A 115,343-nucleotide genomic window follows, 5' to 3' on the forward strand; every position below is an offset into this window, starting at 1 on the left:
CAAATCCGGCGGTGACGGTCAAACCGGTGCGGGTGGTGGTACCGGCGATGAGGTTGACGATGACTTCGTGGCTGGTCAGCGGCTGGCCACGCCAGTTCATCGAGATCTGACTGAACAGCCAGTGTTCAATCTCGTTCCACTTGGCGGTACCCGGGCCACCCCGCAACCCCGCCATGACCCAGCACCCGAGCCTCAGCCCCATCAGCAACCGTCGCTGACGCTCATCAAGATGCGGGAACAACGCGGCCCACTTCGCCGCCAACGACTCTTCGACCTCCACGACAACCGACGTCGCACAACCATGACACCCAAAACGGCATTCGCCGAGGTTATTTACTTACGAGCCTTAGTGTCGGGCTACCAGTGCGGCGGACGATCCTGCCGCAACTGTGCCTCGTTCGCGCTCGGCGCGCTGCCGGTGTGCGCGACGCCGCCCTCTTCCCGCAGTACCGGCGGGTGCGGGTTCGGGTCGGTGTCCGGTGCCGGCAGCAGTTGGGCGCGCCGGACCTTGCCCGCGGCCTTCACGATCGGTTGACGCTCGGTGCCTAGACGTGGCACCTCATCACGAGTGCTCACGCGCCCGGCCGCTTTGGCGCGATGGTGGGAGCGTCACCGGTCGAAAAGGGCCGGGCATCCGCTTGAGGAACACCGGCAATCGCGGCAACGCGCGCGGCGACGGCGTCTGGGTTGCTGAATAGTTCGAAGCTGTGCACGCGCAGGTAGTGCCAGCCGAGGCGCCGCAGCACTTCGGGGCGGAGGCGCAGCGACTCGCGCAGGCTTGCGCGGCCCACGACGGCATCCGTTTCGACAACGATCGCGCGGGTGCCGTAGGACGCGGCGAGGGCAAGTTTGCCGCGATGGCCGAGACGCACGGTAAGGCCGAGTTTTTCGAGGCGGCCGCCGAGGTCGACGAGCATGGCCTCACTCGCGTCGGGAACCTGCACCTCGTCGCGACGCGCCTCGGTCTCGCTCAGCACCTGCGACAGCGCAAGGATGCCGTGACGCTGGCGGTCCTCGTCGATATCGGCTGGTCGAAAGCAGGAGACGATGTCGAGCGCGCGGCGGGCGCGGGTCATGCCGATCGCGAGCAGCCGTTCGCCGCCGGGCTCGCCGAGCGAACCGAAGTTGGACAGCATCCGCCCGTGCGGGGTACGGCCGTAGCCGATCGAAAAAATCACTCGGTCGCGGCTCTGCGCCACGGCCTGCTCGAGGGTGAGCACGGTGAACGGTTCGCTGCGGTCTTTCAGAATGAAATCGGAGAGGTCTGTGCGCTTGGCGAACGCGGCGAGCACGGCCTGCTGCACGCGCACGGCGTGCCGCGTGCTTGCGGTGATCACCATGAGCGATTCGCGGGGGCGCTTGGATGCATGGTCGAGTACGAGATCGACGACCTTGATCACCTCAGCGTCAACGCTTTCGATGGCGCCGCTGTCGGCGTCTGGCATGCCGCGGCCACCGGCCACATAGTTAATAGTTAGGCTGCCGTGGCCGAGAAAACTCCCGGCCCAGGGCAGCGAGTCGATGCGGCCGCCGTAGAACCGGTGGTTGACTAGCTCGGCGAGGTCTTCACCGCCGGCCCGGTAGCTGCGGGTGAGCGTGAGCGTCGGCAGCAGCTCGCCGAGCCGGCCCAGCGCCGAGTCGGCGTGCAGGGCATCGACGGACACGTCAGGGGCGGCCGATACCTCACCGGAGGCGGCGATTCCGGTCTCGAACGACGACGGCGTCTGGGTGACCGGGTCGCCGAACGCCACAATCTGGCGTCCGCGTCGAATCGCGCCGACGTTTTCGGCGAGGGTCGTCGCGCCAGCATCGACGAGCAGCACGGTGTCAAAGGTGATCTGGTCGCTGATGCCGGCAATCTCATACGGCGAGGCGAGCCAGACCGGCGCGAGCACCCGGCCGAGGTGCGGGGCCACCTCGTTCAGCCGGGCCGGGGTGGCCCGGTCGGCGCGCAGCAGGCGGCGCAGCTGGTCGGCTTCCTCGGGAAAGTCGACGACACCGATCTTCCAGGTTTCGGCGAGCAGCCAGGCCAGCAGCTTGCCGGTAGTGGATGCGTGCGCCTCGTCGACGAGTTTGAAATCGGCCTCGAGGCGGTCCAGTACCGGCGTGTTCGCGTTGAGCAGGGCCCGGTCGCTCGCGAGCATAATCTCGAGCACGGATTGCCACCAGGCCAGTTCGAGCTCGACCGCCACGTTCTCTTCTGAGACGTGGCGCTGCGAGAGGTCGGTCATCAGCGGGTCGAGGTTGTGCTCGCGCAGCGTCGCCAGCAGGGCGGTGCGCTCGTGCAGATTGGCGAGCACCTCACTCTCGGCGGCGAGCCCGGAAATCATCGACACGAGCTCGCCGATTTGGCGCCCGGCGAGCACGCGCGGCGTGCCCACTGTGTTCAGCGGCACGTCGAGCAGGCCGAGGTCCTCCGAGACCCGCTGAAAAGCGACGTGCACATCGTTGATGCCAACGGGCACCTCGGGGGTGACGCCGGCTGCCGCGTAGCGTTGCCAAAGGGTGCGCTGGTTTTGAATTCGGCGCAGGCTCTCGTTCATGTCGCTGACCCGCACGCCGGGTCGCTGATATTCCTCAGCGAGCTTGCGCAACCGGCGCCGGCTGGCCGAGCTCATTTCGGAGGATTCTCGGCGCGACGACGTAGCCGCAATCAGCTCGGTCAGCGACCGGTCGTAGACACCCGGCTGAAACTTGTCGAGGGTTTCGCGAATATCGAGCAGCAGGCGCAGGTAGATGCCGAGCTCGTTGATCGTTTCGAAGGGGCGCAGTCGCGTCTGGCCGATCAGGCCGTTGGCGCGTTCCAGTAGCCGGGGCAGTTCGATCTGGTTGATGCGTTTGGCGAGCTGGTGCGAGGCGGAGGCATCCGCTGTGGAGGTGAACGAGGCGCCGTACCAGGGCGAGTCGCCGGGGCCGTAGCGAAATTCGCCCAGCACGGCGGCCTTGATCAGGGTGGTCGCCGCGGCCCCGCGAGAGTGCGCGAGCAGTTCGAGGGCGTGCCGGTCGAGGCGCGCGGTTGTCGAGGGCGGCTCGGGCAGCTGGGCGAGTCGGGCGAGTTCGCCGAGCGCGTCGAGTACGGAGACGCCGAGGGCCGAGTCGCGGCGGGTGAGCGCCGACCGGTAGTCGAGCAGCACCTTGCGCAGGCGCACCAGGGCATCATCGACGTCGCCGACCCGCGGCTGAGCGGCCTTCTCGTTGCGGGTGATCGACTGGATCAGGTCGCGGCGCAGGGTGCGCGGGGTCACGGCGATTCCGGGCAGGCCCACCTGCACCAGGCGGCCGGCGATGCCGTCAAGGCTGGAGCGCCGGGCGCTGACAACCAGCACGCGCTTGTGCTGGGCAACGAGCGAGCCGATGGTGTTCACGATGGTCTGGGTACCGCCGGTGCCCGGCAGGGTCTTTACGACGATGGAGTTGCCGGCCGCGATCTGCGCGACGACGTTCTCCTGCTCCGGGTCTGCGTCGCCCAGCAGGGTATCGGTGGCCGGTGGCCGGGCATCCTGACCGATCGGAACAACGGGGTTGTATGCGGTTTCAATGTTGCGCTTGGCCGTCAGGTTGCCGGCCACGGCGTCGAGCAGCGGATGATCGAGCTTGGATGCATCCGCTGCCAGCGCCCGGCCAACATCGGCGAACGACGAGACCACGAGGCGGGGTACGACGTTGAACCAGGGCAGGTGCGAGGTTAATCCGCGCAGGCGGTCAATGACCGGTTGTGGCTTGAATGCACCGTTGGTAACGGCGAGCGCCACAAACGCGTCGGCGTCGAGCACGATCTGAAACTGGTCATTTAGGGCGCGGGCCAGTTCGGGGTTGAGAAAGGGCGCTCCCTTGAGTTTGAGCTCGTAGTCGCGGCCATAGCGACGAATGGCGAGGGGGCGTAGCAGCACCGGGGCGCTGTAATCGACGTCTTGAAAGCGCCACTCGGCCAGGCCGATGGCGAGGTTGACCGACTCGATGCCGCGCATGGAGCGCAGCTCGATGCCCTTCTGGGTGATCTCGTTCGCGGCCAGGCGGGCGTTACGGAGCGCTAGTTCGTCGCGAATGAGGTTGGACAGCAGGGTGGTCTTACCGATGATGAACTGCGGGAGACCGCCGGGATGCGTGGCACTGAGCTCGATCCGGGTGCGAGCTTCGTCGGTGAAGTGCAGCAACGGCGAGCGACCGCCGAGTGCGGCGAGTTCGTCGCGCCAGCGCTGCCAGACCGGCTCGGCGATATTGCCAGCGACGAAGGCCGGATCGCCGAGGCTGAGGTTGTGCGGACTGGTTACGTTTTGAGGGTCGACGGGGACGACGCCCAGGTACTTGGAAAGCACGTCGTCGTCGTCTTGTTTTCTATCGAGGTGCCACACAGGAATACCCTAATTGCGAAACCATTGTTTTTGCCTGAGGCGCCCGGGGTTTCGCGTGTTTTGGCCGGGTTTACAGCCAGTTGCGGCGTTTGAACACGGCATACAGCGTGAACCCCATGCCAACCATGAGTGCGAGGGCGAAGGGATAGCCGAGGGTCCAGTGCAACTCCGGCATGTGGTCGAAGTTCATACCGTAGATGGTTCCCACCAGGGTCGGCGCGAACAGAATCGCCGCCCAGCTGGAGATTTTCTTGACCTCCTCACTCTGTGCCAGGCTGGTCTCCGACAGGTGGCGCATCTCGTCGTTCTGGGCCTGTCCCACGAGGGTGCTGTGCACGGTGAGCGCGTTTTGCAGCAGTTGCCGAAACGCATCGCCACGTTCGACGATGCGCAGGGTGTGATCGAGCACGTCGCGCAGGTGCCGATGCAGTTCCAAGTCGATGTTGTATTTGTCAAAGCCTCGTTGCATGGCCTCGAACATGCCAACGAGCGGCTGGGTGGCCCGCTGAAACTCAATCACTTCCCGCGACAGGGCGTAGATGCGCCGACTGACCTCTGGATCACCGTCAAAGAGCTGGTCCTCAATCTCATCGATATCGTTCTCCAACCCGGCAACGACCGGGGAATACTCATCGACGACCTGGTCGAGAATGGCGTACAACACGGCCTCCGGGCCGAGGCCCAGCAGGTGCGGGGTACTTTCCATGCGCTCGCGCACCTGCGCCAGGTCGGGAGACTCGGCGTGCCGAATGGTGACGACAAAGTCCGGCCCGACGAAGACGTGCAGCTCACCGAATTCGACCCGCTCCTCGTCGTCCACGTAGCGGGCGGGGCGCAGCACGATGAACAAAATATCGCCGTACCGTTCAATCTTTGCCCGTTGGTGTCCCTTGAGAGCGTCCTCAACGGCAAGATGATGCAGGCTGAACTCGGTGGCGACGGCGCGAACTTCTTCTTCGCTGGGCCGGTACAGTCCGATCCAGGCGAAGCCGTTGTTCTGCTTCAGCACCTCGAAGGTCTCGTCCAGGCTCGGCGGCGTCGCGACGCGGTGGCCGTCCACGTAGATTGCGTTGTCCACCAGCGCCATGGCATCTCCTTGTTCGATCTACCAGTGTGTCACCCGGGTACGGTTGCAGAGTGCCGCAAACGGATGTTTACCTCTTTCTGGCCCCGCGCGCGCCGCTCCCCCAGACCGACCGCGCACTGCTCACCGCCGCGCTCGCCCGGGTCTGCCCGGCCCCGGTTATTATCGAGCAGCGCTGTACGCGCTGCGGCGGTTCTTCTCACGGACGCCCCCGCGTGCTAATGCCGCCAGGTGCGTTCGTGAGTTTGAGCCGTGCCGGCGATACCGTCGCTGTCGCCGTCTCACTCTTCGGGCCGATCGGTGTCGACATCGAGAGTGTCAGCGCGGTCGGGCGCGCCGGGTTCGACGACGTCGCCTTCAATGCGGTCGAGCGCTCAGCGCTTCAGGCGGTGCATGTGGGCGAGCGCGACCGTGTCCGCGCCATGCTCTGGACCAGCAAGGAGGCGGTGCTCAAGCTTTCGGGCGAGGGGCTGACGGTGGACCCGCGGGAGCTGAGTGTCGGGTGGGACGAGGGCGGGGCATCCGTTGTGCTGACCTGGCCGAGCGCTTCCATCGATGTCAGCCAGGTGCACTTGGCTAGCTTCGACGCTGCCCCGGGCCTGGTCGGAACGGTGGCCGTTCTCGGGCCGACAGCCCCGCGGATCGAGCTGCTACCACGGGCGTAAAGCGCGGAGCTGCGGGTGCGGGGCGGTGTCGCGGATCGGGGCGGGTCCGGGGCGGTGTCACGAAGTGGCGCGGAGCGGGCGGCGCAGAGCGGGCGGCGCAGAGCGGGTGGCGCGGCGCGGAGCGGGTGGCGCGGGCCATTTTGCGACGGATGCCTGAGTTTGGCTTCTCGCCGGCATCCGTTTCACGCTGCGCGGGTCCCGCGAAACGCGTGGCGCACGAGTGTCGACCAGCCCGGAACTCCCGCGCACCGGCGCACCTCCCGCGCAGGGCATCTCAGCAACGCCCAGTGGGCCGCGTCGAACTCCCGCGCATTGGCGCAGGTCCCGCGTACTGGCACAAGTCCCGCGTTTCGCGAGCCCCCTGCGTCAAGCTAGTTGTGAGTCAGTTCATAATTAGTAGGACGCAGGGAAATGTTCATTAGTTCAGGGCTCACGACGGCGGAGATCCGCGAGTTCGTTCATGACTATCAGCTGGTGCTATTGGGGCAGAAGGGCCGTGGTCGGCCGAGCGGGCCACCGAGCTATGTAAGCTGTGCGGGCACGCTGCTACGATTTCGGGCGTTCGAGGCCGCGCAGGACGCGCTGTGGGCCCGGCTTCAATCCGAGCTCGAGCAGCCGTCGGCGCAACGGATACTGGCTCATCCCGACCGAGGCCGGCCATCGCGTGAATGCATGAACCTGGCGCCGAATGCCATCTTCTCGCAGCTTCTCGTCGTACTGCACCTGCTCGGGAGAGCGCCCGGCCAGAAATTCCGGGTTGAAATATTTATCCCGCCCGTCACACTCACCGACGCCGTCGATCTGGAGCCAGTAGAAGTCGGTCTCGCACTCCTTTCCGTCGACGGTGAACGGATGCTGCAACTCCGGCTCGGGAAATCCGCTCAGAGCTATATTCACGCGACTAGCCGACTCCGCCGGCGACCCGGAGAGGTGTGTCGCGAACTGGATGATTGCGCGGGCGCGGCGCGAACCGCGGAAGGGCAGCATCCGCTCGAGGGTCGCCAGAAGTGCATCCTTGGTGGTCAGAGTACGGGTGCGGCCGAACCGATCCTGATAGAGCGCGCGGTCTACCAATGCCACGGCGGATTTCAGATCGAGGGTCGCGGCCAGATCGACCACCGTACGCTCGATGGTCGTCACGAGTAGCCCGTCGATGGTCGTGATGTCGCGGGCATCCACGCCGAGGGCATGGCGGCGGATACCCGGATCCGAGCGTCCGCCCGTGGCTCTTTCGGTGAGTAGGTGCACGTCGCTCGGCCAGCCGATGAGCATCGGCAACCCCCAGATCACGGCGGCCGAATGGTGACAGAGCACCGCCTGACCGCGGCGGGCGAGGGCGGCACCGCGCACCCGAATCAGGTAGCGCTGATCCTCGCGCAACTGGTTCCAACGCACACTGGGGTAATACAGGCCTCGGCTCACCCGCTCCAGTAGGCCCCGAGCAATATCCCGCCGCAAGCGAAAATCGGCGCCGAAGGCGCTGGCGAGATCGGACGCCAGAATGAGGCCGTCACCGGGTTCGCCACCGGTGCTCGTGCGCGAGATGAGGCTGGAGCTGGGGTCGAGACTGGGCTGGGACATAGAGCCAGAGTGCCCGGACGACGCCTGCTGCGGGGCCGGGCACGCCCTTTTGGTGCACAACTTGGACTCACTCCTACCTGTGGAGGAGAACAGCGCGGTGCGCCACGCCGCGGCTGGAAGTCCGCCGCTCACCGTGTCGGTAGCGGGGGGGACGGATGCCCGCCGCTGGCTGACCAAAGCGGCCAGCCAGCATGGCGTCGCACGGCCCGCCCGGAACGACGCAGCCGGGCACGGCGGGCATCCGTTTCACGCTGCGCGGGCGTTGCGCCACTACGCGGGAGGCCCAACTCGCGCGCACTGGCGCAGCACCCGCGCGATGAGTTACGCGGGAGTTCGGGCCCGGCTAGAACTCCCGCTCACTGGCGCAACCCGCGCGTACGCAGCGCGTGGCGCAGCAGCGCCCCTAGAGGCTCGGCAGGGCACTCTCCTGCACCCAGCGGACCACGAAACTGCCGATGACGCGGCTGCCGGTGTGCTCGGAGAAGAACTCCACAAAGTCAGAGGTAGTGACGTGGCCGTGCCGCCGCGCCGCGGTGTAGGCGCGCAGGGCCGAGAAGAACGCCTCGTCGCCGATGGAGCGGCGAATGGCATGCAGCGCGAGGGCCCCGCGTTTGTAGACGCGGTCGTCGAACATGGCGTGCGGGCCAGGGTCGCCGACGATGATGTCGCGCGGCAAAGCCGCAACCTTGCCGCGATGCAGCGTCGCCAACACGTCGGCGGTGCGTCCGCCGCGTTGCTCCTCCCACAGCCATTCGGCGTAGCAGGCGAAGCCCTCCTGCAGCCAGATATCCTGCCAGCGGGCCACGGTCAGGCTGTTGCCGTACCACTGGTGTGCCAGCTCGTGGGCGATCAGTCGGTCGCTACCGTGCTGGCCATCAACGTGGTTGCTGCCAAACACCGCCAGGCCGTGCGCCTCGAGCGGAATCTCCAACTCATCGTCGGTCACAACAACCGAATACGACTCGAACGGGTAGGGTCCGAACCGATCGGCGAAGAAGGCGATCATCTCGGTTAGTCGGGCAAAATCGGTACCAACTCGCGCGGCGAGGTGCGCCGGAAAATACAGGCTGTGAGCGACTGGCCGGGCGGCGAGGTCGCGGCGTCGGTAGCGGCCAATCAGCACGGTCGCGAGGTAGGTCGCCATCGGCTCTCGCACATCGTAGGTCCAGCTGGTGCGTCCGGAACGGCTGGATTGAGCCGACAACACACCGTTGGACACCACGGTATAGCCGGATTCGCAACCCACGGTAATGCGAAAGGTGGCCTTGTCGCTCGGGTGGTCGTTGCACGGAAACCAGGATGCGGCCCCGCAGGGCTGGCCAGAGACGAGCACGCCGTCGTCGAGTTCTTCCCAGCCAACATCGCCCCAATGGCTGCGCACCGGATGCGGCGCCCCGCGATAACGCACCACGATCTCGAACACTGCCCCGGCTTCCACCGGAGTGGCGAGAGTGATCACGAGCTTGCGGGCACTGTGGGCGGCCTTCACGGCACGCACACCGTTCACGGTGACCTTTTCCAGACTCAACCCTGCAAAGTCGAGGCTGAAGCGGTCGAGCCGCATGAGTGCACGTGCGGTGATCATGGCCGTCGCGTTCAGCCGATTAGTGGCCACCCGATAGTCGAGCGTGAGGTCGTAGTGCTCGGCAGTGTAGCCACCATTGCCTCCGGTGGGAATGTACGGGTCACCGGCGCTAGCCGCACCAAACGTGGTCTGCAGAGTCTGTCCCATCGCTTAACTATTCCACGGCGCCTGGCGCCACGGCGCGATCGGGTTGCCGGACCAGAGCGAACCGGTCGGTACCCGCTCGCCCCGCATCACGAGCGAGCCGGGGCCAACCGTGGCACCCGCGTCAATCGCGGCCGCCGGCAAGATGACGCCGTTCGGTCCGAGCGTCGCCCCTTCGGCGAGCACGACCGAGTCGAGTTGCATGATGCGGTCGTGAAACAGGTGGGTCTGCACGACGCTGCCACGATTGACGGTGCTTCCGGCGCCGAGCCGCACGAGATCCGCTTCCGGTAGCCAGTACGTTTCGCACCAGACGCCGCGTCCCACCGTTGCACCGAGGGTACGCAACCACACGGCGAGCGCCGGAGTGCCCGATGCCTTCTCGGCGAACCACGGGCGGGCGACCATCTCCACGAAACTGTCCGAGACCTCGTTGCGCCAAATGAACGACGACCAAAGCGGATGCTCCGACGCCCGAATGCGCCCGACCAGCGTCCACTTGACCACCGTCGTGACCCCGGCGGCCACTGCCCCGGCCACCAGCATGACCACGCCAGACAGGGCGATTGCAGTGCCGAGGCCCAGCTCGAGCCAGACCAGTTCGAGCAGGGCGAGTACGAGCAGGGCGATCCACGCCGCCGTGAAGCCGGCCACGATGCGCAGCAGTTCCCACAGCGACCTGGCTATTTTCAGGCGAACGGGAGGGTGGAACGTTCGCGAGTCGTCGGCATCCGTTTGCTTGCGGCGCAGCCGAGTCGGCGGGTTGCCCAGCCAGCTCGATCCGCGCTTGGCCTTGCGTGGAATCGACGAGAGCACAGCGACAAGCCCGTTCCGCGGCACGGTGCGGCCGGGGCCTGCCATGCCGCTGTTGCCGAGAAATGCCTTGCGGCCGATCTTGGCCGGGCCGATGTGCATCCAGCCGCCGCCGAGTTCGTAGCAGGCGACCATGGTGTCGTCGGCGAGAAACGCTGCGGGAGCGATGGTCGTCAGCGAGGGCAGCAGCAGCACCGTCGACGCCTCGACGTCGGCGCCCACCTTGGCGCCGAGCAGCCGCAACCAGGTCGGTGTGAGCAGGCTCGCGTAGATCGGGAACAGCACGTTGCGCGCGCCGTCGAGGATGCGTTCGGTCATCCAGACCTGCCAGCCGATGCGGCTGCGAACCGGATAGTAGCCCTCCCGCAGGCCGATGCCGAGCGCGCGCACGAAGGCGATCACAAGCAGCGCGTAGCTGAGGCCACCGGCGATAACGGCGACCGGCATGATCAGCGCGGCCCGCAGCACGGCCATCCCGAGGCTGTCGGCGTGACCGACGGCTCCGCCGACAATCAGGGCGCCGAGCGCGAGGGCGATCGTGGGGATGGCGGTCATCGCGACGGAACCAGCCGCGAACGCGCCGAGCCAGCGGCTGGCTTTCGGCGGGCGTTCGGCTGGCCACGGGCGCCGGGCCGACCCTGCGCGATGGGCCGGGGAACCAGCCCAACGCTCCCCCGCCGGCACTCGTCCCGAAACGGCGGCGCCGGGTTCAATCTCGGCGCCGTTGCCAACGTGGGCACCGCCGAGCAGCGTGCTGCGGGAACCAATGGTCGCGTCGGCGCCAACGTGGATATGCCCGATGCGCAGCATGTCACCGTCGATCCAATGCCCGGCCAGGTCAACCTCGGGCTCAATCGACGCCTGCGCGCCGATCGACAGCAGCCCGGTCACCGGCGGTAGCGAGTGCAGGTCGACGTCTGGACCGATCTGGGCGCCGAGGGCCCTGGCATAGTAGCTGATCCAGGGTGCTCCGGCCAGACTCGTGGCATCGACCAGCAGGGCGGCCTGTTCCGCCAGCCACAGTCGCAGGTGCACCGACCCGCCGCGCGGGTAATTGCCGGGCGAAACGTTGCGCAGCAGCAGGCGGGCCAGGCCAACGGCGATGAGCATTTTTCCAGGCGGGGTGACGAACAATACAAAACCAAACGCGACCCACCACCACGACAGCGTCGGGGCGAACGACGCCCCGGCCAGGCTCAGCAGGTTGTTGGCGATGGCGAGGTAGACCAGCCAGCGGGCGCCGCCGAGCACGTGCAGCGGAATACCGAGCAGAGTTTGGGCGAGTTGGCTGCGCGCGGGAGTGGGCAGCACCTGACGCACCACGGGCGGGGTCGTCGGGGTGCGGGCGTCGAGCTCCGCGGCGAGCGCGCCGATGCGCGGGTGGTCGTAGAGGTCTGCAATAGTGGTCTCCGGGTGGCGCATGCGCACGGCCGATACGAATTGCGCAGCCGAGAGCGATCCACCGCCGTGGGCGAAGAAATCATCATCGGGCCCCGTCACCGGCACCCCTAAAATGGATGCCCACGCCTCGGCCAGCCACGCGGCCGTCGGTGACAGCGTCCCGGCCTCGTCGCTCGACAGGGCAAGTGGCCACGGTAGCGCTGCCCGGTCGACCTTGCCAGAGGTGCGAGTCGGCAGCGCGTCGACAACGGCGAGCAGTGGCACGAGCGCGGCTGGTAGTTCCTCACGCAGTCTTTTAATCGCGGCGTTCCGGTCAAACGGCGCGGTCGGGTTGGTCAGGGCGATGTAGCCGACGAGAACGTGGTTGCCGGCCGGGGTGGTCTGCACCACGGCGGCACCGGCGGCCACTGTCTCAAGAGCGGCTAGGGCGGCATCCACTTCACCGAGCTCGATGCGACGGCCGCCAAGTTTTACCTGGTCGTCGGCGCGGCCGGCAAACACCAGGCCGGCCGTTTCGAAGCGCACGAGGTCGCCGCTGCGGTAGGCGCGGTGCCAGCCAAGTTGCGGGTGTGGGGCGTATTTCTCGGCGTCTTTGGCGGCATCGAGGTAGCGGGCCAGGCCGACGCCGCCAATGATGAGCTCGCCGGTTTCCCCCTCAGCGACGCGTCGGCCGGCGGAGTCGACGACGGCGAGGTCCCAGCCGTCGAGGGGCAGGCCGATGCGCATTTCGCCGATGCCGTCGACGAGCGCGCCGCAGGCAACGACGGTCGCTTCGGTCGGGCCGTAGGTGTTCCACACTTCGCGGCTGGGCGTGGCGATGCGGGCGACCAGTTCGGGCGGGCAGGCCTCACCGCCGAAGATAAGCAGGCGCACGGCTTCGAGCGATTCCTCCGGCCAGAGCGCTGCGAGGGTCGGCACGGTCGAGACGATGGTGATGCCGTGGGTGATCAGCCACGGGCCGAGGTCGGCGCCGCTGCGCACGAGAGCGCGCGGGGCCGGCACCAGGCAGGCGCCATTGCGCCAGGCCAGCCACATCTCTTCGCAGCTCGCGTCGAAAGCTACGGAGAGGCCAGCGAGCACCCGGTCACTGGTTCCGATCGGGTCGCCCTGCAGAAACAGTACGGCCTCGGCGTCGACGAATGCCGCAGCCGAGCGGTGCGTCACGGCGACGCCCTTGGGCACGCCGGTCGAGCCGGAGGTGAAGATGATCCAGGCGTCGTCGTCGGGGGTGGCGATACTATTGGGCGGAAAGACCAGGGCCGGGTCCTCGTGCGAGGGCACGGGTCGAGCCTGCAGTGTTTGCACGTCAAGCCCGTCGCGCGGCGCAAACACGCTGTTCTCGCCGATGACCCCGACCACGTGGGCCTCGGTGAAAACCAGCCGGGCACGCTCCTCCGGGTCGTCTGCATCGACCGGTACGTAGGCGGCACCCACCAGCAGGGTGGCCAGAATCGACACGTACAGGTCGCGGGTGCCAGATGGAATGCGAATTCCCACGTTGTCGCCGCGTCGCACGCCGGCCCCGCTCAGGGCGTTCGCTTGGGCGTGCACCCGCTCCAGGAGGCCGTGGTAACTGATCGCGCCGGCCGCATCCTCCAGTGCCACAGCATCCGGATGCTGCGCCGCCGTTTCCGCAAGAATGTCGGCGAGGGTCCGGGCCGGCTTGGCCCGGTGGCCCGCCGCCAGCACACCTTGTTCGTGCCTGCTTTTTCCGGATGGACTGTGCTGGTGCTCGCTCACACGACTCCTCGATCAGGTCGTGACCATGTACGCCGCGAAATAACCAGTCTAGAACTCCCGGGCGACACGAAGGTGAACACGCGCCGCCGCGCAGAGCTTCACAGACTTCCGCGAGACGGGTAAATGGTTGCCTCACGTAGTGCCAAAGCAACCATTCACCCGCTCGCGCGGAAGTGGCACGGGTGGTGCCCCTGGAGGAATTCGAACCCCATCCGTTTCCTTAGCAGGAATACCCCGGTGAGCTCTCGTTCGAGAAATGAACGCTCCTGCACCTCGAGGCCCACATCGCGACCAAGATCGCGGCGCTCCTCGACCGACATAGTGAACATTCTCTCTTGTAAGGTGTCCACACAACGGGGTCAGGGCTACACCAGTACAGCCCTGTCTGCGTGTCACCTGCACGATCAAGCCCGTCTTGCGTCGTAAATCATGCTCGAATAAGCGCCTTCGGCCCGACCCCTTCTGATTGGGAACGCCAGTTGTCGCCGGTTACGGTGCCAGGCCGAGTTGTTCGAGCATGCCCTGTTGGTCGCTGCTGCCCCACCGCTCGACAAGTTTCCCGTTTTCGAACCGGCTAATTTGCATGCCGCGAACAGACATCGTTTTCCCGGTGGCGGAGTGGCCCATGAGGGGGCCTTGGTGGGTGCCCGTGAGGGTATATGCGAATGCGACGTCAGTGTCATTTGCGACGAGACGCTCGACTGCGATGTGCAGGTCGGGGAAAGCGGCAATCATCTCGCCGAAGAACGCTTTGTAGCCTGCGGGGCCCGGGCCTTGCCCAGGGGCAGGATCGTTGTCAACTGCATCTTCGGCCACGAGGTCGTCGAGAAGGTCGAGTTCTCCGCTGTTCACGGCGTCACCGAACTTCTGCTGTGCGGAAATATTCGCTTCTTGACTCATGTGCGTACTCTCTTCTCAGGATTTACCGTGGATGATTTAGGGGGGAGCCTACGCCACCATTGGCCGACAGGCTCCCCTCGACGACGTTGTTATTTGTGGAATAATTTTTGCAGCCAGTCGTTGAGGGGCTTGAGCGCCGAAGGCGCATAAGCGTGACCGTATGCCCAAAGGTGGGCAACATAACCTAATCGACACTCGCAGCGCCGGTGGAAAGAGACGCTTGAGCAGGACCAGCCGGCACAGGGAACAAAGCGTCGCTTCCTCCGGCGATAATCAGAACAGGAACGTCGATCGATGGAACATTCACCAGGTCGACGGCCACAGCCGCCGCGAACGACGCGGTGTCGCCACACGGATCAATGGTCAGTAACTGCACTGCAGCACTCTGCACGGCTGGCTCGACGCTATCGAATAGGGCCGCCGCAGCTCCTTCTGGTGGCCCGAAAGGCGCATATCCAGCTAGGCCGGCGCCGCCGATGACACGCAGGCCGCCGCTCGCGCACACCTGTGCGGCATAGGCGGCATTATCTTTGCGAAGCTGCGATTGCACACGATCGGCATAGCCGATGACAATCAATCCGTCGATGTCGCCAAACGAGTTCGCCGCGACCTGAGCGATCTGGTGGGCAATATCAGCGCGAGATCCCACACAAATGCTGTTTTCCTCGGGTTTATCACTGCTGCCGCATCCGAGTCGGTCACTGACAACCGATACCTGACCGGCCTTCGCCTGATTGGCGGCGAAGTCGTAATTTTGTGCTTGGGCGAAGTTCCAAAAAAACTCCCCCAAGCTCAGGCCGTGCAAATAAAAAGTCGCGCCGTTTACCGTTTCTCGCTGTACCTCCGGTGTGGGGCCGACGGTGTGACCGCGGACGGTTTAAGTTTTCCCATCACTAGCGCAGGCCACCAGTGAACGATTGACGTTCTCAACCTCGAAAGAGACCGGCAGGCTGGTGACAGAATCAGCGTTCATGCTGGAGCCAGTTTAATTGGCAGCCGCAGCCGCAGCGGACGTCGGTCACGCTGCCGCGTTGAATACGCTCGTTGTTCCAAGAAGAAGCGCCACCACTGCGACGACTGCCAGCCCCGATCTGCTCGGACGAACTCGTTTTTAAACGGATGAATCGAATCGTGACACGCTGTGCTCCAAACGAAAGTGACATAGTCCCAGGCACCGTGACGTAGCGCGTGGGGTGGGGCCATCTTGAGGGAAAGGCACGCCCGGCAACGAGATCGTGTGCAGGGCACGGGGCCGATATTTGTGTAAATCGGCGAACGGGAAGGCACTGATCGCCAGCGTGACCCTGATGGGGGCACCGGCAAGAGATGCTCGAGGAATCACCAATGTGGCATGACGCGCAGCGGGGACTTCACGCTGCGCCTAGAAGTCGATCGCAAAACGATTCTTGAAATCCGCACCGGATCATCGCCGACCACTCAGATAGGGCCGACTTGATCGATCACGTTCGAAGTCAAGCCACGATATGTCTGCGACATCGCCGGTCAACTCAGTGGCCACGCTTCCTTGGTACCGATCCCGGAGATCCCGCTCTCTAACGACGCGCTCGTGCCAGATCAACCGGGATCGGTCGGAATTTAGTCAAATTTTTCCGGCCGGTCCCCTTTGTTTTACGTGCCCCTGGAGGGATTCGAACCCCCAACCGTTTCCTTAGGACGGAACTGCTCTTCCGTTGAGCTACAGAGGCTGGCTCGGCAAGTTTAGCCGGTTGCGTCAACCCGTTCGATCAACCCGGGCGCTCCGATCATCGTCGACGGCGAATTGGGTGAACGGGATACCGTCGGCGACCAGGGTATCCTTGAACGGCTTCGCGGCGGGGTGACCACTGGGTTTTAGCAAAAGCTCGGTGCCCTCAGGATTTTCTGGGGACACAACGGTCAACCATCAGTCCTCGCCGCCCATTGGCACGTCGTGCTTTTTCACGAAACCCAGAACGTCGGTGTAGAACCGCAGGGCCTTCTCCTGGTCGTCGACGAGCACGCTCGTAATGTTGAGTCGCATGACCAAAAGCTTAGGCGGCGGGTGCCAGATAGGCGTCCCACTCCTCCAGGGGCCGTTCGACGCCGCGCACGACCCAGGTCGTGCCCTGCGGCATCCGTGGGGTGAAGCGCAGTTCCCAGCCCATCTCGGCCGGGGTGTGGTCACTCTTGAGGTTGTTGCAGCGCAGGCAGCACGCTGCGAGGTTGTCCCAGGTATCACGACCGCCCCGCGAGCGTGGCAGCACGTGGTCGATCGTGGACGCCGACTTGCCGCAGTAGCAGCAGCGATGGTCGTCGCGCCGCAAGACCCCGCGGCGACTCACCGGCACGAGGCGTGACATGGGAATACGCACGTACCGCGTGAGCAAAATGACGCTCGGACGATCCCAAGAGCCCGATGACGCGAAAACGGGGTGGCCCTGATCGGACTGCACGATCGTGGCCTTCTGGTTCATCACCAGAATGAGCGCTCGTTTAAACGAGACAACGGCGAGGGGCTCATAGCCCGCATTGAGTACCAGTGTGCGCATGCGCTCCCTTTCGAAGGAGGCTGGACGGCTTCCAGCCATTCGAACTACGTCTAATGCGCGAAGGAAACGAGCGTGCCAAAGCGAAAAAGTGTACAAAAAAAGGCGCCGTCACAATGACAACGCCTTCTCGCTCAGACAACTATGCCGAAAGCACTCGCGACCGCGCACATCCATGGTGTGGATTGTGCGTCGCTCATGCATGGCTCTCCTGTAGGACCTTTAACTACATCAGGGCACCAGGTTAACGCACAAATGGCGCATCAGGTGAACCTGTATGCGCCATTAGAGCGAGCTGTTACCTACTGTTCACCACGGGAACGATTAGATGCCGATCCGCACGATGTAGTAATCGCTGGTCCAGATGGGCTGGATCCGCACGGACTGGCCGGTGTACGGCGCGTGCAGAATGTTTCCGTTGCCCGCGTAGAAGCCGTCGTGGCCGTCCATGATCACGAGGTCGCCTGGCACGGCGTCTTCAATCGAGATCTTTGTTCCGGCAGCGCCTTGGCCGACCGAGGAGTGCGGCAGACTGATGCCGAACTGCGCGTAGACATACATGATGAAGCCGGAGCAGTCAAAACCGGCCGGGGTAGCGCCGCCATAGACGTACGGCACGCCCTGATATTGCGAGGCCACACTGAAAACTGATGCGAGATCAAAATCCGGGTAGGTCGGGTTCGCCAGGAAGTCGGCAACGCTCGGTCCGGAGTAGCTCGCGGCATACGACGTCATCTGGGCGGCAACTTCAACGCGGCGGGTTTCCGCAGCGGCAGCCGCAACGGCGGCGGCAAGTTCTTCGGGGGTGGTGGCGGTGAATCCTTCGCGAGCTACGCTCACTGTGGCGGCCTGGGGGTCAACCTCAACAGCCTGCGCCTCGGCCTTGGACAGCTCTGTGCTTTCACTGGCCGTAAACGATGCGGCATCCGATCCGGGGGCGAATGCATAGGCGGGGAGGGCCATCGTGGCGACCATGCCGGTAGCCAGGGTCATGACCACGATGTTACCGACACGGCCACGGCGTTTCTTCGGTGCCGTGCGCGGCAGGGCCCGGTGGGAGTGTGCCGACGATTCCACTTTTTCCAGGGAATCAGATGTTCGGCTCAGCCCGCGTTTGGACCTTCTCATGCCTAATGCAGCCAAAGTTTCAACCTCCGGCGCCTCGACAACACTAGGTTGTTGTCCCGTCCACTTCGCTAATCGCGGGTGTGTGCCTGATTAAGAGACGGGGCATGCAGGCGTCTTAACCAGAGTCCTTCGACCTTTTATGGTCTGTGGGACATCCCCGAGGCTACAAGAATCAAACCCATTTGTCACCCCGAGCGAGTACTTTTCTAACGAATTGGTAACGGACGAGCGCTCGGGTCGTGACGACTGGCTCGAAGTCGCGGAAACGCGCATCCGCTTATTGTCAGTGAACGACCGGCGCGTAGCCGATGGGCGTTGTCACGAAAAGATGGCTCGCAACCTCATTGGGCAGCTCCAGGCCGGCTCCGAAACCTTCGACCTGCACTAGAACGTATGACCCGGCTGCCGAGAAGACTCCGGTCGCACCGGGCATCACGCCGCTCTGTTTGAGCTGCAGCAGCAGCTCAGGGTCGAACTGCACCGGCTCACCCAGACGACGGATGACTGCGGTCACCGGTGCAGGCGAGCTCGCCACCACCGACACCACGTTGGTCACCCCCGCCATGAACGCGACGGCCGGGGATTCGCCGAACTCGTCGAGTCCCGGAATCGGGTTGCCGTATGGCGATTCGGTGGGATGCCCGAGCATTTCCAAAATTTTGCGTTCGACCTGCTCGCTCATGACGTGTTCCCAACGGCAGGCTTCGTCGTGCACGAACTCCCACTCGAGGCCGATCACGTCGCTGAGTAGGCGCTCGGCCAGGCGGTGCTTGCGCATCACGTGTACGGCCTTGATCCGCCCGATGGGGGTCAGTTCGAGGTGCCGGTCACCGGACACGATGACGAGCCCGTCACGTTCCATGCGGGCGACGGTCTGCGAGACCGTTGGACCGGAGTGACCGAGCCGCTCGGAGATGCGCGCCCGCAACGGCACAATCTGCTCCTCCTCGAGATCGAGGATGGTGCGGAGATACATTTCGGTGGTGTCGATCAGATCACTCATCCGCAGCCCTTCGTTCGGCTCGTGCGCGCAGCTTTCATGGGTACCTGAAAGTTGCCTCGTTGGCGGCCTCGGCAGTGGCCCGCACAGCGTTACAAGCCTACCCGCCGCATGGCAGGCAACTAGAATCGCCACATGGCCGACCTACTAATACCCACCGATCTGCTTCCCCTCGACGGACGATTCGGCTGCGGCCCCTCGAAAATTCGGCGGGAACAGCTCGACCACCTACTCGGATTCGGAACGGGGGTGCTCGGCACCTCACACCGCCAGGCTCCCGTCAAAGACCTGGTCGGCCGCGTGCGCGCTGGCCTCGGCGAACTGTTTCGCATCCCCGACGGCTATGAGGTCGTACTCGGAAACGGCGGCTCAACCGCATTCTGGGACGCCGCAGCTTTCTCCCTCATCGACAAGCGCGCGCAGAACCTCGTCTTCGGCGAATTCGGCGGCAAGTTCGCCAAGGCTGCTGCTGCCCCGTGGCTCGAGGCCCCCGACGTGATCACGGCCGACACCGGCTCTCGCAGCGACTTCGTCGTGCGCGCCGGCATCGATGTCTACGCCTGGCCCCAGAACGAGACATCGACCGGCGTCATGGCCCCGGTCACCCGCGTCGCCGGCGATGACGGCGCCCTCACCGTCATCGACGCCACGAGCGCAGCGGCCGGAATCGACTTTGATGCCAGCCAAGCGGATGTCTATTACTTCGCCCCGCAGAAAAACCTCGCCTCCGACGGCGGTCTGTGGATCGCGCTGTTCTCCCCCGCAGCGATTGAACGCGTCGAACGCATCGCGGCGAGCGGCCGGTACATTCCCGAGTTTCTCAGCCTCAAGAACGCCGTGGACAACTCGCGCCTGAACCAGACGCTGAACACCCCGGCCCTCAGCACGCTGCTGCTGATGGAAAACCAGATCGATTGGATCAACCAGAGCGGCGGACTGGCCTGGGCGTCCGCGCGAACCCAGGCGTCGTCATCCGTTCTCTATGACTGGGCTGCCAGCGTCGACTACGCGACCCCGTTCGTGGCCGACCCGGCCCACCGCTCCCAGGTCGTCGTGACGATCGATTTCACTGACGCCATCGATGCATCTGCCATCAGCAAGACGCTGCGCGCCAACGGCATTCTCGACACCGAGCCCTACCGCAAACTCGGCCGCAACCAGCTGCGCATCGCGACCTTCACCGCGATCGACCCGGAAGACGTCAAGAAGCTCGTCTCCTCGATCGAGCACGTCGTCGGGCACCTCGGAAACTAGCTCGTTCGCGTCAAAAACGGCAACGGGAAGGATCGGGCCATGCGTCTCTGGTTGAAAGACAGCGAGCGCCGGCCCGATCCGCTGCCGGCCCGAACGGATGCCCGCACGGCCCTGCTCGTTGGCACCCTGCTCTGGCTGATCGCGCTCGCCGTCGCACTCTACATTGAGGTAACGGCACCGGGCGCGGCCGACTCAGGGGCGGCGGGCGCGCCGGGAGCGGGTTGGTGGCTGTGGTGCGCTGTAATCGGCGTCGGCCTCGGCCTCATCGGCCTCGCCTGGGTTCAACTCCGCCGCCGCTAGCGCCTCATCAAAGTCGATGCCGTCCAGGGCATCGAGCGAGTCATCGACGTCGTCATCGGCATCGTCATCCGAAGTCTCGTCGGCGTCATCCTCCGAGTCATCGTCATCCGAGTCGTCGTCCTCCGCGTCATCATCATCGTCATCGTCGGACTCCTCGTCGGCCGATGCATCGGCATCCGCTGCCACGTCCTCGTCGGTCAGACGATCCGACCAGGGCACCCACTCGGGTGCGAGCAGGGAGTCATCGCCGGGGGTGAGCTCGGTTTCGAGCACGGTCGGCTCGGTTTCCCGGTCAACCCGCGCGAGACTGACCGTCCAACGCCAGCCCGGATACCCGGTCATCAGGCAGTCGAACAACAGAGACACCACGAGTTCGCCTTCATCGATGTGTCCGATGACGTCCCCGATGGTATCCGCGGTGGTGATTTCGAGGAGCGCAGCGCGTGCCAGATCAACGGCCGCGAGCAGGGTAGCGTCGGTCTGCTGCTGCTGCTGGTCGGTCGCCGCAAGATCAGTCACCGGAAGATCGGTCGCTTCAGCGTAGGTCGGCTCAGCGTCGGTAGGCTCAGGCATCCAGCTCCTCGGCAACCTTGCGCAGCATGGCCGCGATCTTCTTGCTGTGGCTCGATTCGGGATACCGACCGCGTTTGAGGTTCGTGCCAATGCCGTCGAGCAACTTCACCAGGTCTTCGACGATGATCGCCATGTCGTCGGCCGGCTTGCGGTTGAACTTGGCCAGGCTCGGCGGCGCTTCGATCACGCGCACCGAGAGCGCCTGGGCGCCGCGCTTGCCGTCGGCGATACCGAATTCCAGTTTCGCGCCGGCCTTGACCGTAACGCCGGATGGCAGGGCGGAAGCGTGAAGAAAGACCTCGTGACCGTCATCGGACGTGATGAAGCCAAAGCCTTTTTCCTCGTCGTAAAACTTGACCTTGCCGGTGGGCATCTGAACCTCACTGAGTTTTGGGCGCACACAAGTGCGCAGGGTGTGATCCCAGCATATTCGGTTGCAGCCACCGCGTGCCCGTATCCTTAGCCTGTGACCAATCAAACTCCACAACCTGTTAGCCGGTTAGCTGCTAGTCGGCTGGAACGTGTTCTCGCTTACATGGTTGCGAGCGTGGTCGGCCTCTCGATCCTCTCGTTCATCGCGGTGATCGCAGCCACGGCGATGGGCGTTGGCGACAACGACGGATTCAGCCGCGGCATCTGGCCGCCGATCTTCATCCTGCCGCTGTACGGCCTGCCGGTCGGGTTTGCGCTCATCATCGCCCTCATGGTCACGGTGGGAGTTCGCCGCAGTCGCCAAGCCAGACGAGACCGCGAGTAATGCTGGGTCTCGCGTCACGACTCCGCGCCCTGTCCGACGCCGATCTGCGGCACGTCATCGGGGTACGCGGCGTCAGCGCGAGCGGCATCCGCGACTTCTTTGATCTGGCCGAGGCGCTACTGACCCCGAGCAATATTCAGATCGCTCTGAGCCACCTCGACCGTTCTACCCTCGCCGTACTGGCAGTGGCCGGCGAACTGACCGGCACCGATTCCATCCCCACCCTTGACGCCGTTGCCGCCCGGCTTTCCGTCCTCGGTTCAACTCAGGTCGTGGCCGCAGACGTCGCCACCCGGGCTCACGCACTCGACGCCCTTCTCCTCGCCGTCGTCATAGACGGATGCTGCGTTCCCTACGACGCCGTGTCCGCCCACCTCAGGACATGGCCGACACAGGACCTGCCGGGAGCAGTCGACCTGGCCGCAACCATCTCACCGGCAGCCCTGACCACCGTCGCCGATGCGGAGATTCCCTTCATCGACCAACTCGCAGCTGAGCGCGCGTTTTCGGTCGTCTCGTCCATCGCGGAACTGGTCAACGAACTCAGCCGCGAGCCGGCCCGCGAGCTCAGCCGCGGCGGACTCGGTCTGCCGGACACGAAACGCCTGGCCGCCATCATGACGGTTGAGCTTGAGCTCGTCGCCTCCATCATGTCCGTGGCCAAACAGGCCGACCTCGTCGCCCGTGACGGAGGCCACTGGATGGAAACCGAGGCCGGTGAAGCCTGGCTGCTCGAGGGCACCACCACCCGGTGGGCCGCCCTGGCCGCAGCGTGGCAGGCCGCCCTGCCACCCATTGTGGCCGATATGTTGCCGCAGCAATCCGGTGGGTCGTGGGGAGATGGCCTGTCCGGCTTCATCGCCTGGCACTACCCGGCTGGCGGCGAATGGATGCAGGACCAGCTGACCAACTTCGCGCGCGACGCCGAGCTGCTGGGCATCACCGCCCGCAACACCACCAGTAGTGCCGGTGCGCGCGTGCTGCGCGGCGACCTCGAGGCCGCCGCGGACACCATGGGCACCATGCTCCCGGCCGAGGTGGGCGCGGTCTATCTCCAACACGATCTCTCCATGGTGTCCCCCGGCCCGCTCGCGCCGTCGATCGACGCCCGCCTGCGCGGGATGGCCGACGTGGAGAGCCGGGAACTGGCGTCGAGTTATCGCATCACGGCGGCATCCGTTAACCGTGCCCTAGCTGCCGGCGAAAACGCTGCCTCCCTGCTCGCTTTTCTCGCCTCGATCTCGCTGACCGGCATTCCGCAGCCGGTCGATTATCTGATCAATGAATCGGCCTCCCGCTACGGTCGGGTGCGGGTCGGCAGTCTCGCCGGGGGCCCCCGCCCGGTCGGCGAGGGCTCCGAATTTCAGAGCTACGTGTCGTCCGCCGATGCCGCGTTGCTCGGCACGATCGCCGTCGATCAGACGCTCGCCGCGCTCGCACTCGTGCGCGCAGACACCGGAGATCACCTACTCAGCCGATTCGGCGGTGACGCCGTGTTTTGGGCGCTCAGCGACGCGCGCTATCCCGTCGCCGCTGAAAACGAAATCGGCGAGATCGTCCACCTGCGTCGGCACCAGATCGCTAGCCACACGGTGGTTGTGCCGGCTGACCCGGCCGGCGCGCTCGTCGACAAGCTCCGGGCCGGCGCCGACAGCGGCGTTTCCGTAGCGGATGCCTGGCTCGCCCGCCAGCTCGACACCGCGATCAAGGCCAAACAGGCGATCTTGGTGAGCATCGCAATGCCCGGCGGTTCCGTCGTGGATTATCTACTTGAACCGGCCAGCGTCAGTAACGGCCGGTTCCGCGCCCGCGACCGCCGGGCCGACATTGAACGCACGCTGCCCCTGAAAAGCATCCGCAGCATCACCCCGGTCCCCTGACCCGCCCAGTTCCTCTCCTAGGTCAAGGAGCGACGAAGGAACGATCGAGACCGCGCGAGCGGATCCCGAGGCGTGGTTGGCCTGGTCGCGACGGGCGTAGCATTAGGGGCTATGTCTGATGGTCCCCTGATTGTCCAAAGTGACCGAACCGTGTTGCTCGAAGTTGCGCATCCTCTCGCTGAGGATGCCCGCCACGACCTCGCTGTCTTCGCGGAACTCGAACGAGCCCCCGAGCACATTCACACCTACCGCATCACGCGGCTCGGTTTGTGGAATGCCCGCGCCGCCGGCCACGACGCCTCCGACATGCTCACCACGCTCGAGAAATATTCTAAATTCGCCATACCCCAGACCGTCAGCGTTGACATCACCGAAACGGTCGGCCGCTACGGACGCCTCATCATCGAGCGCGACTCCGACGGCCAATTGGTGCTGCATAGCAGCGACCAGGCTGTGCTCACCGAGATCGCCGGAGCCAAGCGCATCGCGCCACTCTTGGTGGGGCATCCGTCGCCGGAGTCTTATTTGGTCGCGCCTTGGGCTCGTGGGCAGCTCAAGCAGGAGCTCGTCAAGCTCGGCTGGCCCGCCGAGGACCTCGCCGGGTACACGCCGGGAACCCCGCACGACATCGCCCTGAGGGAAGACGGCTGGGCGCTCCGCGACTACCAAAACAAGGCCGTCGCGAGCTTCTTCGATGGTGGCAGCGGCGTCGTCGTACTGCCCTGTGGCGCCGGAAAAACCCTTGTCGGCGCCGGTGCAATGGCCACGGCGAAGACCAACACGCTCATCCTCGTCACCAACACGGTGTCGGCCAGGCAGTGGCGCGACGAGCTGCTCAAGCGCACCACGCTCACGCCCGACGAGATCGGCGAGTACTCCGGGCAGGTGAAGGAGGTCAAGCCGGTCACGATCGCGACGTATCAAATTCTCACCGCGAAGCGCAAGGGCGAGTACGCCCACCTCGAGCTGCTCGACGCCATGGACTGGGGCCTCGTGATCTACGACGAGGTGCACCTGCTTCCCGCGCCCGTGTTCAAGCTCACCGCTGAACTGCAAGCTCGCCGCCGCCTTGGCCTCACCGCTACTCTGGTGCGCGAGGATGGCCGCGAGGGCGACGTGTTCAGCCTCATCGGTCCGAAGCGTTTCGACGCCCCCTGGAAGGAGATCGAAGCCCAGGGCTTCATCTCACCCGCCAACTGCTACGAGGTGCGCATCGACCTGCCGCAGTCGGAACGGCTCAGCTACGCCGCCGCGGCCGATGACGAACGCTACCGCATGGCTTCGACCGCACCGGCCAAACTCGGCGTGGTGCAGGCGCTGATTAAGAAGCACGAAGGTGAACGCATTCTGGTTATCGGTCAGTATCTCGACCAGATCGACGAACTCGCCAACGTGTTGAACGCACCGCAGCTCACCGGTGCCACGCCGATCGACGAACGTGAGCGGCTATATCAGGCGTTCCGGGTAGGTGAGGTGAAGGTGCTCGTGGTCTCCAAGGTGGCCAACTTCTCGGTCGATCTGCCCGAGGCGACCGTGGCCATCCAGGTGTCTGGCTCGTTCGGCTCCCGCCAGGAGGAGGCCCAGCGCCTCGGCCGGCTGCTGCGCCCGAAGGAATCTGGCCTGTCGGCAAACTTCTACACGCTCGTCGCCCGCGACACCGTCGACCAGGACTTTGCGCAGAACCGCCAGCGCTTTCTGGCCGAGCAGGGCTACAGCTACACGATTCTCGACGCCCAAAGCCTCGAAGCCGCCTAACCGCCTTCCTCGGTCTCGATCGCTTCTTCGTCGCGCCTCGACTAGCGGATCAGCGGGACCGGGCGTAGCGTAGAAAGAGCATGTCTCCGGCGCGCAAAACGTGGAGAAGCTCCATGGCGCGGGTCGCCGTCGTGGCGCCGACGCTGATGCGCCGGCCGAGTCCGCCCTCGAGCACCGGGGCGAGGCTCAAACACAGCTCGTCGGCGCAGTCGGTCTCGATGAGCGAGCCGAACAGGTGCGGCCCGCCCTCGCAGAGAATCTGGGGCAATCCGCGCCGGGCGAGCGCCGCGACCATCAGCCGCGGGTCGATGGCCTCCTCGCCGCAAACCAGCACGTCAGCGACCTGGTCGAGCGCCGCTCGCCGATCGGCCGGCGCGGCAGCATGGGTCACCACGATCGGTCGGGTGGCAGCGGCGGTAAAAACCGGATGCCCCGGGTCGAGATCAAGCCGTCCAGACACGATCGCCAGCGGAGGCTGGGCGGCGAGGCCAGCGTGCACGCGCCAGGCGGCGTCATCCGCTGAAAATCGGATTCCACCGTAACCCTCGGCCCGAACGGTGCCAGCGCCGACGAGGATCACGTCGGTCAACAGCCGCAGGGTATCGAAGACCGTCTTATCGTCGGTATTACCCAGCCCGCCGCTGAGTCCGTCGTGCGTCGCCGCCCCGTCGAGGCTCGCGATGAAGTTCATCCGCACTCGCGGATGGGACCGATCGGCCACGCGGTAGCGTTCGATCAGTTCGGCCCGTGGCGGCAATTCGGCGCGCATCAGGCGAGGTTGTGACGCTCGTAGGCTGGCTCGCGAAACCCGAGAATGGCCTCGGTCATTCGCGCCGCATCCACCGCGGCTCGCACGTTGTGCATGCGCACAATGCGCGCTCCCTGCAGAATGCAGACCACCGCGGCCGCGAGCGATCCCTCGACACGTTCGCCGCGCGGTCGGTCGAGGCTTTCACCCACGAAGTCCTTGTTCGAGACCGCGACGAGGGTGGGCAAGCCCAGCCCGGTGATCTCCCCGAGCCGGCGGGTGAGTTCGAGCGACTGCCTTGTCGTCTTGTTGAGGTCGTGACCGGGGTCGATCACGATGCGATCGGGTTGCACCCCGCGCCGAACAGCACGGTCAACGCGGGCGAGCAGAAACGCACTCACCTCCGCGGCGATGTCATCGTAGTGCGGCGCCGGGTAGGGCATGCGCGGCGCCGCGAGACTGTGCGTGATCACCAGGGTCGCATCGCTGTCGGCGATGACGTCAGCCATGGCCGGATCGTGCACACCTGTCGTGTCATTGATGACGTGCGCGCCGGCAGCGATGCTCGCGGCGGCCACTGCCGGATGAAAGGTATCGACCGAGATGACAACGCCGGAGCCGCGCAACGCCTCGACCACCGGAACGACCCGGTCGATCTCCTGATCGATCGGCACGGCGGCTCCGGGAGCGAACTTGGCGCCGCCAATATCGATCCAGTCGGCTCCGTCAGCAATAGCCTGATGAGCTGCCAGAACGGATGCGTCGAGCGCGAACGTTGCGCCCTGGTCGTAGAACGAATCGGGAGTGCGATTGATGATGGCCATCACAGCCACCTCTTGGCTAAAGTCGAACAGTCGACCACCGATCAGCCGGAGAGGCGCGTCGATCACTGGCAACAGCACTCCGGGGCCGGGGCTGGTTCTGGTTCGGTTCATGGTGGTCCTCATCGTCGAAGCAACTGGATTGTTCCGTTCCATCATGTCGGTAATTCGGGCCGCACAACGGATCGTCGGCCACTGATTACAGCGCACACCGCCCACTTTCAGCAAAGGTCCAGCTAACGCGCAGATACTGGGGAGATGACTGACGGCCCCCGCATCCTTATCGTCGATGACGAACCCAATATCCGCGACCTCCTCACCACCAGCCTCCGTTTCGCCGGCTTCGCCGTGCGCGCAGTGGGAAACGGTGCGCAGGCCATTTCCGCAGTGCTCGAAGAGGAACCCGACCTCATCATCCTCGACGTCATGCTGCCAGATATGAACGGCTTCGGCGTCACCAAGCGCCTCCGTTCCGCCGGCTACACGGCGCCGATCCTCTTTCTCACCGCGAAGGACGACACCGAAGACAAGATCACCGGCCTCACCGTCGGCGGCGACGACTACGTCACTAAACCGTTCAGCCTCGACGAGATCGTCGCGCGCATTAAGGCCATCCTCCGTCGCACCATGCACGCTGACGAAGACGCCGTAATCCGCGCTGGCGAACTGACCATGGACCAAGACACCCACGAGGTACTCGTGGGCACCGAGGCCATCGAGCTGAGCCCGACGGAGTTCAAGCTGCTGCGCTACCTCATGCTCAACCCGAATCGGGTCCTGTCCAAGGCGCAGATCCTCGATCACGTCTGGGAGTACGACTTCAACGGTGACGCCGGAATTGTGGAGAGTTACATCTCGTATCTGCGCCGCAAGGTCGACGTGCACTCGAGTGAACCGTTGATCCAGACTAAGCGCGGCTTCGGTTATATGCTCAAGGCCGCCAAAGCTTAGTCACGGCGTTCGTTAAACACCGTTCATTAAACACAGAGAGCCTTTGTAGACTCAAGCCCCATGCACGAAACCCTGTCCAGACGGTGGAGCAGCATCTCCCTCCGATCCAAGATCACCGGTGTCACGGTGCTGATGCTCACGCTCGGCCTGCTCGTTTCCGGCGTCGGAACCATGGCCATGCTGAAGCAGTATGTCGTGACCCAGGTGGACACGCAGCTGCAGGTCGAAACACAAACAGCGCTCAGCGGTTACTCGTCGAGCGTGTTTTCGCAAGGAGACACGGCGGTCGTCGCGTCAGACTACTTTGCAGCGCTATACGACCAGGATGGCGCGCTCATCACCCGCACGTGGCAGGACCGCGACCACGCCGAACTGCCCGTGGTGGGCATGCCGCTTGACCTGAAACGGGTATCGCAGCTCGACGGACAGATTCAATCGTTGTGGGATGCCGCCCACGACACCGAGTTTCACGCCATCATGGTGCCGGTCGTGATCAGCCCGACCGGTACATACGGCACCCTCGTCATGGCCGTGTCGCTGCGTCCAACCGAGAACACCATGGCCACCTACCTCACGATCTTTCTGGGCTTCGGCGCCGGGGTCGTGCTGATCGGCGCCATGCTCACCCGCGTGCTGGTCACGACGACGTTCGTGCCGTTGCGCGAGGCCGAGCAGACCGCGGCAGCCATCGCCGACGGTGACTTCAGCCAGCGGCTCGGCGGCGCAACGCCGAACACCGAGGTCGGCCGCCTCAACCGCTCCCTCAACATCATGCTCAGCCGCATCGACCGTGCCTTCAAAGACCGAGCTCGCACCATCGACCAGATGCGTCGTTTCGTCGGCGACGCCAGCCACGAGCTGCGCACCCCCCTCGTCTCCGTGCGCGGCTACGCCGAGCTATACCGCATGGGAGCGCTGCAGACCCCGGAAGACGTAGCCCAGGCCATGGAACGCATCGAGAAAGAAGCGATCCGCATGGGCGGGCTGGTCGAAGACCTGCTCGAGCTGGCCCGACTTGACGAGACGAAGCCGCTCGCGCTCACCCCGGTGGATTTGGTTCCCCTCGCCCGCGACGCGGCCCTTGACACCATGGCGAGCTCCCCCAGCCGCCAGGTGACGGTGGTCGTCCCCCCGCCGGCCGGCCGCCTCCGGGCAGAGTCGGATGCGGACAGCGGGGCGGGCGATGGTGACTCCGCCGAGCTCGCTACCTCCGCAGGCGTCAGCACCGGTGCGTTCACGCGGCCGTCCGGAACGGGCACCCCGACCGGGGCCATTGCTTTCGCCGGCGCCACCCTGGCCCGGCTCCGCACCCGCAAGCCACGTCGCGGCGGCGTTGTGGCCCCCGAAACCGACCTCTCCACGCCGCCGATCCAGCCGCAACTGCCGCCCGTGGTCATGGCTGAGGAAAACAAGATCCGTCAGGTCATCACCAACCTGATGGGCAATGCGCTGCGCTTCACCGCCCCCGACGGCCCGATCGAACTCGAAATCACGGTTGATCCCAACACCCAACGGGCGTCGATCGCCGTCATCGATCACGGCGAGGGCATCCCCCCGCAGATTCGCGAAAAGATATTTGAGCGATTCTGGCGCGCCGATTCCAGTCGCGCCCGCGAGACTGGCGGCAGCGGCCTCGGTCTCGCCATCGTCGCGGCGATCGTCGCGAGCCACAACGGCACCGTTGACGTCGTCGAGACTCCTGGTGGGGGTGCAACCTTCCGTGTCTCGCTCCCGCTCGCCGGCACGCCGAGCGCGCCACAGCACGCCCAGCCCGTCATCCCCTAAAGCTCTCCGGCGGTTCCTCCACAGGCCACGGCAGGCAGCATGCGCTCACAGATCGGCGCGCTGGCAGCGGATGCCGGGCGCTTACCTTCTATGCTCACACCTATCAACCAACATGTTTGAGCAACAGGAAGGCACACCATGACGAGCTTCCAGGTCGATAGCGAAGCGGTGCAGAGCACCGCGAACGCCGCCCGCGGCACCATCGGGCGGGTGCAAGCGGATGTCGGCGACCTCAACGCCCAGCTCACCAGCCTCGAGGGCTTTTGGACCGGGCAGGCATCGAGCGCGTTTCAGGGTGCATTTGCCGAGTGGCGGGGCATGCACCTGCAGCTGGAAGAGAGCCTCACCCTGCTGAACCAGGCTCTGAGCGTGGCCGGGCAGCAATACGCCGAAACCGAACAAGCCAACACCCGGCTGTTCGCACGGTAGCTGCTACAGGCCCTCCCGCCGGTCGAGGCGCGAGGAACGAGACCCACCACGGATCTCGATCGCTCGCAAGGTCGCGCCTCGATCAACGGGCCGGATTGACTGTGCTATCCCGCGCGCGCCTAACACCCAGGCAGCCGGGGAAGCCTGGAAGGGCGCGGATCTTCGGTTGCTACAGTCACAGACGTGCATCATGCCGCCACTGCGGCCACTCGGATAGCCAGACGTCGCCCCGCGTCGCTAGCGTTATCGAGACATCACACCAAGTATCAAGGATGAGATGACTCTCTCTGCCCACACTCCCGCTGTTCCGCCGGAGACTCCCCCCGCCACTTCAGTGACCGAGCCGCCGGGACTTCCCCCGGAGAACAAGACCCGGGTCAATAAGACGGTCTTCTTCGGTTCAGCCACCGGAATCATTGCGATAGCCCTCTGGGCGATCCTCGCCCCCACCAATGCCAGCGACGTCATCGCCGCTGTCGTCAGCTGGGTGTCGGTCAACCTCGGCTGGTACTACTTTCTCATCGTCACCGTCGTGCTGGTCTTCGTCATCGTCGTCGCGCTGTCCCGCGTCGGCAAAACCCGCCTGGGGCCAGACCACTCGCGGCCGCAATTCAGCCTGTTCACCTGGACAGCCATGCTCTTCGCCGCCGGAATCGGCATCGACCTGATGTTTTTCTCGGTCTCCGAACCGGTCACCCAATACCTCGCCCCGCCCACCGGCGACGGCAGCACCGTCGAAGCCGCCCGCCAGGCCATGGTCTGGACACTCTTCCACTACGGCATCACCGGCTGGGCGCTCTACGCGCTCATGGGCCTCGCGCTCGGCTACTTCGCCTATAGGCAAAACCTGCCCCTGAGCATCCGTTCGGCGTTATACCCGATCTTCGGCAAGAAGATTCACGGCCCGATCGGTGACATCGTCGACATCGCCGCGATTCTGGGCACGATCTTCGGCATCGCGACGAGCCTCGGCATCGGCGTCGCCCAGCTCAACTACGGCCTCACCTTCATGTTCGGAACGCCGGAAACCCTGCTGGTGCAAGGCTCGCTCATCGCCCTCAGCGTGGTCATGGCCACGATTTCCGTGGTCTCCGGGGTAGAAAAGGGCATCCGCCGCCTCTCCGAACTCAACGTTCTCCTGAGCGTTGGTCTTATGCTCTTCATTCTGATCGCCGGCAACACGAGCTTTCTGCTCGACGCCATCATCCTCAATATCGGCGACACCCTCAGCCGGTTCCCGGCACTGACTCTCAACACCTTCGCCTATAACCGCCCCGACGATTGGCTCAACGGATGGACCCTGTTCTTCTGGGCCTGGTGGATCGCCTGGGCACCGTTCGTCGGCCTGTTCCTGGCTCGCATCTCCCGCGGCCGTACCATCCGCGAATTCGTCGCCGGCACCATGATCGTGCCGTTCGCGTTCATCCTGATCTGGATTGCGGTGTTCGGTAACAGCGCCCTTGCCATCGTGATCGGCGGGGATGCCGGCTTCGGCGACGTGGCTATGAATTCGCCGGAGCGGGCGTTCTACTCGCTGCTCGCTGAGTTCCCATTCGCCCCCGCGACCGCCGCGATCGCGACGTTTACCGGGCTGCTGTTCTATGTCACGAGCGCCGACTCCGGCGCCCTCGTAATGGCGAATTTCACGTCGCATCTGAAGGATTCCGAGTCCGACGGCCCCAAGTGGCTGCGCATCTTCTGGGCAGTGACCACCGGCGTGCTGACTATGGCAATGCTGCTGGTCGGAGGCATCTCGACGCTGCAAAATGCCACGATCATCATGGGGCTGCCCTTCTCGGCGGTTCTGCTACTCGTCATGCTGGGTCTGTATAAGGCGTTGCGGGTCGAACAATCACTCACCGACAGCTACCGGGCGAGTTTGCCCGGCCTCCTGTCCGGCCGCAGCACCGATCCGGCCCGCGCACGCAATTGGCGTCAGCGCCTGACCCGCGCCATGAGCTATCCCGGTCCCCGCCAGGCCGAACGCTTTGTGTCCAGCGTTGCCCTACCTGCCCTGCAGGAAGTGCATGATGAGCTGTGCGAGCAGGGAGCCGAGGTGACCCTGTCGCAGGGCATCGTCGATGGCCTGCAGATACCGCACCTCGACCTCAACGTGTCGATGGGCGACGAACGCGGTTTCAAGTACCAGATCTACCCGGTGCAATTCGACACTCCGACCTATGCGGTGCGATCGGCGAGCGCGAGCGGCAAGTATTACCGCATGGAGGTTTTCTCCCTTGAGGGCAGTCACGGCTATGACCTCATGGGCTACAGCAAGGAGCAGGTCATCACCGACGTGCTCGACCACTATGAAACCCACCTCGACTTTCTGCACCTCAACCGTGCAGAGCCGGGAAACACCGCCCTCGCCGAGGACCAGGTGGCCAAAGACAATTGGGAAGCCGATTTCGAATCGGACGAGGTTAAGCAATGAACACACTCACCGACACCACGGCACCAGCCACGCTGTTCATCAGTGGCGCCTGGGTGCCCGCGAGCGACGCCGGCACCCGCCAAATCCGCTGCCCGGCTGACCAGAGTGTGGTCGGCACGGTCAGCGAGGCAACCACAACGGATGTTCACGCCGCGATCCGCGCCGCCCGTATCGCCTTCGACAGCGGCGTCTGGAGCACCGTTCCGGCGCCCGAACGCGGCGACTTTCTGCTGCGCGTCGCCGCCGAACTGCACGTACGTCGCGCCGAATTCGCCAGGGCTGAAACCCTCGACACCGGCAAACGCCTGGTCGAGAGTGAAATCGACATGGACGACATCGCCAATTGCTTCGCCTACTTTGGCAAGATTGCCGGTCAGGACAGCGGGCGCGTCGTCGATGCCGGCAATGAGAGTGTCATCAGCCGCATCGTGCACGAACCCGTCGGAGTCTGCGGCCTGATCGCGCCGTGGAATTATCCGCTGCTGCAGGCCGCGTGGAAGATCGCGCCGGCCCTCGCCGCCGGCAACACTTTTGTGCTCAAGCCAAGCGAGCTGACTCCGCACACCAGCATGCTCATGATGGGACTACTTGACGATCTCGGCCTGCCGGCCGGCGTCGCCAATCTCGTGCTCGGCGCAGGCGCAGTAGTGGGAGCGCCGCTTTCCAGCCACCCCGATGTCGACCTCGTTTCGTTCACCGGCGGGCTGGAAACCGGCAAGAAGATCGCCGCCGCCGCAGCAGGAACGGTCAAGAAGGTAGCCCTCGAACTCGGCGGTAAGAATCCCAACGTGATCTTCGCCGACTCCGACTTTGATGCCGCGGTCGACAACGCTCTCAACGGTGCCTTCGTGCACTCGGGGCAGGTTTGCTCGGCCGGCGCGCGGATCGTGGTGGAAGCATCCATTGCCGAGAAATTCGTCGACGAACTGGTGCGCCGCGCCAATCAAATTCGCCTCGGCGGCCCGTTCGACGCTGACGCGGAAACCGGCCCGCTGATCAGCGCAGCGCACCGCGACAAGGTCACCGCCTACGTCGCCAAGGGCCTCGCTGAGGGTGCACGCCTGCGCGCAGGCGGCACCTGGGGCGAGGGCGAACTCGCCCAGGGCTTCTACTACACGCCGACCATTCTCGACCAGGTGTCAAGCGGCATGTCCGTCGTCATTGACGAAGCGTTCGGCCCGGTCGTGACGATTGAAACCTTTGAAACCGAAGCCGAGGCCGTGCGCATCGCCAACGACACGGTGTACGGCCTGGCCGGAGCGGTCTGGACCCAGGATGCCGGCAAAGCCCAGCGCGTGGCCAAGGCCTTGCGTCACGGAACCGTCTGGATCAACGACTTTCACCCCTACCTGCCGCAGGCGGAATGGGGCGGCTACGGACAGTCGGGGGTTGGCCGCGAGCTCGGCCCGATGGGCCTCGGCGAGTACCAGGAGACCAAGCACATCTACCAGAACACCGAACCGGCCGTCACAGGCTGGTTCGCCGCACGTTAGGACTGCCATGACCACTACTGTTCTCACTCACACCGAGTTCGACTACATCGTGATCGGCGGCGGCTCAGCCGGAGCCGCCGTCGCCGCTCGTCTCAGCGAGGACCCCCAGCTCGAGGTCGCTCTCGTGGAGGCCGGCCCCGACGACCGGGGCATCGACGTCATCCTCAAGCTCGACCGCTGGATGGAGCTACTGGAAAGCGGCTACGACTGGGACTACCCGATCGAACCGCAGGAACACGGCAACTCGTTCATGCGCCACGCCCGCGCCAAGGTGCTCGGCGGCTGCTCCAGTCACAACTCCTGCATCGCCTTCTGGGCACCGGCCGAAGACCTCGACGACTGGTCCTTCGTGCACGGGGCCACCGGATGGGAAGCCGCCAACACCTTCCCCCTCTACCAGCGCCTCGAAGCCAATGAAGACCAGGCCCCACACCATGGCCAGGACGGCCCCGTTCAGCTCATGAATGTGCCCGCCACCGATGTCTGCGGCGTCGCCCTGCTCGATGCCTGCGAGCAGACCGGTATCCCGCGCACGACATTCAACTCCGGCACGACCGTTGTGAACGGCGCGAACTTCTTTCAGATCAATCGACAGGCGGACGGCACGCGCGCGTCGTCATCCGTTTCGTATATTCATCCGATCATGGGGCGGGCCAACTTTACGCTGCTCACCGGCATGCGTGCCCGCAAACTCACCTTCGACCAGAACAAGCGCTGTACCGGGGTGCAAGTCGTCGATGCCAGCTTCGGCAAGACGCACCAGCTCACGGTGCGCGCCGAGGTCATTCTCTCGGCCGGCGCCATCGACTCGCCCAAGCTGCTCATGCTCTCCGGGGTCGGGCCGGCTGAGCAGCTCGCCTCATTCGGCATCGAGGTGCTCGCGGACTCTCCCGGCGTCGGCGAGAACCTGCAGGACCACCCAGAGGGTGTCATCCAGTGGGAGGCGAAGCAGCCGATGCCAGAGACGTCCACGCAGTGGTGGGAGGCCGGCATCTTCACCACCACAGAGGAGGGCCTCGATCGCCCCGACCTCATGTTCCACTACGGCTCGGTGCCGTTTGACATGCACACGGCCCGCCAGGGGTACCCGACCACGGAAAACGGCTTCTGCCTGACCCCGAACGTAACTCGGGCGCGCTCGCGTGGCACCGTGAAACTGCGGAGCAGTGATTACCGTGACAAGCCCATGGTCGATCCGCGCTACTTCACCGACCCGCACGACATGCGCGTCATGGTCGCCGGAATTCGCAAGGCCCGCGAGATCGTGGCGCAGCCGGCTATGGCCGACTGGGCCGGCGTCGAGCTGTACCCGGGCATCGACGTGCAAACGGATGCCCAGATCACCGACTACATCGAGAAGACCCACAACACGGTGTACCACCCCGCCGGAACCGTCCGGATGGGCGCGGTAGATGACGCGTTCTCCCCCCTCGACCCCGAGCTGCGCGTGAAGGGTGTCACCGGCCTGCGCGTGGCAGACGCCTCGGTCATGCCCGTGCTCGTCACCGTGAACCCGAACATCACCACCATGATGATCGGCGAACGATGTGCCGACCTGGTGAAGGCGGCCCGCACCGCCAGGTAGTCTCCGCACACCGGTCGATGCGCGAGGAACGAGCGATCGAGACCTCCCAAGGGTCTCGATCGTTCGCAAGCTCGCGCCGCGATCAACGAAACTCGCCAGTCGATACACAAAAGTGGGCGCCTCCCGAAGGAGACGCCCACTTTTATGGTGTAGCTAGGGGCGGGACTTAGAAGTCCATGCCACCCGAGGGGTCGCCGGCCGGAGCCGAGTTCTTCTCGGGCTTGTCGGCAACGACGGCCTCGGTGGTGAGGAACAGTCCGGCAATCGACGCGGCGTTGAGCAGCGCGGAGCGGGTGACCTTCACCGGGTCATTGATGCCGGCAGCGATCATATCGACGTACTCGCCGGTGGCGGCGTTAAGGCCCCATCCGACGGGGAGGTTGCGCACCTTGTCGGCGACAACGCCAGGCTCCATGCCGGCGTTGAGCGCGATCTGCTTGAGCGGAGCGTCGATGGCGACGCGCACGATGTTCGCGCCCGTTGCCTCGTCGCCGACGAGGTCAAGGACTGCCTTGCTTTCGAATGCGGTCTTGCCAGCCTGAATCAGTGCAACGCCACCACCGGCGACGATGCCCTCTTCGACGGCAGCCTTGGCGTTACGCACTGCATCTTCAATGCGGTGCTTGCGCTCCTTGAGCTCAACCTCCGTTGCGGCTCCGGCCTTGATGACAGCGACGCCGCCAGCAAGCTTGGCGAGGCGCTCCTGGAGCTTTTCGCGGTCGTAGTCGCTGTCGGTGTTCTCGATCTCGGCGCGGATCTGCGAAACGCGACCGGCGATGGCCTCGACGTCTCCGGCACCCTCGACGATTGTGGTCTCGTCCTTGGTGATGACGACCTTGCGGGCGCTACCAAGAAGGTCGAGGGTTACGTTCTCAAGCTTGAGACCGACCTCTTCCGAGATGACCTGTCCACCGGTAAGGATGGCGATGTCCTGCAGCTGAGCCTTGCGACGGTCTCCGAAGCCAGGAGCCTTGACGGCGACGGACTTGAAGATGCCACGGATCTTGTTCACAACGAGCGTGGCCAGGGCCTCGCCGTCGACGTCTTCCGCGATGATGAGGAGCTGCTTGCCGGTCTGGATGACCTTGTCCACGATGGGAAGCAGGTCCTTGATGTTGGAGACCTTGGAGTTGACGATCAGGATGTAGGGGTCTTCGAAGACCGCTTCCTGACGGTCGGGGTCGGTCACGAAGTATGCCGACAAGAAGCCCTTGTCGAAGCGCATGCCCTCGGTGAGCTCAAGCTCGGTACCGAAGGTGTTCGACTCCTCAACAGTGACGACACCTTCCTTGCCGACCTTGTCGATGGCCTCGGCGATGATCGCGCCGATTTCGGTGTCTCCGGCGGAGATGGACGCGGTAGCGGCGATCTCTTCCTTGGTTTCGATCTCCTTGGCGCTGGCGATGAGCTCGGCGATGACTGCTGCCGTGGCCTTCTCGATGCCGCGCTTCAGGCTGATCGGGTCGGCGCCGGCTGCGACGTTACGCAGGCCTTCGCGAACCAGAGCCTGGGCGAGAACGGTTGCGGTGGTGGTTCCGTCGCCAGCGACGTCGTCAGTCTTCTTGGCGACCTCCTTGACGAGCTCGGCACCGATCTTCTCGTACGGGTCGTCGAGCTCGATCTCCTTGGCGATGGACACACCGTCGTTGGTGATCGTGGGGGCGCCCCACTTCTTCTCCAGAACGACGTTGCGACCGCGCGGGCCGAGGGTGACCTTGACGGTGTCGGCGAGGATGTTCAGGCCGCGCTCAAGCCCACGACGGGCCTCTTCATTGAATGCAATGATTTTTGCCATATGTGTAACTCGTCCCTCCCGGACGTTCCAAACGATGATGGGGTTAGCACTCAGATGATGAGAGTGCTAGAACGATTCTGGCACTCTAGGGTCGAGAGTGCAAGCGAGGATCCGGGGTGGTGCCTGGCTCGTGGCGCACGGTCAGGGAACGAGTTCGACGGAGCCGGTGTCGTTCGGCACGAGCTGAAACCAGGTATTGCCTGGTGCCAGCCGAATTGTCACTCCGTTGCCGTCGACGAGACGGATCGGGGCCGTCTGCGAGCCTTTGCTCCAGGTGGCCGTCACACTCTTGCCTCCGGTCGACACCGACGCCTCCCCCGAAGCGATCAGCTCGGTCTTGGGGATGCTTTGGTCGACGGTCACGTTAACTCGCAGAACGACCAGGTTGGTCGCCTTGAGCTGCACGCCAGCTGCGGAGAGGTCTGGTGTGCCGTCCTGCGCCCGCAGGTAGGCTGAGGCCTCGGCATTCCAGGTCCAGCTCCGCCCACTGGCCGTGGAGAAACGAGTGTTGATCACCGAGATCGGCGTGCCGTCTACCGAAGCGGATGCGTCGGCGAGCGTGGCAGCATAGGCATACTGCTGGGCGGGCGGTGCGACCTCCGCATTGCGGTTGACGAATTCCGACGCCGCGAGGATCACGTTGTGCGGGGCCGCCGTTGCGGACGAGCGCGAGAACAGTCCGGTCGTGTCATAGTCGAAAATGGCGCTCACCTGCCCGGTCGCGTTCATCGCGTCGACGAAGCGCTGCTGCCCTCCCGAGTAGGCGACGAGGCCACCGAACGGAGCGATGATGTCGGGGTCCATCGGTCTAATCGACCGCACCGGCCCGAGCGCGTCGGGAATGTTCGACTGCCACACCGCTACGTAGCGGGTGATGCCACCCTCGACCAATTCTTCAAAGACCAGGTCGGTTTGATCGATGGCTACCTGTGGGCGAGCAGCACTGTGGTTGTCTATCTTGGCCGCGAGCGACGGGTGCGCCAATGATCCCTCGGCCAGAGCAAGCCCCGTCAGCGGCGCCATCTCGGTCGCCTCAGAAGCCGTGTAGGTCGACGTCCAGGTCTCCGCAGGTGCGCTGGAGGGTGCTGGCGTGCTGGCGGCGCATCCGCTTGACAGCAGTGCCGGCACCACAAGAAGGAGCAGCCCGAGCGGTCGGTGCGATCGAGAGCTTCGGGACGATTTTTTCGTAGTCACCGGTAAACACTAACGCCGCCCGTTGCAGCGGGCGGCGTTAGTGCGGGGACAGACCCGAAACAGGGATGGATTAAGCCGGTCGAACCGATTCGGCCTGCGGGCCTTTCGCTCCGGCGCCGACCTCGAAGACGACCTGCTGGCCCTCTTCGAGAACCTTGTAGCCGCTCATGTCAATGGCGGAGTAGTGAACGAAAACGTCCTGGCCTCCCCCATCGACGGTGATGAAGCCGAAACCCTTTTCAGCGTTGAACCACTTTACGGTCCCGTTCGCCATGTGTTACTCCTTGGTGCTCAATTTCGACGGCAACTGCCCATTGGCCGTACCGGGCCTGCCGCAAAAACTGCGTCATTCTGCGCGAGCAGCAAATCCCCGAGAGCAAGATTTCTGTTGCAAGTTACTTGTGTAAGTGACCTTGGAAGAGGTTTCTTGATCCGGGCGGGTTTTGCCCGAACAAAATGTGTGACCAAGACCAGACATTACTGAAGTGACGCCAGAAGAAAAGGGGGTTGACGAAGTAATCGTTCACCACTAGGTCGGCGGTTCGGCTGATCAGCCGACCGGGGCGACGTAGTCATTTCCGACGACGACGGTTAGCGCAGCACCCGACTCCGCGAAGCTGGTCGAGATGATGATGGTGGCGCCGGGCAGCGAGGCGGCGATTCCGCGAGCTGCGCCTTCCTGGCTCGCGTCTGAGTAGTAGATCACGGTGCTTACTTCGGTGTCCGTGCTGGCATTTCCGGTGGCACTGACCACCCAACCGGCTGCGGTGAGGGTGTCACTGACAGATGCAGCAACGCCGTCGTTCGCCGATCCGTTGAGCACATTCACGGTCAGCGCCGGATCGACGGTCGCAACGGCTGTGGGAACGGTGGTTTCCGACGGGGCCGGTGTCGATGAGGCGCCAGACAGTCCCGGGATAGTGGAAAAGTCCAAGCGGTTATTAATGGTGAAGATGCCCACGACGCCGACGACGATCAACAGCACGGTCGCGCCGAGTGCCCACCAGAACGCGATCCAGCCGCGGCCGGTCTTGGCGGGAGCACGGTGCGCGCCGACCCGGTCGAGGGAATGCGTGTGGGTGTCGAAACGGTCTTTCTCGAATTTTCGCGCCATGTTGATGAAATCCTTGGTTGGCCGGCCAGGCTGGGCTTGTGGTGACACCCAGCAGGTGTGCCGGCTGAAAGCGGTGGAGTGCCTAGTCGTGGGTGGGCAGGGAACGACCGGCTCTGGCCTCTGACCGCGCTGAACGCATCCGCTGCAGCCGATTTATCAGCATCGGGTCAAAGGCCAATGCCAACGGCGAATCGACTAGGGCGCCCAAGAGTTGATAGTACCGGGCTGCGGACACACCAAAGGTGGCGCGGATGGCCTCTTCTTTTGCGCCAACGTGCCGCCACCATTGACGCTCAAACGCCAGAACAGCCTCGTCACGCTCACTCAGATGGTGGTCGCTCACCTGATTCTCGCCAACGATCGGTGCGGGTTCGGCGGGGTTGGATGTTCGCGTATGCACTGGCGTATCCTCCCCGAGACAGGTTTCGTCGACCTCTCCGCTGGTTCATCTTATTTGCGGGCGGCTGAACATTGACTCCGGCACGCCCGTCGCCGCCCAATCAACGCCGTGGCAGACCGCCGGGTAATCGCTTCGAAATGGACGTCGGCGGAATGCGCGCGCGGCGCCGCGAGTTTAGGCTGGGTAGACGTTGTCGGTGTTTGATGGGCCGACCGTAACGAAGGGATATCCACCATGGACTACGCAATCAACAAGTCGAACAGCGAGTGGCGCGCCGAACTGGGCGACGAAAAGTTTGCGGTGCTGCGTGAGGCTGGCACCGAACGGCCGGGCACCGGCAAGCTCCTCGACGAGGAACGCGCTGGCATCTACGCCTGCGGAGCCTGCAACGCAGAACTGTTTCAGAGCGGCACCAAGTTTGAGTCGGATTGTGGCTGGCCGAGCTTCTACGAGTCGGTACGGCCCGAAGCGGTTGAGCTACTCGAGGACCGTTCCATGGGAAGCGTGCGCACCGAGGTGCGCTGCGCCAACTGCGGTTCGCATCTCGGGCACGTTTTTCCCGACGGTTTCGGCACTCCGACCGGTGACCGTTACTGCATGAACTCGATCTCGCTCAACTTCACCCCCAGCAAGTAAGCCGGTATGACAACGGATGCCGCTGCCTCGGCGGTTTTGTTGGCCGTCACTGGCCGACGCAGTTACTCAAAAGTGACCGGCGAGGCGCCGACCCGCACCGAGCTGCTGACCCTGGTGACAGCGGCGGCCCGCGGCGCGGATCACGGCGCGCTTCGTCCGTGGCGACTCCTCGAGCTGCGGGGCGATGCCCGCGAGCGGCTCGGAGCGGCGTTTGTGGCGGCATCCGCTTGTGAGGGCGTTGAAGCGATCAAGCTGGCCGGTAAGCCGCTGCGGGCACCGCTGTTGATCGCGCTTATCACCTCTCGTCATGCGAGCTTCAAGGTGGCCGATTGGGAGCAGGATGCTGCGGCGGCAGGCGTCGCGCACCTGCTCACGCTGCTGCTCGCGGACGCCGGTTGGGGCGCGATGTGGCGCACGGGTCCCCTCGTGCGCACGGCGCCGGTGCGCGAGCTGCACGCCCTCGCCGACGGCGAAGAGCTGCTGGGATGGCTTTACGTCGGTGGTGTTCCAGACGATTGCAAACCGGGCGTGCGGCTGTCAATTGACGCCGAGGAGTTTCTCGGCGTTTTATAGCACCAGGTTTGGGCCCGCGCTTTTCGTCCCGGGCCCACCGTGAAGCGCCGGGCCCATGATCTATCCTGGGCCCGCTTTCCGGGCCCAGGCCCGGTCGGGATGGACACGCACTGCGGTCAGGCGCGGGCGTGGCCGGGGCGACGCCAGCGGACCGCGGCGATGACGACGGCAGCGAGGGCGATGACCGTTCCGAGCACGGTCGAAAGTCCGAGCGGATGCCCAGCCGTCGGCGCGAGCAGATCGAGCGCAAGGGCACAGACCAACTGGCCAGCCACGATACACAGGCCCAGCATGAGCACCCCCGTGGTGCGCACAACAACGGCGGCGCCGGCGATGAAGATGCAGCCGATCAGTCCGCCGGTGTAGAGCCACGGGTTGCTCGGCAGGTCGAGCGCGAAGCCGACCAGTACGCCGTGCACGAGCGCGGCGAGCACGAGGGCGATGCTGCCACTGAGAAAATTCAGGAAGGTCGCCGTCAACGCGCTCTGCGCTGTGACGCGCACCTGACCGTTGACGGCCTGCTGCCAGCCCTGGCCGATTCCCGCGATCAGCGGCAACGCGAATAGCCAGAGGGCATCGCTGCCGCGCACTTCACCGCTCACCGTAAACGCGACAGCCAGCAAGGCCAGCAAGGCGCCCACGATTTTGGACGCGTGCAGTTTTCTTCGTCCACCCGGGCCGATGCCGAACCGATCCATCAACACTCCGCTCACCGTCTGGCCGGCCACGACGGCCACGGTGAACAAGGCGATGCCCAGCGGCGCGGCAACGAGTCCCTGCGATAGCACGAAGAGGGCGCCGGCCAGGCCGCCGAGCAGGTGCCACCAAAACAGCCTTTTCGCCGCGACGGCGCGCGCCACCAGCTGCAGGCCGCGGCGTCCACTGCGAAACACGATCACCCCGAGGCTGAGAACGATCAGGCCGGAGCCAAACGAGATCACGGCGGCCGTGAATCCGTCGCCGATCTGGTGTCCCAGTTCACCATTAATGCGCGATTGAACAGCGTACAGAGCGCCGATCAGCACCGAGAAGATCAGGGCCAGCCAGACCGGCACAGCGGATGCTGGTGGCACGGTCGACGCATCCGTTCGGGTATGGGCGCGGGGCTGGGACACGTGGTAATACTACGAGACGGGGCATGGGCCACACTGAGGCGTGCGCGGGCGCGCCGGGGTTTCGGCAGCGACGCGCCGTCCGCCCCGGCCCACCTGAGGTCGCTGGGCCCATGATCCATCACGGGGCCAGTGTCCGGAGCCCGGGCCTGGTCGTACGAGGTGCGGCGCCGAGCGGCGAGGCACGACGGGCGAGTCAGGCGACACGTACCTCGATTTCGCCGGGGGCTGCGCCTTCGCTGCCGAAGACGAGGCGTCGGTTGGCGATCTTGTCGGTGAAAAACCGGTCGTGGCTGACAACCACGACGGCGCCAGGAAAGTGCACGAGGGCGCGTTCCATCACTTGGGTGCTCGACATGTCGAGGTGGTTGGTCGGTTCGTCGAGCAGCAGTACCGAGGCGCCGGAGAGCAGGCACTGGGCCATCGCAACGCGGGCGCGTTGCCCGCCCGAGAGGTTGCCGATCTTTTGTTTCAGGTCGGCCTCGCTGAACTGGAACATGGTCAGAAAGCGGTTGACCGATTTCTTGGTCGCGGTAAGGGCGAGACTGCCAGGCATGGCGTTGACGGCGTGGCTGACCGTGTCGCTCTCGTCGAGTTCGGCGAGGATCTGGTTATAGGAGACGACGCCGGCGCCGCTTGCCCAGGCGACCGAGCCGTGGTCGGCCGTCTCTTCCCCGGTGAGTACGCGCAGCAGAGTGGTTTTGCCGCTACCGTTACTGCCGAGTACGACGATGCGGTTGCCGCGATGTACCTCGAGGCTGAGGTTTTCGAACAGTAGCTTGTCGCCGTAGCTTTTGGCGAGGCCGTCGACCCGACAAAGTACATCCTTGACGTGCAGGTTGCCGTAGATCTCGGTGATGATCTGGTCGACCGGACGCGGTGTGCGCGACTTTTTGATGTGCGCGAGCTGGTTGCCAAGCTGGCGACTCTCGGCCTTGGCGGCCTCGCGGCGGTCGGCGATGCCCTCGGCTTCGAAAGCGAGCAGCTCGGATTCGTGCACGAACTGGGCCTCGAGGGTTTTAAGTCGAAACTGCTTCTGCACGATGTACGCGTCGAAGTTGCCTGGGTATTCGTGCAGATGAAAGTTTTCGACCTCGATGATGCGGGTGACGACGGCGTCAAGAAACTTGCGATCGTGCGAGACGACGATGGCGGCGCCCTTGAAACTTTTGAACCAGGCTTCGAGCCATTCGACGCCGGCCACGTCGAGGTAGTTGGTGGGCTCGTCGAGCAGCAGCACGTCGGGGGCTTCGAGCACGATTTTCGCCAGGGCCGCGCGGTTGCGCCAGCCGCCGGAGAGCTCGTCGATGGCGCAGACGCGATGTGCCTCATTGAACCCGAGGGTGGTCAGCGCAGTGTCGATGTGCCGCTTGTAGTCCCAGCCGTCCAACCGGTCCATCTCTTCGAACAGTTCGCCCTGACGGGTGATCAGCCGGTCGAGTTCGGCGCTGGCCGAGGAATCGAGCGCGATCGCCGCGTCGATAGCGGCAAGTTCTGCCTCGACGGCCTTCACGGCCACGAACAGTTCGTCGAGCACTTCGGTGATGGTTTGCTGGCCGTTGAGTTCGGAGAACTGGGAGAAGTAGCCGATCCCGATGCCGTCTTCAAGGGTGACCTCGCCGGTGTCTGGCGAGACCTGGTCCAGAATCAGTTTGAGAATCGTGGACTTGCCGGAGCCGTTCTTGCCGATCAGGCCGACTCGGTCGCCGGGTTCGAGGCGAAAGAACGCTTCGCGCAGAATCTGGGTGTTCTCCAAGCGGATGCTGACATCGTTCAGCCGAATCAGGCTCATGTGTGTTTCCTCCCGGGGTTTCTCCGACGCGGCGCAAGCCCTGCGCGTGAGCGGGCATCCGCTCGTAAAACCCCAGCCATCAGTGTACGTGGCGGCCCTCTGAGCTGGACCACTAGGGTGGGCCCATGACTCTGCTCTCCGCTGACCTGCTTGCCGCACCGCGCGAGCGACGGCTGTGCCTCGAATTTGCGTTCGCAGCCCGGACGGGCAGGCGCAGAAGCTTCGCGTGGCCATCATGGATGGCCGGCTACGACCGTGGCTGACGGATGCCGCTGCCTCCTCGCGGGCCGCGCCAAAATCGTGGGTAAACGCGGAGTTGGCGCGAAAAGGGGTCGACGGGCGACACAGAAAAACCCCTACTTCCCAGTCGGGAGTAGGGGCCTGCGGGGCCGGCCACGGGACTTGAACCCGTAACCCCCACTTTACAAGAGTGGTGCGCTACCAATTGCGCCAGGCCGGCATGAGGCGCTGAGCCTCAGTTCTCCATCCTAAATGATTCCCCGCTACCTCGGGCAACACGCAAGCGCATGCGCGCGGCGCGAGCAGGCACATCCGCTTGCGTGAACTAACCGACGGGTGCCGATGTGGGGGTCGGCGTCGGGGTCGAGGTGGAGTAGGTCTCGCCGAGGGCCTGCTGCACGAAGGAGGCGAACTCCTTCGGATCGTCGATTGAGCCAGCGTATGGCTTGCCGTTGACTAGAACGGTGGGGGTGCCCGTGATGGATTTGAGCGACGAGTTGGCGATCGGGCCTTCCAAGGACCGGGCGGTGGCGGCCTTCACCCACGACTCGTAGGTGCCGTCGTCAATGCAGGAATTGATCTGCGAGAGTGAGTCGCTCACGCCGGAATCCTTGACAACGGCCTTGATCTCGTCGTTGCTCCGACCGGGAGAGCTTTCCTCCGGCTGGTCAACGAACAGGGCAGAGCTAAAGGCGAAGAAATCGTTGGGCGAGTAATTGGCGACGCAGGCCGCAGCGTTAGCCGACCGCAGAGAATACTTGGTGCCGGCCGACCTGCTCGTGAGCATTGACACCGGGTGAATCTCGATCGTGGCGGCACCGGTGTCGACCCATTGCGCGATCTGCTCGGTGTTGGCCGCTTCGAAGTCTCCGCAGAACGGGCAGAGATAGTCGATATAAACGCGAATGTTGGCGACCGCGCCAGTCGGATCTGGCTCGGACGGCCGCGGGGTTGCGTCGGGCTGCAGGGCCGGAGTGAGAGCTGCGATCATACCCTCGCCAATGAGTACGCCATCGCTGGCCATGTTTTTGGGGCCAGGGCCGACCGGTTTAATCGAGTTGACTATGATAACGACGACCAGGACGACGATGGCGATGGCGGCCAGGCCTATCCCGCCCTGTAGGAAGACCTTGTTTCGACGATCTTTCTTCTTCTGGCTGACCCGAAGCTGCTTAGCCTTCACTCGAGCCGCGTCACGCCGCCGGTTCTTTGAGGGACTGCTGTCGCTTGGTCCGCCAATAGTCATAAATAGTCGCTTCCAAAAAAAGAGTGGGCGCGCGTGATCGCACGGTGTACTTCTTTTCGAATAGTAGATCCCCTGACTGGGAAACGACCAAACGGGTTGGGCCCGCGGAGCCGGGTACATCCGGTGTGTCATAATGAAAATGTTGTGTGCTGGCTTTGATCGGCTCACAACATGAAAATAATCCTATTCACAACGGATCGTCCGGCACGTTCCTGCCGGTGAAGGAGTAATAATTATGGCTTCAGTGACCTTTGACAAGGCAACTCGGCTCTACCCCGGCTCCACGAGGCCGGCTGTCGACCAGCTTGACCTGCAGGTCGCCGATGGCGAATTCCTAGTCTTGGTCGGACCGTCCGGCTGTGGAAAGTCCACCTCGCTGCGTATGCTCGCCGGCCTCGAAGAGGTCAATGACGGCAACATTTTCATCGGTGAGCGCAACGTAACGGATGTCCCGCCGAAAGACCGCGACATCGCCATGGTCTTTCAGAACTACGCGCTGTACCCGCACATGACCGTCGCCGAGAACATGGGCTTCGCACTCAAGATTGCCGGCATCAACAAAGACGAGCGCGCCGCCCGCGTGCTTGAAGCCGCCAAGCTGCTCGACCTCGAGCCCTACCTCAGCCGCAAGCCGAAGGCGCTCTCCGGTGGCCAACGTCAGCGCGTCGCCATGGGCCGCGCAATCGTGCGTCAGCCGCAGGTGTTCCTGATGGATGAGCCGCTGTCGAACCTTGACGCCAAGCTGCGCGTGCAGACGCGTACCCAGATCGCATCGTTGCAGCGTCGGCTCGGCGTCACCACCGTCTACGTAACCCACGACCAGACCGAGGCGCTCACCATGGGTGACCGGATTGCGGTGCTGAAGGACGGCATCCTGCAGCAGGTCGGTTCGCCTCGCGACCTGTACGCAAAGCCGCAGAACGTGTTTGTGGCCGGCTTCATCGGCAGCCCCGCGATGAACCTGTTCCTCGCGGACACCGTCGACGGCGGCATCAAATTCGGTACAGCGACCGTTCCCGTGCAGCGCGACACTCTGGCCGGCTCGACCGGCAAGAGGGTCACCGTTGGCATTCGTCCGGAAGACATCCAGATGTCGTCCAGTGCCGGAGAGGGCCTGCAGATAGAGGTCGACCTGGTCGAGGAACTCGGTGCCGATGGTTACCTCTACGGTCACTCCACGATCGAGGGCAAGCGCACCGATATCGTCGCTCGCGTCGACGGCCGCTCGCACCCGAACGCCGGCGAAACCGTGTATCTCACGGCCACGCCGAACCACCTGCACGTTTTCGATGCTGAAAGCGGATTGCGCCTCGGCGGCGCCGTCACCGACTAGTCCGCTTTTTTAGCTGGAGGGAGTTTGCTTCCTCCAGCCCCTGGTTAGGGTCACATTTATGAGCGGTTCCCTCAATATCACTTCGGCCATTGTCGACCCTGCCCTGCTTGACCTGCCGTGGCATCTTCCCCTCGACGCCTGGCCGAACGAGAACATCGCATCGCTGCCCAAGGGCATCTCGCGCCACCTCGTGCGGTTCGCACACCTGAGCGGTCGGGTGGTCGCCATCAAGGAGACCACGAGCGAGATGGCCAAGCGTGAATACGACATGCTGCGCACCCTGGCTAACCTCGAGATTCCCTGCGTTGAGCCGGTAGCCGTCATCACCAATAGAACGGATGCTGACCAGAGCCCCCTGAATTCGGTTCTGGTCACCCGCCACCTTAAGTTCTCCCTCCCCTACCGGGCCCTGTACTCGCATGCCCTGCGCCCGGATACTGCCACCCGGTTGGTCGACGCCCTCGCCGTGTTGCTGGTACGACTGCACATGATCGGGTTTTTCTGGGGCGACGTCTCCCTCTCAAACACCCTGTTTCGCCGCGACGCCGGCGCCTTCGCTGCCTACCTCGTCGACGCCGAGACCGGCCAGTTGTACTCGGGTGGACTGTCGAATGGCCAGCGCGAGAACGATCTCGAAATTGCCAGGGTCAATATCGCCGGCGAACTCATGGATCTGGAAGCGGGCGGCCGCGTCGCCGATGAACTCGACCCGATCCGGATCAGCAACGGCATCGTCGCAGCGTACCGACTGCTCTGGAAGGAGCTAACCGGCTCCGAATCATTCTCCAATTCGGAACGCTGGCGCATCGCCGAACGCGTTGGACGCCTCAACGACCTCGGCTTTGATATTGAAGAACTCACCATTAAAACTGATGGTACGGGTTCGCGCGTGCGGATTCAGCCCAAGGTGGTCGACGCCGGACACCACCAGCGTCGCCTGCTGCGTCTGACCGGCCTCGACGCCGAAGAGAACCAAGCTCGCCGGCTGCTCAACGACCTCGATTCCTACCGCGCCGCGTATGGCAAACCGTCCGCCGACGAGGAAATGGTCGCACACGAATGGCTCGTGCGTGTCTTCGAGCCGGTGGTTCGGGCCATTCCCGTGGAGCTGCAGGGCAAGCTGGAGCGGGCGCAGGTGTTCCACCAACTGCTCGATCACCGCTGGTACATGGCGCAGAACCAGTCCCGCGATATTCCGCTAGCCGAGGCCGTGACCTCCTACGTGCAGGATGTGTTGCGGCATCGTCGCGACGAAGCAACCGTGATTGACCCGCTCACCGGCGCAATCACGCTGCCGATTCGGGTGCAGCTCGGCGATGACATGTCTGTCGACCCCGACGATGCCAACGACTGGAAACTCAAGGTTTAGGTCCCTGTGGTGTTTTTCGTCCCCGTACGTATGTCCGTTTCGGACGGGGCCCGGGCCCCGTCCGCGGGCCCAGTTTATAAACTGAGCCCCGGGTCACAAGGTGGGCCGCGGGACACTATGACGACGGAAATTCGCGCCGCTCAGGGTAGGCACGGGGCGCATCCGCTGCAGGTTTAGGCGCGCGGAACGTCGTGCTGAATCATGAATTCATAAAACAGGCGGGGAGAGTAGGCCGTGTCCCAGTCCCAGCGGTCGAAACTGCTGGCTTCTGGACGCAGGAGATTTTCTCGATTCTTCTCGACGACAACCACATCGCCGGGGTGCCGGTCACCCAATATGGCACCCCGGGTGTACTTGATTTTGCCGTCGAATTCGCCGATCTTACGCACTCCGCGCCAGAAGAAGTCGACCCAATACTCTCGGCCCTGCACGACAAAGCACACCTGAAGTTCGGGTATCGCGAAGCCCAACTCATCCATGCGCACCCGGCTCAATGACTCGCCAGGGTTGGCAGACAGCGGATTGGCGAAGTCTATGACCCGGCGCACCCTCGGGCTTCCGCGTCTCGGATGCACCACCGCCAGTTCCGCATACAGGTCGTCCTTGGAGAGTACCGGTGCACTGAGACTGCCGTGCCGACGTTCCCGCTGTCCGCGCTCCTGCTCCATGCGCAAGGCATGGTCCATCATCGTGACGCCGATGAGAAAGCTTGAGGTTGCCGCCACATCGATGAGGGTGCGCGCAAGAGTAGTGGCGGCGCATCCGTTTATCGTGACCGGCTCCGGTTCAACCACGCTCCGATGACTCGTGGTGAAACGAGCGCTGCTGCCCCCAGCCGTGTCGTTGTTGATCGCATGCACGACCTTGGGCCAGGGACCGATGATGGGCAGGTTGTAAAGTGCCGCCGCAGAATGATGGGAAAGAAGAAGGGGTTGCTCGGCCGTGACCACGGTAGCGCGAACGAATAGTCGATACTGGTCGTCGCACTCGGCCCTGCGCCAGGTGTCCCCCAATGCATAGACTCCGCGACGGATGCGTACAAGCTCACCATTCGCAAGCAGTGCGCGAACTGCGCGGGTGTTCAGACCCGCTGCCCACAGGGACTCGGCGAGAATCAGTGCGTCGTTGTGGGCACTGGGAACATCCAGAATCTCAAACATGACCAATTGTCACCATGCCTGGGGCGTGGATGATGTGACGTGAACTGATCTGTGGAAAGTGGGCCGAACCATGCGCTGTGGAGGACGCGCACTGGTCGTTCTCACAATCGCGATGGTCGCCGAGCGCACCTCATGAACAGGGGCCCAGTCTATACAAGGGGCCCATAAACGGGGCCCGGGCCCCGTCCAGCGACTGGACCAACACGATACTCGAACCGCGCGTGCCGAACGCGAGACAGGTCGCCACTTGATTTGGGGAGATTGTACGCATCGGGCCCACCCTATGGCCACGGGCCCAGTTTATAAGCTGGGCCCGTGGACGGGGCCCGGGCCCCGTGCAGAGTGCGAACTAGGACTTGGCGGCTTGCTTTGCTTGCTTGATTTGGGCGCGGAGGCGGGAGACCTCGTAGAGAGTCACACCGGCAGCGATTCCGGCGTTCAGCGACTCGGTCGAGGCACTGATCGGAATCGAAACGATCGCGTCGCAGGTCTCGGTGACGAGGCGAGACAGGCCCTTGCCCTCGCTGCCGACGACGATCACAATCGGGCGTTCGGCGAAGCCGGTACCGAGGTCGGGCAGCGACACGTCGCCATCGCCGGCCAGGCCGAGCACGAACACGCCCTGTGCCTTGAGCGCCTTCAGCGTCTGCGTCAGGTTGCTCGCCATAGCCACCGGTGTGCGGGCCGCCGCGCCAGCGCTGGTCTTCCACGCCGAGGCGGTGACGCCGACCGAGCGACGCTGCGGCACGATGATGCCGTGCCCGCCGAACGCAGCGGTCGAACGGATGATCGCACCCAGGTTGCGCGGGTCGGTGATGCCGTCGAGAGCCACGAACAAGGGCTTATGGCCGCGGCTGATGGTCAGTTCGAGCAGCTCCATCGGGTGCGCATATTCGTAGGCCGGAACCTTGAGCGCGAGGCCCTGGTGTACGGCATCGCGACCGGCAAGACGGTCAAGTTCTGGACGCATAACCTCGAGAATGGGGATATTGCGGCTCGTTGCCATGAGCAACACCTCTTTGACCCGCTCATCCATTTCGATGCGCGCCGCGATGTACAGGGTCAGCGCGGGAATCTTCGCGCGCAAGGCCTCAAGAACCGAGTTACGGCCGGTAACGATCTCATGCTCGTCGATCTGCTGGGCGCGACGGGTCGAAGACCCGCCGCCGCCGGTGTTACCCGTGCCGCGCTGCGGGCCACCCTGCGACGCGCCGCGGGCACCGCCGCGAGCAGCCGGACCGCCACGGGCGCCGCCCCGGTTGGCAGAAGCATCCGCTGCTGGGCGCGAGTTGAAGCCGCCGGCCGCGGTGAAGCGCTCGGCGGCTGCCTTGCGCTTACCAGCGGGGTGGTACGGACGGTCTTCGGCCTTGGGCGTTGGCTTCTTGCCCTCGAGTGCCTGGCGGCCCTGGCCGCCGGAGCCGACCTGGGCTCCACGGCTGCCCTTGCGCACCGATCCGGTGCGCGATTTGCGGTCTAGATTCTTCATCAGTCAAAGCTCCAATGGGCACCCGACGGGGTGTCTTCGATGGTGATTCCGGCGGCGACGAGTTCGTCCCGGATTCGGTCTGCGGCCGCATAGTCGCGGTTTTCGCGGGCGTCGTTGCGGTCGCCGAGCAGTCGCTCGACCAACGCGCTCAGGGCCACCATGGCCGGTTCGTCTGTTGCCACGGCCCAGCCGGGCGACAAAGGGTTGATTCCCAGTACTTCGCTCATCGCGAGTACTTCACTACGAGCGGATGCCGCAGCGTGTAGGTCTTCGGCATCCAGCGCGGCGTTGCCGGCGCGCACGGTGTCGTGCAGAACGCCGAGCGCTTGCGGAACGGCGAGGTCGTCGTCCATCGCGGCGGCGAAATCATCGGGCACGACCTCGACGCCGGTGCCGGCGAACCGGGTTCCGGCCAGTCTGCGGTCGGCGCGGTCGAGAAAACTCTCGACGCGTTCGAGGGCGGCTTCAGCCTCGGCCAGCGAGCCGTCGTTGTAGTCGATAGTGGATCGGTAGTGGGCTGCGCCGAGAAAATAGCGCACAACGATGGCGCGAGCCTGATCGAGCAGTTCGGCCGCGAACACCGAGTTGCCGAGCGACTTGGACATTTTCTGCCCGTTCACGTTGACCAGGCCGTTGTGCACCCAGTAGTTCGCGAAGTCACTGCCGGCCGCGTTGGACTGGGCGAGCTCGTTCTCGTGGTGCGGAAACCGCAGGTCGAGTCCCCCGCCGTGAATGTCGAACGCCTGCCCGAGATACCGGGCGGCCATGGCCGAGCACTCGATGTGCCAGCCCGGTCGACCCAGACCCCACGGCGAGGCCCAGGCGGCCGAGGCGGGTTCGCCGGCCTTGAAACCCTTCCAGAGGGCGAAGTCACGCGGGTCGCGCTTGGCGCGCGGGGAGGCATCCGTCGCCGCTTCCATGTTGCCGGGCGACTGGTGGGTGAGGGCGCCGTAAGCAGCCCAGCTGGCACTGTCGAAGTAGACATCGCCCGAAGAGTCGGGGGCGGCATAGGCATGGCCGCGCTCGATCAGGGTGGAAATAATGGTCTGCATCTCGGAGATGCTTGCCGTCGCGCGCGGCTCGTAGCTGGGGGCGAGAATGCCGAGGCGCTGGTATCCGGCGGTGAACTCGAGCTCAAAGCGGTAGGCGAGGGCCCACCACTGTTCGTTCGATCCCTGCGCGTTGATCAGAATTTTGTCGTCGATGTCGGTGACATTGCGCACGAAGGTGACGTTCATACCGCGGTAGCTGAGCCAGCGACGCAACTGGTCGTAGACCAGGGCGCTCCGCAGGTGACCAATGTGCGGGCTGGACTGCACGGTGGGTCCACACACGTACATCGAGACTTGGCCCGCTTCGAGGGGGATAAAGTCGCGCAAGGACTGAGCCTTGGAATCGTACAGTTGCATGGTCACGCCTCCCAGTTTAGGTCAGGGGTCTGACCCGGCTCGGGTAGGCGCGGGACCCGGGCATGGACTCATGCTGATACACTCCAACTCTACGTCACGCCAGCGGGCGATCTGACCCAGGGAGCCCTAAATGCCCAGCCCACGCGAGCAAGAAATGTTTGTTCGTGCGGCGACGCTGTATTACATCGATGGCAAGTCCCAAGCCGAAGTTGCCACCGAACTGGGCATTTCTCGCTCCAATGTGTCGAGGGTGCTCACGAGCGCCCGCGCCAATGGGATCGTCGATATTAGAATCAACGCTCCGTTTCGGCGAGATTCGAAGCTGGAACGCGACCTGATCCAAAAATACGGGCTCAAGGAAGCTCGCGTCGCACCGAGCGGGGCACCAGAAATGCAGCTCGCACGCGTGGGCGAATTGGGCGCGCAGTGGCTCATGGACCATCTCCCCTTGGAAGGTTCGATCGCGGTGTCCTGGGGGTCGGCCGTTCAGGCCGTCGTGGAGGAAACAGCGCGGGATCCCACACACTCCACCCTCGAAATTCTTCCGCTGGTTGGCGGCCTGTCGATCGTGGATGCGGCTAGAGACGGAAACGTTCTCGTTCGAGCGCTCGCGATCAAACTGGGCGCCCGCCACCGGCGCTTGTACGCGCCGGCCGTCGTTGAATCGACGACAGCACGCACGGCATTCCTCACCGAAACTTCAATCCGAACGGTTCTGGAAGCCGCCAGCCAAGCTCAGGTCGCCATTGTCGGCATCGGCAGCGTTGGTGAAGGCGCATCCTCGGCAATCATCGATTCCATGTCGCTGTCAGCTACCGAACTTGCTCAGTTTCGTGACTCCGGTGCCGTCGGCGACTGCTGCACCCGATATTTCGACGACTACGGCACGGCCGTCGATTCGTCCGTCAACGACCACGTCATTGCAATCGATCTGGCCAGTCTGCGCAAGATTCCCAAGGTGGTCGGGGTCGCTGCCGGAATCCACAAAGCAGCGGGAACCCACGGGGCGCTCAAGGGCAAGCTGCTGCACTCGCTGGTGGTCGACTCCGCGTTGGCCACCGCACTTCTCGCTCTGGACTAAACACTCACCTGCTCGGCGAGCAGGTTCCCAAAGACGGTGACCAGGTCGTTGAGGTCTGCGGCATGCTCGAGCCGGTCGAACCAGTCTGGCCGCTGGAACAATCCGATGAGCCGGGTCAGCAGAACAATCTGCTCGTCGGGATTCTGCACTAAAATCAGCACAACGGCCCGGGCACTGACCGACGCTCCCACGCCGCCCATCTCGCCGAATTGCACCGGATGAGCCAGCACGGCTAGTCCGAGTCCCGGTCTCAGCACGTGCACCGGATCAGCGTGTGGAATGGCAACGGGGATGACCGTGGGCAGTCCCGTTGGGTACCCCCGTTCCCGCTCCAGTAGCGCCGCCCGAAAACTGGGGGCGACCCATCCGTTCTGTTCAGCCTGTTCGGCCAGCGCCGCGAGTACGTCGACATCGGTATCGGCGTCCAGTCGGAAAATGCTGATATCACGGTGCACCGATGCCTCGGGTGCAGTCCCGGTCGAACTCATGTCCATGTCATTCCTCACGTCGTTGAGAGCGGGCATACTCACATATGCCATGTATTAGTGCATAATTGTGACACACGGGTCAAGGATGACCCGGTCGGAGGGATAAAAATGGCACACAAGAAGATACTGGTCGTCTGTGGAACAGGGGCGGCCACGTCGACGGTCGTCGCGGTTAAATTGAAGGAGTTCTGCCGCACCAACGGATATGACGTGTCCATTTCTCAGGGCAAGGTCGCCGACATCCTTCGTGGGCAGGTGTCGGCAGATTTCATCGTTGCAACAACCCAAATACCCGCATCCGTCACCGTTCCGGTCATTGCCGGCCTGCCCTTTCTCACCGGTATGGGCCTCGACCAGACATTCGCACAGATTGAAGCCGCGCTAAAAGCGTGATTCATCTTCCACCCACTTCACATCCCTGGCCTCACCCAACGAGCTCAATCGGGCACCTATTTGCTACTGGAGTCCCACAGAAATGAACATCGTTCAAGAAATTCTTGAAAACGTGACGAGTTACCTGACCTCGCTCGGCGCGGCAGTAACACTTCCCATTCTGATCACCATATTCGGCATGATCCTCGGGCAGAAATTTGCGCAGGCGCTGCGAGCAGGTGTGCTCATCGGCGTCGGATTCATTGGAATCAATCTGGTCATCGGGCTGATGGCATCCACCGTCGGGCCCGCAGCGCAGAATTTCGCCAAGAACCTCGGCGTCGATCTCACCACCCTCGACGTCGGCTGGCCGGCCAGTGCTGCCATCGCATTCGGATCAACGGTCGGTGCACTCATCATTCCGGTCTGCCTCGCGGTCAACATGCTCCTGCTCTGGTCCGGCCTGACGCGCACGTTCAACATCGACCTGTGGAACTATTGGCATTTCGCTCTCGTCGGCGCCCTGGTCGGCGGCGTGACCGGCAGCTTCTGGCTCGGCCTGGCCGCGTCTGCCGTGCACATGACAATCGTGCTCGCACTCGCCGATCTATCCGCACCGTGGATTCAGAAATACTTCAAGTTTCCTGATATTTCCTTCCCCCACGGCACGAGTGCCCCGTACATTTTGCTCGCGGTGCCGCTCAACTGGGTCTTTGATCGCATCCCCGGCTTTCGCAAGCTCAAGGCAGATCCCGAGACTATCGAGCGCCGATTCGGAGTCTTCGGGGAGTCGATGATTCTTGGTCTCATTCTGGGCATATTCATTGGCCTGGCCGGGTACGGCTTCGATGACCCCCGTAAAGATTCAATTTCGATCCTCGTTCTGGCCATCAGCCTCGCGGCAGTTCTCCTCTTACTGCCGAGAATGGTGTCCATTCTGATGGAGGGGCTGATCCCGGTCTCGGACTCGGCGCGCACGTTCGTGCAGAAACGTTTTCCAGGCCGTAAGTTCTACATCGGCCTCGACCCGGCCATCGCGGTCGGCCAGCCGGCTGTTCTCGCGACCTCGCTAGTTCTGGTACCGATTACGGTTCTCGTGGCGATCGCACTCGCGCCGGCAGGAAATCAAGTGCTCCCGCTCGTCGACCTCGCAACGATTCCCTTCATCGTCGCCATGATGGTTCCGATCTTTCGCGGAAACATCATCCGCTCGGTCATCGGCGGGGCGATCGTTATCGGTGCCGGACTGTTCATCGCCACCGCGACGGCTCCTCAGTTCACGAAAATCGCCGCCGATTCGGGATTCACCGACACCCAGGGAGCGCAGCAGATCTCGTCACTGGTCGACGGAGCCAACCCGCTGACGGGTCTGTTCTTTGCGGCGGCGAATTTGGGCGGGTGGACGGTAGCCGCGCTCGCTGTTATCGCGGTCGGTTTCGCCTTCTGGGTGAGTCGTATCGAGAAGCGACGCGATGCCGCTCGCCAATTGCTGGCCTTCGAAGAAGAAGCGGATGCGCCGGCAGTAGCTTCCGTGGACGGCGTCTAACACGACACGTTCACGGCACGAAGAAGCGGCTCTGAGAACTCCTTTTCTCAGAGCTGCTTCTGGGTGCGAGGTTCAGTTCGTCACGAAGTCCCGAGCCAGGGTGCGTGCCTCGGCCGCGCTGGAAGCTCCGAGCACACGGGACGCGAGTTGCGCCGCTTCGAGGCGGGTGTAGCGCAGAAGTTCGGCCCGAACATCCGCCAGGGCTGCCGCGGTCATCGACAGCGACGTCGCACCGAGGCCGACCAGCACAACGGCCAGGAGGGGGTCACTGGCAGCTTCACCACAGACACCGACCGGCGTACCGGCGCCAGTACCAGCGTCACCAATAAGCTTGACCAACCGTAGAACGGCCGGATGCCACGGGTCCTGGTACGACGCGACGGAACCCAGCAGCCGGTCGGCGGCCATCGTGTATTGGGTGAGATCGTTCGTTCCGATGCTCACGAAATCACAGGCGCGTACTACCTGATCGGCCATCAGCGCGAGGGAAGGAATCTCGGCCATCACTCCGGCTACACGAATTCCCAGCTCCCGGGCGAGGTCGACAAAATACCTGGTCTCCGCCAGGTCCGAAACCATCGGCGCCATCACCCAGAGTTCGGCGCTGGTGGCGCGCTCGGCACCCGCGAGGGCGGTGAGTTGGTCGCGCAGCACCTCTTCGTTGGCCCGCAGCGCCCGGAGCCCGCGAAGACCGAGTGCCGGATTCTCCTCCGGCCCACCGTGCAGAAACTTCAAGGGTTTATCGGCACCGGCGTCGAGGCATCGCACGACCACTTTCTGCCCGGGAAAGGCTTCCAGGACGGACGTGTAGTGTGCTTGCTGCTCGGCAACCGTGGGCGCGGCCTGGGAGTCCAGGAAGAGAAACTCCGTACGAAACAGCCCCACTCCCTCCGCCCCTAACCGCACGGCCTGGGCGCAGTCCGCGCTGGATCCCAGATTGGCCAGCAACGGCAGCGCCTCCCCGTCACGCAACGCACCCGGGGCAAGTTCGATGTATTGTTCTGCCGCCAGGGCCCTCAATCGGTCCTCCGCCGCCGCAAGTTCGTCGGGCCCGGGCGCAACCGTGATCCGGCCGGTTGCGGCATCGACGATGATCGTGGTGCCGTCCAGCAGCTCATCCGCTCCCTCGACGCCCACGACGGCCGGCAGAAGGAGCGAGCGAGCGAGGATCGCTGTGTGCGAGGTCGGTCCACCGTCACTCGTGACGAGCGCAAGAACCAGGAGCGGGTCCAGGAGGACCGTGTCGGCCGGAGCGAGATCGCGCGCCACGAGAATATAGGGCGACCGAGATTCCGGCAGACCCGGTGCGGGTACGCCACGCAGCACAGCGATGATCCGCTGCGCGACATCATGCAGGTCGGCGGCGCGCTCAGCCAGGTATCCGCCCAGATCGCCAAGGCGAGCGGCAAAGTCAGCGAAAGCTTCGAAGACCGCGCGTTCTCCGGTACTTCCCGCATCAATTCGCGTGTTCACATCATCGACGAGTGTTGGGTCCAGCGCCATCATCGACTGTGCTTCCAACACGTCCTGCGCTTCACCGCCGGCTGCTTCACCGCGCTGAAGCAAATCGGCCGAGACCGTGGCAAGCGCGATGCCGACCAGCCGCTGCTCGTCACGGGCATCCGTCGTGCGATGAGCCCGCTCCGGTTCCGAAAGTGCGGCTGGCATCCGTAACACGGGGCCGACAGCGATTGTGCGCCCCACTCCGATACCGCACAGTTCCTTCATGAGTTGCTCCTCAGTCTCTCAACGGTCAATCTGCTCGTTAACCCGCAAAACCGGACATCGCCGCTCATTGGGGAGCGGTGATGTCCGGCGAAATCGGCCGAGTGCTAGTTGACCAGGGACAGCAGCTGGGTGTCTTCCGACACGCTGTCGGTCAGCAGCTGGGTCTCTTCCAACAGGCCATCGGTCAGCAGGGCATCCTGCAGCTTGCGCAGGATGACGATGGTCTTGGTCTCGTCCAGGGTGACATCGTCGTAGGTGATCGGTGTGCCCTTCGCGACGTTGCGACGCAGCGTTGCAGCGGATGCGAGACCAATCGGCAGCTCGCGCCCGGCGCGGGCTTCGACGGCAGAAACGGCATCACCGTAGACGTGCTCGCCACCAATGCCGTCGATTTTCTCGCCAACGACGAGGTCGCGCTTGGCCATCGCGGACACGTCGGCATTCCACGCTGCCGGGGCGAGCGATGCCTGCCGATCGATGATGACCTCACCGATGGACAGTACGGCCTCAACGCTGGCCAGGTGGTACGGGCGGTAGAAGGAGAAGTACGGGCCATCGCCGAGCTTGAGGTAGCGCAGCTCTTCCCGAACCACGTCATCGTCGGCTTTGGCCACGACGAACACGCCGGGGGCCACGGGGCCGGTCGCGTAGTCGACGACCCCACTAGCGGGAAGGATGCCGCCGTCGCTCACCGGCTTGAAAATGTCGTGCAGGGTGGGCACCGTGGCCGGCGGTCCGTTCATCGACCGCCGGCTCAACTGGAGGTCGGCGGCGTTCGCGAGGGCTGCCATCTCGATCATGGTCTTGGTGCCGTCCACGAAGCTGCACAGCATGCGCGGGTTCATGCCCTTCGCTGATGCTTCTTCGACCAGCATTGCCGGGGTGGCCGCGCTGTTCAGGGGGTTGTTCTTTCCCTTACCGGCACAGACAACTTCGAGTCCGATGTCCTGCACGTACTCCACGAGCTTGAGGCATTCCACCGGCTCGTCGCCGCGGCAGACCGTGTAGATGTTGCCGGTCTGCGCGGCGATGCGCGCCAGCAGCAATCCAACGGTCACGTCGGCCTCAACGGTCATCAGCGCAACATCCTTGCCGCCCAGTAATGACGCCAAGGCAACCTTTGCTGCGATCTCGGGAACACCCGAGCATTCGATGACGAGGTCAATCGGCAGTTTCGTCAGCGTGAGCGCGTCGTTCACGACGACGTGTCGACCCGCCTCGATTGCCTGGCTCAACACCGACGTGTCGCTGTCTTGCACCACATCTTCAATGCCGGCGTTGTGCAGGGCGGAGATCGCACGCTCCACCGCAACGTCGGCGACGGCGGTGATGTCCACACCCTTCTGGCGCGCGATCTGGGCGATGAAACCCGATCCCATCTGGCCCGCACCGACCAGGCCGACCCGTACCGGGCGGCCGATCTTACTCTGACGTTCGAGAAGCTTGCGTGTGTAGCCCATGAGTTCCTCCAGTGATAATTGAAATTGTCTGCACTTATGTGCTTAGCGTACTCACTTATGTGAATTCCACGACGCGTGAGTGTGCTCCCGACGACGCTGGCGCGCGGTCGGCGGCGGAACGAACAGCCTGTCGTTCCTACGCGGGCTCGGGACGCGCCGGGTCAGGACGACTCGGAGAACGAGTACCCGTCCCCTTGCGGCGCACGATCTCCGCCTGTTCCAGGCATCCCTGAACGGCCTTCTTCATGCTCTTTCCCGTGGCCCGCTCCACGACTGAGCGCGCGGACCCCAGAAGTTCCGCGCGCACTCGGAACTTGGCCAGCACGCTGCGGCCGACCATGGCCTCCGCAGCGAGCACCTCCTGGTCGATTGAATCAATCACCAACACCACGACGGCTCCACGAAGGATGCCCTTGCTGCGACCGGAGACCAGAACGTGGGCGCTGTTTCCGCCGAACTGCTGCGCCAGACGCCGAGTGACGCCGGTGTATGCACGCTGCTGAAAGTAACTGAACAATCCGCTCAGGAGCAGGGCCCCCAACAGGAAAAGAGCAAATCTGCCGGTGTCCATTTAGGCACCCATAATCAGTTCAATCATGGCGCCAGGTTGCGGCAGCCCCAGCTCTCCCTCAGCGTGAAGGGCACCGGGCAGCAGGTTCGTACCGGCCTCCGGGTTGCAGTAGACCACGATGTGGCCGAGCTGCCGCAGGTTTTCCCCCGCCCGTTCACCGACGGCGGTGACGGTGACTCTGGCCTCGCCGACCCGCAACACGTCCCCCGGCTGGGGATCGCGCTCTGGATCGTGCTTGATGGACTTGTGTACGATACTCACCTCGGCCAATTCAGCCGGACACGGTTCTCCGAAGAAGATGACCACACCACCCTCAACCATTTCAAGGGCGTCTTCGCCGATTGAAATGACTTCGCTGTGAAAGTACTGGCTCATGATAATGCTCACTATCTATCCGGTTGTCGCGTCAGGCTGGCGTACTGGGGGGCGTGGATAGGTTTACAGCAGGAAGCTGACCAACCACGCGATGACGACTGCGATGGGTGAGGTGATCAGGCGGGAGAACAGTACGGCGGGAACACCCACAGCAATTGTCTCTGGCTTGGCCTCGCCGAGCGCCAGACCGACCGGCACGAAGTCACACCCGACCTGTCCGTTGATGGCAAACAGCGTCGGCAGGGCGTAGGCAATCGGGAGTGCGCCGGTGGCGATCTGGGTTCCCATGAGCACGCCAACCACCTGCGCGATTGCAGCTCCCGGCCCGAGGATGGGCGAGAGAAAGGGCAGCGCCGTAATCACACCGAGCAAGATCAGTCCCCAAGGACTGGACGTGAGCGGAGTCACCGCATTGGCGATCCAGGTTGAGATGCCGGTGAAGGTGACAAATCCAATGAGCAGACTCACGTACGCCATGAACGGCAGGATCGTCTGCAGGGTCAGCTGAATGGCTTGGCGGCCCGACGATAACAGGGTGTTGATGATGTTGCCGACAATGGCCCCGAATCCTGCCGCCGCGGTGGAAAACCCCCCGACGATGCCCCTCTTGCCGGAGCTGCTTCGCGGCTGTACGCGGATTCGTTCCTGGGGAACTACCGTTGGTCGCGAGCTGCTGACATGCGCACTGGCCGGTGCTTCTGCCGCGGGAGCGTTGGTAAGAGCACCATCGAAGATGGCAACGTTGCTCGGTCCCACGGCCGAAACGAAGAGGTCTTCGGTGATGTACTTCGCCAGCGGCCCCGAAGGCTCGCCGGGGAACACGTCAACCGTGAGGAGCTTCTTCTTGGGGTAGACCCCGATTCGGGCCGTGCCGCCGCAGTTGATGACGACGACCGCAACGCGAGCGTCATCCATTCCCGTCGTGAATCCATCAACTGCTTCGGCGCCCGAAAGTTCGGCGATCCTGGCAGCGACGGGGTGAATGCCACCACCGGTGACCGAGAGCACAACGTTGCGCTCGCTGTTTGGACTGACCAGAAGGCCGGGTCCCCATCCGCCGTTGCCGGCGCTGACAAATACATCGTTATATTGACTGTTCGACATGGTTTAAGCCATCCCATCGATGGGCGCAGCAGCGGAGATCTTTTTAGAGGAACGTGATGCGGCAGAGGCCTCAGCGAAGGCTCGGTCGTAATCGTCGAAAACCGCGGTGAGGCCCTCGCGGCGAATGAGCATCCTGGTAATCCATTCCGTGACCACGCCGCGGATGAAGATCACCACGATGCCGGTGGCGAAGTAGAGCAGCGCCAGTTGGGCGTACGAACCGGGGCTGACCTTGAGCACTCCAGCGGCAACGCCCGTCCAGACGAAAATTTCACCGGCATTGGCATGTGGAAAGAAGGCCGTGACCGGGTGCACGAACGAAACGGCTGCGTCATAGAACGCCGGCTTCTGGCGTTCTGGAAGATACATTCCGAAGGAATAGCACATGGGGTTGGTCAAGACGATGACGGCGATCACGGGCATGACCGTGTATCGCGTGATCGCATAGCGAGCCGACCACTGGACAGCCCGAGTCATTCGCGCCTCGCCGATCCAGGTCGTAATCGCGTACATGAGCGTCAGCAGCACGATCAGGGTGGGAAGAATGCCCGTGACAAGCCCCATGAAGGCAGCGCCCGAAGCGTTGAACAACCCGATGAACTGCTCGGCGCCCCACGTGAACGCCATCAGAACGGGGTTGTCGCCTGATGGGACGGGAGGTGCCGGATCGACCACGCTGGCGACCAGGTCCAAGATACCGATCATTGTTCTACCTTTCTCAGCCGCAACAGGGTTGTCGGCGTTGGATGAAGTGCCGACTCCTGAGACCAGGAAGTGTCATCATCGACGGCGTTCATTTAGATCATAATCACATACGTGATTTTTTACTACACTTTTGTGAAACGACTTCAGGCTATGTTACGTCATATGACGTCTGCGGCGGAAGCCAGCGCAAGCGTGCCCACGAGCATCGCCGACCGACCAATCACAGACACCCCCGTGGGCCTAGTCCGTACGACCGAGCAACTCCACGAGCTCGTCGAGGATCACATCGGAACCGTCGCCACTCGCTTCGATCACCACGTCTTCGCCGCACATCACGCCCAGGGATATCACTCCCAGGATGCTTGCGGCGTTGGCGGTCTTATCGCCCCTGCTGACGGTGACCGCAACGCCACTGCGCGTGACAGCCTTGGTGAACAGGGAAGCGGGACGCGCATGCAGACCGTGTTCGGAGGCCACGCGTACAGTTCTTTGACTCAAAATTTCCATCCATTCGCTTGTTCTCCCCTGGGAGAAAGAATACGTTTTCTCCGATCGGAGAAATTACCGGGCTACTCAGGAAACGGTGCCACCCAGCAGTCGCTGTGGATTGGAAACGATCTCTTTGAGGGTAGCGAGAAAACGAGCAGCGTCTCCACCATCGGCTACTCGATGATCGACGGTGATACCCACAATGCAGGTAAGCCTCGCTCCAAACGAGCCATCCGCCACGACGATCCGGTCTTTCACCGCTCCAGCAGACAGCGCCGTCGCCTGCGGCGGCGTCAACAGCGCGTTGAAGGAATCCACCCCGAATCCACCCAGATTGGAGAAGACACTGGTACCGCCGGTGAGCTGTGACGCGTCAGTTTTACCCCCCCGCGCGCTCACGATGGCCTCCTTGATCTGCGCTACCAGGTCGGCGAGCGGGAGGGCATCAGGATTTCGCAACACGGGCGCCAGAAGTCCATTCGGCGCATCGATGGCGAGCGCGATGCCGATGTCGACATTGGGCACCGCACCATCAGCCGTCCAAAAGGCATTCAGCTGCGAATGCTCGCGGAGGGCGAGCGCCTGCGCCCGAACCAGAAGGGCCGTCCAACTGGCCCCGCCAAGATCCGTCTTGCGCACTCGCGCCAGACTCGACAGCTCGAGCTCCAGAAATGCGGTGAACTGCGGTACCAACGCCGAGGCCGTCATGACGCGGGCGACCTGCTGCCGCGTGCGTCGACGGCGGCCAGCGGCCGCATCGAGCGGCACCACGGATGCAGATGCAGGTGCAGGTGCAGGTGCAGCCTCCGCGGTTGCCGCGACCTCCGCCGCAACCGGCGAATGGCCAGCGGCGCGAACGACAGCACCGTCAACATCCGCTACCCGAATCGTGCCCCAGGGGCCGGTGGGAGTGATCGTCGCCAAGTTGAGGCCGTGTTCCTGCGCCACGACTCGCGCCAGAGGCACGGCGGGAAGCCAGCCATCGACGACGGGAACGACGGCGGCCGGGACCGGGATAGGCGCCACGCTGACGGCCACCAGCGGCTCGGGCTCCGCTGGAGCGACGGTCGCCGGTTTGACCGGTCGGGCCGGCTCGACGTAGGCGTCGGGAACCGGCTCGTCGAAAACGCCCCCGAGCAGGTCATCGGCGTCAGTCGTGATCATGCCGATGGCCACTCCCACCTTGATCACATCGTTTTCAAAAGCCATGATCCTGGCAAGGGTTCCGTCGAAGGGTGACTCGACCTCCATGTCGACCTTGTCGGTCGCCACTTCACAAATTGCCTCGCCGGCCTTGACGAAGTCTCCCTCGTTTTTGAGCCAGGCGACCATGGTTCCCTCCTCCATGGTCATGGACATTTTGGGCATGGTCAGTGGCAGGTCGGCCATCTCACCACTCCCGAACGAGGTCGGTGGCAGCCCGCACGATATCTTCGACCTGCGGCACCGCAGCACGTTCGAGCTTCGGAGCGTAAGGAATGGGAACGTCCAGGCCGGCCAGGCGCTTGATCGGAGCACGCAGGTGCGTAAAGGCGTCGGACTCGGCGATGATCGCCGAGATTTCCGACATGAACCCGAGCGTGCGCACGGCTTCCTGCACGAGAAGCACGCGACCGGTGGCCTTGACCGTGCGCAAAATAGTGTCGGTGTCGAGCGGCTTCAATGTGCGCGGGTCGACGACCATCGCACTGATGCCGATTTTGGCCAACTCTTCAGCTGCTTCCATGGATCGACTGACCTCGACACCGGTAGCAATGATGGTGAGGTCAGTGCCTTCACGGCGCACAGCGGCAACACCGAGGGGAATGCGGGCGCTCCCGACGCTGACGTTACCGGTGGTCTTGTAGAGGAGCTTGTGCTCCAGAAACATCACCGGGTTCGGATCGTCGATGGCAGCCAGCAACAGTCCCTTGGCGTCATCCGCCGTGGCAGGCATGACAACCTTGAGGCCCGGAACATGCACGAACCAGGCCTCTAAACTCTGCGAGTGTTGGGCAGCCGCACCCGTTCCGGATCCGCCCGGTGCACGAATAACCATGGGCACGTTGACTGCACCACCGAGCATGAAGTGGATCTTTGCCGCTTGGTTGGCAATCTGGTCCATGGCCTGAGCCGTGAAGTCTGAGAATTGAATCTCGACGATCGGGCGCATACCCGTCATGGCAGCGCCGACACCGAGCCCGACGATTCCCAGTTCGCTGATCGTCGTGTCCCGGACTCGGTCAGTGCCGACCGTGTGCATAAGATCCCCGGTCACGCCGAAGGCGCCACCATAAGTTCCGACGTCTTCACCCATAAGGAAAACTGCTGGATCTGCGGCCATAGCCAGGGCCAGCGCTTCGCGAATTGCTTCAGCGTAGGTCATAACCGTGGTTTCAACTGCGGCAAATGTTGATTGTGTGAGAGTCATGGCCATTACCTCGCGTATACGGCGGAGAGCAGGTCATCCGCGGTGGCATCGGGAGCAGCATTGGCACGCTGAACGGCCGTGCGCAGCTCGGTTCGAACGTTGTTGCGGATTGCTTCGAGGTCGTCCTCGGTTAGCGTGCCGGCCGCCAGAACGACGTCCTCGAATTTGGGAATGGGATCGCGCAGGCGCCATTCTTCAATCTCCTCGCGCGTACGGTAGAGGTTCTTGTCAGACTTCGAGTGCCCCCTCCAGCGGTACGTCTTGGCCTCGATAAACGTGGGGCCGCCACCGGCCCGCGCCCGGTCGACTGCCTCCTGGGTTGCTTCGTAGACGGCCTGAATGTCATTGCCGTCGACAGTCACTCCGGGTATGCCGTAACCCTTGGCGCGATCCGACAGTTTCTCCAGGTTAAACGCCTTGTCAGCGGGCATCGACATACCGTACATGTTGTTCTCGCACAGGAAGACCACCGGAAGCTGCCACATGGCCGCCAGAACGACGCCTTCGTGCCAGGCTCCCTCGCCCATCGCGCCATCACCGTGGAACGATACGGCGACCTGCTTGGTTCCACGCATTTTCGCGGACAGCGCCGCACCGGCAGCGATCGGAATGCCGCCAGCGACGATGCCATTGGCGCCGAGGTTTCCCGTGGCGGTATCAGCGATGTGCATTGAACCACCACGCCCGCGGCAATAGCCGGTTTCCTTCGCGAGGAGTTCGGCCATCATGCGCTCCATATCGGCGCCCTTGGCAATGCAGTGTCCGTGTCCCCGGTGAGTCGAGGTGATGTAGTCATCGATATTGAGCGCAAGGCAGGCAGCGGTCGGAACTGCTTCCTGTCCGATTGAGAGGTGCATTGTGCCATGCATGAGTCCACGACCGTAGAGGTCTTCCACCGCTTCTTCGAAGCGACGAATCTTCCACATTGTGCGAAGTACGGACACAGACAGTTCAGGATCAACGGCGATCTGTTTCATGGAGCGCGCCCTTCCAGAGCGATTGGTAGGAACCTTGGTACACCAAGAGCACCCACAACTGTGGCTCCGTAAATGAAGGACGCGCACCTTTGTGAGTAGCATATTCACGTTTGTGCCAAGTATGCACGTATGTTCACGGACGCGCAAGTCGTGAAAAGCTACCCAGGTGGGTCGTTAAGTGTTACAGGGCGACGGCCGGGTCCGCCGCGGTGCGGGCGTGCAGGAGCACCGTCGCGATAGCCGCCATCCCCTCGCCACGCCCCGTGAAACCCAGCGAGTCTGTTGTCGTGGCAGCAATACTGACGGTGGCGTTGAGAATGTGACTCAGCAGCGATTCCGATTCGAGCCGGCGAGGCGCGAACTTTGGTGCATTCCCCACCAACTGAACGGAGACGTTGCCGACGACAAATCCCGCATCCTTGACTAGCGCCAGCGTCTCTCTCAAGAACACTTCACCACGTGCACCTGCCAACCGTGGTTCCGCTGTCCCGAACACGCTGCCCAAATCACCTAGTCGCACCGCGGAAAGCATCGCGTCACAGATCGCGTGGCAGACGACATCGCCGTCACTGTGACCGTTCAACCCCGCCACACCGGGCCAAAACAGCCCGCCCAACCACATAGGAGTTTCATCGTCGTAGGCGTGGGCATCCGTTCCTGTGCCCACGCGGATACCCGCCGCGGCGGATCCACTGAATAACTGTTCGGCGCGGCGCAACTCCCAAGCGGTAGTGATCTTGAAGGCCAAGGAATCGCCGGCTATAACCGAAACAGCGTAGCCAGCCGCAGCGACGAGAGCTGAATCGTCAGTGAACTCACACTCTGCCAATGCGTGGGCACGCACCAACTCGTCACGTGGAAACCCCTGCGGGGTCTGGACGGCAGTGAGAATTGAACGATCCACAGTCTCAACGACGAGGCCAAATTCATCGATGCGCTTGATCGTGTCCGCGACCGGGAGTCCCGGGACGACCGCCGCCTTAGTACGCGCCACCTCTGCGGCTATGGAATCGAAAACCAAGCTCGGGGTGAGTGGCCGTGCGGCGTCATGAACGAGAACGATCTTAACAGATGGCGCCAATTCCGACAGTGCAGCAGCAACCGACTGTTGGCGCGTCGAACCGCCGACGACGACGGTGACCGAGTTTCCGACATTTCCCGGAACAGACCGTGCGAGCTCGATGGCCAGGGGCACAAACGATTGGGGAACGGTCACAATTATTTGCGGCGATTCACGCATTCCAAAAACAGCCTCGAGAGCGTGCGCCAGAGTGGGGCGGCCCGCCAAGTGCACGAACGCCTTGGGCTCAGCACGCCCGAGGCGCGTGCCATTTCCAGCACCCAGAACGATAACCGCAATCTGGGGTAGGTCAGGTTTACTCATAAGTTATTAGAATCTCCGAGAAACCAAAGCATCGGGTGGTTGCTGTGCAGTTTCATACCTTGGAGAGGCTACTTCATCCAAACCTCGAACGCACAGCCACAGGCAAGTTGACAGGTCGATGAGCCAACGACCGACAAGAGAGACGGGGGGAGGCTAGGAAGCCAGGACCTCGTCAAGAACGGTGGACGCCTTCTCCTCGTCGGTTTTTTCGGCCAGGGCGAGCTCGCTGATCAGAATCTGCCGAGCCTTCGCCAACATGCGTTTCTCACCGGCCGAAAGGCCGCGGTCCTGATCGCGACGCCACAGGTCACGCACGACCTCGGACACCTTGATGACATCGCCGGAAGCGAGCTTCTCGAGGTTGGCCTTGTACCGGCGGGACCAATTGGTGGGCTCTTCGGTGAATGGCGCCCGTAAGACCTCAAAAACGCGGTCAAGACCCTCTTGGCCAATCACGTCGCGCACACCGACGAGGTCGACGTTTTCAGCCGGAACCTCGATGGTGAGATCACCCTGAGTGACGTTGAGCTTGAGGTACAGCTTCTCTTCACCTTTGATGATGCGAGTTTTCACCTCGGTGATCGTTGCAGCTCCGTGGTGGGGATACACGACGGTTTCGCCAACCTCAAACAGCATGGATGTGATCCCTTCAGCGATTCCTAGGGTACCACAGAGGCAAGGTGCTATCCTTGCGCGCCCCCGCGAGGCGGGCTGTGCGACATTTATATCCCCGAGCACGCCGCTAAGCTAGTGACAAAGCGAATTCTGCAGTGCCGGCCATCCGTCGTGCGCTGCTTCGGTATGGAGGTCTTGTGAGAGCGCGCATCGCTGCATCCGTTGTATTGGCGGCCGGCATATTGTTGGGCACGAGCGCGTGCGGATTCTTCGCACCGCAGGCCACCCTCATTCAGTACAACGCGAGCGACGGCGTCAGCGGCGATGTCGGCGATCTCGACATTCGGAACGGCTTGCTGCTGTCGACCGATGGCGAATTGGGCAACCTGGTCGTGTCGGTCGTGAACCACTCAGACTCCGCGCAGAGCCTGTTGGTGCAATACCAGTCGAGCACCGGCGCGGTGTCGCACGACGTCACCGTTGAACCATCGTCGACCATCACGATCGGTACCGAAGGCGCCCCGTCCGTGATTTTCGAGGATATGGACAGCCAGCCGGGCGCGTTGTTCCCGGTGTTCTTCCAATACGGTGAAGAGACGGGCATAGAACTGCTGCTCCCGATACTCACCGGCAGCCAGGACGCGTACTCGAGCCTGTTGCCGACTCTCGCACCCACCGAGACACCGACTGCGACTCCAACTCCAACCGCGACACCAACGCCGTCGACAACGCCCTCCGCGTAGTCTAGAGACACAGTCCAGAGACACAGTTCAGGCCGCCGTTCCCCCGGGACGGCGGCCTGAACTGTGTCTCTGGAGGCTGACCGAGGTGACCGGAACGATGCCGCTGGCGGCAACATCCGTTTCTCTGCGCAATCAGCGACCGAGCAGAGCCTCAGCCGGCGTTACGCCTCGAACCGGTAGCCAAGGCCGCGCACGGTGACGAGCATGGCCGGGTCGGATGGCGCAGCTTCAATGCGCGAGCGGATGCGCTTGATGTGCACGTCGAGCGTTTTGGTGTCACCGAAGTAGTCTGTACCCCAGACTCGGTCGATCAGCTGGCCGCGGGTGAGCACTCGGCCGGCATTGCGCAGGAGAAACTCAAGAAGTTCAAATTCCTTCAGCGGCATATTCACGAGCTCGCCGGAGACCGTGACGGCGTGCCGTTCGACATCCATGCGCACGGTGCCGGCGGCGAGCATCGTGTCATCGTCGGCGGCACCCTGATCGTCGTGGCGGCGCAGCACCGCCCGAATGCGGGCCACCAACTCGCGGGTCGAATACGGCTTGGTGACGTAGTCGTCGGCGCCGAGTTCTAACCCAACCACGATGTCAATCTCGGAGTCTTTGGCCGTGAGCATGATGATCGGCACCGTAGACCTGGTGCGAATCTCTCGGCACACCTCGGTGCCGGGGATGCCGGGCAGCATGAGGTCAAGCAAAATCAGGTCGGTACCGTTCTGGTCGAATTCGCTGATCGCGGTCGGCCCATCTTCGGCCACGACGACCTCATACCCCTCTCGTTCGAGCAGGAAGCTCAACGGCTCGCTCAGCGCGCTTTCGTCTTCAACCAGAAGGATGCGTGTCATGGTGTATCTCCTGCGGTCGCGTGAGCGACCGATCGCGATTCGGTCGAGCGTGATTTGGTCTGGCGGGGTTCGGTGATCGGTTGTGCTGCCTCGGGAAGGCGAATGGTGAACGTCGATCCGCTACCGGGTTGAGACCAGACGCGGATGTCGCCGCCGTGATTTTGCACGACGTGTTTCACAATCGACAAACCGAGGCCGGTGCCGCCGGTGTGTCTCGAGCGCGCCTGATCGACCCGGAAGAAGCGTTCGAAGACGCGGTCGAGGTCGGCTTCCTGAATGCCAACGCCCTGATCGGTCACGGTGATCTCGACGATGCCCTTCTGCAGACGAACCCCCACGCCGACCCGCGACCCCTCCGCGGAGTAGTTCACCGCGTTGGCCACGAGGTTGTGCACGGCGACGATGAGCAGAGCTTCGTCACCGAAAACTCTGGCGCCGGATTTCTTACCGCCAACGATGGTGATGTGCTCGGCCTCAGCAACGACGCGGCTCTGATCGATAGCCGCGGCGACGATGTCGTCAACGCTGAGGTTCTCGGGTTCGGCGAGAGCGTCCTGCGCCTGCAGCCGGGACAGTTCGATAATCTCCTGGGTTAGGCGACCGAGTCGAGCCGACTCCGTCGTTAACCGGTTGGCGAAGCGGCGAACCTGCGCCGGTTCATCCGCTGCCTGATCGAGAGCCTCGGCGAGCAGACCCACCGACGCGATGGGGGTTTTCAGTTCGTGACTGATATTGGCGACGAAGTCGCGGCGCACTTCGTCGAGACGGAAGGCCTCGGTGCGGTCCTCGGCCAGAAGCAGCACGTAGCGGGTACCGAGCCGAGCCAGCCGTACCCGAAAACGCATGCTCGCGTCGCCGAACGGGCCACGGGACAGCACGAGGTCTTCACTGATTGGCTCCCCGCTGCTGCGCACCCTGCGGGCGAGTTCGAGCAGTTCCGGGTGTACCAACTGCTGATTCCAGACCAGGCCGAGGGTGAGTGCGCCCGGGCTGGTCTTGATCACGTTGTTTGACGGGTCAAGCACGACGCCGGCGGTTTCGAGGGCATCGAGCACCTGGTCAATGCCATCGGGCACGGCCGGGTTGACTACCTCGGAGGCGCGACGCCCGTGCCGCTCGGCAACGTGCAGCAGCGTGACGAAACCAGCGCCGACGCCGAGGCCGAGTGCCAGTGACAACAACACCAGCCACGTCGATTCCATAACCTACAGATTACTGACACTCTGGGCCTATTGTTCACAGCGGATGCCGCCCGCGACCTGTACTTTAGAAAGTGTTCAAGACCGCGGCACCTGCCGTTAACCTTAATCCGGCATTCTTGATCGGAGGCCAAGGTGCGTCTCACAGGTCCGTGCGTGCCCGCGCGGCAGGAAAGGACCACACAGCATGCGCGATGTTTTCCAGCAGGAGCTGGCAGAAGTTCAACAAAGACTCGTCGAGATCTCTCGGCTCGTCGCTATCTCGATGGACAAGGCCACTCACGCCTTCAACGAGAGTGACGTGAGTCTGGCCGAAGAGGCCATCACCGAAGACGAAAAGATCGACGAGCTCACCGTAGAGCTTGACGAGCTGGCCATCACCATCCTCGCCCGCCAGCAGCCGGTCGCCCGTGACCTGCGCATCGTGGTGAGCGCGCTGCGCATCAGCGCATCGCTAGAGCGGATGGGCGATCTCGCGACACACATCGCGCAGCTGGCCCGCTACCGTTTTCCCGACAAGGTCATTCCCAAGGGGCTGCGCGGCACCTTTGCCGAGATGGGTGCCCTCGACGTGGTCATCGCCAACATGCTCACCGAGTTGCTCACGCACCAGGACATGGCCCTCGCCGAGACGATTCGCAACGAAGACGACAAGGTCGATGCCTTGCACATGAGCGTGTTCGACGCCGTGCTCGGCGAGACGTGGAAGGGGCTCGCCGCCGATACCGTCGACGCGACCCTAGCCAGCCGGTATCACGAACGGTTCGCCGACCACGCGGTCTCCATCGCGAAGAAGGTGCAGTACCTCGGCACTGGGGCCTGGCACCAGGACGACAACGCCTGACTCATCGCGTGCCAGCGGCCCCGGAGCATCCGCTCGCGGGGCCTTCTGCATGAGCGAGCTACTTCTTGTTGCCCTGCGCTGCGACGGCAGCAGCGCCGGCAGCAGCAGCTTCGGGGTCGAGGTACTCACCCGGAGCCAGCGGCATGAGGTCGTCGCCGAGCTGGTAGACCAGCGGGATTCCGGTGGGGATGTTTAGTTCGGCAATGTCGGCGTCGCTGATTCCGTCGAGGTGCTTGACCAGGGCGCGCAGCGAGTTGCCGTGCGCGGTAACCAGGACGGTCTTGTTCGCGCGCAGGTCTGGCGCGATGTCGGACTGCCAGTAGGGCAGCATCCGTTCGACGACGTCTTTGAGGCACTCGGTGCGGGGCAGATCATCGCCGAGGCCGGCGTAGCGCGGGTCGTGCGCCTGCGAAAACTCGGAATCGTCGCCGAGCACGGGCGGCGGGGTGTCGTAGGAGCGGCGCCAGAGCATGAACTGTTCCTGACCGAACTTGGCCTGGGTGGCGGCCTTGTCGAGGCCTTGCAGACCGCCGTAGTGGCGTTCGTTAAGGCGCCAGGAACGCTTCACCGGGATCCACAGGCGGTCGGCTTCTTCGAGCGCGAGATTCGCAGTCTGAATAGCGCGGGACAGCAGGCTGGTGTGCAGCACGTCGGGCAGCAGGCCGGCATCCTTGAGCAGCACGCCGGCGCGCGCGGCTTCCGTGGCGCCCTGCTCGCTCAGGCGAACATCCACCCAGCCGGTGAACAGGTTTTGCTGGTTCCACGTGCTTTGGCCGTGACGGAGAAGGATGAGTGTGTAGGGGGCAGACATATGCCCACTCTATCGAGCGCGATCTGCAAACTGCGCGGCAGCACGGCCCCGGCGGGGGCGCATTCAGAAAAACTGACCGCAACGGATGCTGCCACCCACGTGATTTCGCGGGTTGCGGCATCCGTCTCGGCAAATTTTCTGAATTGGCCACAGACAACGGGGCGGTCAGTGTCCGGGGGTGCGGATTCCAAGGCGCGGTAGGCGCGGAATATCGGCGACGGAACCGGCCGACTGCGGCACGATGATCTCCTGGTTGGCCGAGATGGAGATTCCCTCGGATTCGACATAGAGCGTCGATCCGGCCGGAATGGTGCGCTTGATCACGGCGAGGGCGATAGGCCCGAGCTCGTAGTGGATGGCGCTTGAGGTGATGGTGCCGACACCGACTCGCTCGGGCTCCGACTGTGCCTCTGAGCTGCCAGGCCGCACGCGATCGGCCTGCACCGGGTCGCCGGGGGCGGGCAGCACGCCCTCCGACCCGTCGAGGTGCAGCATGACGAGGCGACGCGGCGGGTGTCCGAGGTTGTGCACCTTCGCCACGGTTTCCTGGCCGCGATAGCAGCCCTTGCTGAGGTGCACGGCGGTTCGCAGCCAGTCCAACTCGTGCGGAATGCTCTTCTCGTCGACCTCGCGGGCCCGGCGCGGCCGCCAGGCGGCGATGCGCAGCGCCTCGAGGGCAAGTAGCCCGGCGGGGGTGACTCGTACGGCCACAGCGGATGCGGCGTCGCCAGCAGCCGAGATGGCATCGGGGTCGACGGCGACGGATGCTGCGTCGTTGGCCGATAGAGACACGGCCGACTCAGACGCGGCCGGCTCAGACACGGCCGACTCAGACACGGCGGGTACGGGGCTCGCCAGCCCGGGTGCCACGGTGGGAGTGACTAAAGCCGGCCGGGCCGTCAGCGCGCCGGCGGCGAGGGCGTCGCGCAGGGCCGGGAGGCTGTCGCGCGGCACGAGGGTTTCGCTGTAGGTCCAATGGACTCCCGGGTGTTCGGGCGCTTCGGCGTACTGGTAGCCGCCGCGGGCAACCGCGACCCAGGGGTCGAGCCAGGTGAGCGGCACCGCGTTCGGAGCGGCGGCGGTGATACCAACGGATGCCGGGGCATCCGTCATCGCACCGATCGTGGCATAGGCCAGGGTGTGGTCGACGACCTGCACGCGCAGCATGAACTTCATGCGGTCGAGGAATTTCTGCAGTCCCGGAAGCTCGGCGGCCTCAACGAGTAGCCAGGTTTCAACGCCATCGTCGAGCACTCGGATGGCGTATTCGAGGCGCCCCGTGGGGTCGAGCAGCAACATCTCGGTGGATTCGCCGGCAGCGAGGCTGTTCAGCTCCTGGCTCGCGATCGAGTTGAGCCAGCTCAGCCGGTCGGGGCCGGAGACTCCGAGCACTCCGCGGTGCGCGAGGTCAACGATGGCGCGACCGGCAACGAGGGAGCGCTGCTCGATCATGGGGTTGCCGTAGTGGGCGGCCACGCCGGCGTCGATACCGTCAGCCTGAACCGCGCCCGGGAGGGCCAGCAGTGGGGAGGCGGGGGCACGGGGCGCTGTCGCTTCGATGGTGGCTACTGGGTCAGTCATGTCGCTCAATTCTGCCGACCCGGGTTGAGGATCGGCGACCGTGCAGAAAATCGGGGGCGTGCTCGTGGACACGACTCACTCCTGTCAACACTACGACTCGCGGGTTTATTCGGGGGCGGACGCTACTCGACGTGGCGAGCACGCGGGTCGAGAACGCCTACTCGGGTCACGTTGCCCGGCAGGGCCCACCTTAGGGAACGGGGCCCATCATCCATCATGGGCCTGGCTTTTGGGCCCGGGGCCGGTGCATAAGTTGGACGACCTCAGCACCGCCTGGGGCGAGCGGGGTAGAAGCGGGCATAACGGATGCCGGAGACGGAGGTTGGGGCGCTGGATGACTCGTTGAAGATGAGGGCACTCCTACGGACGAGTGCCCTCATCTCTTACGAGTGCCACGACCGACGGGTTGTTCTTTCGGGCCCACCCTATGACCGCCGGCCCAGTTTATAAACTGGGCCCAGGGACGGGGCCCGGGCCCCGTCCAAAAAAGGGCGAGGCGGGCGGGACCGCTACTCGACGCGAGCGAGGCGGCCGGAAGCGTGGGTGCGCAGGTCCTGGCCGAGGGCGGCGATATCCCAGGCCCAGAGCAAGTGGTTGTCGACGAGGCCGTAGAGGCGCGTTGCGGCCGCGTAGGGTTTGGCTCCCATGGTGCGCAGCACGGCATCCGTGGCGAGGTCGATGCGCGGGCCCTTGACTTGGCCGAGGTAAAGCTCGGCGACGCCGCCGGGGTGCACCAGGGTGACCTCGATGTCGAAGCCGCCGTCGCGGTTGCGCAGGGTCTCAACGGCCGCGGCGGAAGTGAACGGGCGCTCCCCGGTTCCCGGCAGCATGCCCGGCCCCGGGTCGCCATCGCCCTGGTAACGACTGAGGCGCCAGTAGCCGGTCTCGGTGACCAATGGGGTCTTCTCGTCGGACCGAAGCGCGGCGGGCAAGGTGCTTGGCACATCCGTCGAGGCAGATTCAGCAGCGTCTAAAGCCGAAGCGGCACCGCCCACTCCAGCAACACCAGCACGCGAAGCACCAGCAGCGTCGAAACCGGCACCAGAGCGACCAGTGGCAGAACCCGCGATCGCGGAATCGGGCGCCGGAGCATCCGCTTCAACGGGCTCGAGCCAGGTGTATGAGCTGTACGTCAAGTGCGGCAGGCCGTCGTGACTGAAGCTGATGCGGTGACCGAAGGTGCGGCTGATCGACTCTTCGCCGATCTTGTACTCGAGCACGCCGGAACCTTCCCAGACTCCGATGAGCCAAGAAAGTGGAACGAGTTCGGACGGGAGGTCGACCGGCAGGTCAATCATGGGTGCTTACCGCTGCCCCCGGAACAGCTTGAAGACGACCATGCCGGAGACCCAGGCGATCGACAAGCTGGCCAGTCCGAGCAGACCCAAAAAGAAGAGTTCGAGTGCTATGAGATCCATGACAGAAGTCTAGCGGCCCCGTAGACCACGCAGACAACGACGGTCGCCACCACGAGAATGACCATCGCGCCGGTGATGCTCAAGGTGACGCGCTTCACGTACCCTTCCTTGGTTCCGGTGGCGATTTGCAGTCCCAGGGTGACAAGGGTGCACCCGGCCAGGGTCAGTCCGATCCACCCCAGGGCCGAGGCGGGTGTGGCGAGCACCCCGGTCAGGATTGCGCCAATGATGGCCAGTAACCAGACGGTCGCGATCGTTCTCCAGTGCCAGCTCACCCCTCTATTGTGCCTGCCGCGGCCGCATTCCATGGCACGCTAGTATAAAATTCGAGATGCTTGGAGGGCGCCCGTGGCGCAGTTGTTGATCCTGACCTCGGCGGCCAACAATGACGTACTCCCCGCCCTGGCGTTGTTGTCGCACAGCGCGAAGCTGATTCCCGCCCAGGCTGAGCAACTCATTCACGCCCCGGATTCCGACCTTATTTTGGTGGATGCCCGCACCAACTTGGCCGCGTCCAAGGCGCTCTGCCAAATTTTGCGCACCATGGGCAGCTCGACTCCGCTGCTGCTGGTGATTACCGAGGGCGGCCTCGCCGCGGTCAGCCCCGACTGGGGCGTCGACGATGTCGTTCTCGATACGGCCGGTCCAGCCGAAGTGGATGCCCGGATCCGCCTGACCGCGGGCCGGCTGGAGCGCACGGAGTCGTCGAATACCATTCGTGCCGCCGGAGTCGTCATCGACGAGGCGAGCTATTCGGCCAAGGTGCACGGCAAACCGCTTGATCTTACCTATAAGGAATTCGAGTTGCTGCGCTTTCTGGCCGCGCACCCCTCGCGCGTGTTCACCCGCGAGCAGTTGCTCAGCGAGGTCTGGGGCTACGACTATTTCGGCGGTACCCGCACGGTCGACGTGCACGTGCGACGCCTGCGAGCAAAGTTGGGCGACCAGGAGTCGCTCATCGGCACGGTGCGCAACGTCGGGTATCGATTCAATGTTCACGAGGAGAACGATGAGCGGGTTCCGCATGCTATCGGCGCTTAATACAACGGATGCTGCGGGGCTGAGCGAGTTTCACCGGGTCGCCGCTGAGGCGCTTGGGTTTGACGGCTACGCGCCGTTCAACGAGCAAGCGTTGTTTGACCTGACGAGCGGCCGTCGGTCCGCTTATTTGGTGCGATCGAGCGGACTTCTGGTGGGGGCGGCTCTCGCGGGGCGCGGCGAAATCGACCTGGTTATTGCGCCGTCGTCTCGCCTGCGCGGCTACGGCCGGGCCGCCTGGGGTGAACTCGGCGCGCTCGAACCGGGCGAGGTGACCGCGTGGTCGCATGGCGACCACCCCGGTGCCAGGGCCCTGGCGGTCGAGCTGAGCTTCGTCGCGGTGCGAACATTGCTGGAATTGCGCAGGCCCCTGCTGGCCGAGGAAGCGGCATCCGTTTCTCTGGATGGCGCAGGCATTGCCCCGTTTCGGCCGGGTATTGACGACGACGAGTGGGTAGCGCTGAACGCGCTCGTCTTTGCCGAGCACCCCGAACAGGGCGCGCTGACCGTGGCCGACCTCACCGCGCGCCGTGCCGAATCGTGGTTCAACACCGACGACTTTCTCATTCTGCGCGATGCCAATGGCGCCATGATCGGCTACAACTGGCTCAAGGTCGAGGGAGACATCGGCGAGATTTACGTGCTCGGCGTGCATCCGGATGCCGCCGGCCGCGGGCTCGGGCGCGCCCTCATGCAGGCCGGACTCACCCGTCTGCAGGTGGCGGGCTGCGCCACCGCCGCGCTCTACGTCGAGGCCGACAGCGCCGGCGCAGTGCACCTATACCGGTCGCTCGGTTTTACCGACCACACGGTCGATGTGCAGTACCGTCGCCTCACGAGCTGAGTCCAGGTCCACAACTAATTTGGCCGTACGTTCACTCATCTCGTCGTTGTGGCGTGACCAACGGTGTCAGGATGGACAGATGGACGGCGAAATCACCCAGGCAGACTCGGGTCTCACAGACTTTGATGACGACTTTGACCCACTTTTCGGAAAACTCGACCCGGCATTGCCCGACGACCGCTACCTTGACCGGGAGCTGAGCTGGCTCGCGTTCAATCAACGAGTGCTCGAACTGGCCGAAGATGAGTCCTTGCCGGTGCTCGAACGCACCAACTTTCTCGCCATTTTTGCCAGCAACCTCGATGAGTTTTTCATGGTTCGCGTCGCGGGACTCAAGCGCCGCATCCTCACCGGCCTAGCCGTGCCAACCAATGTTGGCCGAGCCCCGCAGGATGTGCTCAGCGATATCTCGGCAGCCGCCCACGCCCTGCAGGATCGGCACGCACTCGCCTTTCAAAGCCTCGTGCGACCGGCCCTAGCCAAGGCCGGCGTCGACGTGGTCGACTGGCAGAGCCTCGGAGATGCCGAACGCCGCTCGCTGCGCACGTATTTCTCCAACCAGATCTTTCCGGTGCTGATGCCGCTCGCTGTCGACCCTGCGCATCCGTTCCCTTATATTTCAGGGCTCTCGCTCAACCTCGCCGTACGGGTGCGCAATTCCAAGACCGGCAAGCAGGAGTTCGCCCGGCTCAAGGTGCCACCAATGCTGCCCCGTTTCGTGCGGGTCAACCGCGCGGAGTCGGTCGATCGCATCCGTTATATTGCGCTCGAAGATCTCATTGCCAACCAGCTCGGCGACCTGTTTCCGGGCATGGAAATTCTCGAACACCACGTCTTTCGAGTCACCCGCAACGAAGACGTCGAGATTGACGAAGACGAGACCGAGAACCTGATCAAGGCGCTCGAGAAGGAGCTGCTGCGTCGCCGGTTCGGACCACCCATTCGACTCGAGGTCACCGAGGAGATGGACGAGGTTACCCTCGGCCTGCTCGTGCGCGAACTGGATGTGACCGAGCAGGAGGTCTATCACCTGCCCGCGCCGCTCGACCTCGGTGGTCTGTTCGACCTGCGCATTGACCGCCCTGACCTGCACTTCGTCAAGCATGTTCCGACGACGGCGGCTCAGCTGTTGCCGAGCGAACCGAACGCCGAACAAGACATTTTTGCGGCCGTGGCCCGGCGAGACGTGCTGCTGCACCACCCGTATGAGTCCTTTGCGACGAGTGTGCAGGCGTTTCTGGAGCAGGCAGCTGCCGACCCAAACGTGCTCGCCATCAAGCAGACGCTGTACCGCACCTCGGGCGACAGCCCCATCGTTGAGGCGCTCATTGCCGCCGCTGACAGCGGCAAGCAGGTGCTCGCTCTGGTCGAGATCAAGGCCCGGTTTGACGAGCAGGCGAACATCACCTGGGCGCGCAAGCTTGAAAAGGCCGGCGTGCACGTGGTCTACGGGCTGGTGGGCCTCAAAACGCACTGCAAGCTCGCCCTCGTGGTGCGCTATGAGAAGGGTGTGCTGCGGCACTACAGCCACATCGGCACCGGAAACTATAACCCCAAGACCAGCCGCATCTACGAAGACTTCGGTTTGCTGACAGCGGATGCCCAGGTCGGCAAGGACCTCACCCGCCTGTTCAACGAGTTGTCGGGTTACGCCATCGAGAAGAAATTCAAGCGACTGCTCGTGGCTCCGCTGCACCTTCGTAAAGCCTTACTTAAGCACATCAGCATTGAGACCGAGCATGCTCTCGAGGGAAAGACCAGCGGAATTCGCATCAAGGTCAACTCGATGGTCGACGAGGACATCATCGACGCCCTGTACCGGGCCAGCCAGGCCGGCGTGCAGGTGGACGTGTGGGTGCGAGGCATTTGCAGCCTCAAACCGGGCGTTGTTGGCATGAGCGAGAACATTCAGGTGCGGTCGATTCTGGGCCGGTACCTCGAGCATTCCCGCATCTTCTCCTTTCACAACCTGGGTGAAACGCAGGTGTACATCGGCAGCGCCGACATGATGCACCGCAACCTCGATCGTCGGGTGGAGGCGCTCGTGCGCCTGGTCGACCCGGAGCATTTGGTCGAAATCGAGGGTCTGTTCGAACGAGCCATGGACCCGCGCACCTCCAGCTGGTGGCTCGATGAGACCGGCCGCTGGACCCGGCACGACGTCGACGAGCACGGTGTGCACTTAACCGACAGCCAAAACAAGCTGATGCAGCAGATCAGTGCGCGCAAGCGACCAGCAGGGCGACGCTAATGGCCGTTAAGGCCACCGACCCGAACGTCTACGCCGCCGGCGCCGTCTGCTGGCGGCTGATCGACGGCCGCATGCACGTGCTGCTTATCCACCGCACGGTGCACGGCGACGTCACCATTCCCAAGGGCAAGGTGGACCCTGGCGAGACCCTGCCGCGTACGGCGGTGCGCGAGGTAGAGGAAGAGACCGGCCTGGCCGTTGCTCTCGGCGTTCCGCTCGGGGTGTCGCACTATGACATGCCAGACGGCCGCACCAAGGTCGTGCACTACTGGGCGGCTGAGATCATGCCAGAGGCGATCGCGCGCTCGACCTTCGTGCCGAACGGGGAGGTGGCCGCGATCGAGTGGGTCACGATCAAGAAGGCCCGCAGCTACCTCAGCTATCCGGCCGACGTACAGATTCTCGAGGCGTTTTCTGCTTTGGTCGATGCCGGGGTGACCCGCACCTTCGCGGTGATCGCCCTGCGGCACGGCAAGGCGGCGCCGCGCACCGGAGCCGGTCCCGACGCGCGCCGGCCACTGACCGCGCGCGGCGTGACGCAAGCGGCCGGCCTGGTCGACACGATCACCGCGTGGCGGCCGCTGCGCATCATTTCGAGCACGGCCACGCGCTGTGTCACAACGGTGGCTCCCCTCGCTGCGGCCACTGGCATCCCGATCAAGCAGACCGATCTGATCAGCCAGGACGCCCTCGAGAGCGGCGAAGCGGATGTCCGCGCCGTCGTCGGCAAGCGGGTGCGCGCCCGGAAGACGGCCGTCTTGTGTAGCCACGGCCCGGTGTTGCCAGAGATTCTGCGCGAGATCGCGTTGGCAACCGGGAGTCAGCCGTCCGCGGAGCTGTCCGACGCCGCAGATTTGGACACCGGAGGATTTTCGATCGTGCACCTCTCGTCGGAGAACCCGGCCGCTGGCATTCTGGCCATAGAAACCTACCCCGCAACCGCCTGAAACGCCGGAAGCGTTATCGCTCGTTCACCTTCCGTTTACCTTGCGGTCGGTCGGCGGTTACTTGACGCGCTTAGCATCTTCTTTGGGCCAGCACCGGCTCTTCACTAGCAATCACAGTCTTGCCAAACCCTCGAAAGGGATTCACGTGAACTTCAAGCGTTTCGGCCGCCCCGCGGTCATCGCCATTGCCGCAGCACTCGCGCTGTCCTCCTGCGCAGCGAACGAAGGCGATGTTGCCACCACCGGCGACGATACTTCAGCAAGCACGCTCACCGGCACCCTGAACGGCGCCGGGGCTTCCTCGATGGATGCCGCTCAGCAGGCCTGGATCGCAGCGTTCCAGACCGCCAACACCGGCGTGACCATCAACTACGAGCCCTCCGGTTCCGGCGGCGGCCGCGAAGCCTTCATCGCGGGCGGTACCGACTTTGCCGGCAGCGACTCCTACATGGGCACCGACGAGCTGGCCGGCGAATTCGCCTCCTGCGTTCCCGGCACCAAGGCCGTTGACCTTCCCGTCTACATCTCCCCGATCGCCGTGATCTTCAACGTCGATGGTGTTGACGAACTCAACGTCGACGCTGACACGCTCGCGAAGATCTTTTCCGGCGCCATCACTACCTGGGATGACGCAGCAATCGTCGCGCTGAACCCCGACGCGACCCTCCCCGCCGACACCATTCACGCCGTGCACCGCTCGGACGACTCGGGTACCACCAAGAACTTCACCGACTACCTCGGCCAGACCGCACCCACCGTGTGGACCGAAAAGGCCTCTGACACCTTCCCGTTCGACGGTGAAGGCGCCAAGGGCACGTCGGGCGTCGTTGACGCTGTCACCAACGGCACGAACATGATCGGTTACGCCGATGCATCACAGGCCGGCGAGCTCAGCACCGCCAAGCTCATGGTCGGCACCGAGTTCGTCGCTTACACCCCCGAGGCCGCGGCCGAGGTTGTCGCCGGATCGCCCCTCGTGGCCGACCGCGCCGCCGATGACCTCGCGCTCGACCTGAACCGCAAGACCACCAACCCGGCGGAATACCCGTTGGTTCTGGTGAGCTATGCGATCGTGTGCAACGAGTACGCCGATGCAGCTCAGGGTGAGCTCGTCAAGGCCTACATCGAGTTCATTGCCAGCGCAGCTGGCCAGGCCGTCGCTGAAGAGTACGCCGGTGTCGCACCGCTGTCGGCCGAGCTCGAGGCCGACGTCGCAGCAGTGCTCGCGACCGTCAAGTAACAACTCCACACCCCTGCCCGGTCAGCTCTCGCACATTGCGAGGGCCGATCGGGCAGACTGGGGTGTACAGCTCGTTCAGTCCAGACCTCGGTCCGGCCGAAGTACTACCCGGCAGCACGCTCAGCGCACGACTTCACCAGTTTTTGCATTCTAGGGAGACCCCGGCATGACCACAGCTGCCGCCACGACCATCAAGGCCAGGCAACGCCCGGGCGACCGCATCTTCTCCTCAGCCACCGTCATTGCCGGCAGTCTAATTTTGGCCATGCTCGCCGCGGTGGCGATCTTCCTCCTCGTTGAGAGCCTGCCGGCGTTTGTTGCAGTACCCGATGATTTCAGCGGCGACGTCACCAATTTCTGGTCCTACGTCGGCCCGCTCGTCTTCGGCACCATCTACTCGGCTATCCTGGCCCTGCTCATGGCCGTGCCCGTCGCCATCGGTATCGCACTTTTCATCTCACACTTTGCCCCGCGCAAACTCGCCCAGAGCCTCGGCTATCTCGTTGATCTGCTGGCCGCCGTTCCCTCTGTCGTCTTCGGCCTCTGGGGCATCGGCGTACTCGCCCCCATGGTGCAGCCGTTCTACACCACCCTGGTCGAGTGGTTCGGCTGGTTCACGCCGTTCCAAGGGCCAGCGTCGGGCACCGGTCGCACCATCTTCACGGTCGCCATCGTGCTCGCCGTGATGATTCTGCCGATCATCACCGCCATCTGCCGCGAGATCTTTCTGCAAACGCCGCTGCTACACGAGGAAGCAGCCCTGGCCCTCGGAGCCACCCGCTGGGAAATGATCCGCATGGCGGTGCTGCCATTCGGATTACCCGGCATCATCTCCGCCTCGATGCTCGGTCTCGGCCGCGCCCTCGGTGAAACCATGGCCGTCGCCATGGTGCTCTCCCCCAGCTCGGAGGTCATTTTTCAGCTGTTCACCGCGCAGAATTCGAACACAATTGCCTCGAATATCGCGTTGAACTTTCCGGAGGCACACGGTGTCGGCGTGAACATTCTTCTAGCGACCGGCCTCGTGCTTTTCGTAGTCACCCTGCTCGTGAACATGCTGGCCCGCGTCATTATCAACAGCCGTAAGGCATTTTCGGGAGCCAACTGATGACATCCGTTGTAGAAGCTTCGCCGCTGACGAACTCGCTCACCGCCGGCAAGCTGCCCCGGCGATCGTCGCTCTGGGTGCTGCTGACCAGTTGGGCCGTGTCGGCCGCGTTCTTCGCCGTGCTCTTTCTGTCTGGCACAGTCGATGGTTTCAACATCGTGGGCACGGTCGTGCTCGGCACGGTGCTGTACTGCGTAGCAATTTACGTGCTGTCTCGCCTGGTCGAGGGCTCGCGCAAAGCCAAGGACCGCCTGATGACGGCGCTCGTGACCGCCGCGTTCATCATCGCGCTGCTGCCGCTGGTGTCGATCATTTATACGACCGTCATCAACGGACTGCCAGCGTTTCTCACGCCGACGTTCTTCTCCTCCTCCCAGCGCAACGTGGTCGGCGCTGGCGGCGGTGTGCTGCACGCCGTCATCGGCACGCTCATGGTGACCGGCATGGCGACGCTCATCTCGGTACCGATCGGACTTCTGGCCTCGATCTACCTCGTGGAGTATGGCCGTGGCCGGCTTGCCAAGGCCATCACCTTCTTCGTCGACGTGATGACCGGCATCCCGTCGATCGTCGCCGGCCTGTTCGCCTTCGCCCTGTTCGCGCTGCTGTTCAACGACCCGGGCATCCGCTTTGGATTTGGTGGGGCGATCGCGTTGTCGGTGCTGATGATTCCGGTCGTGGTGCGTTCGAGCGAAGAGATGCTCAAGCTCGTGCCGAACGAACTGCGCGAGGCTGCTTTTGCACTGGGGGTGCCGAAGTGGTTGGTCATTCTGAAGGTCGTGCTGCCGACATCCATTGCCGGAATTGTCACCGGAGTGATGCTGTCAATCGCGCGCGTGATCGGCGAGACCGCGCCGCTGTTGATCATCGCCGGATTCACCTCGAGCATGAATTACGACCTGTTCAGCGAGCGGATGATGACGCTGCCGGTGTTCGTCTACACGCAATACGCCAACCAGGGCGCGGATTCGCAGGCCTATATCGACCGAGCCTGGGCTGGGGCGCTCACGCTGATTGTCATCGTGATGCTGCTCAACGGGCTCGCCCGCCTGATTGCCCACTGGTTCTCGCCCAAACTGGGCCGCTAATCTTCTCGCTTTAGAAAGAAAGGGACATATGTCCAAGCGCATCGAAGTCAACGACCTCAACGTGTATTACAGCAATTTTCTGGCCGTCGAGGGTGTCTCGATCGTCATTGAGCCCCGCACGGTAACCGCGTTTATCGGGCCGAGCGGTTGCGGTAAGAGCACGTTCATTCGCACCCTCAACCGCATGCACGAAGTCATCCCCGGCGCGCGCGTCGAGGGTGAGGTACTCATCGACGGCAACAACCTCTATGGCCCCGGCGTTGACCCTGTACTCGTGCGCCGTCAGGTCGGCATGGTCTTTCAGCGGCCGAACCCGTTTCCGACCATGTCTATTCAGGACAACGTTCTGGCCGGCGTGAAGCTCAACAACCGTCGCATGAGCAAAACGGATGCCGACGACCTTACCGAAAAAGCCCTCCGCGGCGCCAACCTGTGGAACGAGGTCAAGGACCGCCTCGCACGTCCCGGTTCTGGGCTGTCGGGCGGTCAGCAGCAGCGCCTGTGCATCGCGCGGGCCATTGCGGTTGAACCCGACGTGATTTTGATGGACGAGCCGTGCTCGGCGCTCGACCCGATCTCGACGCTGGCCATCGAAGACCTGATCGAGGAGATGAAGAGCGAGTACACCATCGTCATCGTGACGCACAACATGCAGCAAGCCTCGCGGGTGTCTGACCGCACCGCATTCTTCAACATCGCCGGCACCGGCAAGCCGGGCAAGCTCATCGAGTATGACGACACGACCACAATGTTCTCGAACCCGAGCGTGCAGGCCACGGAAGACTACGTGTCGGGTCGCTTCGGGTAGGTCGGTTCTGTGGGCATCCGCTCGCCGGGTCTTGAGTCGCCGGCACAACGCACGCCGGGTCCTCGACTAGGCGGTGCGGGCGAGCAGGTACGCGTTGAGAGCGTCGGTCAGCGGCTGATCAGCGGGGAACAAAACGTCGTCCAGGGCAACCACGGCGACGGCTAGGCGCACGCTAGAAACGAGCCAGGCGGCATCCGCTTGACGAAGTTCGTCAACGGTGACGTCCCGGTATTGAACCCGTTCGCCGCGGGCGCGCAGATACTCGAACATGCTCTGCTGCGTGGTGCCGTGCAGAATGGCGCCGCTCGGCGCTGGTGTGACGTACTCGCCGTTGCTTTGCAGCACGACGCTGGAGGTTGGCCCCTCCATGACATACCCGTCGGCGGTGAGAAAGATCGTGTCGTCGGCGCCGCGGCGGTGTGCCTCCCGAATCGCGGCCATGTTCACGGCGTAGCTGAGCGTTTTCGCACCCATCAGCAGCCAGGGGGCGCGTTCGGCGACGCCACGCGGATATCCGCGGTCGAGCGTGATCACGCGCACGCCGTTCGCCCGCACCGCGCTGAAGTCCGCCGCCGCTGTTGCGTGCAGCCACGCCGTCGGTGCTGGACCGTGCTCGACGCCCCGGCTCAGCACGAACTTGAGCGCAACCTCCCCCTGCTGTGGAATGCGCGCCACCGCGTACGCTATCGCGGCGCGCCACTGGTCGATGTGCGGCACCGGAAGATCGCAGATGAGCGCCGAGTTGCGCAGCCGGCTGAGGTGCGGCTCGACCTCCTGCGGCTGGCCGTTGACGACGGCGAGGGTCTCGAAGATTCCGTCACCGCGCTGGGTGCTCAGCTCCCCCACGCGCAGCGCCGGGGCGCTGGAGTCCATCTCGTGAAAGGTGTCGTCGAAGTTCTGCTGCCGGGAGTCGGCAGGTACCGGGTCGATCAGGAGTGTGAAGGGCAGTCTCATGACCCCGAGCCTACTTCGCGTTGGCCTCAGCGCAGCGGTGCGTGTCGAGCGCACGCCCGTGAAGGGTCGCAGATCGACCGTCCGACGCCAGCATTGCGGCGATGGGCGACCCCTCAGTGACCTATACCCACGACAGTAGACCGCTAGCTCTGGAAGGCGACGATCGGGGTCGTCGTTGGCTGGTCAGATCCGCCGGTGGGTTCAACGGTGACCCCGACCTGATCACCGGCGTGCATGGTGCCGTCGAGCACGCGCCAGGCGGTGCCGTCTCCGCTTGAGTCAAAGGTTCCGGCCGGGGCTGCACCGTCACCGTTGATGTACCAGAGCTGGTAGTCCTGGTCACTCGGCAGCACCGGCAGGTTGTCGACGAGCACCGCGGAGATTCCGAGTTTGTTCGACCAGACCAGGGTGGCTTCCTGGCCGTCGGCCGTGGTCGTCGCTGCGCGCTGCGAGTCGTCGGCGGAGTTGATCTGGGCGAGCCCGGAGGCCTGCTGGGATGCGAACTGGTTGTCGTTCAGCGCCTGTCCAAATAACGATCCGCCAACGAACAGTGCCCCGGCCGCGGCCGCGGCAACCAGAAACTGCGCCGGACGCTTGAACCAACGAGCCTGGGCGCGCTCGGTCGCCGAGGATGATCGGTGCGTAACCGAAGCATCACCAGAACGGATGTCCGCAGCCGGCCGGATTGCGCCGGGGTCGGTCGGAGTGGTGCTGATGGGTGCGGCAGCGGCTGGCGCAGCACTGTCAGCTGGCGCAGCACTGTCAGCTGGCGCGGCGCTGTCGGCTGGTGCGGCGCTGTCGGCTGGTGCGGCGCTGTCGGCTGGTGCGGCACCGGCTGACGGCGTCGTTGCGGTCGTCGGCACGGCCCCGGTGGCCCGGGGACTGGCGACTGGAGCTGCCCCGGGAACGGTGGCGGCAGCATCCGTTCTGGCGGGGTCAGCAGCACTCGGCGCCGGCAGCGGCGCAAGCTGCGGGGTTGACGTGAGCATCGCCATGAGGTTGGCTCTGAGGGCGGCGGATGGCTGAACGGGTGCCACGGCGAGGCCGAGGGCCACCGCGGTGTCGTTCAACTCGGCCGCCTCGATGCGGGCTCGCGCGGATTCGGCGAGGTGCGCTTCGAAGGTGGCCGTGTCGTGCTCGTCGAGAGCGTGCAGGGCATAGGCGCCAGCCAGATCGGCCGGGTTCTGCTCGACATCGATGTGGCCGCCGCGGCTCATGATGCCACGCCCAATTCGTCACGCAGGCGGATGAGTCCGTCGCGGAGCCGCGTTTTCACGGTACCCAGGGGAATGTGGAGCATATCGGCAACCTCGCTGTGACTGAACCCGCCGTAATACGCGAGGCTCACAGCCTGACGCTGCAGCTGTGTCAATCGAGTCATCGCCTTCTCCACCCTTTCATGTTCGATTCGTACTTCAACGGTTTCGGCCACGTGATCATAGGCAACGGCCAGGTCACGTATTCCGATTTTCGTATCACGGTCACGACCAGCCTGCGATGACCGAATTCGGTCGACCGCTCGCCGGTGTGCCATGGTCAGGATCCAGGTGCTCGCACCACCACGCGTTGGTTCATAACGCGCCGCCGACTGCCAGATCTCCAGAAAAATCTCCTGGGTCACTTCCTCCGACTGCGCATGGTCAATGAGCAGGCGCCTGACCAGGCCAAGCACCCGCGGGGAAATTTGGTCATACAGCTCTCCGAAGGCGGATTGGTCGCCCTGAGCTACGCGTGCGAGCAGCTCCTCCTTCGTGGCAGGCGCTGCCGACGCGAGTTCTCCGGCGGGATCAGCAGTCATGAGGTCAAGCATGTCAGGTCTTGCCCCGTTCCATGACTAGGGTTCGGTGCGAAGTCATTAACGGATTGGTCATTCCACGAAGCAATCCGCGAAAAAAGCGGCCGCGAGCGGATGCTGGCGCTCTTTTTATGCAGGAGTGGCCTTGCGTAGAGAGCAGCGGCCTGGTACACGCAGAAGGTCGGGCCGCAGAGCACCTCTCGGCGCGAGGCCGCTCGAAGCGGCGAATAATGGAACCCGGGATTACTGCGGCCCGACCAGGTTCCAGTGTATTCGAGAGAGGCGGTCGGCGTCGACTGTTCGCCGCTGGCGCAAGATGGATTCTGAGATTGAAGGATTGCGCGGGCTGGGGCCCACCTTGACGAGCCGGGCCCACGATGGATCATGGGCCCCGTTACCGGGCCCGGGCACGCTGGGCGATGGCGACCTCGGCGAGCGACCCAGAGCAAAGAGCACGATGGGGGGAAGAAAAGTCCGAAACTTTTGGATTAGCTCAATCGGCAAAGGGAGGCGTTCTCGCCCGGTCTCCCACGAATTATTCGCTGCGCGGGAAGTGCGCCACTGCGCGGGAGTTCGAATTCACGCGCAGCGGCGCAGCACCCGCGCGACGAGCTACGCGGGAGTTCTGGCCACGCCATAAGTCCCGCGTACTGGCGCAGCACCCGCGCAGCGTCCTAGGTCCCGCGCAACACAGCCGACTTCGACGGACACTCTAAATCGCTCTGCCCATAATCGATCCAGTCGCGACCACTATGACGCCAGCGCCACCCGGTCAACGCGACGAGCGGCGCACAAGGGATCCACGGATTGCGCGAGCTCGAGTCCACCTGAAGGAAGCCGGCCCATGATGGATCATGTGCCCCGTTACCGGGCACGGGCCCGGAACAGGAGTGGGGGGCACTGGCGGGTGGCCTACTCGAGCGAGTCGCGGCGCCAGAGGCGCGCGCAGGCGGTGAATTCGGCGGCCGTTGTGGAGAAGCGCAGGGCGCGCGTGGTCAGCTCCGATGACCGGTGCGGTTCGGTCAACTCAAGGTCGTCGGCGATGCTCGCAGCCCCAACCGCGGTCACCCGGCAGTACGCCGCGCCGCGGTCGAGCGCCACGGCGAAGTCGCCGGTGAACAGCCCCCGCAGAATCTCGTCGGCGAGGACGATGATTTCCGCGGGCCCGGTCGGCACGGCCGCTCCCGCGACGAGCGGGTCGATCGTGGCGGCAGCATCCGTTCCCCGCTGATACAGGTAGGCGCATCCCTCTGGGTCCTGCCGAATCAGCATGCGAATGAGATAGATGCGCCAGAGCGCGCCCGGCAAGCTGCGCGGCGTTGCCCGCGACCACAGCTCGGCGACCGCGTCCAGGCCGTTTTCGTCGGTATAGGCGACGAGCCGTTCGACCGTCGCCGGGTCGGGATTACTGCGCACCCGGTTGAGTAGGGCCTGCGCCGTTTCATGCGCAACGCGACTGATGTTTGCCGGGTCGTCACCGCCCTGGAAGGCCTCGAATTTGATCCCGGAGAACAGGGTGGGCTTGTGGAAGTTGTCGGCCATGGCGCGTTCTCCTCGTTTCGGAAGTTGGGACGAAAAGCCGCTGTTTTCGCTCTCCACAACGCTACCCAGAAAAGCTGGGCGCGAATCCACGGTAGATTAGAACCCACGGGCCTCTAGCTCAGTTGGTAGAGCAAAGGACTTTTAATCCTTGGGTCGTCGGTTCGAGCCCGACGGGGCCCACAATCATGCGCGAGTGGCGCGGCAGATGCGCATCGAATTCTTAGGATTCGGTGCGCATCTGCGTTTTCACGCCCATGAGCTGGTTCCGCCGTTCGTGGCAGGGCTGGCCGTGGCTGAATCAGGAAATCGCGGGCCGCGGCCGGGTCGCGCCCAGTGATTTACTGGCCCGCCGGTGGCAGTGCGATCACATTGCCTGAATTAGCCCCCGAGACCGGGCAGCGGATGCCGCTGAGCGAGTTTTTCGGCGCAGGCGGGGTTCAGAGGTCGTAGCGGTGACGAATGTGGTGGCGATCGGCGCTGGCCTGCCAGAATTCGACCTCGGCGGGGAGCAGGGCGTAGACCTGCCAGTCGGGGTTGGCTCGACCATCGGCTGCGGGGCGTTCCTCCCAGTCGAGAGCGGATTCCTCTGCCGACAGCAGTGAGACAGCGCCAACAACGCGCACTTGACGCCCGAGAGCCGGCCAGTAAAAGTTCATCGCTGCTCGAGGGTTGGCCGCAAGTTCACGGCCCTTGCGGGAGCTGCGCGTGCTCGCGAAGTGCCAGGCGGCAGGCTGCGGTGCAGGAGCATCCGGAGCTCCAGCAGGGGAACCAGCACCAGCGGCTGAACCAGCCTCGCCAGCGGACGCAGCTCCGGCGGGCTCGATATTCTTCAGGATGAGCATGCGCGACGAAACCGCTCCGCCGCCGGTTGACGTCGCGAGGCTAAAAGCGTGTGGCTGCGACACGCCGGCGGCGAGCGCGTGCTCGAGCCAGTCGAGAAATAGCACCACCGGATCGGCCGGTGCGCTGGCCGGATCGAAGTCGGGCAGTCGGTCGGGAAAGTCGGGCAAGGCGCGCAATCTGCGCCGCAGGAAGTCACTCACGCCGCGAGCATACCGCTCCAACTCTTGCTGCACCAACAGCGCGAGGTCGCGCCACAGCACCTGGTCGAACACGCACAGGGCGCCCATGCGCATCCCGATGGCCCAACCGCGCTAGTCGGCGGGGGTGCGATGCCGTTCTGGCGTGAGCGTCGCGCCGGGGGAAAACGGCACAAAAGTGTTGAGTGGCGCGCTGACCACGTTGAGGTCGACGGCCGACCAATCGGCGATGAACACCAGCGGACGCTGGAAGATATCGATGCTCCGAATGGGCGGAATGCCGAATACGAAGATCGAGCTGCTGTGCGAAGCCTCGCGTTCTAATACCGTGAGTACGGCCATCAAGCGGTCATGCCACTCGGCGACACTGGTCAGGTCGAGAGCTTCGTTCACGCCGAGAATCACGACGAGAATCACGACGAGAATGACGCCGACGGTATCGAATCGGCTGCACCGGAAGCTTGAGAGCAGCCGACAGCAAAAAACCCGATCAGGGTTCGGTTGACGTGCCAGCCAGTGCGCGCGCAGCGGTGTCAGCAGCCCCGAGCAGGGCCGCTACGGCATCCGCTCCCAGCCTGTGTTCGATTGTTCGTTCCCACGCTGCAACGATTTCACGAGTGCGGGCGAGTCGTTGCTGGCCCAGATCGGACAAATGAACGGTAATTCGTCTGCGATCGGCAGTGGTCGGCAGCCGGAAGGCCGAAGCCGCGTCTTCCAACGAGTCGACAGTTCGGCTCAGGCTCGCATTTGCCATGCCGGTCGCTTCGGCCAGCTCCCCCATGGTGGGCGAGTCGAGTCGATCCAGGGTCTCCAAGATGCGCCACTGATCCATCGTGGTGCTCTCTTCAGACAAGGCAATGCTCAGGCCGAGTACGAGACGCCGCTCCAGGTCAGCAAGGGTCCAGACGAGCTCACCTAAGGGTGCTACAGAATCCAGCGCTCGCCCCGACTGCTCAGCCATTTCCGCTCCTCCATAGTCACGAATATACGGGCGGGGATGCCCGCTACGTAATAATGGACGGGTGACGTCCCCGGTCAGGCTAGTACTCCCCAGCGAAGTTTTTCTGAGCGGTCCCGCTCGGCAGACTCTTCGGCTGGGACTACTGGCGCCAGTGTCGGGGGTCTTGGGCGTGGCCGGACCCGCCATTATCAATTGCGCGATCCTGGCAGCCGAAGAAGTCGGCCGTGCAACGGGACGGGTCATTGACCTCGTCCTCGTCGATGCGGGCAGAGCACCGGCCGATGTCGCAGGCGAGGTGGACTTACTCGTGGGAGCTGGGCTCGTCGACGGGCTGGTCGGAACACACACCTCAAATATTCGAGTGGCCGTCGAAGCTCGCGTGAACAATCGGGTGCCCTATGTTTTCACGCCGCCGCACGAGTTTGGGCGAGCATCGGCCGGATCGGTCTTTCTCGGCAGCGACCCGGCAGAGCACCTTCGGCAACCCATTGCGTGGCTGGCCAAGCACCGTCGGGTTCAGCGGTGGGCCCTCATCGGAAATGATTACGTCTGGCCCCGACAGGTGCACGCTGCGGCCAGCAGGGTACTGCGCGATCTCGGGCAGCGCGTCGTCCTGGACCGGCTGGTACCGGTGGGGCACGTCGACGTGGCGGAACTTGTTTCCGCGGCACACCGCGCCCAGGCAGATGCAATCCTGGTCTCCCTGGTCGGCCGCGACGGCATCGAATTTCATCGCGGGGTCACCGAATCGGATGCCGGCACGGCGTTCGTCAGGCTGCGTACCGCCCTCGACGAGAGCTGTCTCGTCGCGGTGGGCGGCGACACCAGCGGAGAACTTTATAGCGCCATGCCCACGTTTTTGCTGCAGGATGACGATCGTCACCGTCGATTGCTGGAGTCTTATGTCGCTCGGTTCGGGCTGAGGGCACCGCTGCCAGGCTCCTACGCGGAAGGATGTTACGACGGCGTGCACCTGCTGGCCGCCGTGTGCAGCAGTGACCTGCTCGCCACGCACACCGCCGCACGGGTGGCCGAACGGCTTTTGTCAGCCGTCGTCACCCCGGCTCGGCCGGATGCAGTCGACCTCACACGTCGACCGATGAGTCTGGCGCGAGCTAATGGTACCGATCTTGAGATTGTCAGAATGCTTCACGGGGTGTAGCCTAGTGAAAATTTCCACTTGGAAACAATGACGTCTGTCGATGACGATTGGACCACGCGTGAGCAGTACGACCAACCCTGGGGGCACATCCGCTTCTGGTATTGAACAATTTGGCTATAAGCAAGAGCTGAAGAGAACGCTGACATTTAGCGACCTCATCATCTACGGCCTGATCTTCATGGTGCCTATCGCACCGTTCGCCATCTTCGGCGGCGTCTTTCACGACTCGGGCGGAATGCCGCCGATCGCGTACATCATCGCGTTGGTCGCCATGATGTTCTCGGCTAATTCGTACTCGCAAATGGCCCAGGCTTTCCCGATGGCCGGTTCGGTTTACACCTACGCCGGTCGCGGGATCAACCGTCCCACCGGTTTCATCGCCGGCTGGATGATCCTGCTCGACTACATCTTGATTCCGACCCTGCTCTACTTTGTCGCCGCCATCGCTATGAACGGAATCATCAGCCAGATTCCCATCTGGCTGTGGCTGGTTGCTTTTGTGGCTCTGAACACCGTAATCAACTACCTCGGCATCCACCTCGCCGCCGTCGTCATCCGGGTCATGCTGGTGCTTGAGCTTTTGGTGCTGGCCATCTTCTTGGTCGTTGGTCTAGTCGCCGTTTCGCAGGGCAAAGGCCAGGGCTTCAGCTTCGACGCGTTCTACAACGCTGATACCTTCTCGCTGCCGCTTTTGTTCGGTGCAGCATCCATTGCCGTGTTGTCGTTCCTGGGCTTTGACGGAATCTCTACCCTGGCCGAAGAAAATACCGGCAGCAGCAAGTCCCTGGGTCGGTCGATGATTGCGGCCCTGTGCCTGCTGGGCGTTCTGTTCGTCGTACAGACCTGGGTTGCGTCGATGCTGGTTGAAGACCCTGCCGCCTTGATCATCAATGGCGACCCGGCGGGAGTGGCCTTCTATGAGGCGGCTGCCGTTGCCGGTGGACCGTTTATGTACATTCTCACCGCAGCCTCGACCGCCATCGCCTGGGGCTTCGCCAATGCACTCGTTGCTCAGGCATCCACTTCTCGCCTGCTCTACGCGATGGCGCGCGACCGCCAGCTGCCGAAATTCCTCGCCAAGGTGAGCGAAAAACACGGCGTTCCGGTCAACGCTACCTTTCTGGTCGCCGGAATCTCTTTGGTGCTGGGTCTGATCCTGACGCTTCTGCCCGACGGACTCGGTACCATCGCTGCGCTGGTCAACTTCGGCGCCCTGACGGCCTTCCTGCTGCTAAACGTGTCGGTCGTCTGGTGGTTCATTGTGAAGCAGAAATCTCAGCGCTGGTTCGTGCACCTGGTCTTTCCGGTGCTGGGTTTCGTTGTACTCGCCTTTGTGCTCTACAACGCGCGAGTGAATGCACAAATCGTTGGCATTGCGTGGCTGGTCATTGGGATTGTGGTCGCCGTGGTGCTCTACAAGAAGGGTCGGATGACCAACCCCGTTCCCCTGGCGTCGGCACAGATGGAGGTGCGGTAGCTCTCATGGCAATACACCAGCTCATTCCGCTCCCCGAACAGTATTCCTATGTGTTCGGCGGGCGCGCCCCCCTGCTCAGCGTTCTCCCCGGCGACATCGTCGAGGTCAGCACGGAAGACTGCTTCGGCGGTCGGGTGACGAGCCCGCACGACATTCCCAGCCAGATCGTGCCGTTCAACGAGTTGAACCCCGTCTCCGGTCCGATCGAGGTGGTCGGGGCCGAGCCCGGTGACCTGTTGGCCGTACATTTCGTTTCGATCGTCCCGGCGCGCCAGTACGCCATTTCGAGCACCTTCCCGCTCTTCGGAGCGCTCTCGGCGACGCATGAAACGGCAATGCTGCACGAGCCGCTCGAGGAGCGGGTGTGGTTTTATGACATCGACTTGGAGGCCTGGACGGCCACTTTTCGCGCCACGAATTCGGATTACACCCTCGCCCTCCCGCTCGATCCCATGCACGGCACGGTGGGTGTTGCCCCGGCCGGCGGCGAGGTGCGACTGGTCGTGACCCCGTCCACCCACGGCGGAAACATGGATACGCCGGAGGCGAGGGCCGGCACGACGCTCTACCTTCCGGTTAACGTGGCCGGCGCGATGCTGTCGCTCGGAGATGGTCACGCCCGCCAGGGCGAGGGTGAAGTGTGTGGAACCGGGCTCGAATCGGCAATGAATTCCGTCATCGCCCTCGACCTGATCAAGGGTGGCGCCTCGGCCTGGCCCCGCCTCGAGAACGATGACTTCATCATGAGCACCGGTTCGGCTCGCCCCCTGGAGGACGCCTTTCGGATCAGTCAGAAAGACCTCGTGGGTTGGGCATCCGACCTGACCGGTCTTGACACCATGGATGCTTATCAGCTGGTCAGTCAGATGGGACTCGCGCCGGCCGCAAACGTGTGCGATCCCAGCTACACCATGGTGGCGAAGTTGCCCAAGTGGACCCTGAAGGACGCTCAGGCCTATGGCGGAGTCCATGGCCGGCTGCGCGCGCTGGCAGCGGAATATACCGCGTCTCGATAACCCGGCAGTGAGAGCGGGAAAAGTGTTGCTTTGGCTCATGCGAAGCAACACTTTTTCCGCTCTCGCGAGACGTGTTGGCGCAGCTACAGCAGCGCCGCCACCGTGTTCGCGAGGGTGAAAATCGCCAGGCCGGCGAGGGCGCCGACCACGGTTCCGTTGATGCGGATGAACTGCAGGTCGCGGCCCACCTGAAGCTCGATCTTCGCCGCCGTCTCCGCGGCGGGCCAGCGCTCAACGGTCTCGGTGATGACCCCGGCGATCTCGTGGCGATAGTTCGCCACGAGATAACTGGCCGTGTCGGCGAGCCAGCGGTCGATGCGCGCGCCGAGCGCGGCATCCGCTCTGAGGCGCTCGCCAATATCTTGCAGCGTCGAACGGATGCCCACCCGCAGCGCGCTCGTCGGGTCGCTGAGCGCGTCGACGAGCGAAGCCTTGACCGCCTCCCAGGTGTCGCCGGCGAACTCACGCAGCTTGGCGTTGTCGAGCACCTCGGCCTTGAACGTTTCGACCCTGGCAATCATGGCTGGCTCATATTGCAGATCATGCATGACCTCGCTGAGGTAGTCGTCGAGGGCCTGTCGAACCGGATGCTGCCGGTCTTGACGTGCCGCCGCGACAAAGGCGAGCACCTCGCGGTAGGCCTTGTCGTCGACGAGTTTGTCGACGAAGCCGGGCAACCAGCTCGGCAGCCGCTGCGACACCACGCGGCCAAACGCCCCCGGGTGAGCGCGCAACCAACCGTCTGCCCGGTCCAGCAGCAGGTCGACCGCCGCGTGCTGCTGCCCGCTCGTGACCAGACGCTCCCCGACCCGGCCGAGGCTCGGTCCCCACTCGGGCTTGACCAGGTGTTCGCGGGCGACGGATTCGATGAGGTCTTTAATGGCGTCATCGCCGAGCAGGCTGAGCATGCCCTGGCCGGCGACGGCGAACTCCTCGGTAAGTTTCTCCGCGTTGGATTTTTCAGCGTCGGCGTCGGTGCTGAGCCAGGCTCCCAGGCGGCGGGAAGGCTGGACCGATTCGAGCTTGCCGCGAATAACTGCCTCGGAGAGAAAGTTAATCTCAACGAATTCGCCGAGACTTGCGCCGATCTCATCCTTGCGGTTCGCGATGATATTGGTGTGCGGAATGCGCAGGCCGAGCGGGTACCGAAACAGGGCGGTCACGGCGAACCAGTCCGCGATGGCGCCAACCATGCCGCCTTCGGCGGCGGCGCGCACGTAGTCGAGCCAGGGGTAACGGCCTTGCAGGGCGAAGGAGACCGTGAAAATGACAGCCATCAGTGCGAGCAGCCCGGCCGCGAGCCGCTTCATGCTGGTGAGCGCAGCGCGGCGGGCGGCGTCCTGCTGGGATTCGGCAGCGGGTGCTGTTTCGATCTGTGCCATTCCTCAACCCTGCCCGATTGCGCGGCCGTGCGCACGCATTTTTGCGCGTGTTCCGCTCAGATTGTATACTCTATGGGGGTATGTGGTTTGTTGTCGCCGCCGACTCGCCGATCGGCCAGCCGTTGTGCGGTAACCGTCGCAGGTAGAACCAGGTGTTTTGATTTGGAATGGATTGAACCATGAACACAGCACGAGCATCCTTCGTGGCCGTCATCGCACTCGCGACGGCCCTTGCCCTGAGCGCCTGCTCTGGCGGCCCCGGCAGCTCTGGCGGCTCGCCAGCGAGTGAATCGCCAGCGGCATCCGCTGTCAATAGTGATGACGTGATGTTTGCGCAGCTGATGATTCCGCACCACGACCAGGCTGTCGAGATGAGCGATGACCTGCTCGCCAAGGACGGCGTCGACCCGGCCATCGTCGATCTCGCGACGCAGATCAGGGCCGCGCAGGCGCCCGAGATTACGACTTTGCGGGGCTGGCTTAGCGATTGGGACGCCACGGACGACGGCATAGGCGGTATGGATCACGGTTCGGGCGGCATGATGTCGGACGACGACATGATGAAGCTGCGGGACGCGGCGGGAGCGGATGCCGGCCCGCTGTTCCTAACCCAAATGATCATGCATCACGAGGGTGCGATCGTGATGGCCAAGGCCGAGCTGAGCGACGGCAAGAACGCCGACGCGCTCGCCCTGGCCGAGACGATCGTCAGTTCGCAAAGCAGCGAGATCGCCGTGATGAACGACCTGCTGGCGAGCACCGAATGACGATGGATCACGGGGCTATGAACCACGGCGCCATGCATCACGGGTCGATGAACCACGGCGGCATGAACCACGGCGACCACGTCGGGCAGTTTCGGCGCCTGTTCTGGACCATGCTGGTGATCGCGGTGCCCGTCGTGGGGTTCAGCCACATGTTCGGGCAGCTCGTCGGGTACACGCTGCCCGATTTCGTGGGCAGTGCCTGGATCTCCCCCGTGCTCGGCACCGTGATGTACGTCTGGGGCGGTCGTCCCTTCCTGACCGGGGCCGTGTCAGAGCTAAAGACCCGCAAGCCGGGCATGATGCTGCTGATCGCCCTCGCGATCACGGTCGCGTTCCTCGCGTCCTGGGGCGCCAGCCTCGGACTGATCGACGCCGAGCTCGATTTTTGGTGGGAACTCGCGCTGCTGATCGTGATCATGTTGCTCGGGCACTGGATCGAAATGCGCTCGCTCGCGCAGACATCCACTGCCCTGGAATCGCTCGCAGCACTGCTGCCGGATGAGGCCGAACGAGTCGAGGGAGAGTCGATTGTGGTCGTCTCGCCGAGCGATTTGGTGCTCGGCGACCTTGTGGTGGTGCGGCCCGGTGGGCGCGTTCCGGCCGACGGGGAAGTCACCGAGGGCACCGCCGACGTCGACGAATCGATGATCACCGGCGAATCGCGGCCGGTTCAGCGCACCCGCGGTGACCAGGTCGTTGCCGGCACGGTCGCGACCGATTCCGCTCTGCGTGTGCGCGTGACCGCTGTCGGGGACGACACCGCGCTGGCCGGAATTCAGCGGCTCGTCACCGAGGCGCAAAACTCCTCGTCCCGGGCGCAGCGCATCGCCGACAAGGCCGCCGGCTGGCTATTCTGGTTCGCGCTCGGCTCCGGTGTGCTGACCGCGATCGTGTGGACCCTGCTCGGCCAGCCGCAGGATGCCGTGGTGCGCACGATCACCGTGCTGGTGATCGCCTGCCCGCACGCCCTCGGACTGGCGATTCCACTGGTGGTGTCGATCGCGACCGAACGCGCAGCGAAGGGCGGCGTGCTGATCAAGGATCGCCTCGCCCTCGAAAGCATGCGCCAGGTCACCTCGGTCTTGTTTGACAAAACCGGCACGCTCACCAAGGGCGAGCCGACCGTCAGTCACGTTGCCGTCGCCGCCCCAGTGAATGCTGCGGCGAGCGCCGCGAACGCTGCTCCGGCCGGCGCCCCTCAAGCTGGCCCGGTTGCGGCCGGACCTTCGGCTTCGGCGCCGCTCACTGCGGACCAGATTCTCGCCTGGGCGGCAGCGGTGGAAGGTGACAGTGAGCATCCGCTTGCCCGCGCCATCGTGACGGCCGCGCGGGGCCGCGCGCTAACCGTGCCGCGGGCGAGCGAGTTTAAGACTGCTGCGGCGGTCGGCGTGACCGGTCTGGTCGACGGGCACAGCGTGAGCGTCGGCGGGCCGAGCATGCTCGACGAGCACGGGACGCAGCCCTTGGCTGAGACCATCGCCTGGCAGAGTCAGGGCGCGATCATTCTGCACGTGCTGCGGGACGGCGAGGTGATCGGCGCGATCGGCCTGGCCGATGAGATTCGCGAGGAATCGCGGCAAGCCGTCGACGCCCTGCACCGGCGCGGTATCGAGGTGGTCATGATCACCGGCGACGCCGAGGCGGTGGCTCAATCGGTAGCGGCGGAGCTCGGCATTGACCGGGTGTTCGCCGGCGTGCACCCGGAAGACAAGGCGCGCAAGGTCGCCGAACTGCAGCACGAAGGCCGCCGCGTGGCGATGGTCGGCGACGGAGTCAACGACGCCCCGGCGCTGGCCCAGGCCGATGTCGGCATCGCAATCGGTGCCGGTACCGACGTGGCCATCGCGTCGGCCGGCGTGATCCTCGCCAGCGACGACCCGCGGTCGGTGCTTTCGGTGATCGAGCTTTCCCGGGCGAGCTACCGCAAGATGAGACAGAACCTGTGGTGGGCGGCTGGCTACAACCTCCTGTCCGTTCCGCTCGCTGCCGGGGTGCTCGCTCCGATCGGATTTATACTGCCGATGGAGATCGGTGCGCTACTCATGTCGGTGTCCACCGTGGTCGTCGCCCTGAACGCGCAGCTGCTGCGGCGCCTCGACCTGCGACCGGAGTCGAGTGTGCGCGAGCCTTGAGTTCGTGCGCCGAGGTGTGAGTCTCACACGCCGAGCCGTGAGTCTGCGCCCAATCCAACGATTCAGCGCCCCGAAACTCACGGCTCGGCGCAGCGCGGGATGCTGACCTACCCAAACGGATGCTCAGCGCACGTTCAAACGGTGACCGGCCTCGATGCGCTGGCCCCAGAAGGTACCCGCCACAATGAGGATCGCCCCAACGGCCCCGATCAATCCGAGCGCCTCACTGCCCAGCGACACCCCCACGAGCACAGCCCAGATCGGTTCGGTACCCATGAGCAGGCTCGACCGGGCCGCCGAGGTGCGGCGAATCGCCCACATCTGCGCCAAAAACGCGAACACGCTACAGGCCAGACCGAGGTAGAGCACGCCGATCCATTCGGCCAGATTGAACGTCGTGACGGCCAGGGCGAGACCGGGAACATCCAACGCGGTGAAGACAACCGCCCCGACGAGCGCCTGCAGAAGGGTGAGCGTGATGGTGCTGTCGCTGCGACCGCGAGTGAGGTGGCCCATCATGGTCACGTGCAGGGAGCGCACGAGCGCCGCTGCCAGAATCAGCAGGTCACCCACGTTGGGCTCGGCGAATCCGTTGCCAGAGACAAGCAGGGCGACTCCGACCACCGCGAGCACCGCGGCCACGAAAAACGGGCGCGGCAGCCAGCGCCGGGCCGCAACCGATTCGAGCACCGGAGTGACAATGATGGTGAGACTGATGATGAGCCCGGCATTCGTGGCCGAGGTGAACGCCACGCCCTGAGTTTCGAGCCAGAGAATGCTCGCCTGGGTCACCCCGAGGAGCAACCCAAGCCCGAGCGCCCGCCGGGTAGGAAGCCGTTCGTGCCGCACCAGCCACACGATCAGCAGGGCAACAGCGGCAACCAGAAAACGCAGCGCGAGCACGGCCGACACGCTCGCCTGCTCGGTAAGCACCTTCGCGCTCAGGTAACTGCCGCCCCACACCGCGGCAACGAGAAGTAGCACGAGGTCGACCCGGGAGCGTGCGAGGGCGCGCGGCAGGGGAATAATCAACCTAGGACTGGCTGTGTGAGTCGAAGCCGGCGTGACGGATGCCCCAGCGCACGACCCACTGCCCGCCCGGCTCTAGCCAGTGCAGGCCAGCGCCGGAGTTGAACGCATCGGCCGGTGCCGTCATGGGTTCGATCGCGATCGCCTGGCCGGCAATCTCCTGGCCGCCCATCGGCTCCACGCCGGCGGCGCTCACCGGAAAGATGCGCGGCGTGAACACCTGCACGTAGCGCATGTTCTCATCGCCCCACAGGGTGACCCTCCGGCCATCCGGTGCGGTGAGGGTATGTTCGGCCTTTATACCGACCCCGCCGAAGCCGTCATCAAGGTCGAGCTCGCCGATAGTCACGCCCGCGCGCAGATCAAACCGGGTGCCGTCGACGGGGGTTTCGCCGAGCGGGTTGAGACGGTCGTCCACGTCAATGTGGGTCGCGGCATCCACTCGCACTGTGAGGTCACCGGTCGGTAGGTCGCCGATTTTCAGATACGGATGCGCCCCCACGGCTACCGGCGCCGCCTCGGAACCGACGTTGTGCAGCCGGTGCGTCACGTTTAAGCCGTCGTCGGTGAGGGCGTAAGTCACCTCGGTGTCGAGGTGAAACGGGTAGCCGGACTGCGGAAAGACGGTCGCGGCCAGGGTCACCGATGGAGCGGTGCGGGAAATTTCACGATAGGGAGCAAAACGCAGCAGCCCGTGAATGGCGTTCCGGCGGGCTGGCTCGGTGACCGCGAGCTGGCGGGTCACGCCATTCTGAGTCCACCTGCCATCGCGAATGCGGTTAGGCCAGGGAACGAGCACGATTCCCGCCGCCATCGGCGGCTGCGATGCTTCGGGAAACGTCTCGACCAGGTCTATGCCGTTTACGGAATATACCCGGAGACCGGCCGCCACCTCGGTCACGACCGCGCGGGCTGTTCCGCGTGGTGTCTGCAAGGTCAGATCGTATTGGATTCCGGTGGGTGGGCGCATCCGTTCAGCCTAGGGCCGCTGGGTCGTTTCTGGCGCAGTGCGCGGGAGTAAGACGGTGAGCCCGGTTTCCCGAAGCGAATCCAACGTGGCCGGATCGGCGGCGGCATCCGTGATGAGCGTGTGGAAGGCGCTCAGCGGACCTACCCGGCCGAGGTGCACCTGACCCAGCTTGGAACGATCTGCCACAACAATCACGCATTCCGCCGCGGCGAGCATAAGCGCCTTGACTGACGCCTCAGGCAGGTTGATATTGGTGACGCCGCCGGCACTATCGACGCCGTTGCAGCCGATGAAAACGAAGTCGGCGTGAATCTGGCTCAATACCATTCCGGCGAGCGGCTCGACCAGGGAATGCTGCAGTGGCCGCAGCGTGCCTCCCGTGACGATGACGGTGAATCGGGGGATGGCCTGTTCCAGTTCCAGGGCGATGCTGAGACCGTTGGTGATGATGACGACGTCATGAAGGTCGGTCCTGGCGCAGAGCGCGCGCGCGATCGCGTGGGTTGTCGTTCCCACGTCAAGAATTACGCTCTGTCCACTCTGCACGAGCCCCGCCGCGACCTGGGCTATTTGTTGCTTGGGAACAACGGATGCTTCCAGCGCCTGCTCGAATGAGGGCTCGCGTTCCGCCCCGGTACCGTCACCCGGGGGCTGCGCCGGCACGGCGCCGCCGTGCACGCGCCGCACGGCACCCTGCAGTTCGAGGGCATCGAGGTCGGCCCTGGCCGTCACTCCGGAAATGCCAAAGGCGCTGCGCAACTCGCTCACTCGCACAAACCCGCGTTCCTCAACGAGCTGCTGCGCCTGCTCACGGCGAACGTGAGCGGGAAGTGGATCGGGAAGCTGGCTGCGCGTTGGTTCAATCGCGTTCATCAGACCAGTATCACTTGCTTTCTTTTGGTTTTCAATACATAAATGAATGGTTTCGTTTGCGCAAATTTGCTAACGTGGCAGTGCCATGACATCTGCAGACACCCGCCGCCCCCATTTTGTCGCCGACGACACGATCGCGCGTCAGTCCAGCACCCTCGCCGACGGACGCGACCTGGTGTATTTCGACGACCCCGACACCGCGCTGCCGCCCGAACGCGCCCCCGACCTGCGTGAACCCGCCGAACGAGCGACCACCGCGACCATGCGTCAGGACCCCCTTACCGGGGAATGGGTCTCGATCGCGGCCAACCGTCAAAACCGCGTCTTCTTGCCGCCAGCCACGCAAGACCCGCTCGCACCGCAATCTCCCGGCAACGCCTCCGAGATTCCAAGCAATTACGACGTGGCCGTGTTCGAGAACAAGTCACCGTCCTTTGGTCCGCTGCTGGCGGATGCTCCGGTCGACCTGGCCGACCTCAACACCATCGGCATCGGTCGCACCCGCCCGTCCGTTGGCCGCTGCGAAGTGGTGTGCTTCAGCCCCGAAAATGAAGGATCATTCGCGAGCCTATCTGTGACTCGAGCGCGAACCGTCATCGAAGCCTGGGCCGAACGCACCCATGTGTTGTCGCAATTGCCGGGTGTTGAACAAGTATTCCCGTTTGAGAATAGAGGCGAACAGATCGGGGTGACCCTGCGGCATCCGCACGGTCAGATCTACTCCTACCCCTATGTCACACCGCGCACGCAGCGCCTCGTCGACTCACTCGAGCGCTATGGACCGACCCTGTTTGCCGACATCCTGGCCAGCGAACAAGCCAGTGACCGGGTAATTCTTCGCGGCGAGCACTGGAGTGCGTTCGTGCCGTTTGCCGCACGCTGGCCCATCGAAGTACACATGCTGCCGCACCGTCAGGTACCCGACTTCGCCGAAACCACCCTGGTCGAACGCGACGAATTGGCCGTGTTGTACCGACGGCTACTGCGCGGCATCGACGCGATTTACACGACGCCCACTCCCTATATCGCTGCCTGGCATCAGGCCCCCGTGCGGAAACATCGGGCGGACATCCGTTTGATGTTGCAGGTGACCAGCCCCAGACGTGCCGAGGACAAACTAAAGTTCCTGGCCGGGTCGGAGGCCGCCATGGGCGCCTGGATCGGCGACGTCACTCCAGAGGATGCTGCCGCCACAATTCGCACTGCCGTCGCGCGCGCCGCCGAGGCAGACTCCGCCACCGCGGGCACGCCCTCATGACCGCGGCCATCAGCGCCCTGGAGCGCGCAGCCCAGGCTGGCTTTGCCAGTCGCTTCGATCACGGCGCGATGGGCCTGTGGTCGGCGCCCGGCCGGGTGAACCTGATCGGTGAGCACACCGATTACAACGACGGCTTCGTGCTGCCGTTGGCCATCGACCGGCGCACGGTCGTTGCGCTGGCCACCCGCAACGATCGGATTATTCGCGTGGCGAGTTCCTTCGCGAGCGAGACCGTCGAGGTTTCACTCGACGAGTTGGTTCCCGAAAACCTCGACGGCTGGTCAGCCTACCCGCTCGGCGTGGCGTGGGCCTTAGGGCAGTTCGGAGCGGACCTGTCAGCCGTGCCCGGGTTCGAGATCTACGTCGACTCCAACGTTCCGGTGGGTGCCGGGCTGTCTTCGTCGGCAGCGCTGGAGAGCGCCGTCGCTGTCGCCCTCAACGACGTGTGGGGTCTGAAACTCGATCGATTGACCCTGGCCCGGGTTGGCCAGCTCGCCGAGAACCGCGTCGTCGGTGCCCCGACCGGCATCATGGACCAGTCGGCATCGCTGCTCGGCCGCACCGACGCGGTGGTCTTTCTGGACTGCCGGAGCCTTTCGGCCGAGGTCATCCCACTCGGACTCAACCCGGCCGGCCTCGAGCTACTCATCATCGACACCCGGGTGAGCCACTCACACGCGACAGGCGGTTACGCCGCACGCCGGGCATCCTGTGAGGCTGGCGCCCACACGATGGGGGTGCCGGCACTGCGCGATCTCAGTGTCGACGATCTCCCGCGCGCGCAGGCGCTTCTCGACGACGAGACCTTTCGCCGGGTGCGTCACATCGTGACCGAGAACCAACGAGTGCTGGACACCGTGCAGACCCTGCGGGGCAGCGGATGCGCCGCGATCGGGGCCCTGCTCGATGCCTCGCACCGCTCGATGCGCGACGACTTCGAGATTTCAGCCCCGGAGCTGGACCTCGCCGTGGTCACCGCGCGCGCGGCCGGCGCGATCGGTGCGCGCATGACCGGTGGCGGATTCGGGGGCGCAGCCATCGCCCTGACCCCGACCGAGCTCGTGCCAGCCGTACAAGCCGCCGTACTGGCGGCCTTCGCCACACACGGCTTTGCCACACCCGACTTGTTCGTGGTGCACGCTGCCGATGGGGCAACCCACGACGCGGACGGAGAACACTGAACCGTAACCAGCACGAGCCACATCTGCCCATCGACCTCAGCCGCGGGCGAACCAACCTCACTCTGCTGGTCACTGAACTATCGTAGCGGCGGCACGGATTCGCCTCCCTGAGCAACGACGTCGGCTTCCTCGTCGTCGATGGCTTCAGGATGCCACTTGAGATTGAGCAGGGCCAAACCTAGCCCTCCCCAAACGGCTAACAGAGCGATGATCATCATGACGATCGCGGCGGCGCTCATTGGCTCCTCCTTTCCCCGTCGCCGGGCACGGATGCCGATGCGGCCGTTCCGGGCAGAACGGCCCGGTCCCCCGTAGTCTTATCCGTGGTGGCTATATTCGCATCGAGTTCGGCGTCCAGGATCGGTCCATGGATATTTTCGTCATGAATGGCGGATCGGTGGCTCCACGGGATCTTGGAGAGCAGGTAGGCGATCAACACCAGGGCGATCACCATTCCCCAGCCGAAGATGCCGACAAACCAGCCCGGCAAGCCGCCGTAGCCCTCGCTAATCCTGGTCGTGAGGGTGTCGATCAGGATGTAGCCCAGGACAACCGGAGTGACGCCGCCGATGAAAATCTGCCAGCTACGGCCCAGCCTAATCGAGGACGTTGCATTGACGTGTTCGCGCAGCCGGGGAAGTGCGCTGAACCCAGCGGACATCGCCACCACGGCGACCAGTGCGACGGCCACAATTCCGAAGCTATTGACAAAGGCATCGGTCACATCGAGCAGGTTCAGACCCGTCGTCGTCGGAAACAGCAGAATAGATATCAGGGCCAACGGGATGCCGACCACCAGCGTTGAACGCGCCCGAGACCAGCTCGACTTGTCCTGGACGGCGGCAATGATCACTTCGACGATGCTGATCAGCGACGTTAGACCGGCGAACACGAGCGAACCAAAGAACAGTACCCCCAAAAGTACGCCAGCCGGAGCCTGCGCAATGATGGTCGGGAACGCAATGAATGCCAATCCGATACCGCTGACGGCGACTTCATCTACGCCAACACCGCTCGCTGCGGCCATGAATCCCAAGGCAGCAAAGACCCCGATGCCGGCGAGTATCTCGAAGCCGGAGTTGGCGAAGCCAACGACGAATCCCGAACCGGTCAGATCGGTTTTTCGCCGCAGGTAGGAGGAATACGTGATCATGATCCCAAAGCCCACCGACAGCGAGAAGAAGATCTGCCCATAGGCAGCCACCCAGATAGAACTGTCACCGAGCCGGGTCCAGTCCGGCGTGAACAACGCGTCCAGCCCGGTCCATGCACCCTCAAGGAACAGCGCCTGGACAACCAGAATGATGAACATGATCAGCAGCAGTGGTATGAATACGACGGCGGTACGGGCAATCCCCTTTTGCACGCCCAATGCCAGGATGGTGATAACCACGCCCCAGACGAGAATCAGCGGAATGAGTACGGACGGCACAAAGTCAAAGCCCACGTTCACCTGATCGCTGACCTGAAGGAACTCGCCGGTAAAGAAGCCAGCGGCATCATCGCCCCACGCTGTCGTGAAGGAAAATATGACGTACATGCCGGCCCATGCAATGATCACCGCATAATAGACGGCAATGACGAAACAGATCCCCACTTGCCACCAGCCAATGGCTTCAGCTTTGGGATGCAACCGCCGGAGGGCCAACGGAGGCGACCCACGAAATCGGTGCCCGACGGCATAATCAAGAAAGAGCAGTGGTATTCCGGCAGTGAGCAAGGCGATCAGGTATGGGATCATGAACGCCCCGCCACCGTTTTCATAGGCAACGTAGGGGAAGCGCCAGATATTGCCGAGTCCCACGGCAGACCCGATGGCGGCGAGAATAAACACTTTCCGCCCGGACCACATCTCACGCTGCGGCCGAGCGCTCACGTTCAATAGTGGATGCCGTAGCTTACCTGATGTACTCATCAATAGTGGTCCTCGCCATAGGTGCTGCTGGAACGCAACCATCCTCACGGTATTGCCGACCGAGGAATCATGTCAAGGTAAGCCTTTGGATTGATTCGCAGAAAAATTTGATTTCCGCCCGAATGCATGGCCACCCCAGCCTTCGAGTAAAAAGCTTTTCATCAGGCTTTTAGCCGACCGACACTCGCGGTCGTCGTCCCAGGCGCGGTGCCCTCTGGCCGCGTTCTCTGATCGGCGCGACCGTACTGGCACCATGTTTCACTCGGATACTGCCGGCGGCTCCGTTTCGCGCGCGCTGAATTACCTCGCACAGGACGCTCAGGCGGGTAGCTATGGAAAGGTCATGGCCGATACTCTCAGAGCATGGCGGCTGCCGGTCTGAAGCATTGTGGCTTTGTCCATCACCGAGGCTGACGGGTGGTTCGGTCACGAGCTAGTAGCGACTTCCCGGGGCTCGGCAGCGCATGGGCCTCGGAACAGCCCGGCTAGGCTGGCGCGTATGACTGTTGAGCGCGCCGCCCGAATCATTGCCCTGCCGAACACGCCGGCTCCGAGCATCGCCGATACCGCGTTCGTCGCTCCCGGCGCCGTGATCGTTGGCAATGTCACCCTGGCCGACCGGGCAAGCGTCTGGTACAACTCTGTGCTGCGCGCCGAGCTGGAGCCGATCACGATCGGGGCCGGTTCGAATCTACAAGACAACGTCTCCTGCCACGTCGACACCGACTTCCCACTCACGCTCGGTACCGGCGTCTCGGTCGGGCACGGCGCGGTGCTGCACGGCTGCACGATTGAAGACAATGTGCTGGTCGGAATGGCGGCGACCATCCTGAACGGCGCCGTCATCGGCACCGGCTCCCTCGTCGCCGCCGGAGCCGTCGTGCTCGGCGGCACCGTCGTACCACCGGGCTCGCTCGTGGCCGGCGTGCCAGCCAAGGTTCGCCGTGCGCTGACCGACGACGAGATCGACAGCATCCGTCACAATGCTCAGAACTATCTGGAGCACACCGAACTGCACCGCTCCGCGCTCGCCTAGCCCTGGGGCCGCAGACGTTCCTGGTCAGCCGAGCGAGTCATCCGCAGGGCTAATTCAGGACATCGACGGCACCTCGTGCCCCGTACGCGCGAATTGGTGCGGGTAGGCTCACGGCTGCGGAACGGATTTCCTGACTTAGCAACCAGAAACCTCGGGTCGTATTGCGGGCCGACCGTCACCTCAATACCGGTGGGGTCGTTCGTAACCGCGCAGATTCCCGTTCGTAGTCGAGGAGAGAGCGTGGGCTAATCGCGTCGAAATCTCCGCAGTTATGCCGGCGCTACGGCAGTAGGGACTGCTCTGCAGCCTTGACCACGTTGGAGAGCAGCATGGCGCGGGTCATCGGGCCGACGCCGCGCGGGTTCGGCGAGAGATGTCCGGCGACCGTGGCGACGTCGGGGTGCACATCTCCGGTCAGCCGCCCCTTGCCGGTCGTCGGGTCCTGCACGCGGGTGATTCCCACGTCGAGCACGGCGGCGCCCGGCTTGATCCAGTCGGCCTGAATCAGGTGCGGCACCCCAACAGCGGCCACGACGATATCGGCGCGGCGCACTTCGACGGCGAGGTCGACCGTGCGGGAGTGGGTCAGGGTGACGGTCGCATCGAGGCCCTTGCGGGTGAACAGCAGGCCGAGCGGGCGGCCGACGGTGAGGCCACGGCCGACCACGACGACCTTCTTGCCCACGATCGGCACGTCATAGCGACGCAGCAACTCGACGATTCCGGCCGGGGTGCAGGGCAGCGGTGAGCGCAGTTCGCCCTCGATGCCGAGCACGAGACGGCCGAGGTTGGTCGGGTGCAGGCCGTCGGCATCCTTCGACGGGTCGATCAGTTCGAGCATCGCGTTCTCGTTGTGGCCAACCGGAAGCGGGAGCTGGATAATATAGCCGGTCACCTCACGGTTGTTGTTGAGGTCGTTGATCGCGGCGCGCACGTCGGCGCTGGTGGCCGAGGCGGGCAGGTCGATGCGCAGCGATTCGATGCCGACCTCGGCACAGTCGCGGTGCTTGCCGGCGACGTAGGTCTCGGAGCCGGGGTCGTTGCCGACGAGCAGGGTCGCGAGGCCCGGCACGACGCCGTGCGCGCGCAGGGCAGCGATGCGGCCGCGCAGTTCGCTCTTGATGTCGGACGCGGTCTTGACCCCGTCGAGTGTGATTGCCGTCATCATGGTTCCCTACTGTTGTCGATCGGTTCAGTTCACTCGGACGGGGCCCAGGCCCGGGCCGCAGGCCCAGGTTATAACCCGGGCCCAGGGACGGGGCCCAGGCCCCGTCCAGCAGTCATGACTGGTGCGTGCGCGGGTTAGGCGCAACCACGCGCGAACGGATGCCGCTGGCCGAGCCGGCTGGCGGCATCCGTTCTTGGCGTCGTTACGACGTACCGCCACTCGTGCAGGCTGCTACTGCTCCAGCCCGGAGTACAGCGGGAATGCCTGGGTGAGGGCGCCGACGCGGGTGCGGAGCGCTGCGATGTCGGCACCGGGCTTGAGGGCCTCGGCGATGACGTCGGCGACCTCGGTGAATTCCACGTCGCCAAAGCCGCGGGTGGCCAGGGCCGGCGTGCCGATGCGCAGGCCTGAGGTGACCATCGGCGGGCGCGGGTCGAACGGAACCGCGTTGCGGTTCACGGTGATGCCGACCTCGTGCAGGGCATCCTCGGCCTGTTGGCCGTTGATCTCGGAATGGCGCAGGTCGGCGAGCACGAGGTGCACGTCGGTTCCGCCGGTGAGCACGTCAATGCCGTGCTCGCGCGAGTCGTCAGCGGTCAGGCGGTCGGCGAGGATGCTGGCACCGCGCAGGGTACGCTCCTGACGTTCCTTGAACTCGGGCTCGCCGGCGAGCTTGAACGCGGTAGCCTTGGCGGCGATCACGTGCATCAACGGGCCGCCCTGCTGGCCGGGAAAGACGTTGGAGTTGAGCTTCTTGGCCAGGGCCATGTCGCGCGAGACGATGAAACCAGAGCGCGGGCCGGCCAGGGTCTTGTGCACGGTGCTCGACACGACGTCGGCGTACGGCACGGGCGAGGGGTGGAGGCCTGCGGCGACGAGTCCGGCGAAGTGAGCCATGTCGACCCAGAGCAGCGCGCCGACCTCGTCGGCGATGGCACGGAAGGCTTCGAAGTCGAGGTGGCGAGGGTAGGCCGACCAGCCGGCGATGATGACCTTCGGCTTGTGCTCGATGGCCTTGTCACGCACGACGTTCATGTCGACTCGGAAGGTCTCGGGGTCGACGCCGTAGGCGACCGGGTTGTACAGCTTGCCCGAGAAGTTCAGCTTCATGCCATGGGTGAGGTGGCCGCCGTGGGACAGCTCGAGACCGAGGATGGTGTCGCCGGGGGTGGCAATGGCGGAGAGCACCGCGGCGTTCGCGGTAGCGCCGGAGTGCGGCTGCACGTTCGCGTATGCGGCTCCGAACAGGCTCTTGGCGCGGTCGATGGCGAGCTGCTCTGCGACGTCGACGTACTCGCAGCCGCCGTAGTAGCGGCGCCCCGGGTAGCCCTCGGCGTACTTATTGGTGAGCACGGAGCCCTGCGACTGCAGCACGGCGCGCGGAACAAAGTTCTCGCTCGCGATCATTTCGAGATAGTCGCGCTGGCGGCCGAGCTCCTGCTCCAGCACGGCGGCAATCTCGGGGTCAACAACCGCGAGCGGTTCGTTGAAGGTCGACTTCACAGTAGTAGCGGAATCAGGCACGGAGTTCTCCTTATGTTTGGATGTTGCGGCCCAGGCGTGCGGCCACTAACCGTGTCAGTCGCTCCCCGATGGTGACCCATCTTCGTGCTACGCCAGTTGCGACTCGATCAGCCTATCAGCGGATGCCGGCGCCCGCTTCTATTTAGACCGTGCCCAGCCCCGTCGTGGTCAGCGAGTCCGTCAATATGAGCGTCACCGTAGTCGTCCAAATCCAGCAGCTCACTGAGCATGACCGAAACCGTCGTGGACATGCTGGCGTAGAACACGATCCCATCGCGACGGTATTCGTGCTGATGACCCCTTACCTTGTGTTAATCCTGCGATTCACAGGCCGAAATCTGCCGCAAATCCTGAGCCTGGTCTGGCACGCTCAAATGGTGGCGTCGACCCGGTGCTGCAGACAGTCAGGAATGCTTGCGATGACGAATCTTCGCAGTTGAAATAAATTCGCTTCTGGCGACAGTACCCGTCCTGGAACATTTTACGGATCCGCCTTTCTGAGTGGACCTCACGCCGTTGCCCGATCTCATATCCTGGAGTGTTCTTGCGTAAGCCCAACAATTTCGCTACCCGCAAACGTCAATTGGGGTCGGAAAAATCAACGACCCCCTTACCCAGTGTGCATCCGCGCCCCAGCGACGGGAAACTACTCCGGGGACGCCTCGGCATTCTCGCCACGATCATTTTCTGGGCGGTATACGTCATCTACACGGTGGTGCGCGAGTTTCTCAACTCGGGCACGGCCGGTTTTCGCTTCACCACCGAAGCCCTCGCTTACGTGGTGATCGTGACCGTTCTCATGTTCTCGGCGCTCATGTATCTCATCTCACGGCAGGGCGCTCTGCAGCGGTTTCAACATCACCAACGAGTGCCACGCGGCGTTCTGGACGACCATTTTACCGAGGCCCACAGCGCACTGACCGTTCTCGTACCGTCCTATGCCGAGGAACCATCGGTCATACGTGCAACTCTCTGGTCGGCGGCACTTCAGGAATACCCCACGATTCGACTCGTACTGCTCATTGACGACGATCCTCACCCCGCTGACCCTGCAGTGCAGCGTCGGCTGGACGAGACACGCGGAATCGCCAACGAGATCAATGACGCATTGGCAGAACCAAGTCGACGTTTTAGCGACGCTCTGCAACTGTTCGCACTCGAGCTCGACGACGCGCCCGGCGTGACCGGCGACGCCGTGAGACGGCTGTCCGCCCACTACCGATGGGCTGCACGCTGGCTGGAAACCCACACCACCGCGGATGGCGCCAGGGATCACATGGAGAAGTTCTTCGTCGACGAGGTGCTCGGCGGACTCGCGAGCGATTTTGGACTCATCAGTTCGGCGCTCGACGCTGCCGCTTGGGAAGACCTGGCGCCGTCACCGAAACGCATGATGGAGCTTCATCGTCGTCTCGTCTGGACGTTCACGGCTACTGTCGACACCTTTGAGCGCAAGCAGTTCTCATCGCTCTCGCACGAGGCCAACAAGGCTATGAACCTCAATGCTTATATAGGGCTCATGGGTGGCAACTATCGGCGCGAGGAGGAGCCCAACGGCAGCATACTCTGGCCGGTCCAGGACGAGTCCGAAGCTGACTTCATCGTGCCCGATGCTGTCTACCTGCTCACGCTCGATGCCGACTCGGTACTGCTGCGCGATTACTGCCTGCGGCTGGTCTACTTTTTGGAACAGTCAGAAAACTCTCGCGTGGCCGTCACCCAAACGCCCTACTCATCATTTAGGGGTGCACCGACTCGACTCGAACGGTTGGCCGGCGCCACGACCGACATTCAGCACATTCTCCACCAGGGAATGTCGCACTTCGGAGCGGCCTTCTGGGTCGGCGCCAATGCCGTCATTCGCAAACGCGCCCTAGAAGACATCGTTGAGGTCGAAACAGTCGGCGGCTTTGAAGTGCGACGCTACGTGCAGGACCGCACGGTCATTGAAGACACCGAGTCGAGCATCGACCTCGGCGTGCACGGCTGGACCCTGGTCAACTACCCGGAACGATTGAGCTACAGTGCCACTCCCCCGGACTTCGGATCGCTCATCGTGCAACGCCGGCGATGGGCGAACGGGGGTCTGCTCATCCTTCCGAAATTTTTGACGCAGGTGCGTGCCCGGCGTGGAACCGACAATCCGGTGACATTTCTGGAGCTGTGCCTTCGGCTGAACTACATCAGCTCGATCGCTTGGGCCAATGTCGGGCTGCTGTTCCTGCTCGTTTACCCCTATGACAGCCGCCTACTGAGCCCAATCGTGCTGCTGGCATCGTTGCCGTATTTTCTGCTGATGGGCAGCGACCTGCGCTACAACGGCTACAAATTCTCAGACGTTCTGCGTATATACGGACTCAACCTCATTCTCTTGCCGGTGAACCTGGCCGGAGTGCTCAAATCTCTGCAACAGGCGATCACCGGAAAGAAGATTCCTTTCGCCCGAACACCCAAGGTGAAGAGCCGCACGTCAGCACCCCTACTGTTCATTCTGGCGCCCTACGCGATCGTCGCGTTTTCTGCTTTCACCGTGTGGCGTAACATCTCAGCGGAGAGCTGGGGCAACGCCCTCTTCGCCGCTGTCAACACGGTGCTTGCTCTCACCACGATCCTTACCACCATCGGAATTTGGAACTCAATCGTTGACGTCTGGCTCGGCCTCACCAACTGGTTGTGGATTGAGAGAAAGCCCGGTCGCGATTTCGTTCCGGCCCTCGCGACACCGCCGAGCCCGTCGCTCAATTGGCGTTCCGTGCTCTATCACGGTGGAATATCCGACTACCCACAACTCACCACACCCGTACCCAAGAGTGGCGAAGTAGTTCGCTGGTCAAACGAAAAGGACTTTCCCGTGTCATCAACCAGTCGCGAATTACACTCCCGCGCCAAGGAACTTTCATGACCACGGAGATGGTGCCCGTGCCCGTCTACGTTCGACCGACCAGGCGGCTGGGATTCTGGCGAATGACCTTGGCCGTCTTCGTCGTGCTCAGCCTTACCGCGGGCAGCTTCGCGGGCTGGCAGTGGTGGGCATCTTCTCGCGCGGTCGCCGCCTATGATCCGTGGTTTGCCAGCTATGTTGACGTGACCGCGACACCGAGCTATGCGTTCGAGTCGCCGACCACGACCTCACGGGAGAACGTTGTGCTCTCGTTCATCGTGGCCGCCACGGATGACCCCTGCGAACCGACCTGGGGCACGGCGTATTCGCTGGACGAGGCATCCGCTTCTCTCGATTTGGATCGTCGACTTGCTCGCCTCAGTCAGCTGGGGGGCCATGCCACGATTTCGTTCGGTGGCGCTATTAACGATGAGCTGGCCACCGGCTGCACCAATGCCAGCAAACTCGCCCGGGCATACAGCACGGTCATTGACCGGTATCAGACGTCGCACATCGACCTCGACATTGAGAATACGGCGTTGTCGGATTCAGCCGCCGGTGAACGACGCGCCGCCGCGATCAAGACAGTGCAGGATAAGCAGGAAGCTGCTGGCACACCCTTGGTGGTCTGGCTGACCCTTCCCGTGGCCCCGCACGGACTTACCGACGATGGTCAGCGGGCCGTCGAGCAACTTCTTGCCGCTGGTGTCGACCTCGCCGGTGTCAACGTCATGACCATGGAATATGGCGAAAGCAAGAAACCAACTGCGTCAATGGCGGATGCATCGATCGACGCTTTGAACGCCACTCACGCTCAGCTCGGTGTGCTGAACTCGGCCGCTGGCATCGAGATGACCGATGCCGATCTCTGGTCACGTATCGGTGCGACACCGATGATCGGACAGAATGGAACGGTTGACGAGGTCTTCGGCTTAGCCGATGCGCGCATACTGAACGCTTTTGCACAAGACAAACAACTCGGCCGCATGTCGATGTGGTCGCTCAACCGGGATCGCACCTGCAGCCCGAACTATGTGGACGTGAAGCAGGTGTCGGACGCCTGCAGCGGGGTCGAACAGGGCGACCAGACCTTCTCGGACATTCTTGGCGCCAAGTTCACGGCCGTTGCCGGCAGTGCGCCGCCCCTCACGGGCGCAGCAGCGGCTACGCCCACGCCTCAGCCAACGACGGCGCCGGTGGACTTCATCGAGGACAACCCGCTGACCAGCCCGTATCCGATCTGGTCGGTCGACACAATTTATCCCAAGAACACCAAAATTGTGCGCAACAGCAACGTCTACGAGACCAAATGGTGGAGCCAGGGCGATATTCCCGACAACGCTGCACTGCAGGCATTCGAAACTCCGTGGGAGCTGGTAGGCCCGGTGCTGGCTACCGATACACCGCAGGTACAGATCCTTCTCCCGGAGGGCAGCTACGCTAACTGGTCCCCGACCGAAATCTATGAGGCTAGCGCGCGCGTGCTATTGGCCGGCGTGCCCTACCAGTCGAAGTGGTGGAATCAGGCCGCCAGCCCGAGCGCCACCGCGCTCAATGGGGAAACCGGCCCGTGGCGCCTGCTGACGGCTATCGAGGTGACGGAGCGGCTCGAGCAATAGGCATGGGGCTTCCGGCGACGTCGGAGCAGGGCGTATTCCCAGCCGGCGTCGCCGGAAGCAACCATCTCAGCGAGAAAACCGTCAAAAAATGGCCCCAGTGACTCCAGACAGCTCGACATCGCGCATCCTCAGAATTAATTAGCAGCCCGCGCGGCAAGTACCGCACTTTTTCCCTAGTTCTGCGCCCACAGATCGTTACACTTCGATCATGGGGCAAATGGGCATGTCGCGACATCACGAGGGCTATGCCCGAGCTCTGCTGGAGTTTCAGATAGTGGTGTTGGGCGCGCTGCTGGTCGTCGGCACGGCGGTCGTGCTCACCCGCCACGCTACCCTCGACCTCTTCATCTACGCCTCCGGTGCCGGGCTCATCGTGCTGGTCACCGCAGCGACGATATTTTGGCGCCAGAACGCCCAGTTGCAGAGACTTTCACTGGTGCTGCCTCTGATAGACATTGTGGGCATTCGCTTGACCGCTTTCGCCGATCACACCGCGCAATCGGGCGGCGCGCTGCTGCTCATTCTGCCCATCGTCTGGATCGCCTACAGTTTCGGATACCGGGGCTTCGTGATCTGCCTGGCACTCGTGGCGGTGACAAGCCCGAGCAGTTTCTACGCGCGCTACGCCGACTTCACCAGCGACGACTTCACCAGACTCGTGGCTTTTCCGCTGACCCTGACTATTTTGGCGGCGGCTGCGGGGGTGGCGGGCGTGCGCATCCGCCGAAAAAGGGTGCAGCTGGCCGCGCAGACCGCACTGACCGAACAGGCGGTACGGGCCCGCGACGACCTGATAGACGCCGTCACCCACGAACTGCGCACTCCCCTCACGTCAATTCTGGGCAATGCGGAGCTGGTAGTGCACGCAAGCGGGCAGGCGCAAACGGTGGAGCGGCGGGCCGGGGTGATCGTGCGCAACGCCGAGCAGATGGAGAGAATTCTGGCCGATCTGTTACTGGCGCGCAGCACGGGCACCGCGCTGCTCGGGCTGCAGAGCGCAGCCACCGACGTTCGGGTGCTGATCGACCATTCCCTGGCAGCAAGCCGTG

General features: G+C 63.8%; 101 protein-coding genes, 3 tRNA genes, 1 pseudogene and 1 riboswitch (1 of these 106 running past the window's edge). Of the genes and pseudogenes, 40 read left to right on the forward strand and 65 right to left on the reverse strand.

The features are described 5' to 3' along the window. From CXY75_RS14835 to CXY75_RS14850, 4 genes and pseudogenes are all read right to left on the reverse strand, one after another. Positions 1 to 154, reverse strand: a pseudogene (locus CXY75_RS14835) (ISAzo13 family transposase); the annotation flags it as partial. A gap of 203 nt (positions 155 to 357) precedes the next feature. Continuing rightward, positions 358 to 576, reverse strand: coding sequence for a hypothetical protein (locus CXY75_RS14840; protein WP_104083604.1), 219 nt, complete (start codon positions 574 to 576; stop codon positions 358 to 360). Further along, complete coding sequence (locus tag CXY75_RS14845) at positions 573 to 4,352, reverse strand: AAA family ATPase (protein ID WP_233201937.1); 3,780 nt, start codon at positions 4,350 to 4,352, stop codon at positions 573 to 575. The genes CXY75_RS14840 and CXY75_RS14845 overlap by 4 nt, the downstream gene beginning before the upstream one ends. A gap of 70 nt (positions 4,353 to 4,422) precedes the next feature. Then, a complete protein-coding gene (locus tag CXY75_RS14850; RefSeq protein ID WP_104083605.1) occupies positions 4,423 to 5,439 on the reverse strand; it encodes a magnesium and cobalt transport protein CorA in 1,017 nt (338 codons plus the stop codon). Between the two features lie 236 nt (positions 5,440 to 5,675). On the opposite strand from CXY75_RS14850, the gene CXY75_RS14855 reads away from it, so the two are divergent. Then, positions 5,676 to 6,101: a 4'-phosphopantetheinyl transferase superfamily protein gene (locus CXY75_RS14855; protein ID WP_158251218.1), complete on the forward strand. Its 426-nt coding sequence runs from the start codon at positions 5,676 to 5,678 to the stop codon at positions 6,099 to 6,101. Positions 6,102 to 6,647: 546 nt separating this feature from the next. Here the strand turns inward: CXY75_RS14855 and CXY75_RS14860 are convergent. The 11 genes from CXY75_RS14860 to CXY75_RS14910 all read right to left on the reverse strand — a co-directional run bounded on the left by CXY75_RS14860 (position 6,648) and on the right by CXY75_RS14910 (position 18,921). After that, positions 6,648 to 7,682, reverse strand: coding sequence for a hypothetical protein (locus CXY75_RS14860; RefSeq protein WP_104083607.1), 1,035 nt, complete (start codon positions 7,680 to 7,682; stop codon positions 6,648 to 6,650). A 403-nt stretch (positions 7,683 to 8,085) separates the two neighbouring features. Continuing rightward, on the reverse strand, positions 8,086 to 9,414 hold the full coding sequence (locus CXY75_RS14865) for a M1 family metallopeptidase (protein WP_104083608.1): 1,329 nt from the start codon (positions 9,412 to 9,414) through the stop codon (positions 8,086 to 8,088). 3 nt (positions 9,415 to 9,417) lie between these two features. Beyond that, on the reverse strand, positions 9,418 to 13,365 hold the full coding sequence (locus tag CXY75_RS14870) for a Pls/PosA family non-ribosomal peptide synthetase (RefSeq protein WP_104083609.1): 3,948 nt from the start codon (positions 13,363 to 13,365) through the stop codon (positions 9,418 to 9,420). 489 nt (positions 13,366 to 13,854) lie between these two features. Next, complete coding sequence (locus CXY75_RS14880) at positions 13,855 to 14,265, reverse strand: ester cyclase (RefSeq protein WP_104083611.1); 411 nt, start codon at positions 14,263 to 14,265, stop codon at positions 13,855 to 13,857. 184 nt (positions 14,266 to 14,449) lie between these two features. Further along, the gene (locus CXY75_RS14885) at positions 14,450 to 15,070 is read right to left on the reverse strand and encodes an alpha/beta fold hydrolase (protein WP_104083612.1); all 621 of its coding nucleotides are present in this window, start codon (positions 15,068 to 15,070) and stop codon (positions 14,450 to 14,452) included. An 829-nt stretch (positions 15,071 to 15,899) separates the two neighbouring features. Beyond that, positions 15,900 to 15,971, reverse strand: a tRNA-Arg gene (locus CXY75_RS14890). A gap of 26 nt (positions 15,972 to 15,997) precedes the next feature. After that, entirely contained in the window at positions 15,998 to 16,165 is a 168-nt protein-coding gene (locus CXY75_RS21095) for a hypothetical protein (RefSeq protein ID WP_369826734.1), read from the reverse strand. Between the two features lie 3 nt (positions 16,166 to 16,168). Further along, entirely contained in the window at positions 16,169 to 16,285 is a 117-nt protein-coding gene (locus tag CXY75_RS21100; protein ID WP_369826735.1) for a VOC family protein, read from the reverse strand. 10 nt (positions 16,286 to 16,295) lie between these two features. Continuing rightward, positions 16,296 to 16,793, reverse strand: a complete 498-nt coding sequence (locus CXY75_RS14900; protein WP_104083613.1) for an HNH endonuclease — start codon at positions 16,791 to 16,793, stop codon at positions 16,296 to 16,298. 321 nt (positions 16,794 to 17,114) lie between these two features. Further along, positions 17,115 to 17,783 carry a C40 family peptidase gene (locus CXY75_RS14905; protein ID WP_233201938.1) on the reverse strand — a complete coding sequence of 223 codons (669 nt, stop codon included), beginning with the start codon at positions 17,781 to 17,783 and terminating at the stop codon, positions 17,115 to 17,117. Positions 17,784 to 18,201: 418 nt separating this feature from the next. Further along, entirely contained in the window at positions 18,202 to 18,921 is a 720-nt protein-coding gene (locus CXY75_RS14910) for a metal-dependent transcriptional regulator (protein ID WP_104083615.1), read from the reverse strand. A 132-nt stretch (positions 18,922 to 19,053) separates the two neighbouring features. Between CXY75_RS14910 and serC the strand changes: the two genes are divergently transcribed. Further along, on the forward strand, positions 19,054 to 20,172 hold the full coding sequence (gene serC / locus CXY75_RS14915) for a phosphoserine transaminase (protein WP_104083616.1): 1,119 nt from the start codon (positions 19,054 to 19,056) through the stop codon (positions 20,170 to 20,172). A gap of 192 nt (positions 20,173 to 20,364) precedes the next feature. Here the strand turns inward: serC and CXY75_RS14925 are convergent, their stop codons facing one another. Together CXY75_RS14925 and CXY75_RS14930 are read right to left on the reverse strand one after the other, a co-directional pair. After that, a complete protein-coding gene (locus CXY75_RS14925; protein ID WP_104083618.1) occupies positions 20,365 to 21,045 on the reverse strand; it encodes a DUF3027 domain-containing protein in 681 nt (226 codons plus the stop codon). After that, a complete protein-coding gene (locus CXY75_RS14930; protein ID WP_104083901.1) occupies positions 21,038 to 21,418 on the reverse strand; it encodes a cold-shock protein in 381 nt (126 codons plus the stop codon). Before CXY75_RS14930 ends, CXY75_RS14925 begins: the two co-directional genes overlap by 8 nt. 93 nt (positions 21,419 to 21,511) lie before the next feature. On the opposite strand from CXY75_RS14930, the gene CXY75_RS14935 reads away from it, so the two are divergent. The 3 genes from CXY75_RS14935 (at position 21,512) to CXY75_RS14945 (ending at position 25,437) form a co-directional block, all read left to right on the forward strand. Then, entirely contained in the window at positions 21,512 to 21,802 is a 291-nt protein-coding gene (locus CXY75_RS14935; protein WP_146069490.1) for a hypothetical protein, read from the forward strand. Next, positions 21,802 to 23,682, forward strand: a complete 1,881-nt coding sequence (locus tag CXY75_RS14940) for a helicase-associated domain-containing protein (RefSeq protein WP_104083620.1) — start codon at positions 21,802 to 21,804, stop codon at positions 23,680 to 23,682. Before CXY75_RS14935 ends, CXY75_RS14940 begins: the two co-directional genes overlap by 1 nt. Before the next feature lie 111 nt (positions 23,683 to 23,793). Continuing rightward, positions 23,794 to 25,437, forward strand: a complete 1,644-nt coding sequence (locus CXY75_RS14945; protein ID WP_104083621.1) for a DNA repair helicase XPB — start codon at positions 23,794 to 23,796, stop codon at positions 25,435 to 25,437. A 49-nt stretch (positions 25,438 to 25,486) separates the two neighbouring features. Here CXY75_RS14945 and CXY75_RS14950 read toward each other — a convergent pair whose 3' ends face one another. Continuing rightward, positions 25,487 to 26,206 carry a pyrimidine reductase family protein gene (locus CXY75_RS14950; RefSeq protein WP_104083622.1) on the reverse strand — a complete coding sequence of 240 codons (720 nt, stop codon included), beginning with the start codon at positions 26,204 to 26,206 and terminating at the stop codon, positions 25,487 to 25,489. Next, positions 26,206 to 27,120, reverse strand: coding sequence for a dihydropteroate synthase (gene folP / locus CXY75_RS14955; protein ID WP_104083902.1), 915 nt, complete (start codon positions 27,118 to 27,120; stop codon positions 26,206 to 26,208). The genes CXY75_RS14950 and folP overlap by 1 nt, the downstream gene beginning before the upstream one ends. Positions 27,121 to 27,264: 144 nt before the next feature. Here folP and CXY75_RS14960 point away from each other — a divergent pair, with 144 nt between their 5' ends. The 6 genes from CXY75_RS14960 (at position 27,265) to CXY75_RS14985 (ending at position 35,683) form a co-directional block, all read left to right on the forward strand. Then, a complete protein-coding gene (locus tag CXY75_RS14960) occupies positions 27,265 to 27,957 on the forward strand; it encodes a response regulator transcription factor (RefSeq protein WP_092112483.1) in 693 nt (230 codons plus the stop codon). Positions 27,958 to 28,017: 60 nt separating this feature from the next. Further along, positions 28,018 to 29,742 carry a HAMP domain-containing sensor histidine kinase gene (locus CXY75_RS14965; RefSeq protein ID WP_104083623.1) on the forward strand — a complete coding sequence of 575 codons (1,725 nt, stop codon included), beginning with the start codon at positions 28,018 to 28,020 and terminating at the stop codon, positions 29,740 to 29,742. Between the two features lie 138 nt (positions 29,743 to 29,880). Beyond that, positions 29,881 to 30,171, forward strand: coding sequence for a WXG100 family type VII secretion target (locus CXY75_RS14970; protein ID WP_104083624.1), 291 nt, complete (start codon positions 29,881 to 29,883; stop codon positions 30,169 to 30,171). Between the two features lie 277 nt (positions 30,172 to 30,448). Beyond that, the gene (betT, locus tag CXY75_RS14975) at positions 30,449 to 32,605 is read left to right on the forward strand and encodes a choline BCCT transporter BetT (protein WP_104083625.1); all 2,157 of its coding nucleotides are present in this window, start codon (positions 30,449 to 30,451) and stop codon (positions 32,603 to 32,605) included. Continuing rightward, positions 32,602 to 34,098, forward strand: coding sequence for an aldehyde dehydrogenase family protein (locus tag CXY75_RS14980; RefSeq protein WP_104083626.1), 1,497 nt, complete (start codon positions 32,602 to 32,604; stop codon positions 34,096 to 34,098). The genes betT and CXY75_RS14980 overlap by 4 nt, the downstream gene beginning before the upstream one ends. A gap of 7 nt (positions 34,099 to 34,105) precedes the next feature. Further along, on the forward strand, positions 34,106 to 35,683 hold the full coding sequence (locus tag CXY75_RS14985; protein ID WP_104083627.1) for a GMC family oxidoreductase: 1,578 nt from the start codon (positions 34,106 to 34,108) through the stop codon (positions 35,681 to 35,683). Positions 35,684 to 35,849: 166 nt separating this feature from the next. On the opposite strand, the gene groL is transcribed toward CXY75_RS14985, so the two are convergent. From groL to CXY75_RS15010, 5 genes are all read right to left on the reverse strand, one after another. Then, entirely contained in the window at positions 35,850 to 37,478 is a 1,629-nt protein-coding gene (groL, locus tag CXY75_RS14990; RefSeq protein WP_104083628.1) for a chaperonin GroEL, read from the reverse strand. 141 nt (positions 37,479 to 37,619) lie between these two features. Continuing rightward, positions 37,620 to 38,672, reverse strand: coding sequence for a DUF3048 domain-containing protein (locus CXY75_RS14995; protein WP_146069491.1), 1,053 nt, complete (start codon positions 38,670 to 38,672; stop codon positions 37,620 to 37,622). Between the two features lie 70 nt (positions 38,673 to 38,742). Further along, complete coding sequence (locus CXY75_RS15000) at positions 38,743 to 38,946, reverse strand: cold-shock protein (protein WP_035834941.1); 204 nt, start codon at positions 38,944 to 38,946, stop codon at positions 38,743 to 38,745. 276 nt (positions 38,947 to 39,222) lie between these two features. Continuing rightward, positions 39,223 to 39,786 carry a LytR C-terminal domain-containing protein gene (locus tag CXY75_RS15005; RefSeq protein ID WP_104083630.1) on the reverse strand — a complete coding sequence of 188 codons (564 nt, stop codon included), beginning with the start codon at positions 39,784 to 39,786 and terminating at the stop codon, positions 39,223 to 39,225. 82 nt (positions 39,787 to 39,868) lie between these two features. Beyond that, positions 39,869 to 40,147: a DUF3263 domain-containing protein gene (locus tag CXY75_RS15010; protein WP_104083903.1), complete on the reverse strand. Its 279-nt coding sequence runs from the start codon at positions 40,145 to 40,147 to the stop codon at positions 39,869 to 39,871. Positions 40,148 to 40,420: 273 nt separating this feature from the next. Here CXY75_RS15010 and msrB point away from each other — a divergent pair, with 273 nt between their 5' ends. Next, on the forward strand, positions 40,421 to 40,822 hold the full coding sequence (gene msrB / locus CXY75_RS15015; RefSeq protein ID WP_104083631.1) for a peptide-methionine (R)-S-oxide reductase MsrB: 402 nt from the start codon (positions 40,421 to 40,423) through the stop codon (positions 40,820 to 40,822). A 6-nt stretch (positions 40,823 to 40,828) separates the two neighbouring features. Then, positions 40,829 to 41,395 (forward strand): nitroreductase family protein, encoded by a 567-nt coding sequence (locus CXY75_RS15020; protein ID WP_104083632.1) that lies wholly within the window; start codon positions 40,829 to 40,831, stop codon positions 41,393 to 41,395. Between the two features lie 116 nt (positions 41,396 to 41,511). Here CXY75_RS15020 and CXY75_RS15025 read toward each other — a convergent pair whose 3' ends face one another. The 4 genes from CXY75_RS15025 to CXY75_RS15040 form a co-directional block, all read right to left on the reverse strand. Next, positions 41,512 to 42,510 (reverse strand): DMT family transporter, encoded by a 999-nt coding sequence (locus tag CXY75_RS15025; protein WP_233201939.1) that lies wholly within the window; start codon positions 42,508 to 42,510, stop codon positions 41,512 to 41,514. Between the two features lie 193 nt (positions 42,511 to 42,703). Next, positions 42,704 to 44,299 (reverse strand): ABC-F family ATP-binding cassette domain-containing protein, encoded by a 1,596-nt coding sequence (locus tag CXY75_RS15030; RefSeq protein WP_104083634.1) that lies wholly within the window; start codon positions 44,297 to 44,299, stop codon positions 42,704 to 42,706. A gap of 387 nt (positions 44,300 to 44,686) precedes the next feature. Then, a tRNA-Thr gene (locus CXY75_RS15035) sits at positions 44,687 to 44,759 on the reverse strand. Between the two features lie 105 nt (positions 44,760 to 44,864). After that, entirely contained in the window at positions 44,865 to 45,722 is an 858-nt protein-coding gene (locus CXY75_RS15040) for a thioredoxin domain-containing protein (protein ID WP_233201940.1), read from the reverse strand. A 298-nt stretch (positions 45,723 to 46,020) separates the two neighbouring features. Between CXY75_RS15040 and CXY75_RS15045 the strand changes: the two genes are divergently transcribed. After that, positions 46,021 to 47,118 (forward strand): ABC transporter ATP-binding protein, encoded by a 1,098-nt coding sequence (locus CXY75_RS15045; protein ID WP_104083636.1) that lies wholly within the window; start codon positions 46,021 to 46,023, stop codon positions 47,116 to 47,118. A gap of 58 nt (positions 47,119 to 47,176) precedes the next feature. Continuing rightward, positions 47,177 to 48,487 carry a DUF4032 domain-containing protein gene (locus CXY75_RS15050; protein WP_104083637.1) on the forward strand — a complete coding sequence of 437 codons (1,311 nt, stop codon included), beginning with the start codon at positions 47,177 to 47,179 and terminating at the stop codon, positions 48,485 to 48,487. Positions 48,488 to 48,660: 173 nt separating this feature from the next. Here the strand turns inward: CXY75_RS15050 and CXY75_RS15055 are convergent, their stop codons facing one another. The 3 genes from CXY75_RS15055 to cysS all read right to left on the reverse strand — a co-directional run bounded on the left by CXY75_RS15055 (position 48,661) and on the right by cysS (position 52,548). Beyond that, positions 48,661 to 49,647 (reverse strand): type IV toxin-antitoxin system AbiEi family antitoxin domain-containing protein, encoded by a 987-nt coding sequence (locus CXY75_RS15055; protein ID WP_104083638.1) that lies wholly within the window; start codon positions 49,645 to 49,647, stop codon positions 48,661 to 48,663. A 349-nt stretch (positions 49,648 to 49,996) separates the two neighbouring features. Further along, entirely contained in the window at positions 49,997 to 51,133 is a 1,137-nt protein-coding gene (gene rlmB / locus CXY75_RS15060; RefSeq protein ID WP_104083639.1) for a 23S rRNA (guanosine(2251)-2'-O)-methyltransferase RlmB, read from the reverse strand. Beyond that, complete coding sequence (gene cysS / locus CXY75_RS15065) at positions 51,133 to 52,548, reverse strand: cysteine--tRNA ligase (RefSeq protein WP_104083640.1); 1,416 nt, start codon at positions 52,546 to 52,548, stop codon at positions 51,133 to 51,135. Before cysS ends, rlmB begins: the two co-directional genes overlap by 1 nt. A gap of 124 nt (positions 52,549 to 52,672) precedes the next feature. Between cysS and CXY75_RS15070 the strand changes: the two genes are divergently transcribed. Beyond that, the gene (locus tag CXY75_RS15070) at positions 52,673 to 53,623 is read left to right on the forward strand and encodes a sugar-binding transcriptional regulator (RefSeq protein WP_104083641.1); all 951 of its coding nucleotides are present in this window, start codon (positions 52,673 to 52,675) and stop codon (positions 53,621 to 53,623) included. Here the strand turns inward: CXY75_RS15070 and CXY75_RS15075 are convergent. Then, positions 53,620 to 54,111 carry a PTS sugar transporter subunit IIA gene (locus tag CXY75_RS15075; protein ID WP_104083904.1) on the reverse strand — a complete coding sequence of 164 codons (492 nt, stop codon included), beginning with the start codon at positions 54,109 to 54,111 and terminating at the stop codon, positions 53,620 to 53,622. The two genes, CXY75_RS15070 and CXY75_RS15075, sit on opposite strands and share 4 nt — an antisense overlap. A gap of 108 nt (positions 54,112 to 54,219) precedes the next feature. On the opposite strand from CXY75_RS15075, the gene CXY75_RS15080 reads away from it, so the two are divergent. Both CXY75_RS15080 and CXY75_RS15085 read left to right on the forward strand, forming a co-directional pair. Then, entirely contained in the window at positions 54,220 to 54,504 is a 285-nt protein-coding gene (locus tag CXY75_RS15080; protein ID WP_104083642.1) for a PTS sugar transporter subunit IIB, read from the forward strand. An 82-nt stretch (positions 54,505 to 54,586) separates the two neighbouring features. Continuing rightward, on the forward strand, positions 54,587 to 56,029 hold the full coding sequence (locus tag CXY75_RS15085; protein ID WP_104083643.1) for a PTS galactitol transporter subunit IIC: 1,443 nt from the start codon (positions 54,587 to 54,589) through the stop codon (positions 56,027 to 56,029). Positions 56,030 to 56,101: 72 nt separating this feature from the next. Here CXY75_RS15085 and ptsP read toward each other — a convergent pair whose 3' ends face one another. From ptsP to CXY75_RS15145, 12 genes are all read right to left on the reverse strand, one after another. Next, positions 56,102 to 57,757, reverse strand: a complete 1,656-nt coding sequence (gene ptsP, locus CXY75_RS15090; protein WP_104083644.1) for a phosphoenolpyruvate--protein phosphotransferase — start codon at positions 57,755 to 57,757, stop codon at positions 56,102 to 56,104. A gap of 104 nt (positions 57,758 to 57,861) precedes the next feature. After that, entirely contained in the window at positions 57,862 to 59,217 is a 1,356-nt protein-coding gene (locus CXY75_RS15095; RefSeq protein ID WP_146069492.1) for an NAD(P)H-dependent oxidoreductase, read from the reverse strand. 136 nt (positions 59,218 to 59,353) lie between these two features. Beyond that, positions 59,354 to 59,788, reverse strand: a complete 435-nt coding sequence (locus CXY75_RS15100; protein ID WP_104083645.1) for a transcriptional regulator GutM — start codon at positions 59,786 to 59,788, stop codon at positions 59,354 to 59,356. Continuing rightward, complete coding sequence (locus CXY75_RS15105; RefSeq protein ID WP_233201941.1) at positions 59,789 to 60,175, reverse strand: PTS glucitol/sorbitol transporter subunit IIA; 387 nt, start codon at positions 60,173 to 60,175, stop codon at positions 59,789 to 59,791. It abuts the gene before it with no gap. A gap of 51 nt (positions 60,176 to 60,226) precedes the next feature. Next, positions 60,227 to 61,267, reverse strand: a complete 1,041-nt coding sequence (locus CXY75_RS15110; RefSeq protein ID WP_104083646.1) for a PTS glucitol/sorbitol transporter subunit IIB — start codon at positions 61,265 to 61,267, stop codon at positions 60,227 to 60,229. 3 nt (positions 61,268 to 61,270) lie between these two features. After that, positions 61,271 to 61,972, reverse strand: coding sequence for a PTS glucitol/sorbitol transporter subunit IIC (locus tag CXY75_RS15115; protein WP_233201942.1), 702 nt, complete (start codon positions 61,970 to 61,972; stop codon positions 61,271 to 61,273). A gap of 240 nt (positions 61,973 to 62,212) precedes the next feature. Beyond that, a complete protein-coding gene (locus CXY75_RS15120) occupies positions 62,213 to 62,479 on the reverse strand; it encodes an HPr family phosphocarrier protein (protein ID WP_369826736.1) in 267 nt (88 codons plus the stop codon). Between the two features lie 66 nt (positions 62,480 to 62,545). Continuing rightward, the gene (locus CXY75_RS15125) at positions 62,546 to 63,850 is read right to left on the reverse strand and encodes a dihydrolipoamide acetyltransferase family protein (protein ID WP_104083647.1); all 1,305 of its coding nucleotides are present in this window, start codon (positions 63,848 to 63,850) and stop codon (positions 62,546 to 62,548) included. A gap of 1 nt (position 63,851) precedes the next feature. Then, entirely contained in the window at positions 63,852 to 64,871 is a 1,020-nt protein-coding gene (locus CXY75_RS15130) for an alpha-ketoacid dehydrogenase subunit beta (protein WP_104083908.1), read from the reverse strand. 5 nt (positions 64,872 to 64,876) lie between these two features. Beyond that, a complete protein-coding gene (locus CXY75_RS15135; RefSeq protein ID WP_104083648.1) occupies positions 64,877 to 65,848 on the reverse strand; it encodes a thiamine pyrophosphate-dependent dehydrogenase E1 component subunit alpha in 972 nt (323 codons plus the stop codon). A 181-nt stretch (positions 65,849 to 66,029) separates the two neighbouring features. Continuing rightward, complete coding sequence (ispD, locus tag CXY75_RS15140; RefSeq protein ID WP_104083649.1) at positions 66,030 to 67,232, reverse strand: 2-C-methyl-D-erythritol 4-phosphate cytidylyltransferase; 1,203 nt, start codon at positions 67,230 to 67,232, stop codon at positions 66,030 to 66,032. Positions 67,233 to 67,385: 153 nt separating this feature from the next. Next, positions 67,386 to 67,868, reverse strand: a complete 483-nt coding sequence (locus CXY75_RS15145; protein ID WP_104083650.1) for a CarD family transcriptional regulator — start codon at positions 67,866 to 67,868, stop codon at positions 67,386 to 67,388. A 176-nt stretch (positions 67,869 to 68,044) separates the two neighbouring features. Here CXY75_RS15145 and CXY75_RS19535 point away from each other — a divergent pair, with 176 nt between their 5' ends. Continuing rightward, a complete protein-coding gene (locus CXY75_RS19535; protein ID WP_146069493.1) occupies positions 68,045 to 68,590 on the forward strand; it encodes a hypothetical protein in 546 nt (181 codons plus the stop codon). A gap of 161 nt (positions 68,591 to 68,751) precedes the next feature. Here CXY75_RS19535 and CXY75_RS15155 read toward each other — a convergent pair whose 3' ends face one another. After that, a complete protein-coding gene (locus CXY75_RS15155; RefSeq protein ID WP_104083652.1) occupies positions 68,752 to 69,435 on the reverse strand; it encodes a response regulator transcription factor in 684 nt (227 codons plus the stop codon). Further along, positions 69,432 to 70,637, reverse strand: a complete 1,206-nt coding sequence (locus CXY75_RS15160) for a cell wall metabolism sensor histidine kinase WalK (protein WP_104083653.1) — start codon at positions 70,635 to 70,637, stop codon at positions 69,432 to 69,434. The genes CXY75_RS15155 and CXY75_RS15160 overlap by 4 nt, the downstream gene beginning before the upstream one ends. 184 nt (positions 70,638 to 70,821) lie before the next feature. On the opposite strand from CXY75_RS15160, the gene phoU reads away from it, so the two are divergent. Next, positions 70,822 to 71,478 (forward strand): phosphate signaling complex protein PhoU, encoded by a 657-nt coding sequence (phoU, locus tag CXY75_RS15165; RefSeq protein WP_104083654.1) that lies wholly within the window; start codon positions 70,822 to 70,824, stop codon positions 71,476 to 71,478. A gap of 58 nt (positions 71,479 to 71,536) precedes the next feature. On the opposite strand, the gene CXY75_RS15170 is transcribed toward phoU, so the two are convergent. From CXY75_RS15170 to CXY75_RS15185, 4 genes are all read right to left on the reverse strand, one after another. Further along, positions 71,537 to 72,289 carry a phosphoglyceromutase gene (locus CXY75_RS15170; RefSeq protein WP_104083655.1) on the reverse strand — a complete coding sequence of 251 codons (753 nt, stop codon included), beginning with the start codon at positions 72,287 to 72,289 and terminating at the stop codon, positions 71,537 to 71,539. Between the two features lie 165 nt (positions 72,290 to 72,454). Further along, on the reverse strand, positions 72,455 to 73,870 hold the full coding sequence (locus tag CXY75_RS15175; protein WP_233201943.1) for a folate-binding protein YgfZ: 1,416 nt from the start codon (positions 73,868 to 73,870) through the stop codon (positions 72,455 to 72,457). Positions 73,871 to 74,379: 509 nt separating this feature from the next. Beyond that, complete coding sequence (locus CXY75_RS15180) at positions 74,380 to 75,168, reverse strand: FABP family protein (RefSeq protein ID WP_104083656.1); 789 nt, start codon at positions 75,166 to 75,168, stop codon at positions 74,380 to 74,382. A gap of 107 nt (positions 75,169 to 75,275) precedes the next feature. Further along, positions 75,276 to 75,563: a hypothetical protein gene (locus CXY75_RS15185; RefSeq protein ID WP_104083657.1), complete on the reverse strand. Its 288-nt coding sequence runs from the start codon at positions 75,561 to 75,563 to the stop codon at positions 75,276 to 75,278. A 73-nt stretch (positions 75,564 to 75,636) separates the two neighbouring features. Here CXY75_RS15185 and CXY75_RS15190 point away from each other — a divergent pair, with 73 nt between their 5' ends. From CXY75_RS15190 to pstB, 8 genes are all read left to right on the forward strand, one after another. Then, positions 75,637 to 76,329 carry a response regulator transcription factor gene (locus CXY75_RS15190; RefSeq protein WP_104083658.1) on the forward strand — a complete coding sequence of 231 codons (693 nt, stop codon included), beginning with the start codon at positions 75,637 to 75,639 and terminating at the stop codon, positions 76,327 to 76,329. Further along, positions 76,298 to 77,170, forward strand: coding sequence for a mycothiol synthase (mshD, locus tag CXY75_RS15195; RefSeq protein WP_158251219.1), 873 nt, complete (start codon positions 76,298 to 76,300; stop codon positions 77,168 to 77,170). The genes CXY75_RS15190 and mshD overlap by 32 nt, the downstream gene beginning before the upstream one ends. Before the next feature lie 79 nt (positions 77,171 to 77,249). Further along, positions 77,250 to 79,421, forward strand: coding sequence for an RNA degradosome polyphosphate kinase (locus CXY75_RS15200; protein WP_104083660.1), 2,172 nt, complete (start codon positions 77,250 to 77,252; stop codon positions 79,419 to 79,421). Beyond that, positions 79,421 to 80,368 (forward strand): NUDIX domain-containing protein, encoded by a 948-nt coding sequence (locus CXY75_RS15205; protein WP_104083661.1) that lies wholly within the window; start codon positions 79,421 to 79,423, stop codon positions 80,366 to 80,368. Before CXY75_RS15200 ends, CXY75_RS15205 begins: the two co-directional genes overlap by 1 nt. Positions 80,369 to 80,513: 145 nt before the next feature. Continuing rightward, positions 80,514 to 81,608 (forward strand): phosphate ABC transporter substrate-binding protein PstS, encoded by a 1,095-nt coding sequence (gene pstS / locus CXY75_RS15210; RefSeq protein WP_104083662.1) that lies wholly within the window; start codon positions 80,514 to 80,516, stop codon positions 81,606 to 81,608. Positions 81,609 to 81,774: 166 nt separating this feature from the next. Next, positions 81,775 to 82,716: a phosphate ABC transporter permease subunit PstC gene (gene pstC, locus CXY75_RS15215; protein ID WP_104083663.1), complete on the forward strand. Its 942-nt coding sequence runs from the start codon at positions 81,775 to 81,777 to the stop codon at positions 82,714 to 82,716. After that, the gene (pstA, locus tag CXY75_RS15220) at positions 82,716 to 83,804 is read left to right on the forward strand and encodes a phosphate ABC transporter permease PstA (protein WP_104083664.1); all 1,089 of its coding nucleotides are present in this window, start codon (positions 82,716 to 82,718) and stop codon (positions 83,802 to 83,804) included. Before pstC ends, pstA begins: the two co-directional genes overlap by 1 nt. Positions 83,805 to 83,832: 28 nt before the next feature. After that, a complete protein-coding gene (gene pstB / locus CXY75_RS15225) occupies positions 83,833 to 84,612 on the forward strand; it encodes a phosphate ABC transporter ATP-binding protein PstB (protein ID WP_092449481.1) in 780 nt (259 codons plus the stop codon). A gap of 66 nt (positions 84,613 to 84,678) precedes the next feature. Here the strand turns inward: pstB and CXY75_RS15230 are convergent, their stop codons facing one another. The 4 genes from CXY75_RS15230 to CXY75_RS15245 all read right to left on the reverse strand — a co-directional run bounded on the left by CXY75_RS15230 (position 84,679) and on the right by CXY75_RS15245 (position 88,903). Beyond that, a complete protein-coding gene (locus tag CXY75_RS15230) occupies positions 84,679 to 85,566 on the reverse strand; it encodes an aminodeoxychorismate lyase (RefSeq protein ID WP_104083665.1) in 888 nt (295 codons plus the stop codon). A 143-nt stretch (positions 85,567 to 85,709) separates the two neighbouring features. Then, a complete protein-coding gene (locus CXY75_RS15235; protein ID WP_104083666.1) occupies positions 85,710 to 86,783 on the reverse strand; it encodes an anti-sigma factor domain-containing protein in 1,074 nt (357 codons plus the stop codon). Then, a complete protein-coding gene (locus CXY75_RS15240; RefSeq protein WP_233201944.1) occupies positions 86,780 to 87,364 on the reverse strand; it encodes a sigma-70 family RNA polymerase sigma factor in 585 nt (194 codons plus the stop codon). The genes CXY75_RS15235 and CXY75_RS15240 overlap by 4 nt, the downstream gene beginning before the upstream one ends. A gap of 909 nt (positions 87,365 to 88,273) precedes the next feature. Further along, complete coding sequence (locus CXY75_RS15245) at positions 88,274 to 88,903, reverse strand: DNA-directed RNA polymerase subunit beta (RefSeq protein ID WP_104083668.1); 630 nt, start codon at positions 88,901 to 88,903, stop codon at positions 88,274 to 88,276. Positions 88,904 to 89,010: 107 nt separating this feature from the next. Between CXY75_RS15245 and CXY75_RS15250 the strand changes: the two genes are divergently transcribed. Then, positions 89,011 to 89,083, forward strand: a tRNA-Lys gene (locus CXY75_RS15250). Between the two features lie 257 nt (positions 89,084 to 89,340). Here the strand turns inward: CXY75_RS15250 and CXY75_RS15255 are convergent. The 3 genes from CXY75_RS15255 to CXY75_RS15265 all read right to left on the reverse strand — a co-directional run bounded on the left by CXY75_RS15255 (position 89,341) and on the right by CXY75_RS15265 (position 90,904). Further along, positions 89,341 to 89,946, reverse strand: coding sequence for a pyridoxamine 5'-phosphate oxidase family protein (locus CXY75_RS15255; protein WP_104083910.1), 606 nt, complete (start codon positions 89,944 to 89,946; stop codon positions 89,341 to 89,343). Positions 89,947 to 90,057: 111 nt separating this feature from the next. Then, positions 90,058 to 90,360, reverse strand: a complete 303-nt coding sequence (locus CXY75_RS15260; protein ID WP_104083669.1) for a hypothetical protein — start codon at positions 90,358 to 90,360, stop codon at positions 90,058 to 90,060. A 73-nt stretch (positions 90,361 to 90,433) separates the two neighbouring features. Next, positions 90,434 to 90,904, reverse strand: a complete 471-nt coding sequence (locus tag CXY75_RS15265; protein WP_158251220.1) for a MarR family winged helix-turn-helix transcriptional regulator — start codon at positions 90,902 to 90,904, stop codon at positions 90,434 to 90,436. A 61-nt stretch (positions 90,905 to 90,965) separates the two neighbouring features. Here CXY75_RS15265 and CXY75_RS15270 point away from each other — a divergent pair, with 61 nt between their 5' ends. From CXY75_RS15270 to CXY75_RS15280, 3 genes are read left to right on the forward strand one after another with little or no spacing between them, the layout of a single operon-like run. Then, positions 90,966 to 92,066 (forward strand): ABC transporter substrate-binding protein, encoded by a 1,101-nt coding sequence (locus CXY75_RS15270; RefSeq protein ID WP_255411794.1) that lies wholly within the window; start codon positions 90,966 to 90,968, stop codon positions 92,064 to 92,066. A gap of 58 nt (positions 92,067 to 92,124) precedes the next feature. Beyond that, positions 92,125 to 93,543, forward strand: coding sequence for an APC family permease (locus CXY75_RS15275; RefSeq protein ID WP_233201945.1), 1,419 nt, complete (start codon positions 92,125 to 92,127; stop codon positions 93,541 to 93,543). A gap of 5 nt (positions 93,544 to 93,548) precedes the next feature. Beyond that, on the forward strand, positions 93,549 to 94,559 hold the full coding sequence (locus CXY75_RS15280; RefSeq protein WP_104083673.1) for an acetamidase/formamidase family protein: 1,011 nt from the start codon (positions 93,549 to 93,551) through the stop codon (positions 94,557 to 94,559). A gap of 83 nt (positions 94,560 to 94,642) precedes the next feature. Here CXY75_RS15280 and CXY75_RS15285 read toward each other — a convergent pair whose 3' ends face one another. Next, positions 94,643 to 95,941, reverse strand: a complete 1,299-nt coding sequence (locus CXY75_RS15285; RefSeq protein ID WP_104083674.1) for a DUF445 domain-containing protein — start codon at positions 95,939 to 95,941, stop codon at positions 94,643 to 94,645. Between the two features lie 179 nt (positions 95,942 to 96,120). Here CXY75_RS15285 and CXY75_RS15290 point away from each other — a divergent pair, with 179 nt between their 5' ends. Together CXY75_RS15290 and CXY75_RS15295 are read left to right on the forward strand one after the other, a co-directional pair. Then, entirely contained in the window at positions 96,121 to 96,708 is a 588-nt protein-coding gene (locus tag CXY75_RS15290; RefSeq protein WP_104083675.1) for a DUF305 domain-containing protein, read from the forward strand. Further along, positions 96,705 to 98,840: a heavy metal translocating P-type ATPase gene (locus CXY75_RS15295; RefSeq protein ID WP_104083676.1), complete on the forward strand. Its 2,136-nt coding sequence runs from the start codon at positions 96,705 to 96,707 to the stop codon at positions 98,838 to 98,840. The genes CXY75_RS15290 and CXY75_RS15295 overlap by 4 nt, the downstream gene beginning before the upstream one ends. A 123-nt stretch (positions 98,841 to 98,963) precedes the next feature. Here the strand turns inward: CXY75_RS15295 and CXY75_RS15300 are convergent, their stop codons facing one another. From CXY75_RS15300 to CXY75_RS15310, 3 genes are read right to left on the reverse strand one after another with little or no spacing between them, the layout of a single operon-like run. Then, positions 98,964 to 99,872, reverse strand: coding sequence for a DMT family transporter (locus CXY75_RS15300; RefSeq protein ID WP_199182479.1), 909 nt, complete (start codon positions 99,870 to 99,872; stop codon positions 98,964 to 98,966). A gap of 1 nt (position 99,873) precedes the next feature. Next, entirely contained in the window at positions 99,874 to 100,839 is a 966-nt protein-coding gene (locus CXY75_RS15305) for an aldose 1-epimerase family protein (protein WP_104083677.1), read from the reverse strand. Positions 100,840 to 100,848: 9 nt separating this feature from the next. Then, positions 100,849 to 101,712 (reverse strand): DeoR/GlpR family DNA-binding transcription regulator, encoded by an 864-nt coding sequence (locus CXY75_RS15310; RefSeq protein WP_104083678.1) that lies wholly within the window; start codon positions 101,710 to 101,712, stop codon positions 100,849 to 100,851. 85 nt (positions 101,713 to 101,797) lie between these two features. Between CXY75_RS15310 and galT the strand changes: the two genes are divergently transcribed. Next, positions 101,798 to 102,970: a galactose-1-phosphate uridylyltransferase gene (gene galT / locus CXY75_RS15315; RefSeq protein WP_104083679.1), complete on the forward strand. Its 1,173-nt coding sequence runs from the start codon at positions 101,798 to 101,800 to the stop codon at positions 102,968 to 102,970. Continuing rightward, positions 102,967 to 104,151, forward strand: coding sequence for a galactokinase (galK, locus tag CXY75_RS15320; RefSeq protein ID WP_104083680.1), 1,185 nt, complete (start codon positions 102,967 to 102,969; stop codon positions 104,149 to 104,151). The genes galT and galK overlap by 4 nt, the downstream gene beginning before the upstream one ends. Positions 104,152 to 104,228: 77 nt before the next feature. Here the strand turns inward: galK and CXY75_RS15325 are convergent, their stop codons facing one another. Beyond that, a complete protein-coding gene (locus CXY75_RS15325; protein ID WP_104083681.1) occupies positions 104,229 to 104,390 on the reverse strand; it encodes a methionine/alanine import family NSS transporter small subunit in 162 nt (53 codons plus the stop codon). Then, complete coding sequence (locus CXY75_RS15330) at positions 104,387 to 106,066, reverse strand: sodium-dependent transporter (RefSeq protein WP_104083682.1); 1,680 nt, start codon at positions 106,064 to 106,066, stop codon at positions 104,387 to 104,389. Before CXY75_RS15330 ends, CXY75_RS15325 begins: the two co-directional genes overlap by 4 nt. A gap of 499 nt (positions 106,067 to 106,565) precedes the next feature. Between CXY75_RS15330 and CXY75_RS15335 the strand changes: the two genes are divergently transcribed. After that, positions 106,566 to 107,102 (forward strand): gamma carbonic anhydrase family protein, encoded by a 537-nt coding sequence (locus CXY75_RS15335; RefSeq protein ID WP_104083683.1) that lies wholly within the window; start codon positions 106,566 to 106,568, stop codon positions 107,100 to 107,102. Positions 107,103 to 107,382: 280 nt separating this feature from the next. On the opposite strand, the gene CXY75_RS15340 is transcribed toward CXY75_RS15335, so the two are convergent. Both CXY75_RS15340 and glyA read right to left on the reverse strand, forming a co-directional pair. Continuing rightward, positions 107,383 to 108,267 carry a bifunctional methylenetetrahydrofolate dehydrogenase/methenyltetrahydrofolate cyclohydrolase gene (locus CXY75_RS15340; RefSeq protein WP_104083912.1) on the reverse strand — a complete coding sequence of 295 codons (885 nt, stop codon included), beginning with the start codon at positions 108,265 to 108,267 and terminating at the stop codon, positions 107,383 to 107,385. A gap of 234 nt (positions 108,268 to 108,501) precedes the next feature. Beyond that, on the reverse strand, positions 108,502 to 109,794 hold the full coding sequence (gene glyA / locus CXY75_RS15345) for a serine hydroxymethyltransferase (RefSeq protein ID WP_104083684.1): 1,293 nt from the start codon (positions 109,792 to 109,794) through the stop codon (positions 108,502 to 108,504). A 21-nt stretch (positions 109,795 to 109,815) separates the two neighbouring features. Further along, positions 109,816 to 109,904, reverse strand: a riboswitch (ZMP/ZTP riboswitch). Between the two features lie 509 nt (positions 109,905 to 110,413). On the opposite strand from glyA, the gene CXY75_RS15350 reads away from it, so the two are divergent. The 3 genes from CXY75_RS15350 to CXY75_RS15360 form a co-directional block, all read left to right on the forward strand. Continuing rightward, on the forward strand, positions 110,414 to 112,696 hold the full coding sequence (locus tag CXY75_RS15350) for a glycosyltransferase family 2 protein (RefSeq protein ID WP_369826737.1): 2,283 nt from the start codon (positions 110,414 to 110,416) through the stop codon (positions 112,694 to 112,696). Then, on the forward strand, positions 112,693 to 114,294 hold the full coding sequence (locus CXY75_RS15355; protein ID WP_233201946.1) for a glycosyl hydrolase family 18: 1,602 nt from the start codon (positions 112,693 to 112,695) through the stop codon (positions 114,292 to 114,294). Before CXY75_RS15350 ends, CXY75_RS15355 begins: the two co-directional genes overlap by 4 nt. A 208-nt stretch (positions 114,295 to 114,502) precedes the next feature. After that, positions 114,503 to 115,343, forward strand: the 5' portion of a protein-coding gene (locus CXY75_RS15360) for a cell wall metabolism sensor histidine kinase WalK (protein ID WP_104083685.1). It continues 443 nt past the right edge of the window; 841 of the gene's 1,284 nt are visible here — the first part of the coding sequence; it begins with the start codon at positions 114,503 to 114,505; its stop codon lies beyond the right edge, outside the window.

The organism is Cryobacterium sp. Y11, from assembly GCF_002929535.1.
Classification (GTDB): domain Bacteria; phylum Actinomycetota; class Actinomycetes; order Actinomycetales; family Microbacteriaceae; genus Cryobacterium.

Bases quoted from the DNA above. Each gene is read 5' to 3' on its own strand.
- CXY75_RS15175 (WP_233201943.1), bottom strand. From the start codon at position 73,870: ATGACTGACCCAGTAGCCACCATCGAAGCGACAGCGCCCCGTGCCCCC.
- CXY75_RS15120 (WP_369826736.1), bottom strand. From the start codon at position 62,479: ATGGAAATTTTGAGTCAAAGAACTGTACGCGTGGCCTCCGAACACGGT.
- CXY75_RS15070 (WP_104083641.1), top strand. From the start codon at position 52,673: ATGCCCAGCCCACGCGAGCAAGAAATGTTTGTTCGTGCGGCGACGCTG.
- CXY75_RS15000 (WP_035834941.1), bottom strand. From the start codon at position 38,946: ATGGCGAACGGGACCGTAAAGTGGTTCAACGCTGAAAAGGGTTTCGGC.
- CXY75_RS15290 (WP_104083675.1), top strand. From the start codon at position 96,121: ATGAACACAGCACGAGCATCCTTCGTGGCCGTCATCGCACTCGCGACG.
- msrB (WP_104083631.1), top strand. From the start codon at position 40,421: ATGGACTACGCAATCAACAAGTCGAACAGCGAGTGGCGCGCCGAACTG.
- CXY75_RS15030 (WP_104083634.1), bottom strand. From the start codon at position 44,299: ATGAGCCTGATTCGGCTGAACGATGTCAGCATCCGCTTGGAGAACACC.
- CXY75_RS15265 (WP_158251220.1), bottom strand. From the start codon at position 90,904: ATGGCTGAGCAGTCGGGGCGAGCGCTGGATTCTGTAGCACCCTTAGGT.
- CXY75_RS14910 (WP_104083615.1), bottom strand. From the start codon at position 18,921: ATGAGTGATCTGATCGACACCACCGAAATGTATCTCCGCACCATCCTC.
- CXY75_RS15330 (WP_104083682.1), bottom strand. From the start codon at position 106,066: ATGAGTACATCAGGTAAGCTACGGCATCCACTATTGAACGTGAGCGCT.
- CXY75_RS15205 (WP_104083661.1), top strand. From the start codon at position 79,421: ATGGCCGTTAAGGCCACCGACCCGAACGTCTACGCCGCCGGCGCCGTC.
- CXY75_RS15310 (WP_104083678.1), bottom strand. From the start codon at position 101,712: ATGAACGCGATTGAACCAACGCGCAGCCAGCTTCCCGATCCACTTCCC.
- CXY75_RS14860 (WP_104083607.1), bottom strand. From the start codon at position 7,682: ATGTCCCAGCCCAGTCTCGACCCCAGCTCCAGCCTCATCTCGCGCACG.
- serC (WP_104083616.1), top strand. From the start codon at position 19,054: ATGGCCGACCTACTAATACCCACCGATCTGCTTCCCCTCGACGGACGA.
- mshD (WP_158251219.1), top strand. From the start codon at position 76,298: ATGAGCGGGTTCCGCATGCTATCGGCGCTTAATACAACGGATGCTGCG.
- CXY75_RS15100 (WP_104083645.1), bottom strand. From the start codon at position 59,788: ATGGACACCGGCAGATTTGCTCTTTTCCTGTTGGGGGCCCTGCTCCTG.
- CXY75_RS15180 (WP_104083656.1), bottom strand. From the start codon at position 75,168: ATGATTGACCTGCCGGTCGACCTCCCGTCCGAACTCGTTCCACTTTCT.
- galK (WP_104083680.1), top strand. From the start codon at position 102,967: ATGACCGCGGCCATCAGCGCCCTGGAGCGCGCAGCCCAGGCTGGCTTT.
- CXY75_RS14980 (WP_104083626.1), top strand. From the start codon at position 32,602: ATGAACACACTCACCGACACCACGGCACCAGCCACGCTGTTCATCAGT.
- CXY75_RS15245 (WP_104083668.1), bottom strand. From the start codon at position 88,903: ATGGCCGACAACTTCCACAAGCCCACCCTGTTCTCCGGGATCAAATTC.
- CXY75_RS15295 (WP_104083676.1), top strand. From the start codon at position 96,705: ATGACGATGGATCACGGGGCTATGAACCACGGCGCCATGCATCACGGG.
- CXY75_RS15200 (WP_104083660.1), top strand. From the start codon at position 77,250: ATGGACGGCGAAATCACCCAGGCAGACTCGGGTCTCACAGACTTTGAT.
- CXY75_RS14940 (WP_104083620.1), top strand. From the start codon at position 21,802: ATGCTGGGTCTCGCGTCACGACTCCGCGCCCTGTCCGACGCCGATCTG.
- folP (WP_104083902.1), bottom strand. From the start codon at position 27,120: ATGAACCGAACCAGAACCAGCCCCGGCCCCGGAGTGCTGTTGCCAGTG.
- pstA (WP_104083664.1), top strand. From the start codon at position 82,716: ATGACATCCGTTGTAGAAGCTTCGCCGCTGACGAACTCGCTCACCGCC.
- CXY75_RS15055 (WP_104083638.1), bottom strand. From the start codon at position 49,647: ATGTTTGAGATTCTGGATGTTCCCAGTGCCCACAACGACGCACTGATT.
- CXY75_RS15045 (WP_104083636.1), top strand. From the start codon at position 46,021: ATGGCTTCAGTGACCTTTGACAAGGCAACTCGGCTCTACCCCGGCTCC.
- CXY75_RS14960 (WP_092112483.1), top strand. From the start codon at position 27,265: ATGACTGACGGCCCCCGCATCCTTATCGTCGATGACGAACCCAATATC.
- galT (WP_104083679.1), top strand. From the start codon at position 101,798: ATGACATCTGCAGACACCCGCCGCCCCCATTTTGTCGCCGACGACACG.
- CXY75_RS14925 (WP_104083618.1), bottom strand. From the start codon at position 21,045: ATGCCTGAGCCTACCGACGCTGAGCCGACCTACGCTGAAGCGACCGAT.
- CXY75_RS15110 (WP_104083646.1), bottom strand. From the start codon at position 61,267: ATGTCGAACAGTCAATATAACGATGTATTTGTCAGCGCCGGCAACGGC.
- CXY75_RS21100 (WP_369826735.1), bottom strand. From the start codon at position 16,285: ATGCGACTCAACATTACGAGCGTGCTCGTCGACGACCAGGAGAAGGCC.
- CXY75_RS15160 (WP_104083653.1), bottom strand. From the start codon at position 70,637: ATGGAATCGACGTGGCTGGTGTTGTTGTCACTGGCACTCGGCCTCGGC.
- CXY75_RS15285 (WP_104083674.1), bottom strand. From the start codon at position 95,941: ATGGCACAGATCGAAACAGCACCCGCTGCCGAATCCCAGCAGGACGCC.
- CXY75_RS15050 (WP_104083637.1), top strand. From the start codon at position 47,177: ATGAGCGGTTCCCTCAATATCACTTCGGCCATTGTCGACCCTGCCCTG.
- CXY75_RS14850 (WP_104083605.1), bottom strand. From the start codon at position 5,439: ATGGCGCTGGTGGACAACGCAATCTACGTGGACGGCCACCGCGTCGCG.
- CXY75_RS15280 (WP_104083673.1), top strand. From the start codon at position 93,549: ATGGCAATACACCAGCTCATTCCGCTCCCCGAACAGTATTCCTATGTG.
- CXY75_RS15305 (WP_104083677.1), bottom strand. From the start codon at position 100,839: ATGCGCCCACCCACCGGAATCCAATACGATCTGACCTTGCAGACACCA.
- CXY75_RS15135 (WP_104083648.1), bottom strand. From the start codon at position 65,848: ATGAAACAGATCGCCGTTGATCCTGAACTGTCTGTGTCCGTACTTCGC.
- CXY75_RS15005 (WP_104083630.1), bottom strand. From the start codon at position 39,786: ATGGCGCGAAAATTCGAGAAAGACCGTTTCGACACCCACACGCATTCC.
- CXY75_RS14950 (WP_104083622.1), bottom strand. From the start codon at position 26,206: ATGCGCGCCGAATTGCCGCCACGGGCCGAACTGATCGAACGCTACCGC.
- CXY75_RS15325 (WP_104083681.1), bottom strand. From the start codon at position 104,390: ATGAGCGCCGCCGCGATCGTCATGATGATCATCGCTCTGTTAGCCGTT.
- CXY75_RS14905 (WP_233201938.1), bottom strand. From the start codon at position 17,783: ATGACCCTGGCTACCGGCATGGTCGCCACGATGGCCCTCCCCGCCTAT.
- CXY75_RS15115 (WP_233201942.1), bottom strand. From the start codon at position 61,972: ATGATCGGTATCTTGGACCTGGTCGCCAGCGTGGTCGATCCGGCACCT.
- CXY75_RS15335 (WP_104083683.1), top strand. From the start codon at position 106,566: ATGACTGTTGAGCGCGCCGCCCGAATCATTGCCCTGCCGAACACGCCG.
- ispD (WP_104083649.1), bottom strand. From the start codon at position 67,232: ATGAGTAAACCTGACCTACCCCAGATTGCGGTTATCGTTCTGGGTGCT.
- CXY75_RS15170 (WP_104083655.1), bottom strand. From the start codon at position 72,289: ATGTCTGCCCCCTACACACTCATCCTTCTCCGTCACGGCCAAAGCACG.
- CXY75_RS15085 (WP_104083643.1), top strand. From the start codon at position 54,587: ATGAACATCGTTCAAGAAATTCTTGAAAACGTGACGAGTTACCTGACC.
- CXY75_RS15230 (WP_104083665.1), bottom strand. From the start codon at position 85,566: ATGAGACTGCCCTTCACACTCCTGATCGACCCGGTACCTGCCGACTCC.
- CXY75_RS15240 (WP_233201944.1), bottom strand. From the start codon at position 87,364: ATGACTGCTGATCCCGCCGGAGAACTCGCGTCGGCAGCGCCTGCCACG.
- CXY75_RS15020 (WP_104083632.1), top strand. From the start codon at position 40,829: ATGACAACGGATGCCGCTGCCTCGGCGGTTTTGTTGGCCGTCACTGGC.
- phoU (WP_104083654.1), top strand. From the start codon at position 70,822: ATGCGCGATGTTTTCCAGCAGGAGCTGGCAGAAGTTCAACAAAGACTC.
- CXY75_RS14900 (WP_104083613.1), bottom strand. From the start codon at position 16,793: ATGCGCACACTGGTACTCAATGCGGGCTATGAGCCCCTCGCCGTTGTC.
- betT (WP_104083625.1), top strand. From the start codon at position 30,449: ATGACTCTCTCTGCCCACACTCCCGCTGTTCCGCCGGAGACTCCCCCC.
- CXY75_RS15155 (WP_104083652.1), bottom strand. From the start codon at position 69,435: ATGACACGCATCCTTCTGGTTGAAGACGAAAGCGCGCTGAGCGAGCCG.
- CXY75_RS14970 (WP_104083624.1), top strand. From the start codon at position 29,881: ATGACGAGCTTCCAGGTCGATAGCGAAGCGGTGCAGAGCACCGCGAAC.
- CXY75_RS15235 (WP_104083666.1), bottom strand. From the start codon at position 86,783: ATGAGCCGCGGCGGCCACATCGATGTCGAGCAGAACCCGGCCGATCTG.
- CXY75_RS14985 (WP_104083627.1), top strand. From the start codon at position 34,106: ATGACCACTACTGTTCTCACTCACACCGAGTTCGACTACATCGTGATC.
- CXY75_RS14930 (WP_104083901.1), bottom strand. From the start codon at position 21,418: ATGCCCACCGGCAAGGTCAAGTTTTACGACGAGGAAAAAGGCTTTGGC.
- CXY75_RS14880 (WP_104083611.1), bottom strand. From the start codon at position 14,265: ATGAGTCAAGAAGCGAATATTTCCGCACAGCAGAAGTTCGGTGACGCC.
- CXY75_RS15080 (WP_104083642.1), top strand. From the start codon at position 54,220: ATGGCACACAAGAAGATACTGGTCGTCTGTGGAACAGGGGCGGCCACG.
- pstC (WP_104083663.1), top strand. From the start codon at position 81,775: ATGACCACAGCTGCCGCCACGACCATCAAGGCCAGGCAACGCCCGGGC.
- CXY75_RS15130 (WP_104083908.1), bottom strand. From the start codon at position 64,871: ATGACTCTCACACAATCAACATTTGCCGCAGTTGAAACCACGGTTATG.
- CXY75_RS14945 (WP_104083621.1), top strand. From the start codon at position 23,794: ATGTCTGATGGTCCCCTGATTGTCCAAAGTGACCGAACCGTGTTGCTC.
- CXY75_RS15125 (WP_104083647.1), bottom strand. From the start codon at position 63,850: ATGGCCGACCTGCCACTGACCATGCCCAAAATGTCCATGACCATGGAG.
- CXY75_RS14865 (WP_104083608.1), bottom strand. From the start codon at position 9,414: ATGGGACAGACTCTGCAGACCACGTTTGGTGCGGCTAGCGCCGGTGAC.
- CXY75_RS15355 (WP_233201946.1), top strand. From the start codon at position 112,693: ATGACCACGGAGATGGTGCCCGTGCCCGTCTACGTTCGACCGACCAGG.
- groL (WP_104083628.1), bottom strand. From the start codon at position 37,478: ATGGCAAAAATCATTGCATTCAATGAAGAGGCCCGTCGTGGGCTTGAG.
- rlmB (WP_104083639.1), bottom strand. From the start codon at position 51,133: ATGAAGAATCTAGACCGCAAATCGCGCACCGGATCGGTGCGCAAGGGC.
- CXY75_RS15075 (WP_104083904.1), bottom strand. From the start codon at position 54,111: ATGAGTTCGACCGGGACTGCACCCGAGGCATCGGTGCACCGTGATATC.
- CXY75_RS15095 (WP_146069492.1), bottom strand. From the start codon at position 59,217: ATGGGCTACACACGCAAGCTTCTCGAACGTCAGAGTAAGATCGGCCGC.
- ptsP (WP_104083644.1), bottom strand. From the start codon at position 57,757: ATGAAGGAACTGTGCGGTATCGGAGTGGGGCGCACAATCGCTGTCGGC.
- CXY75_RS15340 (WP_104083912.1), bottom strand. From the start codon at position 108,267: ATGACGGCAATCACACTCGACGGGGTCAAGACCGCGTCCGACATCAAG.
- CXY75_RS14965 (WP_104083623.1), top strand. From the start codon at position 28,018: ATGCACGAAACCCTGTCCAGACGGTGGAGCAGCATCTCCCTCCGATCC.
- CXY75_RS15145 (WP_104083650.1), bottom strand. From the start codon at position 67,868: ATGCTGTTTGAGGTTGGCGAAACCGTCGTGTATCCCCACCACGGAGCT.
- pstB (WP_092449481.1), top strand. From the start codon at position 83,833: ATGTCCAAGCGCATCGAAGTCAACGACCTCAACGTGTATTACAGCAAT.